The organism is Marinomonas sp. A3A (assembly GCF_018336955.1).
Taxonomy (GTDB): Bacteria; Pseudomonadota; Gammaproteobacteria; order Pseudomonadales; family Marinomonadaceae; genus Marinomonas; species Marinomonas lutimaris.
This window is the reverse complement of sequence record NZ_CP025532.1, coordinates 963208-1078550: the sequence shown is the minus strand read 5'-3', so window position 1 is coordinate 1078550 and position 115343 is coordinate 963208. Positions and strand designations below refer to the sequence as shown.

Below are 115343 nucleotides of genomic sequence, written 5' to 3'. Positions count from 1 at the left end.
ATAATATTGGAGTACCAATTGGCACTATTCGCTCCAGACTTTCAAGAGCTCGACAAGTTCTAAAAAAATGTTTGATCTGAAATCATCATGTAAAAAACAAGAGCGGTAGTAATCTATTTTATTACTGCTCTTATTAGGAACCAAGGAAGAGTATTAGTCACTTAAGTAAAAAGACTGAAACCAATACATATATAAAATCATAAGGAATAAAGATGACTGAGACACAGTTAAAAGCTGAACAGCTAATTAAAAATTTTGGGGGAAAAATCAACACTCCTCTCTCTTTAGAGAATGGCGTCTGCGCTATATACGATTTAAACAACCAAGAACAAGCAATAATTGAAGTTCCAGAGCACAGTGAAAATATAATTTTGCACTGTACGATAATAAAGATTACTGCAGATATTTCCGTACAATCATTACAAAAATTATTATTATTAAACTTTGAGGTCAGTGCTATGCAGGGTTGCTGGTTGGCGATTGATGAAGAAGATCAAATTTGTTTATGTCACATCTTAGACATCAAAAAAACCGATGAAAAATATTTTTCCAATACTCTCGTAGGTTTCATGGAAAAGGCAAAAGATGTTCGACTATTTGTAACAAGCTTACTAATCCCCATGCAAAAACATTGAAAAACTAAAACTACCACCTAAATCCATTTAAAATAAAAATGGAACTTATTTTTATTAAAATCCACCTATATTACGTACAAAAACTTCTAATTAATATAATGCGAGGTGACTATGTCTTCCATTAATTCGACACGCTCTCAATTAGACCTACAATTTAACCGTACTCTAAAAAACATGGATAATCTAATCACAAATTTAGACAATGCCTCCCTTGAAGATGTCTATGCTTTTAACTCCGCTATGCGACAAAATGCCACTGCAAGTTGGGCAGTAAACCAAGAAGTACAGGTTAAACATAACCTAGCTAAAACCATAATCAATGAAATTCGTTAGCCATGTTTTCAACTGCTGAACTAAAAAATAGCCTATGTCACTTTCTAGTAGGCTCAAAAGCACGTATTAGTTTTGCAATCGAACAACATCAATGCGAGCTAATTAAAGTAAATCAAGGCATAAATTGTTTGATCAGTATTGACGCAGAAAACAACAAAGTTGCCCCCGATCTACTATCACGACTAACACAAATAGGGGCAAACCAATTTCCAGGAAAACCGATCTTAGGCTCTGACGGGATGTATTGGCTTGAAGTTTGGCAGCCTTTATCAAAAGCTTCAGATACAAATAGCGAGAAGCTAATGGCAATCATTGAAATACTGGCGAATCAGGCTGCGGTTTGGAATGAAATGTTAAACAATTTTAAGCCGAACAAAACGACCTCGGCGCCAAACGATATGCTTAAGTTTGCAACTCGATTATCTAAAAGTCCCAGCCCTTTTTAAACGCCTTATTATATTTATACATTTTGATACAAGGCCATATTAAGAGAAGCATATGCGCAAAATTTCATTCGTTTTTATATTACTAATTGGTCTCTGGAACACCCAAGTTCAAAGTGCTGTGCCGGAGCTATGGAAGAAAAATGCTTATGCTTATGATGCAGACAATACGTCTCTAGAAGATGCTCTTAATACCTTTGCTAAAACATTTGGTGTAAGCCTAAATCTTGATCGTGTAAAAGGCGTTGTCGAAGGTAAGATCCGAGCTAACTCAGCCGTTGACTTCCTGAACCGCCTAGGCATGGAACATCAATTTCTTTGGTTTGTTTACAACGGTACTCTTTATATTAGCCCTCTCAATGACCAGCGATCTGTCAGCTTAGATGTATCTAAAGACGCCATTTCTGATTTAAAAGAAGCCCTGCTACAAGTTGGCTTATTAGAAGAACGTTTTGGCTGGGGGGAATTACCGGATGAAGGTACAGTCATCATTTCTGGGCCAAGAAAATACGTTGATTTTATACGCTCACTGACCAAGAAAAAAAAGAAAGGTGATGATAAGTATGAAGTCATGGTATTTCCACTTAAATACGCACTAGCGGATAACCGAACAATTCAATATCGAGAAAAAGATATCGAAATACCAGGCGTAGCCAGCATGTTACAAAGCCTATTTGACGAAAAGAGCAGCACGCCAATGGCTATGAATACCTTAGATATGACTCTAGGAAGTAGCATGCAGGCACTGGATTCATTACAAGACCTCGCTCGTCAACGAGCACAGAGCAAAATGTTAGATAGAAGCACATCACAAGAACAAATTGCATCAAGACTATCAGACAAGAAAAAAAAGAACTCCAAAATCAGTGCCGATATTCGTAACAATGCCATATTAATAATGGACGATTATGAAAAACATGACATGTACCAAAAGCTAATAGATCAACTCGATTTACCTCGTAGTGTCATTGAAATCGATGCAATCATCCTAGATATTGATAAAAATAAGCTACAAGAACTTGGTATTAACTGGCAAGGAGGGTCAGGCAGCACTGAAGTGTCCTTCAATACGTCAGGCACAGATCCATTTCTTCCCAGTGGTTCATCAGCCACCGTATTAATTCAAGATTTTGGCCATTTTTTTGCGAGAATCCGTGCGATGGAAAGTGATGGAGATGCCTCACTCGTCGCCAATCCATCTATTCTAACCATTGAAAATCAACCTGCTGTCATAGACTTTAATAACACGTCTTATATTAGCTCCATTGGCGAACGGGTAGCCAACGTTACTCCTATTACGGCAGGCACTAGCTTACAAGTGGTTCCTCGCCTAATAAAAGACCAAGCTAACAGCCTAATTCAGCTTTCACTTGATATTGAAGATGGCGGTATTGAGTCCCAACAAGACCAAAATACACCTTCAGTTAATCGTGGCAGCATCAGCACTCAAGCTGTGGTACAAGCACAACGTTCATTAGTCATTGGAGGGTTTCGAGTTGAAAGAAATACTCAACAATACAATAAAATACCACTATTAGGAGACATTCCAGGACTTGGTAAATTATTCAGTTATTCCAGCAATAATCAGTCAAAACGTGAACGCTTATTCATTATCACTCCTAGACTAGTCGGCAATGAAGTTGACCCTCTCAAATATGTGTCGTCAGAAAACCGTGAAGCATTGGCTTCAGCGATAAAGAGTCAAGAGAAAAAGCTGGCCAGAGAGCATAATAAGATTACTCGCACAGAAGTAAGTGATGCTTTTGCCGACCTCGTTAATTTATATGTTCCGGAAGGCTTTGAGCCGCAGACAGATATCCCCTTTTCATTAGACAATTATTGCCGAGAGGAAGGGCCACTACAAATCAACAAGCAAAATCGACAATGGTATAAAGGAAAGAAATTCAACATCGTAGTCGGCACCATTGAAAATCAAGGCTTAGAATCAGTGCGCTTCGATGAAGCCAATTGCGCACAGCGGGATACGATAGCAGTAGCTGTTCAGCCTAACGCCATGCTTAAGCCGGGAGAGTCCATTGAAGTGATACTCGCGGTACACCTACCTACTAATTCCGCTACAACAAGATCCTCTTTACTGGCTCAAACCACTTCAAACGAAAACAATTAGGCTTCTTATAATGAAACACATAATACTCATATTGACCCTTGTTTTGACTGGCTGCGCCAATAACCAAACCAAACCCTGCAACTCAGAAAGCTGTAAACGTCCCCTTTCTACCGAAGCTGATTTAGTCATTTGGTGGAGCGCAGACATGCGTGATGGATTAAAACAAGGGGAAAACATTACTCGCTATACGCTTAACCAGTGAAGACTCTTAACATACCAAGACAATAGAAGCACAGTGCTCATTTATTCCCCACATTGTGGGAACCACTTCTCAATAAACACCACTCAATCGATACCAAACACAAATTGCTACGACTCGCTCTAGCAACTCAATCTAACTTGATCACGGATATCGAGGTATAAACCATGCTAAGTTTAGAAATGCGTTTAACCCCGCCAAGCAATTGGCAACAAAATGCTAACTCTTCTAACATTTCTGATAAACCAGAGGGTATGAACCAAGGCTTAGGTGGTGATAAGCAGATGTCCTCTGAGATGCAAGACAACCCTCTTTTAAAGCTGCTCACAGTACTGCTCTCTGCTTTAATGCAAAAAGGCCAGCAAGGCAATGCAGACAATGATCAACTCAATTCGTCCTTAGGAAAACCTGATAGCGCTAATAGCATAATGGGCGACCTTGCCAATAACCTACTTAAAAATATGTTACAGCCAGCGGCACAAGATGGTGCTCAGCTTTCCGAAGCCGCTAAACCACTGAATCGCGAAGTAGGTAAGTTAATGGATACTAATCCAGAGACATTTGGTACACCGGACTCCCCTAAAACAGCAACTCAGACAGCACCATCGAATACATCCAGCAGTAATCCTATGACAGAAAAAAGCACCACAACCACCTCTAATTCATCCGTTAATAGCACCATGTTTCCTACCGCATCCTCTGATGCCGTGGTGATTGATGAGCCAATTGTCGTAAAAGCTGGTGAAACATTTGACGGAGCAGGAAAAACCTTTACGGCAAGCAGTAAATTGGGTGATGGCGGTCAATCTGAAGACCAAAAACCTCTTTTCATTTTAGAAGACGGAGCATCATTAAAAAATGTAGTGCTTGGCGACAATGAAGCTGATGGCATTCATACCTACGGTGACGCCAAATTGGACAATGTTCACTGGACCGATGTTGGTGAAGATGCCATGACCATGAAAAAAGGTGGACGAGTCGAGATATCCAATAGCAGCGCTAAAAATGCTGATGACAAAATATTCCAACTAAATGATTCAGGCACATTGATACTGAACAATGTTCAGGCGGATAACTTTGGCAAACTGGTTCGCACTAATGGTGGGCAACAAGGCGACTGGGATATTCAATTAAATGATGTAAAAGCGACCAATGGTAAACACGCACTGGTACAGAGTGACAGCTCAACAGTTAATGTGACAGCCAACAATGTACAGACTGAAAACGTGAAAGGAATGTACAAGCTTCCGTCTTCCGCTTCTCTTTCTCTCAACTAATACTATTACAACCTCTGCTTTATACAGCTTGATAGGCAGTACCAATTATGGAGCAGAGCCTTATTAGCTTAAATAAAGTTTAAATAAGGCTCTGATATAAAAGGCATTATATTATGAAAATACATGAAAATTCTCTTCACTCCTTTAATCAAACGGCCCATGCATCAAGCTCCCAAGCATCCACATCATTAAAGCAAAAATCGACACAATCAATCAGCAAACAGGGTGAAGTAGCGACATTAGCCAGAGAAGGTCAGAGCACTAATCTACCAAAAAACCTGACACAGCTGGAAAGTACACCAGATGGACGCAGTCCCGCGAAACAGAAAAATAAAAAATTCTCTTTGAAAAGCCTACTTGGTTTAAAACACAACAAGCCCCAAAGTTCGCCCCAAAACGCCAACAAAGCCAACGTACCTCAACAACCAGACAATGGACGCCAAAGAACAACATTAGGCAGCCTACTAAGCAACAGTGGCTCTTCTATCGGATCCTCTGGGACAACATTTAGGGAGCATGGCAAACAAAATGAGTCGCTAACTCAAGCACTTAAAATAGCCAGCACTCTAAGTCAAGACATACAAAACACGCCACTTGATTCTAATCTAGTCAATAATGACACTGAAAATGATCCAGAGGTACTTAGCCATTTACAGGCTTTTCAAGCCCGCAACCAAAAACTAAGCACAATACCTGAAGACATAAATGAAGGCTTTGATGAAGATTCATTCTCTATAAAACGAGCAGGTAAAGAGCCTCTTACCAGCACACCTTCCACAACCATAGAAACGGGAGAGAGTTCAAAAATAAAAAGCAGTAACTCTGAACCTTCTACACCCTCAGAATTATCAAGAAATAATTCTAATGTTTCCTCTACATCAGCATTAACAAGTAATACAACTGCCGAGACAAGCAGCATCAAAGGGCCGATAATCAGTCTTGAAAAAGAGAAACTCGTCTTTAGCGGTGAAACGGCATTAAATACACTACTTGGCGAAACATTAGGTAAATCATCGCAAACGTATACGGCCCATGAAAGCCATCAAGACAATCAAAATCAACTGCTATTGGATAAACAGGGTCGAGTCTTCCAAGTAGCGACTCAACCAAATATTGGTCTGCTCGCAATGCATTCATCAACACCAATATTGGATGCCTCTGCACCACCTAAATCTCTCATAGAGCACTTGGAACAATCAGGACAAAATTCGGCAGACAACGGCTACCACTCAGTAGCGACAGGCATCTATTCTGACACTAATGACAACCATTGGCGCGTTAGTGAAGAAAAACTATATGCTCTTAAAGAACTCAGTGACTCAGAGGCGTTATCGGGCATAAAGCTTTGGCAGCAAGAAGACGATCCCGTCAATAAACTGACTGAAGTCAATGACAACGTGTTAGGGATCAAGAACAAGCACCAAATAACCAACTTGACGACAAATCAAAGCAGCTTAAAACTAGAGCAAGAGATCCAGTCTTTCAGTGTAAATCAAGAGGGACAAGTGGCTCTATTATTAAAATCTGACGATGTACCAACACTCAGCTTACTACCAACTTTAAGTTCCCCAGCACAAGACACACAAAACCTAGAACTAAAATACGCAGAGACTTCACGCCAAAAAGACCCGGTCAAAATAACAGAAGTACATATCTCAAGTGATCGTTTGTTCGCCATTGATAATGATAACAATGTTCTCAGTGCATCACTGCCAAAAACAGGCCAAAGCAAGGTCGAATTCAAAGCCTTACCACAAGCTGAACTCCAAAATGCATTTGGTAAAGACGTAAAATTTGAAGGTTTCACCGCTCATAAAGATGGCACGCTATCATTACTGGCTCGCGACCACAGTGGCCAGTTACATGGCTGCCCCGCTAACAGTTCATCCGGTAATACGTTTAAACCAGGCTGGAATCTATCTGACATACTAAACCTAAACAACACCCTAGGATTAGAATTATCTGATAGCCAGGCTATGAAAGAGCAAGACTTTGGTAACCTAGGCTCTCTTTCGATCGATAATGGCACTCTCTACAGTAAAGACAAGCTGACCCAACAATGGTCAAAAATTGGGGATAATGTCCAAAACCTACAACGAGGTATAGATGGGCAAGCGTACGCTCTTCAAGACGGAAGCCTAAAAAAAGTCACTGTAGACGCAAGCTCTAGCAAAATAGGTTTTGGCGCAGATAATGTTTTTTCATTGACGCAAACCCATGGCAAAGCCTCGTTAGCCGATGGACCAAAAGGCCTTCCCGAAGGAAAACTTAACGCGGTCGCTGTGATCGACAACTATCAGCATGTCAGTTTATCTGAATCAGGTAAATTGCAATACAGCCATATCCGACCAGGAACTAGCAATCCTATGCATCCCCCTCGCGACATTAGTCTTCAGGGATTAGAGGGCAATATCAAGCAACTAAGTGTTGATCGAGACCATCAACTGTTTGCACTCACAGATTCAGGCAAGCTCTTTAGTCTAGCAAAAAATGACTGGCAAGCCCCTCAAGCCTCTCCATCCACCACTTTATGGAAAGAAGAGACAAATGATCTTCTAACAAAAAATCTAGACGGTGCCAGCCTAACCTTAACTAAAGACCACCAGCTAGAAATAACCACAAGCACAAATACTAAACTCACCAAATTAGAAGGAGGATGGGAAAAGTCTACTCCCGCTACAAGTTCAGACTCCAGTACTATGCGAGATAAGTTCTTTAATAACTTAGCGCAAGCAACAAAAGGCATCAAATTAAGTAATGATGGCATACAGTACACAATGAATGCCAAGTTAGGTGGTTTTATAGGTTTAGAATCTAATAAAGTCAGTAGTAAATTTACCGATCGCTTAAAAGCACATGTATTTAAACCATCCTTAGAAATCCCCCGCCCACTTAAAACGGCCGCTTACAGTGCACAACATCAATGGCAAGGTCGTGAGGGGCTAAAGCCTTTATATGAACAAGAAAGCGCTTTATATAAAGCTCTTGAAGCAAATAACACCAACATCGAATCTAACAGCTTGCCCAAGCGAGATAGTATGGATGTAAAAACTCGAATTGATCGTTTAGATTTAGGTCCTTTAGGCGATGGCTTAAAAGCAGAATTAGAATCACTTCGTTCGGAAATTGAACACAGTGCCGAAAAGCAACTCATCCAGCTAGGAAAGCATCAAGGCGTGCTACAGGATAATAATGCTGCTGAACTAAAGTTAAACTACAAACCATCTGTAATCAAAGATGCAGTGCAATCCCTTAACCCTGATAGGTCTGGTCACAACCTCAGCCAAGAGGTACTTACGAGCTGGAAACGTAATCCAGCCTCTCAAGACAGCAACGTCTCTCAGTTACTTAAAACCTTCACCGAAATGAACGTTAACATGAGCCACCGTAAGACAGAGATTCCTGCTGGCCGTATGCGTGACTCCAATGACCAAATGGCGTTAAGCAAAGCTCGTCTTGTACTGGATACACTCACATTGCAAAAGTTAGATAATCTCATCGACAAAGCCGAGCTACTATCAGGTAAAGCACCAGATCAAACACAAATAGATACGCTTCACAAAAATGTGTCTGAACTTCGAGATGGAAGCTATGAAAATAGCCGTATTAAACACTATACAGACAAGGGTATGACGGGATACAAAGATGTTGAGATAAATTACAACGTCGCCAAATCCTTTATCAAAAGTTTCAGCTCTCCTGAGCATGGCGTGAATTTGATTACACGAGCTGTACTTGGCAGCAAAGATCAGAATAGTCTTAACAGTGATCTAAAAGATTTAATGCATTCATTAAAACCTAACGACAGTATCACAATCAGTAGAGGCTACAACCTTGGAGCTTCCGTCACTTTTATACCGAAAGCGTTCAATAATAAACCTCTTAGCATGTTTCCTAGCGCTGGTTTAGATAGCAAACGTGGCTACGATATGGAAATCAATGGATTGGATGACGGTATTGAAATCGTTCTAAAAGGCAATCTAGCACAAAGCGGCAGCGCAAATTTCGGTATTAATAAAAACGTCTTACCTCACCTAATGGGCGATAATTCAGAAAAAATTCCCATTGCTATCAATGATCATCAAAGCTTCACACCAGACCTAGTCGCCGGAGCTGGCCTAACCATTAATGGCGGTGCAGCAAATCAGCATGAACTAAAGCTCAACCTTCGAGGTGACGCTATTGACGCTTTTGTTGAAGGCTTGACTAACGGAAAAGTGACTCCTGAAAAGCTAATAGATATTGGTATGGAGCACACTAATGTACAGGGAAAAAAATGGAATTTTAGTGTCGATCTAGGCCTTAATATAGCAGCACGAGCAAGAATAGATTTAACCGATGAAGATGATAATCCTTCGGCCATTGTTCGTCTCGGAGGCGGCGTAAGTGCCAGTATTAATCTAATGTCTATGAGTCATGATGACATAAAATACCAGTCACTTGATGACTCAAAACACCGCATAAATAAAACAGACGGACTATTTAATAAAGCCTCTGCTGGCATTGATGGCTCTTTGGTAGTTGGCTCCAATCTAGAGACAGATGGCGGAGATTTAGTGATGTACCCAAACATGGGAGGTTCAGCCACAGTCGCTGTAGACAACTCGGTAAAGGTCCGAGGGGAGCTTAAATCCAAACCATCCTCTGTGATAAATACAAAAGATATGGAAGGTTTACAAAGCAAGTTAAGCGACGCTTTCCAAGATCCAACCAGCCAGCAAATACTAAAAGGCTTAAATGACCTTACCGATATTAATGAGCAACTAAAAGTACTTAAGGATTATTTTTTATCTAGCAATTCAGAGGAGGCCAAACCAAAAAATGATCAGCAATATGCAGCACTAAACGGCATAAAAAGTATCGATATTCAGCATTTAGCCGCGACAAGAAACGTAGACCTAATGTCAGAAATTAAAGGGGTTGTATCTCATGCTAACCCACATCAACTCGACCATTCTGGGGTTTTAAACTTTTTAACATCATTGATTGCACCGTCAAAGAAAGACCCACTATCTGAGCAAATTAGCAATTTTATGAAAGACGACCCTGTTATCTCAAACATGATCAACGATATTCGCGCTAAGCCAAATACCTACACCTGGGTAACATTACAACTTAAAGATGAACCAAGACTCAAGCTTGAGAAAGAGTTTGTTGAAGGTAAAGTTACCCTGCAAGAAGCGCAAAAAATACTTGCAGACCCTGAACAGCGACGTATTAAATCTATCTCCATCCTTGAAACAGGTCAACATACAGAAGGCTTTAATGCACCAACACTCTTTTTAGGTGGTGGAAGTAACGCCTCGATCTATATGGAGCGTGAAGCAGGCGTCATTAACTTTAGTTATGGGCAAGATCAAAACACACCTCGTAATTACACCATCACAGGCGACTTCACCGAAGCCAAACCCGAGTTAGCAAACGCAATCCAAGATCTCAAAGAATCAAAAGGATTAACACTCAGCGTCTAAAGAAGAGACAAATAGAGGTCTTTGCACGAAATCAAGAGCAAAGGCCTCATATAAAGCGTCTATGAATCATAATAATTAGATTACAAAGGAAACTAATTGTCAGTACTAACCACTCAATAAGGAATATTTAACAAGGATTTTTATCATGCAGCAATCAACCTCTACCTTAGGCTTTTCTTATATAGAAAATTTTCGCTGTCTTGCCGACAAATGTGCAGACAATTGCTGCAGCCATAACTGGCGTATAGCCGTCAATGATGAGCAAGCGCAAAACTACCTTGATAACTATCCTTCTCTTTATAACATCATAGCCAAAGACAGCGATGGCTATCGTATTCAAAATAATGAATCAGGCTGTATGGCTCAAGACCAAGGTCTTTGTATTATTCACCGTGATCATGGAGAATCCCTACTGTCTGATACCTGCGCAGATTATCCTCGTATGTATCGCTCACTCAGCCAGTTCTACACACGTTCAGGCACTATGAGTTGCCCTGAAATCGCTCGCAAATGCTTATTCGACGATCACCCTTTTGCACTGCAACCAACAGAACTTCCCGACAATCATAAAAATGGTACCAAGCTACAGAATCAGAACATAGCTGCATTAAGTCAAACCCTGTGGCAAGAAACCATTTCAGACCTTATGGAATCAACTTTAGATAAAGAAAAAAGTATCGAAGAAACCTTATCGACTTTATGGCATATGGCGACAAAATTAGAACAAAACTCGCTGACTGATTGGCCTAAAATCATCATGCAAAGCAAGCCCAAACAGCTATTATCTTCACTAAAGGACAGTGCAAAAAGCGCAGAACACACCACAGATTTACTTTATATGTTACTTGAAAATCTTGACCGTCCAAGTGAAACAACCGAGCATTTACGCCAACTCGTGATCGGTGCTTTTACGATCCATTCCCACGATCTACAAAATCGTCCACGTTGCCAACTTAAGCAAGAATTCAAAGACTATTATCAAAATCATAAAAGTCAGTGGTTGCAATCCAGCTTAAAGCGATTTGTTGCAGCAGAAATAACCCGTACAGGATTTCCTTTTATATCTCATACAAGTAACGGCAAAGACTATGGCACTTCTTTGAAAGAATGGACGACCACGCTTTGTCTTCGAACGCTAACACTACGTCTTTTACTCAGTGTATGTGGAACGCATTACGCTGCCGATAGGCAAGGCAATTTACCTGATGAAAACAGCGTCATAACTTGGGTCTATAATTTCTGCCGCAAAGTAAATCACACTCAACCAGGCAATAATGAAATGGACTTACGCCAAGCGGTTTTAGATTCCCAAGGCGAACGCTTATACGACTATTTCGATTTCATGGCCATGTAATCATAAATAAGCGATTTAGTAGGTAGTCAACGGCAACCTACTAAATCGATCTTATAAGAAACACTATAGGAATCTAGCAACAGCGCCAGAGGTCCAGTCATCGAGTCGAATATCCGACACCAATAGATCGGCAGACCACACAGCTGTAATCACTCCCCACTCAAAAGAAAAGCTTTTCAAGCAATATTGTTTGCCCTGCCAATGTAAAGAGTAAGACTGGTCACTCAATAAACTTTGTTGGCAATTGATACGATTCAAGTCGTCTATCAAACCACTTCCACAGGCTTTTAGCAGTGCTTCTTTCGCAGTCCAAAGCTTAAAAAAACCTTTGCTTCGATCATCACATATATCAAGTTGCTGCATCTCGTCAGGATGACAGACCATCTCAATCATTGACTCAAGATCATCCATTTGCCGAAAACACTCGATATCCACACCAACAGCACCTTTATCAGTAGATTCGACAAGGGCAACCGCAACAGAGCTGGCACTATGGCTAAGATTAAAGGCAATGCCCTCTTTTATAAAAGGCTTGCCAGCTGGCGTCTGATGAAAATACCACTCAGATGGCTTTTTAAATGGAAAATAATGACTCAAAACCTGCCGCTTAAAAGCATGAGCAAAGGTATATTGTCCGCGTAAATGCTCAAACCGAAAACTAGAGGCACGCTTTTTTTCAACATCATCCAATGTGTTATCTATAAAAAAAGCATTTTGACTATACGCAACCACCAACACTATCTCCTCCCTAAGACCCAATGCCATTTTCGAAAATTAAAACTCAACTCATGAAACACGCTAATAATAACACGCTAAGATGAGATTGATTCCTAAAAACCAAAGAAGATAACAAAAGACAGTAAAAGCTTGTGATGGGACATTTTTGTCCTCAATATAAGCTCAAACCTAACGATTATAAGGCCTTAAAGTTGGCATCAATCTTTCATTAGGTTATTTAATTATAAAAATAATAAGGTATACATTCATGGGCATCCCCACGTTTTTTTGGCTTCGCAATATTGGTATTGGCGGCAGGCTATTTTTGGCTTTCGTCTTAATTTCTTCCATCACCATTGTTGCAAGCGGTTTGGCGACAAACACTTATTTACAGCTTAGTGATCGTCTTCTTCTACTAAAATATCAGGACATTCCTGGGTTAGATGCTGCGGCTCGATTAAACGATAAAAGCCGTCAAATCGTCGCGACTGCACCAATGCTCGTGACCAGTGACGCTTCCATTTCCAGAGAAAAAACCATGAACGAGCTGAGTGCCGCCATCAGTGATATGGATTCTTTAATGCGCAATCTGCCGGACTACAATCGATATTTTCTTGAGCTCATTACGCAAATCCAAAACAGCCTAACACTCTTAAATCAAAGCGTTGAACGCCGCGAAGTCATAAGACGCGAACTGACCACACAGTCATTACTAATTTTCCCTTTATTTCAGGATCTCATTTTCCAAGTGGATCAATTGGAACGCTCAGCAGAATTGGAACAAGTCATTAGTCGCCTGTATTACTTCTCAGGCTTAATAGAAAAAGTCAGCAATGATGCCTCTTTTAACGAACTAGATTACACCTTTTTACGACTTGAAAAGTTAGGCTCAGAGATTGCTCAATACCTTACTCTGTTGCCACAGGTGCCACTGCCATTACGCCAATCCTTGCTCGATTTACTCACCATGAGTTCTCGACAAGGCGAACTATTCCAACTCAAAAATGAAGAGCTAGACTTGCTCTACCAACAAAGTTTTCTTTTAGAAAATAGCCAGCAACATATTCAACAATTAGCAGCGCAAATCAATCAATATACCAATTATACCAATACCAGTATTCGTGGCTCCCTTGAAGGTGCCATCAAATCCATCAATAACAGTATTCGCAACATTCTATTGCTGTCTCTTATAAGCCTAAGTGTTGCTTGTGCTATTTCTTGGTTTTACGTACGTCGCAATGTATTACAACGCATCATCGAACTACAAAGAAACATGCGCGCCATTGCTAGCTCTCAGTTGGATACCAAAATACGCATTGTCGGTCATGACGAAGTCTCCAGTATGGCCAGAGACCTACAATACTTCCAGCAAACAGCTATAGAAGTAGAGAAAACCAATCAAGCTCTCGCCGCTGAAATAGAAGAAAGAGTCGCCGCTGAAGCACAATTAAAAGCCGCGCAAAACGAATTAGTACAAGCTGGAAAACTCGCAGCCTTAGGTCAGCTTGGTGTAGGCATCACCCACGAAATAAATCAACCGTTAACCGCTATTGCCAGTCATTTGCACACAGCAGGGCGACATATGGAAAAAGGCCAAGTAGACAAAGCGCAAAATAGCTTAGATAAAATAGGTCTGTTACTCACGAAGATCACGCGAATTACCAAACACCTCAAAGCCTTCGCTCGCGTTGCAGGTACTGAATTGACTCCCGTCTGTTTAGATACTGTTATCCAAGATGCCATCGAACTCATGTCGAGTCAGATCATAGAACAGCATTGCACATTAGATTATCAAGCAAACTCAGCATCACTCTATGTTCTTGCCGAACCAATCAGGTTAGAACAAGTCATGGTGAACCTGATTAGCAATGCCGTTGATGCCTTATCCAGTGCGCCAGTAAAACAGCTGTCCATCAAGGTCTATGAGCAAGACGACAGGATAATGATTGACGTAAATGACACTGGAATTGGTATTGAGGAAAGTCAGTTAGAACAAATTTTCGACCCATTTTTTACTCAAAAAGAAGTAGGTCAAGGACTCGGTCTGGGCTTATCTATTAGTTACAACATAGTTCAAGATTTTGGCGGTCAAATTAGAGTGTCATCAACACCAGAGGCAGGCAGCCGCTTTACCTTAGAATTAAAAAAGGCAGAAAAATAAATGCTTAATACAATAAAAATAATCATTATCGACGATGATCAAACCATCATCGAAGCATTAACCGAAATGCTAGAACTCGAAGGTTTCCAAATAGAAAGCCATAGTAGAGCCGACAAAGCCATCGCATTGCTCGATAGAAATAGCGCAGCGGTAATACTTAGTGATGTCAGAATGCCCAAAATGGATGGCATGAATTTACTGACGCGCCTACAAGAATTAGACAATGAATTACCCGTTCTACTCATGAGCGGCCATGGCGATATACCTATGGCCATCGAAGCGATGAAAGAAGGCGCGTACGACTTCCTTGAAAAGCCCCTGCAACCGGCTCAATTGATCAACCAACTACAGCGCGCGGCTGAAAAAAGACAGCTGATTTTAGAAAACCGTAAACTAAAACAAAATCTCGCTCAACAAACCGGCTTAGAAGCCTTTATCATTGGCGAATCAGCGGCCATAAAGAATATACGCCAACACATCTCCTCTTTGGCACAAGCCAATGTCGACACCATTATTTATGGCGAAACTGGCAGTGGCAAAGATGTGGTTGCCAGAGCATTGCATCAATTTAGCCTGCGTAACAAAGGCCGATTCATTGCCATTAACTGTGGCGGCATCAGCGAAAGCTTGATTGAGAGTGAGCTTTTTGGCCATGAAGCTGGCTCCTTTACTGGCGCTAATAAACGCCATATCGGCAAGATTGAGGCGGCCAATGGCGGAACACTATTTTTGGATGAAATAGAAACCATGCCACTGCCGGTACAAATTAAATTACTACGCGTACTACAAGAACGCACCATTGAGCGAGTCGGCAGCACCATGCCCATTCCCGTCGAGCTCACGGTGATTGCAGCCAGCAAAGACAATCTTGCCCAACTGGGCGATGAAGGAAAGTTTCGTAAAGACTTATTTTACCGACTCAACGTTGCCAGTCTCACCATTCCACCACTCAGAGATCGACCAGAAGATATTCTGCCGCTATTCCATCATTACGCACGAAAGGCCGCCGAGCACTTCTCTAGAGAGTTACCCAGCATCACACCTTCGTATTTAGATTATTTGATCCAGCATCAATGGCCAGGCAATGTTCGAGAGCTGAAAAATTCAGCTGACCGATTTGTGCTTGGCATTAGCGAAAACTCTCTCGCATCAATTAAGCGCGAAGACGACATAAATGGAAGTTATGAAGAGCGCATGGATCAATTCGAACGCCACATTATTGAAGAAGGACTAAGAGCCACCAACGGCCTATTAAATGAAGCCGCTGAACTATTGGATATGTCACGCAAGACTCTCTACCGAAAAATGAAGAAACACCAACTAGACAAACAGCAATTCAAAGCACCAGAAGACGAAAGACAAGAATGACCCATTTCCTATTTCCGCATGAGACTAAAACGTCCCAAAAAATATGATCACTTTATAAATAAAAACATTAAGCATTTGTTTTTAAAAGATTTATTACTATTGGCATCCGACTTGCTCTACATCAGTCAATCCTTCTTACGTGTGGGATTGACTCATCTCCGAAAACGGAACCTCCCGACCGGTGATAACAATAAAAAATACATCTCGAGGAAAATAATAATGCCTATTAAATTATTAACAGGTTTAGTGCTCTCAAGTTCATTGCTATTAGGTGCCAGCACCGCCCTAGCTGATGACTGCAGCTACCGTGGCGTTCTAGACGATAAGTTCTGTGACGAAAACTACGACCTTGTTGCCGACCTACCAAAAGATTCAAGCCAATGGCGAGATCCAAGCACCTTAGTATTCACCTACACTCCTGTGGAAGATCCTGCGGTTTATAAAGACGCATTCAGTGATTTTCAAAAATATCTCAGTGAAGTGACTGGCAAAAAAGTGGTGTATTACACAGTTCACTCTAATGCGGCAGAAGTCGAAGCTTTGCGTTCTGGCCGATTGCATATTGCTGGCTTCTCTACTGGCCCAACTGGCTACGCTGTTAACCTCGGTGGTTTGGTTCCAATCGCCGTAAAAGGCACAGAGGAAGCGTTTCAAGGTTACAACCTCATCACCATCGTTCGCAAAGACAGCAGCATTACCAAAATGGCTGACTTAAAAGGCAAAGTGGTTGCTCATACATCTGCGTCATCAAACTCAGGCAACTTAGCGCCTCGCGCTATTTTCCCAGCATTGGGGTTAACGCCTGATAAAGACTATGAAGTGAAATACTCAGGTAAGCACGATCAATCGGTTATGGGTGTTCTATCTGGCGATTATGATGCTGCACCTGTTGCCTCAGATGTTTTCAAACGCATGGTTGATGCGAAACGCGTGAGCAAAGATGATTTCCGTATCATTTATACCAGCCCTCGCTTCCCAACTTCATCCTTTGGCTACGCTTATGATCTCAATCCTGAGTTGGTTGAAAAGATCAAAAAAGCCTTTTTCACTTTCCGCTTTCCACCAGAAATGCAAAAGACTTTCGGTGGCGCTGATCGCTTCTTCCCAATCACTTACAAAGAAGATTGGCAAGTTATCCGCGATATCGCTCACTCATCTGGTACCGCTTACACCAAAGCTGGACTTAAACAGCTAGCGGAAGCAGATGCTGCTAAAGCGGCTGCAGACAAGCGAAAAAAAGAAGCCGCCAGTAAAAGCCAATAATCGATTATCCCTAATCGTTTAATCCATTTAAAAAGACGTATTTTAAAAAGACCAACAGCCTGATCCATCAGGTTGTTGGACCTCTTCGCCTGTAGGAAATCATCATGTCTGTCACTCAAAACACAGCTGAGCGTTCAAACTTTCTAGAAATTCGAAACTTAAAAAAAGAATACACAGCAGGAAATCCCATTTTAAAAGGGATAGATATTAACATCACAGAACCCGGTATCGTCGCCATCATAGGGCCTTCTGGAACGGGTAAAAGCACATTACTGCGTTGTATCAACCGTTTAATTGATCCTACGGATGGGCAAATTTTATTTGATGATGCTGACCTTTGCTTAGCCAAAGGCGCTCAACTTCGCAAGCTACGCCGCCAAGTGGGCATGGTGTTCCAAGAATACAACCTTGTTGAACGCTTAACCGTTATTGAAAACGTCTTAACAGGCCGTCTAGGTTACATGTCTGCATGGCAAGCTTGGCGCAGAAAGTTCAGCCAAGAAGACATTAATACTGCATTTGAATTATTAGACGCTGTGGGCTTAACCGAACATGCAAAAAAACGCGCCGATAGCCTTTCTGGTGGCCAACGCCAGCGTGTGGGCATCGCTAGAGCCGTGATGCAAAACCCACGCATTCTATTGGCTGACGAACCAACATCCTCTCTCGACCCAAAAACTGCCGTGGAAATCATGGAGCTACTTGAACGCTTCTCTGCAGAAAAGAACATTCCAGCCTTGGTCAATATTCATGACGTAAAACTGGCCAGTCGTTTTGCTAAACGTATGATCGGCATGAGCAATGGCGTTGTGGTTTACGACGGTCCACCAGAAGGCATTACCGACGAGCACCTAAAACAAATTTATGGAGGTGAATCATGGCTGGTATAAATTCTTCACAAAACAGAGAAAATCCATTCAAGCAGAACTGGTTTGTTACTGCAATTTGGCTGCTAGTCATCTGTTATGTGGTTTATTCTTTTAATGCGATGGGTCTAAGTTGGGAACGTTTTAACGAAGGCTTAGGCCACGCCAGTAACCTACTAGGTCGCATGGTTCCGCCTAACTTTAGTCGCTGGTCTTTGCTAATGAGCGGACTGATTGAAAGCCTTGAAATTGCTGTAATTTCAAGTATTTGCGGTATTTTCATTTCATTGTTTCTAGGGTTATTTGCTGCTCGTAACATGATGCCAAACTGGATCAGTACACCAGTGAGAACACTTATCGCACTTTGCCGTACTTTTCACCCTGTGATCATTGCGATCTTGTTTGTTAAGAGTGTGGGATTTGGTGCTTTGGCAGGAATTTTAACTCTGGTTGTCGCATCGGTTGGCTTTATCGCCAAACTCTTCGCTGAAGCCATAGAAGAAATTTCTCTTAAGCAAGTCGAAGCAATCCGCGCCACTGGCGCTGGCTTTACTAGCATCATTTTATTTTCCGTTATGCCACAGGTGTTTTCTCGCTTTATTGGCTTCTCCACATATCAGCTCGACTCTAACTTGCGTAACTCCACCATGGTGGGGATTGTCGGCGCGGGTGGTTTAGGTGGCACACTTTTCTCTGCGTTCCAACGCTTTGATTACGACTTTGTCGCGGCCATTCTGATCATCATTATCGCTCTAATCATGTTTGGCGAGTTTCTATCCAACATCGTTCGAAGCATTTTTCGCTAGTTTGACCTAGGAGCCTATTTTTATGAACACAATAGATCATCACTGGCAGCGTTTTACGCTAAAACAAAAACTATCTCGTTATGCAGTTTACCTTGTTCTTGTTATAGCATTTGTGCAATCCATTCAATCTGTCGAAGTCATCCCTGAGTTCTTGCTGGATGCGCCAGAGCAAATGGCAGATATGTTTTCCCGTATGTGGCCCATTGATTTCGCGTACTATCCTGTTGCCGTACACGACGCTATCGTTGAGACATTAAACATCGCTACATTAGGTACGCTCATTACATTAATTTTTGCGATTCCGTTAGCATTAATGAATGCCAGCAACATTGTTAATTCAGCTTGGTGTCATTGGATATCTCGATTTTTCCTAGTGTCTTCTCGCTCGGTAAACTCACTGGTTTGGGCATTACTTTTTGTCTCCATTTTTGGCCCAGGCGTGATCGCTGGTGTCTTAGCAATTGCCTTCCGCTCTATCGGCTTTGTCGGAAAGCTACTTGGGGAGGCGATTGAAGAAGTGAATATGGGTTCTATTGAAGCACTAAAAGCCACTGGCGCATCTTGGATGTCTATTTTGCTGAAAGGCTATTGGCCTCAGGTACTACCCGCTTTCTTCAGTATCGTCTTGTTCCGTTGGGACATTAATGTCCGAGAATCTGCTGTACTTGGTTTGGTGGGGGCTGGCGGTATTGGTGTGGTACTTGATGATTCGATGAATTTATTCCAATGGGATCGTGTTGCTATGTCTCTATTGGCTATTTTTATCATCGTTATCTTGGCTGAAATAGTCGTAGTAAATATTCGTAAACGCTTAATCTAAACTCACTATCTAGTATCATTATTTAATCTAAGTATTTCATCATAAAAAAGGAGCCTAAATTGGCTCCTTCTTTATTCGTCTTATCTCACTTTAATAAATTATTCAGCGTTTTCGTTACTCGATAATGCTTCAGGGCGTTTCGGGAAAATACGACGCACAATGACAAAGAATAAAGGCACAAAGAAAACCGCCAATATTGTTGCCGTTAATGTACCACCCACGATACCAGAACCAATCGAGATTCGACTGTTTGCACCCGCACCAGAAGAAAGTGCCAAAGGTAATGTACCTACCATAAATGCCATAGACGTCATGATGATAGGACGTAAGCGCAGACGTGCGGCTTGAGCCGCAGCATCCCAAACATTTAAACCTCGGCGATAAGCTGCCTCAGCGAACTCAACAATCAAGATCGCGTTCTTTGAAGAAAGACCAATAGTTGTCAACAAGGCAACTTGGAAGTACACGTCGTTTTCTAGGCCGCGTAAGTGCGCTGCCGCTGCCGAACCAATTACCCCAAGAGGAATAACCAAGATAACCGAAAACGGCACAGTCCAGCTTTCATACAAGGCAGCCAAACATAAGAACACCACCAAAATAGAAATGGCATAAAGTATCTGTGTTTGGCCACTCGACAAGCGCTCTTGGTAAGACAAACCACTCCAAGACCCAGTTACACCGCCCGGTAAAGCATCCGCTACATTTTGTAATTCATCCATCGCAGCACCAGAACTTACACCTGGAGCACCAGAACCTTGAATTTCATAAGAAGCCAAGCCATTAAAACGCGTTAAGCTTTTTGGGCCATATGTCCATTCACTCTTAGCAAAAGCAGAGAAAGGTGTCATCGTATTATCACTACCGCGAACATACCAATGCTGTAGGTCTTCAGGAGAGGATCTGTACTGAGCTTCACCTTGCATGTAAACCGTTTTAACTCGGCCACGATCGATAAAGTCATTGATATAAGAGCCCGCCCAAGCACTACTCAAAGTCGAACTAATATCAGACATAGAAAGACCTAAAGCAGATGCTTTCTCTTGGTCTATATCAATATGCAATTGAGGAGCTTCAGAATCTGAACCTAAACGAACACCCGTTAACAGTTGGCTTGTATTAGCATTTTGCAATAAAGCATCACGCATTTCTAATAGGGTCGCACGATCTGTATTCCCTGATGCTTGAAGCTGGAAGGTAAAGCCATTACTCTGACCCAGACCTTGAATCGATGGTGGTATCAAAGAAAAGATTCTTGCATCACGAATTCCCGCAAAAGCACCATATGAGCGACCAACAATAGCGCTCGCACTATTGGCAGGACCAACGCGCTCGCTCCAGTCTTTTAAGGCAACAAACGCCATACCGGCATTTTGTCCACTGCCCATAAAGTTAAAGCCTGAAATGGTAAAAATATCTTTAACATTATCTTTTTCTTGATTCATGAAATAGCTTTCAACGTCACGCATTACCTTATCGGTACGTGACATAGCAGCACCTTCAGGCAAAGACACCATAACCATCACTCGCCCCTGATCTTCTACCGGCAAGAAGCCTGACGGCAATGTCATCATCAAGCCACCAAGGCCAGCAACAATAACACCATAACCCAGCATCCAACGAACTGGTTTCTTAATTATGCTGCTGACGCCACCAAAATATTTATCCGTAGCACGATCAAAATTACGGTTAAACCAACCGGCTAAACCTTTATTACTCGCACCATGATTTGCTTTTAATAGCGTCGCACAAAGCGCTGGGGTCAAGGTTAAAGCCACCACAACAGACAAGGCCATAGATGCAACAATCGTTATAGAGAATTGACGATAAATAACCCCCGTTGAACCACTAAAGAACGCCATAGGCAAAAATACCGCAGACAAGACAACCGCAATACCAATTAAGGCACTGGTAATTTCTTTCATGGATTTAATAGTGGCTTCTTTTGGAGACAACTTATCCTCTTCCATCACCCGCTCTACGTTTTCCACCACTACGATGGCATCATCAACCAACAAGCCGATAGACAACACAACACCAAACATGGTTAAGGTATTAATCGAAAAGCCAAATAGTTCCAATACGCCGAACGTCCCCAAAAGCACAACAGGAACAGCAATTGCAGGAATTAACGTGGCACGCCAATTCTGCAAAAAGATAAACATAACAATAACAACCAAAACGATGGCTTCAAAAAGAGTTTTCACCACCTCTTCGATTGATATTCTAATAAAGGCGGTATTATCAACAGGGAAAGAAAGCTTATAGCCATCTGGTAGAGTTGAAGATAACCCATTCAATACATTTTTAACCGCTTCAGAAGTAGATAAAGCATTAGCACCGGGAGCTAACATAACGGCCATACCAGAAGCAGGGTGGCCATTCAAACGTGGAATATAACCATAAGATTCGCTACCTAGTTCAACCTTCGCAACATCACTCAAACGAACCGTCGCGCCACTGTCATCGTACGCCAAAATAATATTGCGGAACTGCTCAGCGGTTTGCAATTTAGACTGAGCCGTGACAGTCACATTCAACTCTTGACCCTTTATTACTGGGTAAGCACCTAAACTGCCTGCTGCCACTTGGGTATTTTGAGCGTTAACAGCAGCTGATACGTTAGAAGGCATTAATTTATAAGATGCTAGCTTTAATGGATCTAACCATATACGCATCGCGTACTCAGCACCAAATACCTGGATACTGCCTACCCCATCCACACGAGAAACAGGATCTTGCACACTAGAAACAAGAAAATCGGAAATATCGTTTGCAGTATCAGTATCGGTTTCATCATAAATAGCCGCAACCATTAAAAAATCAGAATTTGATTTTCGAACAGTTACGCCGTTTTGCTGTACTGATTCAGGCAAATTAGACGTGATTTGTTGAATCTTATTTTGAACCTGTACTTGTGCTATATCAGCATCGGTCCCCTGCTCAAACGTTACGTTAATGCTAGTACGGCCACTTGAGCTACTTGATGAAGAAAAGTACAACAAACCATCTAAGCCAGTAAGCTGTTGCTCTAATATTTGCGTAACACTGTTTTCGACTGTTTCCGCAGAAGCACCAGAATAAGTAGCAGAAATGCTAATGGTAGGCGGCGCCACATTAGGATATTGAGATATTGGCAAATTCAGTATCGATGCTAGACCTGCTAGCATGATAGCGATGGAAATCACCCATGCAAAAACCGGACGGTTTATAAAAAAATGAGCTAGCATAAATTAATTCCCTTGAGCCGAAGAAGCATTGGCATTCTTTGCGACAATAGCGCCGCTTTTAGGGTCTCTTGTCATTTCAACTGACACAACCTCATCACCCGTCTTCACTTTCAGGGAGCCTTCAACAATCACTTTCTCACCAGCTTTAACACCTGAAAGCACCAGCCACTGATTATCAATTGTACGCTCAACGGTCAGAATTCGACTTTCAACAACATTGTTAGAATTAACAACCAAGGCAATTGGATTGCCTTTAACATCACGAGAAACCCCCTGTTGAGGCACCAAAAGAGCGGCGTTATGTGTTAACTCATGTATCACACCACGCACAAACATACCTGGTAGTAGAAGGTTATCTGGATTCGGAAATTCGGCACGAAGCGTCACACTACCAGTTGACTCGTCGACACTTACTTCTCGAGCTTTAAGTGTGCCTTGATATTGATACTTGGTACCGTCTTCAAGGATCAAAGACACTTTGTTTGAGCCTTTTTCAACACCATCTTGGGATAAGAAATTTCTCTGTTTAAGTTGATCTAAACTGGTTTGCGCTAAATCGACAAAAATAGGATCCAAAGAACGAACAGTCGTCATGACTGTTGCTTGACTAGCGGTTACCAATGCACCCACAGTTACTTGAGAAATACCAATGCGCCCATCAATTGGTGACCTGATTTTGGTATAACCTAAATTGATTTTTGTGTTTTCTAATGCTGCTTCAGAACCTTTCTGCTTGGCAACAGCTTCAAGATAAGCAACATGAGCATCATCAAGATCTTGTTGAGATACATTATTCTGTTTACGCAATTGTGTATAACGTTCATTTTTTAACTGTGCAGATTTAAGACTGGCATTTGCAGACTCTAAATCAGCTTGTGCTTGCTTATATGAAGAAACATAAGTGGAGTCATCCAATTCATAAAGTAAATCACCCGTTTTGACATCCTGACCTTCTTCAAAAAAACGTTTTTTCACTATTCCACCAACCTGAGGACGAATTTCTGCCACCAAGCTAGAAGTGGTTCGACCAGGTAATTCAGTCATTAAATCGGTTTTTTGAGGTTGAATCGTAACAATGCCGACTTGAACTTTAGGTACGGGCTTATCAGCAGCAGACTTAGGGGCCTCCTCCTGGCAGCCAGCAAGCAATAAAACAAGTAACACACTTGAAGCATATTTAAATTTAGACAGCATTGAGGAGACTTCCTTTCGACATATTGAGAATGATCATTCACAAGCACTATAATATAAGCAGTATTTCTAATAAATAAAAACCAATGTAAAGAAACGAAAATGATTAAATTACCGCGAGATAATGACCTTAGAAAACAATGCATTATTGATGCCACCGAGCAACATGTCCTCACTAAAGGTTTCCACAAAGCCAGTATGAGTGAAATTGCTAAGACGGCAGAACTAAGCGTAGGCCAGATTTATCGTTACTTTTCCCATAAAGATGACATCATTTGTGCATTGGTTGAGCAGTTTACACAAAAAAGATTACAGTTTATGCCATCTTTTTTAGATAAAAAAAATTGGCTAGAACGTCATTTTGGTGAAAATAATTTAGAAAACGATAACATGAGAATTATGCATGCAGAAATTAAAGCAGAAGCAGCACGCAATCCAGTGATAGCCAATATCTATAAAGAGTCTCATAGACGGTTACAAGAAAGAGCCATTAATATTATGGAATCGATTTACCCACGAATGGATAAAAAAGAAGCTATTGCTCGCATCGAAATGCTCGTCACTTTAACAGAAGGATTACTAGTCCGTTGGGAGTTCCAAACCAGACCGTTCAGCAAAGAGATGCACAACGTCTACAGTCAAACACTGGATACTATTTTGCCAGATACGTTCTAGCTAAAAAGATTTAACCGGCTTAAAAATTGCTCTTATTTGAGGCCAACGACTAACGATCATGGCAATAAATATTAAGAAACAACCAAATACCTGCCCACTTCCCATCGACTCACTGAACCAAAAAACCGCAAAAATAGCCGTCCATACAGGCTCTAAGTTCATAATAACTGCGGCATGACTCACTGGTGTCAAACTCATACCATAAGTTTGTAATAAGAAACGCATACTGCTTGCAACCAAGGTGCTAGCTAGAAACCATCCAGCCACAGCCATACTAATACTATGAGGCAGCGTTTCAGTTAACAGTGAAAGGAGGAGTAACAAACAACCCGCCACACTCAATTGAATGGCAGTTAATACTAAAGCATGCATACGCATTGAAAAACGCGATAATAAATTTAATTGGAATGCCGATCCTAAAGCGGCTCCCAAAAAATAGACATGAGAAAATTCAAAATTCAATCCATTGTTCAACGCTAAAAAGCCTAAACCAACAACAGCGATAGGCAAAGCAATCCAAATACTTAACGGCGGCCTTGCACCAAACATAAAACGCGCAACCACAGGGACAAGTACAACACCCAAACTGGTAATAAAAGCGCCTACGCCCAAGTTTGAACCTTGATCCAGCCCAGTAACCCAAAACATCATAGTGATGCCCATTACCAAACCAACCATGCCAGCACGTTTAACATCTTGCCAATCTAGGCCACGAAAATATTTCAATCCAGCAAGATACAATACAAAACCAGCAACAATAAATCGCACCCCCATAAAAAACAAAGGCGGCAAACCAGCCAGTGCTTCTTTGGAAAATATCCAACCAAACCCTGCCAAAATAGTGACAAACACTAGAATTAATTCGGCTTTAACATGTGATTCTTGCTTCAAAAATATTCCTTACGAAAAAAATGACTAGATAAAACTTACAGAGACCTTTACAAGAAAGCACGAAAAAGCCCGCTAACCTGGGCTTAAAATGCAGGCTGGCGGGCTTCCAAAGAAATATTTTACTTTTTGAAATGTCTATTTAGCGCCTTTCGGCCAAGCGATAAAAATAGAAATCAAAGCTGCCACAGCCAATAACCAGCTGTATTGAACATAACCAACAAGCTCTAATGGCGATACTTTTGCCAAAGAAGACGCCAATAAAATTTGCGCGCCATACGGTAATACACCTTGCACCACACACGAAAAAATATCTAACAAGCTAGCACTGCGTTTCGGATCGACATTATATCGTTCAGCAATATTTTTTGCGACTGAACCATTAATTAAAATCGAAACAGTATTATTAGCCGTACATAAATTAGTTAATGCAACGGCCGCACTGATACTCAGCTCACCGGCACGTGTTGATCCAGCTTTCGCACCTAAGACACGACTAATACGCTCGATGGTGCCAACCAACCACTCTAGACCACCTTGCGATTTCATCAATGCAGCTAGACCACCAATCAACAAGGAAAGAATCAAAATTTCCTGCATGCCAGTGTAACCCGCATAAATATCAGAAGACCAAGATGCCACAGAATAATCAGGCTGCATGGTCAAACCAATCACACCCGCTAAAATAATACCGCTGAACAGCACCAACATAACGTTAACACCAGCAACAGCTAGGCCTAAAACAACAGCGTAAGGCAAAACGCGAATCAAATCATAGTCTTTAATATCTGTAATGTGCGCATCGCTACTCTGGAAAAACAGCCAAACTAAAGTCACCAAGGCTGCAGGTAAGGCAATTTTGAAGTTCATGCGGAATTTGTCACGCATATCACAGCCCTGAGTTCGTGTTGCTGCAATAGTGGTGTCGGAAATAATCGACAAATTATCACCAAACATAGCACCACCAATGACGGTGCCGACTGTTAGCAACAAAGGTAAATCAGCAGCTTCGGCAACCCCAATCGCTATCGGAGCAATGGCCGCAATCGTGCCCATGGATGTTCCCATGGAAGTCGCAACAAATGCCGTAATAACAAACAAACCGGGTAATAATAGCGAAGGCGGAACCACGCTTAAGCCAAAGTTAACTGTCGCATCAACACCACCAACGCTTTTTGCAACGCTAGCAAACGCACCAGCCAACAAATAAATAAGCACCATAGTCACAATAGTGTTGTCACCCACACCTTCAATAAAGGTTTCAATGCGCTTATTAAAATGCCCTTTACCTAATAAAATTGCCAAGGCAATAGCTGGTAAAATAGCGACAGGGGCAGAGATCTGATAAAAGGCAAAGTCCACGCCTTCAGACTGATACCAAAGGCCGCTGCCAACAAAAAGAACAAGGAAAAGTAACAATGGCAATAGTGCCAGAGGAGATTTAGAAGTCATATCGTCTGAGGATTCCAGATTAAGTTAGCCCCGCGACTTGTGGTCTTAGGGAAGAAAGGCGCAAATAATAGTAAAAAGTTATAGATGAGACCAATAATAAATTGCGATGTCGTTGTCACAAAACGTTATAACAAAAAAAACGCATATTGATACTTTTTATTCAATATTGCTATATGCAATATTAAGACAACAAAAAGTCCAGTATTAAAATCGCCAGCTCTCTGGCCACTTCAATACTGGACTTTGTTATATCTTATAACAGCAGTTTCTTTATAAGAAAAAGTTCAACCTTAGCATTACTTTTTCAACTTATAAGCAACCACATAATCACCAATGGTTGTACCAATAGAACCATGTCCACCAGCTACCTGAACAACCATTTGCTCGCCTTTACTGTTTAGGTAAGTCATTGGTGTGGCTTGTCCGCCTGCCGGCAATCGACCTTTCCATAACTCTTCGCCAGTAGACATATCATAAGCTCGCAAATAGTTATCAACCGATGCCGCCATAAAAACAACACCGCCATCGGTAATCACTGGACCACCAATACCGGGCATGCCCATTTCTATTGGCAACTTAAGAGGTGTCATGTCTTCGATGGTACCATTTTTGTGTTTCCAAGCAGTCTTGCCCGTTTTAAGATCCACACCAGCCACATAACCCCATGGTGGTTGCTGACAAGGGACACCTAACGGCGATAAGAAAGGTTTCAATTCAACGGCAAAATCTGCACCTTCGTTTGAGTTTAACCCTTGCTCACCTTTGTTCGCTTCCCCTAAATCAGCACCCTCTTTTGGCACTAAAGTAGAAGTAAAAGCAAGATACAAAGGCATGCCAAACATTTGTTGACGTTTTGGATCAACAGCAATACTGCCCCAGTTGAATACCCCAAAGTTCCCAGGATAAACAATAGAGCCTTGCTCTGACGGTGGCGTGTAACGACCTTCATAGCGCAATTGCTTGAATTGAATACGACACATTAGTTGATCCAATGGTGTCGCGCCCCACATATCCGCTTCCGTTAACTTGGCAGGCTTAAAAGATAAAGCCGAAGTAGGTTGAGTTTTCGCCGCATAGTCACCAGGAATCGTGCCTTGCGGTGCAGACTCTTCAGTAATAGGAAAAATAGGCTCGCCAGTTTTCCTATTCAACACGTACACATCACCTTGTTTGGTTGGCACCACCAAAGCAGGCTGCTTACCCGTGGCCGTATCTAGATCCAACAAAGCAGGTTGCGCTGGCGTATCCATGTCCCATAGATCATGATGAACAAACTGTTGTACCCAAGCGACCTGGCCAGTTTCGAGGCTCAACGCGACAACCGAAGTCGCATATTTTTCTTCTGCCGGTGAACGGTACATACCTAACTGATCTGGTGTGCGATTCCCCATTGGGAAATACGCCAAACCAAGTTTTTCATCAGCGCTAGCAACGGACCAGCTATTTGGCGAGCTTGTCGCATAAGTTTCGTCGGCACCGATCGGCGCTGTTTCATCTGGATGACCAGAATCCCAGTTCCACTTCAATTCACCTGTTTTGACGTCATAAGCTCGAATTACGCCAGATGGAGAATTCACTGCATAATTATCGTTCACCGAGCCAGAAACAATCACCACACCGCCAGCAACTAATGGCGGCGATGTAGAATAGTAATAACCAGACTGTTTAAACGGCATGTTGTGCATTAAGTCCAACTCACCATTATCCGCAAAGTTAGCGCAACGAGCGCCAGTTGTTGGATCCACTGCCACTAAACGCGCATCCGACGTTGGCAAGAACAACTGAGCATCACACTGCATGCTAGGTAAACTTTGGGCTGGTACGGATGATTTTTGAATAGCTGGAAGCTGTGTTGAATTGGAAGGTGGTAAATAAGAAACACCTCGACAAGTTTGATGCTGACGCTGACTTTCTGCTGGTACTTTCGCATCATAAACCCATTGTTCCTCACCTGTATCCGCATCTAGAGCAATTAGCCAGTTGTGCGGAGTACAAACATAAAGAGCGTTACCGAGTTTTAACGGTGTTGCTTCATAGGTGGTTTCACCCACATCTTTTGGCCCTTTCTTATCGCCTGTTTGATATTGCCAAGCAAGTTGCAACTGATCAGCATTATCCGGCGTAATTTGACCTAATGGCGAAAAGCGCTGACCTAGATTACTACGTCCATATGCATTCCACTCACCTTGCGTAACATTACCTGTATCAGCATCAGACATGGTTACTGAACGCGTCAACTTGCCTTCAACTGTCGTAGGTGACGTCATAAACAAAGGTGAGATAGTGACTAATGCGGTTGCTAACCAAATTGGAAACAACACACGTCCACCACTACGCTGTTTAAAGAAAGCCAATAAGAGAAGAGGAACGGCGAGTACTAAGAAAAGCCCCATTCGTGTTGCTAAAGGCCACCAACTTAAACCAGACTCCATAATCGACCAAATTAAGGTTCCCACTAACAATAGAGCGTAAATTAGATTCGCTATTTTATTACGCTTTTTTAACAACAAAGCAACGGCGATAAAGGCAACACCAGCAACAACATAGTAGAGGCTGCCATCTAATGACACTAACCAGCCACCACCTAATAGCAAAGCCAAACCAATGACTAAAAAGAGTACCGAGAGAACAATCATATGACACTATCCCTTCGTGTTTAATTCGTTCATTTAATTCAGGAGTAAAGCAGCGTAGCGACCGCAGAACAGCCGCCAAGCCACCTATTCACAATAGATGATTACAACTCAAAGAAAAAGTGTAGAACATAAAATGACAAAATAGACTCTTTTCTTACATATTTATAAAACGATCCGTATCAATCCTTGGTCACGTCATAGCCATACACTACATCTAACTTAGACTGGATAACATCAGGAACAAAACGACCCGCGGCTTGAAGCGCTTTTAATTTCATTTTGCCCAGTACACCACCGTGCATATGATATAAGCCAGCATTGGCTTTAGACATTTGCTGAATTTTCGTCGCCCGAGGTTTACGCACTTGCTCGTATTTCAGTAAAGCATCGCTCAAAGTATGACGAGACAAATACTTAGCTAAAACAAAAGCATCTTCAATCGCCATTGCGGCGCCTTGCGCCATAAAAGGCAACATGGGGTGGCAAGCATCACCCAATAAAACTACTCGACCGTCGTACCAGGTAGGCAGTTCATTGCGGCCATTCAACGCCCATAAAAATGTACTGCTCGCGGACTTTATTAACTCACTTACTTCTGGGTGCCAATCTGCAAAAGCACGTTTTAACTCGTCGACATCGCCTTCTTCACGCCATGACTCAGATTGCCAATCACTGCGTTCTTCAACGGCAACAAAGTTCACATAATCGCCGCCGCGTAAATAATAGCTCACAAAATGTCGACCAGGTCCCGCCCAAACACACGCATCTGGTTTAATATTCACGATCAGATCACTAACTGGAATCACGCCACGCCATGCGACTTGTCCCATGAAGTTTGGGCGCTCTTGCCCTAGCATTTGCTCTCGTACTTTTGAACGAATGCCATCCGCACCGATCAGTAAGTCAGCACTAAATTCACCACCATCTTCGAGCAACAAACAGACTTGATTAAGCTCAGTATTTTCGCGATAACCAGTCACTACCGCATTTAATACCAATTCGACACCCGCCTTTGCACAGGCTGCAGCCAAAACCTGATGCAAATCCGCACGATGCAGATGCCAATAAGGCGCACCATAGCGAACTTCAGCTTGCTCACCCAAAGAGGATTTAAGGTAGTACTCACCGCTTTTATAATCTCGAATCGCGGCGTATTGGGGAACAAAAGCCAATCCGCTCAATTCAACTTCCAAACCAAGTTGTCGCAACACCTTTAAAGCATTAGGGCTAATTTGTAAGCCTGCGCCAACCTCCCCAAGACTTGCAGCTTGCTCGCACACCACGACTTGAAAGCCTTGCTTAGCCAAAGCTAACGCGACGCACAAGCCTCCAATACCTGCACCAGCAATAACAACGCGACTTACCTGATCCACTTACTTTTCCTCTTTGTTGATAATGCTTTTGCAAAACTCTAGAAGCGCCATAGTAGCGAATTTCGACTTGAATAAAACCGATCTATATCACTTCCCGGCAAATTAAAAGCCTACACATTCTTTGCAAATACTATGGCTCGATCCTTGCTTTATTCTTCAAGTAGTGCGAAAACACTAGTCACAACCTAGTTAATCAAGGTAATGATATAGCTAGGTTTAACCTTACAAAGTAAAGAAGTCTCCCCGATGTGGGGCGGATGCACAAGAAAAGCGCACGTAAGTGTGCAGGTTTAAGGCACCCACCTCCGGCTTGATAAAGAGAACGAGGTATACATGGAAAAACTAACCAGCCATTATCAGTCATCTGATTTTTTTGACGAGTTAATAGATGACAAAGGCGCCCCAAGATCTCCAGCAAAACAACTCTTGGGATATTTAGACAGTCTCTCTGAAGACGAGCTAGAAAAGAGGCGCCTCACCGCAGAAGCAACGATACAAGAGATGGGCATCAGCTTCACGGTCTACACAGAGGAAGGTAATATAGACAGAGCATGGCCCTTCGATATTGTCCCCCGAACCATAGAAGCCTCAGACTGGAAAATAGCTGAAGCAGGATTAAAACAACGACTCACCGCTCTTAACCTTTTCATCAACGACCTCTACCACGACCAAAACGTCATCAAAGACGGCATCATCCCAGAACACATCATCAAAGATTCCAAAAATTTTAGACCAGAATGCGTTGGCGTATCACCAGCCTACGGCGTATGGGCGCATATTTGTGGTACCGATCTAGTACGAGATGAAAATGGCGACTTCTTTGTTTTAGAAGATAATCTACGCGTACCTTCTGGTGTGTCTTACATGCTGGAAAACCGAGCCATTACAAAGCGAGTTCTTCCTGAACTGTTTGAAAACGAATCCATCTTGCCGATCGATTCTTATACCTCGCAATTATTTGATACCTTGGCATCTTTATCACCAAGAGACATAGAAAATCCTGAGATCGTGGTATTAACACCTGGTATTTATAATTCCGCTTATTTTGAACACGCCTTTTTGGCGCAACAAATGGGCGCAGAATTAGTAGAAGGCAGCGATTTATTTGTCGACAGCGACGACTGTGTTTACATGAAAACCATCGATGGGCCTGAGCGCGTAGATGTAATCTATCGTCGTATTGACGATTTATTCATCGACCCAGAAGCCTTTGATCCAGAATCTGTCCTAGGCGTTGCAGGTCTCATGCGCGCATGGCGAGCAGGGAATGTTGCACTGGCAAACGCGCCGGGGGCTGGTGTTGCCGATGACAAAGTGGTTTACGCTTATGTGCCAGATATTATTCGTTATTACTTGAACGAAGAGCCGATTCTTAACAACGTCCAGACCTTCTTGTGCGATGACCCAGAGCAACGCGCCTACGTACTCGCCAACCTAGACAAACTAGTGGTTAAACCGGCCAACGAATCGGGCGGTTACGGTATGTTAGTTGGTCCCCACTCGACCAAAAAAGAACAAGCATTGTTTGCTGAGCTAATCACTAAAAACCCGCGTAACTACATTGCTCAACCAACGTTGAAATTATCCACCGCACCAACGCTTATATCCAAAGGTGTCTTAGAACCTCGTCACCTTGACCTTCGTCCATTCATCTTGCAAGCGAAGGAAACCTACGTCACCACAGGCGGCTTAACTCGCGTGGCCATGAAAAAAGGCTCCTTGGTCGTTAATTCGTCACAAGGTGGTGGTAGTAAAGACACTTGGATTGTTGAAACAAAGGGGCAGTAATCATGTTATCTAGAGTCGCAGAACGCTTATATTGGAGCGCACGGTATTTGGAACGCGTTGAAAACACAGCCCGCTTGGTCAGTGTTTATGACGACCTATTGTTCGACCTACCGAAAGATATCGAAGTATCTTGGTATAACCTAATCGAGATACTCAGTGGCGAAGAAATTTTCGAACAACGCTACAAAGTAAAAGACGAACGCAACGTAGTGAAATTTCTTTTAGCTGACGACACAAATGCAAGCTCAATGTTGTCGTCATTGAAAATGGTGCGAGAAAATATCCGCACCACTCGTGATGCGGTTCCCAAAGAAACATGGGAGCTGATAAACGAGCTGGATCTATACGCACAACAGAACATCAAGCAAGGCATCAACCGCTCAGGTCGCCATGACTTTTTGAACACGATCATTGAGGGGTGTCAAAAAATCATTGGTCTATTTGCCGGAGCCATGAGGCGTGATTCTGGCTGGCATTTCCTCATTATGGGACGCTATTTAGAACGTGCCGATATGGGAACGCGTATTCTTGATGCCGCGGTATCATTGATGCTGCAATCTGATCCAGAAACAAGAATTCAACTTGGCCAAGTGACTTGGTCAAAAGTATTAAAATCGCAAAGTGCGTATTTGGATTATCGTCGCACCGTAAGAACCTCTATTAACGGTGCAAAAGCGACGACGTTCTTGATGAATGACCCTTGCTTCCCACGATCTCTAGCTTACTGCTTAGGTCAAATAGGTGAAGCGGCGACAAAATTACCACGCGCTGGTTTAATTACCGCTAAGGTAGATAAACTTTTAGAATTTGATTACCCAATCAATAGTTCAGAAGATTTGGATGAAGACTTTCACAACCATCTCAATGATATACAGATTGCTATTATCGAAATAAATCACCAGATCACCGAAAACTGGTTTCATTTTCGGCAAGGAGACGCTGCATGACCATTAGAGTCGCAATACAGCACAAGACCACTTACGAGTTTGACCGTTTTATTAACGTAGCTCCTCACGTTTTAAGACTGCAACCGGCTGCGCACTCACGCACAAAAATTCATGCTTACTCGCTTAAAGTCTTGCCTGAAACGCATTTTATCAATGTACAACAAGATCCGTTTGGCAACTTCCAGACGCGCTTAGTGTTTCCTGAAAAAACCAACAAACTCGAGTTTTACGTGGAAGTTATCGCCGATATGACGGTGATCAACCCATTCGATTTCTTCGTTGAAAGCTACGCGGAAGAATATCCATTTGCCTACGATAAAGCACTTAAGAAAGAGCTCGATCCTTACTTACAAGTAACCGAATCTTGCCCGTTATTAGATAAATGGTTATCAACAGTTGATCGTAAAAATACGCCGATTAACGACTTCCTTGTAGCGATCAATAGTCGCTTAGCAGCAGACATCGGCTACGGCATTCGTTTAGAGCCAGGCGTTCAGACTTGTGAAGAAACCCTGACCCTGAAAAAAGGTTCTTGCCGTGATACTTCTTGGTTATTAGTTCAAATACTACGTAGCCTCGGTTTGGCAGCACGCTTTGCGTCTGGTTACCTTGTTCAGCTAACCTCTGACGTGAAAGCCCTCGACGGTCCATCTGGCCCTGAAGAAGATTTCACCGATTTACACGCATGGTGTGAAGTGTTTTTACCCGGCGCAGGTTGGGTTGGATTAGACCCAACTTCAGGTTTGTTCGCTGGCGAAGGTCACATCCCTCTCGCTTGTACACCTGAGCCAGCTTCAGCAGCACCGATTACTGGCTTTGTTGACGAATGTGAATGTGAGTTTAGCTACAGCAACATAGTTACTCGTATCCATGAAGATCCACGTGTGACCAAACCCTATGCCGAAGGCGAATGGGACACCATCAAAGCTCTTGGCTTTGCGGTCGATAAACAGCTTGAAGATGGCGATGTTCGTCTGACAATGGGTGGAGAACCGACCTTTGTCTCCATCGATGACATGGATTCAGAACAGTGGAATACCGGCGCGTTGGGCGCAGAAAAGCTCAAACTAGCCAAAGACCTGCTGATTAAAATGAAGCAAGAATTCGGTGCTAACGGCCTACTTCATTATGGCCAAGGCAAATGGTATCCGGGTGAAGAAGTACCGCGTTGGGCACTGGGTTGTTTTTGGCGTACTGACGGCGAAGCCTTGTGGAATGATCCAAAGTATTTGGCTCGTGTAGACAAAGACTACAAACACACCATCAAAGACGCCCAAGCGTTTGGCGAATTGTTGTGTGAAAAACTCGCCTTGGATAAGCAATACCTTCAAAGCACCTACGAAGACACGCTGTATTATTTATGGATGGAACAATCCCTTCCTGCTGATGCCGATCCAACCAAAGCCGATTTAAAAGACGATTTAGAACGCCGTCGCCTAGCAAAACTACTCAGCCGTGGTTTAAGCACCACAACTGGCTTCGTCTTGCCGTTAGAATTCGATACGGTAAATAATCGTTGGAACAGCTCCCTTTGGCCAATGCGCAGTGACGTTATCACCTTAATTCCAGGCGACAGCCCAATGGGTTATCGTTTACCACTGAATTCTTTACCAGCACAAGCTGAAGAAGATCGTATCCCTGAGCGTGACCCGTTTGATCCTCGCCAACCTTTGGCGAACAAAAAAGACAACTCGGTATTAGAAAGCGTTGCCAAGCAGCATTTCGCTAAGAAACCAGCTGCAACGCCTGCTTTAGCGCCAGAAAAAACGCTGAAAAACGTCATTCGCACTACTTTGTGTATTGAACCACGAGATGGCCGCTTGCATGTATTCATGCCACCAATGACACACCTTGAGCATTTTGTAGATGTTCTTGAGCAGCTTGAGGCGGTTGCGAAAACGCTTGAGACACCTATCGTTGTCGAAGGTTATGAGCCTCCAAAAGATCCGCGCTTGCAAAAGTTCCTGATCACACCAGATCCAGGTGTTATCGAGGTGAACATTCATCCTGCCGCGAGCTGGAAAGAACTGGTTCACAATACCGAGACCTTATATCACCAAGCCTATCTTTCACGCCTTGGCGCCGAAAAATTCATGCTTGATGGTCGCCATACTGGTACTGGTGGTGGTAATCACGTGACACTGGGTGGTCGCACACCAGCAGACAGTCCGCTGTTGCGTCGCCCTGAGTTGTTACAGAGTTTAGTCACCTTCTGGCAGCATCATCCAGGCTTGTCTTATCTTTTCTCTGGCATGTTCATTGGCCCAACTAGCCAAGCACCTCGCCCAGACGAAGGACGAGATGAAGCTCTGTATGAAATGGAAATTGCTTTCCAAAATATGCCTGAAGGCTTTGTTGAAGAACCTTGGTTAGTTGACCGCTTAATGCGTAACTTACTGGTCGATATCACAGGTAACACCCATCGCTCTGAGTTCTGCATAGATAAGCTCTACGCTGCCGGTAGCGCCAGTGGTCGCCAAGGTCTATTGGAATTCCGTGGTTTTGAAATGCCGCCACATCCGCATATGTCGCTCGTACAAATGCTGCTGTTGCGCTGTCTCGTGGCCCGTTTCTGGAAAGAACCGTACAAAAAGCCTTTAGTTCGTTGGGGCACCAGCTTGCACGATAAATTCATGCTGCCGCATTTCGTTTGGCAAGACGTGAAAGAAGTGGTCGAAGATCTTCAGCGCCATGGTTTCCCATTCAAACTAGAATGGTTAGCTCCGTTTGAAGAGTTCCGTTTCCCGCATTATGGCCGTCAAAAAATCGATGACATGGAAATCGAGCTTCGTTGGGCGATTGAACCTTGGCACGTTCTAGGCGAAGAAATCACCGGGTCGGGCACTGCTCGCTATGTAGATTCTTCTGTCGAACGTTTGCAGGTAAAACTATCTGGCTTAACCGATGGACGTTATGTGCTTAGCTGTAATGGCCGTCGTGTGCCGATTCGATCTACAGGTCGCAAAGGCGAATATGTTGGCGCAGTTCGCTATAAAGCTTGGGCGCCACCATCAGCCTTGCACCCAACATTGGGGACCGATACGCCACTAATATTTGATTTGATCGATACTTGGAATGGCTTATCTGTTGGCGGTTGTACTTATCATGTGTCTCATCCAGGTGGACGAACGTATGACAATGTACCGGTCAATAGCAATGAAGCGGAAGCACGCCGTGTTAACCGTTTTTGGGATCATGGCTTTACTCAAGGCACGCTATCTCCACCGCCAGCCTTCAGTGCATTGCGCTCTTTTTACCCAAATGGAGACGAGCCTCGCGCTATGTCGCCACCAGCAGAAGAGCCAATGAATGAATATCCGCATACATTAGATCTAAGGAAGCAGTATAATGTTCTCTAATAATTAATTTTTTTAGGCTCAAGCACATTATGCAACTTCAAACAGGTACTTTTATAACGTCGGTAATAGATGAAAAACCGACGTTATCTTCCGCCTATGATAAACCGATAAATGCTTATGATGAGGCCTTCACGGAAGATCGCCAACCGCGCGCACATTGGGAAGACCTTTTGCGCAACATGAGCAATCTCTCAAACGAAGAAATGCTAGACCGACAACGTCGTGCTCAGCGCATCCTTCGTGAAGACGGAGCTACCTATAATTTAACCAGTGACCCACTCACACCAAGTGTGTGGTCGCTGGATCTTATTCCCAACATTATTCCAACCAATGAATGGCTTGCCATCGAACAAGGCTTAGCTCAGCGCTCAAACTTATTCGATCTAATCTTAAAAGATCTATATGGTCCACAAGAATTACTGAAAAACGGCATTATTCCATCTGAAATTATTTTTAGTCACCCAGGATTTTTACGTCAATGCCACGGTGTGATGGTTCCCGGCGCACATCAACTGTTACACCATGCTGTGGATCTAGTTCGTGATCATACTGGCCAATTCCAAGTCATTGGCGATCGTACCCAAGCACCAAATGGTGCAGGCTACGCATTGGAAAACCGCACAGTGGTATCACGTGTTATTCCAAACAGTTTCCGAGATAGCCAAGTGCGTCGTCTTGCAGGATTTTTCCAATCCTTCAAAAATATGCTGTCTTCTCTTGCCAGCCAATGGACGGATACGCCACGTATCGTCATGCTGTCTCCTGGCGCCTACAGCAGCACATATTTCGAACAAGCTTACTTATCAAACTATCTTGGCTTTCCATTAGTTCAAGGCAGTGACTTAACAGTGCGTAATGGCGCGGTATGGATGAAGTCCCTAAACGGTTTGGCTCGAGTCGATGTCATTCTTCGTCGAGTCGATGACGCCTACTGCGATCAAGCCGAACTAAGAGCCGATTCTTTCCTTGGTGTTCCAGGTTTATTGGAAGTAGTACGAGCAGGTAACGTTGTGCTGGCCAACCCATTGGGCAGCGGCATTTTAGAAGCGCCAGCGTTAGTTAAGTTTCTGCCAGCCATTAGCGAGTTTTTGACTGGCGAACAGCTCACCTTACCATCGGTAACAACTTGGTGGTGTGGCGATAAAGACGACTTCAACTATGTTGTCGCCAATATTAATAACCTAATTATCAAGCCTGCGATTCGTAGCCATAGCAGCAACAGCATTTATGGCCACACACTGAGCGAAAAGCAAAAGCTCAACACCATAGAAAAAATCAAAAAAGCCCCTCACCTTTATGCGGCGCAAAGCTATGTACCAGGATCAATGTCGCCTATTTGGTTGGACGGAAAGATACAAGCTAGACCAAGCCTATTACGAGCTTTTACCCTTGCTGGCCCAACAGATTACATAGTCATGCCCGGCGGTTTATCTCGTGCTGGCGAATCGCCAAAAGACACTATTGTTACCAATATGTCTATTTCAAAGAGTAAAGACACTTGGATCATCGCCGCAGAACCTGAAACACACACCACCTTGCTCAATGATCAAGTCTTGTTACAAGACGAAGCCTTACAATCAAACTTGCCAAGCCGAGTGGTAGAAAACTTATTTTGGATGGGGCGCTATGCAGAACGCGCAGAAATAAGTATGCGCTTGCTACGTACCATTTTTAAACAAATGAATGGCATTGATCCACTGCCAGAAGAAAGCCGTCGCATGCTACTTGAAATGGCCTCTACACAAACGGGCTGCTTACCTGGCTTTATGGAAGCGGATGAAAAGCTGCTAGCCAACCCAGAAGCTGAACTCGTTTCTATCATCACGGATGGCAGTCGAGCAGGATCGGTCAAAGCCAATCTGCAAGCCATGTTAAGTTGTGGCGAGCAAGTCAAAGAAATGCTTTCGGCCGATACTCGTATCATCATCAATGAGCTTCGTGACCACATTCATGAGCTAGACCGTGCCTATACCAATGGCTTGCCTTCAGCGCCGGAAGAATCGCTAGACAGCCTAGTTACTTCCTTATTGGCACTGTCCGGTTTGAATCATGAAAGTATGCTACGTGGACTTGACTGGACGTTTCAAGAAATTGGCCGCCGTACTGAACGAGCATTGCAAACAGCAACCTTGCTACGTTCCGCGCTAACCAAACCACTGCCATCAGGACCACAGCAGCAAATTCTAGAATCTGTTTTATTGAGTGTAGAAGCCCTTATTTCTTTCCGTCGTCGCTATCGTAATCGTGTTCGTGTGGCTTACGGATTGGATCTATTGATGATTGATGGCACCAATCCACGCTCTTTACTTTATCAAGTAGAACAACTGCGCAAATACATCAGAGAACTGCCTAGAAATGAGACAACAACAGCTGGCCTAAGCCCTGAAAATAAAATCATTTTAAAATCGCTAAATGATATTCAACTTGCCGATTTGGAGGAGCTCGCCCAAATCGATCCAGAGAGCCAAAGCCGTCTAAAACTAGAGCAACTCATGACCGAGCTTTTAGATCAACTGGAACAATTCACCGTTCTCATTAGCGATAAGTATTTTGATCATACCGCTGGCCCGCAGTCATTAACTGAAGCCATCAGAGGAACAAGTATATGAGATACCGCGTTCGTCATATAACGGAATATACCTATGGGGCACCCGTGAGCTTGTGTTACAACATGGCTCATTTGTTGCCACGAGACACACGCAATCAACGCTGCTTAAATCAAAAAGTACAAATTAATCCACCACCAGTTTATCAAAACGATGGCGAAGATTATTTTGGTAATCAGACGTTTTATTTTTCTATTCAAGAAGCACATAAAAAGCTGGTTATCGATGTCACTACTGACTTCGAAATTTCGCCATTGGACGTACTGCAATGGCAAATGCAAAGCACACTGACTTGCGGTCAATTGCGTACGCAATTAAGCAATCCAAATACCCCTGAACTACGCATGGCAAAAGAGTATTTACTGGATTCACCGCAAATTCGCTGCTCAGAAGATTTAAAAGCCTACGCGCTAAGCACGTTTGCAGATGACAAACCGGTCTTGCAAGCCGCACTGGCTTTCACCCATAAGATCTTCACCGAGTTCAAATTTGACCCAACAACGACAACCGTTGCGACGCCGCTTGAACAAGTACTTAAACAGCGCAGCGGTGTATGTCAGGACTTCGCTCATTTAGCCATTGGCTGCTTGCGCTCGGTAGGCATTCCAGCTCGTTACATGAGCGGCTATCTGGAAACCTTGCCACCACCAGGACAAGAAAAATTAGTTGGTGCTGATGCTTCCCACGCTTGGTTCGCGGTTTTTATCCCTGAATTGGGCTGGGTGGAATTCGATCCAACTAATGACTTAATGCCAAGCGACCAGCATATCGTCACGGCATGGGGTCGAGATTATGCCGATGTCACACCTCTTCAAGGCGTTATCTTTGAGGGTGGCGGTTCTCAGCAGCTTGCCGTGTCAGTGGATGTAAAACGAGTCTAACGAAAAAACTAGGGCAGATACGAATAAGTCTTTGCTCGACATAGTTTGCTCGACGCAGTAAGTCGATGCAAAGACGCTTTTACTGCACTTTTTAATGAGATTTAAGCCAGTGCAATTATCGTACAAAAGCCATACTACATAGCATGTAGAGCCGATATAAGGTAAGCTTCGCGAAATTCTTGCATAACCTGACCTTTCAGCTTTGCACCTGCCTTTATAAAACATGAGAACATCTATGAGTTTCAACAAACTTGGGCTTTCTGCCCCCATCCTAAAAGCCATTGAAGATCAAGGCTATACTGAGCCGTCTGCAATTCAAGCTCAGGCAATACCCGCCATTCTTGAAGGCCAAGATGTGATGGCCGCAGCCCAAACAGGGACAGGCAAAACAGCCGGTTTTACCTTACCCTTGCTTGAAATTCTAAGTAAAGGCGAAAACGCACAAAGCAATCAAGTTCGCGCTTTGGTATTAACGCCAACTCGTGAATTGGCAGCGCAAGTCGCAGAAAGCGTCAAAAATTACGGTCAGCATCTATCGCTTAAATCAACCGTGGTATTTGGTGGCGTTAAAATCAATCCGCAAATGATGGCACTACGTCGCGGCGCAGATATTTTGATCGCAACGCCTGGCCGCATGATGGATTTATACAATCAAAAAGCGGTACGTTTCGATAAGCTAGAAATCCTAGTATTAGACGAAGCAGATCGCATGTTGGACATGGGCTTTATCCATGACATCAAAAAAATCCTCGCGATTTTGCCGAAGAAACGTCAGAACCTATTGTTCTCTGCGACCTTCTCTCCAGAAATCCGCCAGCTTGCAAAAGGCTTGGTAAACAACCCAGTCGAGATTTCCGTTACGCCGCGTAATGCGACAGCGGTCTCTGTAGAACAGTGGTTACATCCAGTCGACAAGAAACGCAAAACTGAGTTGTTAATTCAACTTATCGCTGATGGTCGCTGGGATCAGGCATTGGTTTTTTCTCGCACTAAACACGGTGCCAATAAGATCACCAAACAATTAGAAGATGCTGGCATTCGTGCTAGCGCCATTCACGGCAACAAAAGCCAAGGCGCACGTACTCGCGCTCTATCAGACTTTAAAGAAGGCCGTATTCGTATTCTTGTCGCGACAGACATCGCGGCACGTGGATTGGACATTGAACAGCTGCCTCACGTAGTCAACTTTGACTTACCAGATGTAGCAGAAGATTACGTTCACCGTATCGGTCGTACTGGCCGCGCTGGCGCAACTGGCAAAGCCATTTCATTGGTCGCTGCCGACGAGCTAGACCAATTACGTGCTATCGAGCGTTTGACTCAGAAGCTAATTGAACGTCGCTACGAAGATGATTTCATGCCAACGCACATGTTGCCTGATACCACTCTAGATACACGTCCAATCAAGCCTAACAAGCCGAAAAAACCGAAAGCACCACGTGATCAACAGGGTGCAGCAAGACAAGGCAATGGCGCAAAACAAGGTGGTAATCCAGCGAAACAAGGCAATGCGCCTAAGTCTGGCAATCGTCGCCCTAGCGCACCAAAAGCAGAAATGACACCAGGCCAAGGTTTACGTAGCAAGCCTTTAGCGCCAGCGCGTCGTAACCGTAAACCAGATTAATTCTCACCAACTAATCTGCTAGAATAAATAAAGCCACAGTGAGACTATCTCACTGTGGCTTTGCTTTATCTAAAAGACTATTTGAAACTCAACAACATCAAGGACGTGTCATGGGAATAATCATTCTCCCTCTTTTTTTATTTTGGGTAATCTGCTTTCTTTTCTCGCTTCGAATCGGCTATGTCTTATTGAAAGAAGAGAAACTGTTTGTCTATAAAATACTACCAACGCTAGCCGCCATTCTTCTCGCCATCATGTATATGAAGCACTCTATCAATCAGTTTGAAAGTAGTGAGTCGCTCTGGGCATTTGAAATAATATTTTTCTTCTTATTTAACCTTGATGCTGCACTGCTATATTTAGCCGCATTTTTAGCCTATTTCATCCTCAAGAAACGCATTAAAAACCCATCAATTAAATCTCTCATTTTCATCATCGCGCTCTCTATTTCATTAGGCACCTTGCTTGGTTCATTTAGTAGTGAGAGCTTTATGGAAGAACACAACATCGAACAAACACACTGAAAAAAACACAAATAAGCACTAAATATTAAAACGATAGGATCAGATCATGGGATTAATTTTAGGACCACTTTTACTGCTTTGGATTATTGCGGCTGGATTTTCAATTTATATGGGAAATACGCTATTAAATGATTACCAAATATTTCAAGCATACATGATTGCCATAGGGACTACTGTTTCATATGTTTTACTCAATTTGATCATTAGATACGGAAACAAAAAAGAGCTTTGGATTTTCGAAATTCCCTTCTTTTTCACGACCAACAAAATTAGCTTGTTTCTATATGGTGCATCTATATTCTTTTACGTTTGGGGAGATGCCTTAAAGGCCCAAGAATATGGCAATGAAATGATATTTGTCTTAAATTTCACTATTTCCTTTAGCGCGATTATAGGCACATTTAGTAATGATGTTTTCATGAAGACCTTCGAGATAAAACGCACTCATTAGATCAAAAAAGACATCAAACTCTCAGTATGAAAGTTTGATGTCTTTCCTAGCTAACTCAATTTATACGAGCTAATCTCTTTCAGTACATTTTCAAAACGCTGCTTAGCTTGCGCTGATCCTTCATCGGTTTTATTAACCATATCCAGAATTCGTTCCGAACGTTCGCTGACATTCTGAATATTCTTATTAATTTCTTCAGACACTTGAGATTGTTCTTCTGACGCGGTAGCAACTCGTTCTATGGTTTGCGCTAGCTTCTCAATAGCATCAAACAAGCCTTGCATCATGGTGACATTCTCAGTCACCACATTCGAAGTTTGCGTCGCCATGCTGGCACATTTATCCATGGATTGTAGAGCGCTCTTACCTGCCCCCACCAAGGCTTCGATCATTGAACGAATCTCTTCGGTCGAATTTTGTGTACGCTGAGCAAGCGTTCTCACTTCATCCGCCACTACCGCAAAACCTCGCCCTTGTTCTCCTGCACGAGCCGCTTCTATCGCTGCGTTTAATGCCAATAAATTAGTCTGTTCAGCGATAGATTCAATGGTTTGTAAGATGCTGCTAATTTGCTCCGTATGACCAGTAACCGACTGCACCACTTTATATCCGCCATCCACTTCCAAAGATAAATTAGCGATGGATTGTAGAATAGTCTGCATCCGCGCTGAGCCTTGAGTGCTTTGCTCACGAATGCTATCAGTCGCTTCAGCTGAAGCTAGCATATCTTGAGAAATCGTATTGCTCGTTAGAGACATCTCCTCCACTGCCGACGCCATAAGATCAGTCTGATTAAACTGGTCCTTGGTTTCCTGTAACGCATTTCTCGAATAGCCACTCAGCACATTCATACTTTCTTTAGATTCAGATGCCATATCAACCATCAAATGGAAAGACTCACTCAAATGATCTAAATGAACATTTAAGTATTGGATGATCTCACCCAACTCATCATGTGATGTATTTTCAATTCTGCCGACCAAATTACGATCTGTAGAGACATTGGATAAGGTCTGGCTAATCCGTTCGACACGCTTAGAAAGAGATCGAGTAAGAGAAAATGCTAACCAAATAACAGGAGTAATTAATAAAATAAAACCAATAATCAAGCCATTACGATAAAGCTCGCTACGTGAGGTTAACGATGAACTAAGAATATTAATTTCAGAGCTAATTTTATCCGCAACACCTTTTATCAAGCCTATCTTTGCTGTGGCAAGTGCAAACCAATCAGCAGGGCCATTCACAGAAGAAACATCTTTTGTCGCTAAAAAATCATTCGTAGCTTGGGTAACCGCCTTCCATTTATCATCTTTCATAGCGGCATTCAGCAACGCCTCTTCTTTATCTGACGCCGTCACAATAAAGTGCTCTAGCTGATGATGCTCATCTTCAATAAAGGCCGCTATTTGTGACTGACGTTTTAACGTTGTAGATTTAGCCGCATATACGCCATTTAGAGCCCCACGGTACTGACCTGCTCGCTCTTTCATCCATAATAAACTTAAACGGGCTTCCAGTGCTTTGGCAATATCTCGATTTCTGATATCCAAAATAACACGCTGAATAGAGTTTAACGCTTGGCGGTTTACCTCAGAGTAAAAGTCAAAAGCCCCATTATCAGCCGCCAAAGCATCGACTTTTTGGCGAACCTGATTTTTATCTTTCAGCATGTTTAAAACAGGAGTTCGTAAACGATTCAAACGCTCAGAAGTAAGCACCTCAAAAGCGCTATCATCTATATTTTTAAGCGCTGCCTCTGCATTGTCGGCTAACTTGCGCTGCGCCAATAAAGTATCTTTTCCGTTGCTGCCTTTACTACCTAAATAACCCGCACTTAAACCACGCTCAACCGCAAAATTGTGAGCCACTCCATCTAAAATAGACGATAACTTCACCATGTCTTCGGCGATACGACCTTCATGAACACGTTCATTTAAATCTTTGACTAAAAAAACCACAATAATAATGGCAAACAGCGATGGTAAAATACCAACAATGGCGACCGAATGGGATACTTTGAGATTTGAAAATAAGGACACACGCCTCTCCTTGTCGTTGTTATTAAGCAAGCTTAGATTAATTCAAGCACTTTGCATGCCTAATACTCAAATTTTCTATTTGAAAATTAATTACTCATAAAAAGCGTGGTATATAAACAAAAAAACCACCCGAAGGTGGTTTTAAAATAAAAGCAATCAAACTGCTTTGCTATTAACTGTTTCTCAGCTCGGCTTCTGGCACTTCATCTTGTTCAAACACACTCGAATCAGTATGACCAAGCCACTTCGACGTAATACTACCGGCTGTCATTGCACCATTTACGTTCACAGCGGTACGACCCATATCGATCAGAGGTTCGATAGAAATCAACAAGCCTGCCAACGCAACCGGCATATCTAAAGCAGACAATACGATCAAGGCCGCAAATGTCGCGCCACCACCAATGCCAGCAATACCAAATGAGCTAATGGTTACGATAGCAATCAGTGAAATAATAAAGCTCGGATCTAATGGATTAATGCCTACTGTTGGTGCAATCATCACTGCCAACATGGCGGGGTACAAACCAGCACACCCATTTTGCCCCATAGTTGCACCAAAAGAAGCAGAGAAATTGGATTCACCTTCACCGTTACCTAGACGTTTAACTTGAGTATCGATATTCAACGGAATCGTTCCCGCACTAGAGCGAGAAGTAAAAGCAAACAACAATACAGGTAGAACTTTCTTAAAGTAACGTAGCGGTGAAATGCCATTAAATGCCAATAGGCATAAATGCATCACTAAAATAAGCGCCAAACCAACATAAGACGCCACAACAAAGTTAAGCAAAGTCAAAATATCAGAGACATCTGACCCCGCAACCACCTTAGTCATCAGCGCAAGAATACCGTATGGCGTCAGGCTTAACACCATACGAACCAAGGTTCTAACGATTGATTGAGCGACATCAACAAAACGCTCAAAACTTGCCCCTAACTCTGGCTCAGTACGAGCAACGGTCACACCTGCCACGCCAACAAAGGCTGCAAAAATAACCACAGCAATGGTAGAAGTCGGACGACTTCCTGCTAAATCCGCAAAAGGGTTACCTGGGAAGAAAGAGGTAATCATATCAGCAAACGAAACATTCGCTAATCCATCTAAGCGAGTTTCCAATGCTGCACCGCGAGCCATTTCGCGAGCGCCCTGCACAATACCATCGGCCGACAAACCAAATAAGTTACTGACGAAAACACCGATCAAAGCAGAAACCGCCGTTGTCGCCAACAAGATACCAATAATACCGCCAGACATCTTGCCCAAAGAGCCCGTGTCTTTAACCTTAATAATAGCGCCAATAATAGACACTAAAATTAACGGCATAATGATCATCTTCAGCAAGCTAACATAGCCATAACCGACGATATTCACATACTCTAATGTTTCGTTAGCTTCTGTACTGCCAACACCATAGATAAATTGCAACGCAGCACCAAACGCCACACCAAGACCCAAACCAGTAAATACTTGAGTCGATAACGTCTTTTTCGCTTTTTGCAGTTTGAACAACAACGCGATTAACAAAGCGAACACCGCTAAGTTAATAATGGGATACAACATGGAGAAAAAACCTTAAAAAATAAGTCATAGAACACCGAACCCTGTTCACCTAAACATCAATCAACAAGTCAAATCGGCAAGTTAGCGCAATGTTAACAAAATGTTGACTAAATGGATAAGAAGGAAAAATGATTAACTTATATAAGAAAAACGAATAAGGAAAAAACTTGAACGAATGATAAAACAAGAAAAGTCACAAATCGTCACACTTATTCATTTGCACTAATTCACAGATTAGACTTCTATTAAAAGGCGCGTAAGTATCTAGCAAATTCGGCTTTTAACGCTTATTGCAAGGAAGTAAATAGTGACAACCCAAAAACGGATATTCAAGCGATTCTCTATCAGAATTCTTGTTGCCAATATGTTTCTTTTGGCAATCGTCATTACCGCAGGTATTGCTATTTCTCTGCAATACAACGCCAGTAAGAGAATGGCTGTCGATCACATGCTGTCAAGTATGAATCTACTTTCTGATCACATGAGCGACAGTGTTTATAGCCTGGACAGCGATGCCAAACAAACAGTCAATCTGCTTGCAGAGCTAATCAATTCTGATTTATCAAACACTAGCATCGAACGTAAAAGCAGTCTATTTGCTCAATTTCTACAAAAGCGTCCCCAGCTATACAGCCTCTATATTGGTGATAAGCAAGAAAACTTTTTTCAGCTCATTAACCTAGACTCAGCCAAAGACACAAGACAACGAATGGGGGCACAAGCGGATGATCGTTGGGCCGCGGTAGATATTTCTGGGAGTGGCGAACAGCGTTTACGCATTACCTATTATTACTCCAGTACCTTTCGCCTTAATCACCAACAAACAGAGAAGAGTAGTTTCTCCCCCACAGAGCGACCATGGTTTGCGGCATCAGAACAAAATAATATCTATACAACTCAACCCTATCTTTTTCAGCACTTACAAGTTTCTGGACAAACCTACGCAAAGAGAATCCGCAACACAGATCAAGTAATAGGCTTAGATATCCTCTTATCGTCTTTATCAGATCAACTTACTTTGTCTTCATCGAAACTTATAAATGGTCAGGAGCAAGCCTTTTTATTCAACAAAAATGGCAAAATCATTGCCTCAAATCTAACGAATAGCGACTCAGACGCATCGTCTCATCAATACCTTCAAGATTACCTTGGCATAGAGTCAAAAAAATTAATCGACATTGCCAACAACCCAAACGCAAAACAGCCAACTCTTATCGAAAAAGAAGAGAGTCGCCGATACTATGCATTTATCACTGCCATCGGCAGCGACATACTTAATCAACAATACATCACCGTCACCCTACCAAAAGACGTGTTATTTCAACAAGCAACCAAAGAAGCGCTTCACTCAACATTATTAAATGCTTTGGTAATGATAATATTATTGCCAATTATCTGGCTTTTCAGTGCGCCCATCGTGCGCCCTATTAGACAATTACAACTTGAAACAGAGAAAATCAAACAACGCCAATTTGATGATGTAGTCTTCACAGACTCGCACATTAAAGAGATATGGCAACTCTCTAACTCCTTTATATCCATGTCTCAAGATATTAAGCAGCATGAAGCCAACCAGAAAGAATTTATGGAGGCATTAATCCGCCTTATCGCAACCGCTATAGATGACAAATCGGCGCACACAGGTGGCCATTGCTACCGCGTTCCAGAACTAGGACTGATGATCTCCGAGGCCTTAGAAAAAGCAGAAGATGGCCCTTATAAAAGTTTCCAATTTGCCAATGACAATGAACGCCTAGAATTTCGCATTGCTGCTTGGTTACACGACTGTGGCAAAATCACCATGCCAGAACACATCATGGATAAGGGCTCCAAGCTGGAATGTATTTATAATCGTATTCATGAGATTCGCATGCGATTTGAAGTCTTATGGCGTGATGCAGAAATAGATTACTTACGTGCCGTGTACATTGAAAAACAAAACCCAACCGTCGCTTTAACAACATGGCAAGAAAACCAAACAAGGCTTCAAGAAGAATTTGCTTTCGTAGCCAAAGCCAACGTTGGCAGTGAATTTATGAGCGAACAAGACCGGGAAAGAATCAAAGCCATTGGCGCGCAAGAATGGACTCGAAATTTTAATAATCGCTTAGGATTATCTCCTGCAGAAGAAATGATGCTTGCCAAGCAAGAACAAGATAACAAGTTAGACAGCGACCAACCTACCACCATAGAAACACTACTGTCAGATAAACCTGAACATATCATTCCACGACATAAAAATATCAAGTTTGACGCATCTTTAGGCATAAAGATGACAATACCGGAACATCAATATAACCAAGGTGAAATCTACAATCTCACTATAAAAAGAGGCACACTCACCGAAGAAGATAGGTTTAAAATCAATGAACATATGATCAGCACAATAACCATGCTAGATAGCCTGCCGTTTCCGCCAGAACTCAGCCGAGTACCTCGTTACGCTTCAACTCACCACGAAAGAATGGACGGCCAAGGCTATCCACGAAAACTCAATGCAGAACAACTTAGTATACCCGACAGAATACTCATGATCGCCGATGTATTCGAAGCGCTTACCGCCGCAGATCGACCTTATAAAAAGGCCAAACCAATCAGTGTCGCCATCGACATCATGTTTAACATGTGCAAAGAAGGACACCTTGATCTACAGCTATTCCGCTTCTTTCTCACCAGTGGCACTTACTTAAAATACGCCGAGAAATTTTTACCAAAAGAACAGATAGATACCGTTAATATCCAACCTTATCTAGAAGAATAAATAGAAGAACGCTGTCCTCTTGCGCCACTTCGCTATATAACGCAATATATAACGCATCAATATAAATCCTATTCTCAAGCAATGTTATAAGGGTAAAGCCATGCGATTATTCAATTCACTAAGCATCATCCTATTAAGCTTCTTGATGCTTAGTCCTTCGACCTATGCCGAAGAAGTCCATGCTGCCGTCGCATCTAACTTCACCGCAGCCATGAAAGACATCGCCAAACAATACGAGGAAGAATCTGGCAACAAAGTCATTTTATCCTTCGGCTCTTCCGGTAAGTTCTTTGCTCAAATCCAAAATGGCGCACCTTTTGATGTCTTTCTATCCGCTGATCAAAACAAACCCGACGCCTTAGAAAAAGCAGGCGCCATAATCCCAAACAGTCGCTTCACCTATGCCATTGGCGCCTTGGCTTTGTGGTCGTCTAAAGCCGATTTCATCGACAACAATAACGCTCGTTTAAAAAGCGGGGATTTTAATAAACTGGCCTTAGCCAACCCAAAACTGGCGCCTTATGGTGTGGCAGCAATGGAAGTATTAAAAGGTTTAGGACTCACAGAAAAGACACGCTCAAAATGGGTAATGGGCGAAAACATCTCGCAAACCTATCAATTTGTCAGCACGGGGAATACTGACTTAGGATTCGTTGCTCTGTCACAAATAATGAGCAAAGGACACATTAAATCAGGCTCAAGCTGGATTATTCCCTCGGATCAATACAGCCCAATACGCCAAGATGCCGTGTTATTAAAAAAAGCTGAAAATAACGCCGCAGCAAAAGGCCTGATTGACTATCTACGCAGCGACACAGCCCGTAACATCATCCATTCATACGGTTATAAAACGGAATAACAGCCAATATGCTTTCTGCGTCAGACTTAGAAGCCATTTGGCTAACCTTTAAAGTAGCGACAACTGTTACTGTTATTTTACTGCTCATTGGAACCCCCATCGCTTGGTGGCTGGCACGAACCCGCTCCCGCCTAAAAGGGCCAATCAGCGCCATCGTTGCCCTACCGCTTGTGCTTCCGCCCACCGTATTAGGTTTTTATCTACTGATCGCCATGGGTCCCAATGGTTTTATTGGTCAATTGACCCAAGAATTAGGTATAGGAACACTGCCCTTTACCTTTTGGGGATTAATCGTAGCGTCAGTATTTTATTCTCTACCTTTTGTTGTACAGCCAATACAAAACGCCATAGAAGCCATTGGAGAACGACCATTAGAAGTGGCCGCCACTTTGAGAGCTGGAAGCTGGGATCGATTTTTCACCGTTGTTTTACCATTAGCAAAACCCGGCTTTATTACGGCTGCTATTTTAGGCTTTACGCACACTGTCGGCGAATTTGGCGTTGTTTTAATGATAGGCGGCAACATTCCCGGACAAACTCGCGTAGTATCCGTGCAAATTTATGACCATGTTGAAGCCTTGGAATATGATCAAGCTCACAAGCTCGCCGCCATCATGATCATCTTTTCTTTTGTGGTGTTGCTCAGCCTTTATAGCTTCCAACGAAAAAACACCCTGTGGGGAGCGAAATAGCCATGCCAACCAACAAGATTGTAGGGGAAAATACAGAACAAGGCCTACACGCCAAATTTCACTTACAGCATCCACAATCCCACTTTGCTTTAAATGTCGATCTCACGCTGCCAGACAGCGGCGTCACCGCTATCTTCGGGCAATCAGGATCAGGGAAAACGACCCTATTGCGCTGTATTGCAGGTCTAGAGCGAGCACAGCAAGGGCATTTTGTGATGAAAGGCGAAACATGGCAAAACGATAATTTTTTCCTACCGACACACAAACGGCCATTAAGCTATGTGTTTCAAGAACCTAGCCTCTTTCCCCATTTAACCGCAAAAGGCAATTTAGATTACGCCATTAAACGCAGCGGCATTCCCTTACCTGCTGGTTTATATGACCAAGTCATCGACTTAATGGGCATTGAATCCATACTAAAAAATAATTCTCAGCAGCTTTCAGGCGGTGAAAAACAACGTGTTGCCATCGCGCGCGCCTTATTGATTCAACCCAAATTATTGCTTATGGATGAACCCTTAGCCTCACTGGATAATGCGAGAAAACAAGAGATATTGCCGTATCTCGAAAAGCTGAAGTCCACACTCAACACGCCCATTTTGTATGTCAGTCATTCAGTCGAAGAAGTGATGCGCCTAGCGGATCATGTTGTACTAATGGAAGATGGCGAAGTCGCCACTCAAGGACAGGTAGAAGAGGTTTTCTCACAACTAACATCACCATTGCTGTTCAATAATGGCACAGGTGTCATCTGGCAAGGCCAGATTGTCCAACAAGATGAGAAGTGGCACTTATCAAAAGTCTCTTGTACTGGCAGTGACTTATGGATTCGTAACAACGGCGACAGTCTTGGTCAGCAGGTTCGAGTCAGAATACTCGCCACCGATGTGAGTCTAACGCTAACTTGCCATGAAGATTCCAGCATATTGAATCGACTGCTAGTCAGTGTGATCGACATTATTCCCGACCAAGACCCAGCCATGGCGTTAGTCCGCTTACAGACAGAGCAAAACACACTCATTGCAAGGCTGACCTATCGATCCGTTGATCACCTAGACTTGGTGGAAGGAAAGAGACTCTGGGCGCAAATTAAAAGCGTGGCACTGGTCAGATAACTGAACCAGCGTCACGCGTCTTTCAGTAGAATAACGCTTGGCGCTTTGAACAAGGCGCAGGCTGCTTGCCCTACTTCCAGCTCTAGCTCTATTGCGCTTATATTCGTAATAACAGCAGACACAGACTTGCCTCCACCAATATCCAATGTCACATCCGTATTCACCGCACCAGGCAACAAACGAGAAATCGTACCGACCAACTTATTTCGAGCGCTGGTGACCACCTTGGTATTCGTACTTAAAATCACCGAAGACGCCTTAATCAAAGCCACCACATCGCTGTTTTTCTCTAACCCAAGCTGCTCAACGCTTTCCTGAGTGATCATCGCAATAATGGATTGATCAGTACCAATATCCAACTCCACCTCAGTATTCACAGCCCCAAGAGTAATATTGCTAACCGTGCCTTTAAATTGATTTCTTGCACTGGTTTTCACACTCTCGCTCCTCATAAAACTCGCTACATCGTTCAAGTTATGCAGTTTATCGCCTAAGCGTTCAATGAATTTCTGATGCTCATCCTGCAAAGCTTGGAAACCTGAAATCACCCTATGACCTAGTTCAGTTAATAGAGTTCCGCCGCCTTGCGCACCGCCCGTAGAGCGAACAACCAAAGGCTGAGCCGACATATTATTCATCGCATCAATACGATCCCAAGCGGTTTTATAACTGATCCCCACCTGCTTCGCCGCCTTAGAAATAGAGCCACACGCATCAATCGCCGCCAACAACTCAATCTGCGCCGACGCAAAAGGTTTATGCTGCTCGGTTAACAGGAAAACCTCCCCCTTTAACCCAGCCAATGCTGTTTTCTTATCCGTCATAAACACCTGTGTGCTAATCGCATCTAAAATCTTACTAACCAGTTTATATTAAAGACAATTTTAATACCCATGGTATTAAAAAACATCATCAGATAAACCAACGAGAAGAAGTAACAAACTTAATGTCGAGAAAGCATTAATGGCATATCAGTCGATATGAAAGTGAGAGTAATGGCTTACACAATTTAGTGTAGGTCTTCTATTAGAACACCCAAAAATCGTAGGCAATAAAAAAGCCCCGACTGTTAGTAAACACTAACTGCCGAGGCTTCGATATATGGTGGGCCTGCCCAGACTTGAACTGGGGACCTGCCGATTATGAGTCGGATGCTCTAACCAACTGAGCTACAGGCCCTAAAAGCGTTGCAGATTATAGCGATATGCTCGCTGCTTGCCAAGAAGTCGATGCAATTTATGTGTAATAAATTTTCGAAAGTGGTTGATTAACAGGCTATTTTTCAATCAACCTCTTGCCTAGCCCTTTTGTTTTCTACCTTGCCACGCTTTTTAGCAATGGGATTAAGCTCCCCTAAACTCGTTCAAAAGCGTGCTGAATGTCGGTATAGGTCACTTTAGCCTTAATCGCTTCTAAGGCAATTAGGTGCAGTAGTTGTTCACGAGTAGTACAAGCATCTGGCAAGATGCTGACTTGATAAGGATCAGCGGCATCAGAAATGGCGGTATGAGTTACACAGTTTTGCGTCATCATGCCGCAGATAACCAAGCGGTCGACTTCCAGTTCTTCTAGCAGTTGCGTTAGGTTTGTCTCTTGAAACGCATCCGCGTGTGCTTTTGTTACGATGGGTGCATCTAGTGCGGCGTCTAGAATCGCTTGGTGTATTTTCACCCCTTCACTGCCTTCAGCAAATAACGGTGATTCGCTTGCAGCCACATGTTGCACAAGTATCACAGCTGCATCTTGCTCTTTCGCGGCTTGAATGGCGTTAAGTATTTCTTTTAGGGCTTCATCGGCATTCCATAGAGGAAAGCTACCATTAGCGAAGTAGTCGTTTTGTGGATCAATCACTAATAATGCAGTGCGGCTCATTGTTGGCTCCTATTGTGTTGCTTACAAAGACTGTATCAAGAATCCTAGAATCGCAAAACGATGGATTCCATTACAGTGTCAAATTTGACATATTAGAGGCCTAAAATGACAAACAGGATAAATCCTTGAAACACTATCAAATTGCTATACTTGCTTATCCCCATTCTCTTTTGTCGGCTGTTTATGGTTTTGCCGAAACATTCGAGTTGGCCAATGAAGCCTGCAAAGAAACAGGTTTAGAAGTTCGTATCACTACGCATATTTTACACGAGTCAGACCTGCAGAAAGGCTTGGACACGCAATCGCACTATCACGCAGTCTTGTTGCCGCCTAGCTTGCATAAAGCCAGTTACAGCGAGAAGAATACCGATATCAATGATTTTTTAATCGCACAGCATCAACAAGGTGCCATACTTTGCAGTGCCTGCGCTGGTGCGTTCTTTTTGGCATACACAGGTCTTACAGATAAACGCCAAATGACGACGCACTGGGCGCTAGAAGGTTTGTTTAAGGAACGTTTTCCTCAGCAAGCAATGGACACGTCGAAGATATTGATTAACCAAGGCGATGTGATCAGCGCCGGTGGCATGATGTCTTGGATGGATTTGGCCATGGAACTAGTACAAGTACTGACGAATGCTAATATCGTTCGTCAGTTAGGCAAAACATTAGTGATTGATACAGGTAAAAGAGAACAACGCTACTACCAACAGTTTCAACCTAATTTCGACCATGGTGATGCGGCGATTTTGACGGTTCAGCATTATTTACAAGGCCATTTTGCCGAACTGCAACGCACTGAAAGCATGGCCGCGTTGGCGAAGCTCACACCAAGAACTTTTTTAAGACGTTTTTCAAAATGCACAGGACTCAACCCAAATGAATATTTGCAGCGTATCCGTATTCAAACGACTTGCGATGCCTTAGAACAAACAACGCTGCCGTTCGAGAGCATCGCCCTGCAAGTAGGATATGAAGATGTTGGCAGTTGCCGTAAAGCCTTTCAAAAGATTATGGGGTTAACGCCCAGCACCTTTCGCCAGCGTTTTGTATCGCCATCACCCCATTAATTCAAAGACGAGATTGACGACCAATGTCTCCCGGTGTCATGCCAATGACTTTTTTAAAAGTCCGGCGAAAAGCCGCCTCGCTTTGATAACCCAATTCATCACTTAAAATTGCGAGATTTCGGTCACCATTTTTTATCCGTTGCGCAGCTAAACGCATGCGCCATGAAGTCAAATAAGCCATGGGAGACATTCCCATCGTACTTTTAAACAAGCCACTAAATACCGAACGTGACATACCCGCTTTTTCAGCAAGACTAGCAACCTGCCAAGCTTGTTGAGGCTGCTCATGGATAGCTACAATTGCCCGCGCCAGCCTCACATCACTTAAACCTGCCAACAAGCCTAATTCGATTTTTTTGTTTTGAATAAACAATCTCAGCATTTGCACCAAATAAGCTTCGGCTAGTCGCTCAATTACCACTTGAGAACCACAACGAGGCTGCAAACTTTCTGTGAGTAATATGCTTTTCAAAGGCAGCAATTGCAGGGCAATCTCATCACCTTTTTCGACTTTCACCCATTGCCATTCCAAGTCCAACAATGGATTAAGCGCTTTTGTGGCGAAATCAAATTCACAAATTAATAACTTAGTTTCACAGTGTAGCCTTTGTATAAGCGATACACTGAGATCCTGGCCCGTAGCAAGCCACACACCATCACCCTCTTTCAATCTTGTTCGGCTTTCACCGTGTGTGGTTAAAGAAAGTTCTCCGGAGATTAAATACAACCAATAGCTAGAATCTGCTGATAAAGCCAAACGCTCATTTTGACGAGAAAAATGGAAAGCGCTTATCGAAGTCGCCTTAGGGCGAAACGCACTTAATACCGATGAAAGACGATCCATAATAATTCTTCCTCAAGAGAAAATACGATCTGCAATACATGAAGTACAAACAGCCACCAATCATATCACCCTTAACCATAAACTGCCTTCATCAAAACAAACAACAGATTATGAGGTAAGCGAAATGTTCGTCCTAAAACCAAGAACAGCAACACCAAATCTCACTATTAATACTCTGAAAGTGTCTTGGTCACTTGCTCAGCAAGCACCTGAAAACTTCACCATGGTTGTCGTTTATCGTGGTTTGCATTGTCCTATTTGTAAAAATTACTTAAAAGAATTAAGTCGCCTAGCAGATGACTTTATCGCGAAAGGTGTGAATATCCTTGTACTAAGTTCCGACACAGAAGAGAGAGCCGCACAGGCATCAACAGAATGGGAAATTGAAAACTTAACCATGGGCTATGGCCTAACGGTTGAACAATCTCAAGCTTGGGGATTACACAGAAGTGCAGGCCGAGGTGTGACTAGCATTGGCATTGAAGAGCCTGCCGAGTTTACTGAACCTGGACTATTCCTTGTTCGCCCAGATGGCACATTATACTGGAGCAACATCAGCACTATGCCTTTTGCTCGTCCGCACTTCAAAGAAGTACTTGGCGCAATCGAATTTGCTGTCAGCAAAGATTATCCAGCACGCGGTGAACTTATTTAACAACAAAACGTGTATTGTAATTTGACGTTATACAATAAAAAGTAGAATCAACATCTCGGTTCTACTTTTTTATATCCAACACATCAATCTACAATAAACAGCGTTGCACCTTCCGAGGTGGATGAACGATGTGGCTCGGCATCATCAGCCACTTGGTAGCTCATGCCTGCGGATAACACAAAAGTGCGACCGTCTTTTAATACGGTTTTTAACTCGCCACTCATGCAAAAAAGAATATGCCCTTTGGTACACCAATGATCCGCCAAATACCCAGCAGAATAAGTCACTATTCGAACTCGAATTTCACCAAATTGTTTGGTCTGCCAATAGGCGAATCCACTTTCGCCTTTGTGGGTCGTTTTTTCGACGCCTTGCCAATCGGTAATGCCAAAGGGTAAATCTGTAATCTTCATAAAAACGCCTTAAAATCCTTCTATTTACAAGACAATGCCGCTTCATTTGAGCGGCATAACATGAGATGTAGTAAGCGTTAGCAGAAGATTAAGGTCAAGTACTATCTTGAATGTTAAGCAATCTCTATTTGGTAACAAAACGTCTCTGCTGCACCATGCGAAATTCGGTATTCCAAGGGCGTTTTATCATAGCCATAAGCCACTCGTTCAATGACGGCTACAGGGCTGTTTTCAGTAGTTTTGAGTGCTTCAGCAATACGCGTATTTGCAGATTTAATCGTTAAGGTTTCTTTCGCTGAAGCAATAAGCTGCCCGCATTGTTGTTCATAAAATGGGTATAGCAAATTACCAAACTCAGATAGTTCTAAATCAATAAGGCTGGTAAAAAGTGATGCGGGCAGCCAAATCTCTTCCGTTAATACCACTCGATTTTCCAAAAATCGCAGACGTTCAAGACAAATTGCCTTGTCATTCACATCGATTGCTAATGCATCAGCCGCCTGCTGTGGTGGCTTTTTAAAGGTTCTAGATAACAATTGACTTGTGGGCATAACAAAACGCCCATCAGAAGACATTTGACGGAAAAAACGAAATAGGGAAGCATTAAAATCAGGACGACGCACAAAAGTGCCACGACCTTGGCTACGATAAAGCAAGCCATCATTGACTAAGGTGTCAACCGCTTTGCGAATAGTGCCAATAGCCACTTCATAACTTTTTGTTAGTTCACTTTCCGTTGGAATTGGCACATCCGGTAACCAAGCTCCAGAACTAATATTGTCTAGCAATTCATCACGTACCTGTTGATACAGCGGCAATCTATGATCCCGCCCATGCTTAAACAGCGCCATTTTTATCTCTCATTGGTAAATTGCATCATTCTAATCTCCGCACAGCAAAGCGTCCACGATTGTTGACTTAATATTCATATAAACATATATTCATATATATGAATTACATAAATATACAAATATCCTTACAGTCACAATTTTAACAACATGTATGTAAAGGTTTTTTAATGATTTCTGACACCAATCTGCCAGTAAAGGGTATAGACACCCACGCGCATATTTTTCGTACCGATTTGCCAATGGCTGCAGAACGCAGATACGCGCCAGACTATAATGCCGTGCCTGAGGATTTCTTAACTCACTTAACAGGCCACAACATTTCCCATGGTGTTTTAGTTCAGCCAAGCTTTTTAGGCACTGACAACCGCTTTATGGTGCAAGCCTTACGTCAATACCCTCAGCAATTAAAAGGTATTGCTGTTGTAGAGCCTACGATTGGTGACCTTGAACTAGATGAATTGGATACTGCGGGTGTCGTCGGTATTCGCCTAAACTTAATCAAAAAAACCTTAGAAGATTACACGTCTCCTCTTTGGCAAACCTTTTTAAGTAAATTAGCAAAGCGTAAATGGGTTGTTGAGATTCAGCGAGAAATAGACGATTTGACACGTTTTCTACCAGCTATTTTAGAGTCGGGTGTTGAGGTTATTGTCGATCACTTTGGTCGTACCTTGGATGGGATTCAAGTATCTAACCCTGCTCACCAAGATTTTTTAGATTTGTTAAGCAGTGGCGCGCCAATCTGGACAAAAGTGTCGGCCGCTTATCGCTGTAATGCCAATCTTGAACAAGCAAAAGAAATGCTAGCAATCTTGCGTTCCGCCTATGGTCATTCAGACTACTTTTTATGGGGCAGTGATTGGCCGAACACTCAATTTGAAGCGCAGACAAATTACAAAGAACAATACGATTTTATGGAAGCTTTACTACCCAGCATGGATGAGCGGAATAAAGTACTGGTTATTAACCCAAGCAAACTATTTAAGTTTTAACCGCCAACCAAATAAGCACTGTAAAAGAGAAGCATAAAAATGAGTCTACTTGTTGTTGGAGCAATCCTACTATCCATCATCCTTGGTTATAAAACCCGAATTAATATCGGACTTTTTGCCATTGCCTTTGCCTATTTAATTGGTAGTTTTGCGCTTGGACTAAGTCCTAACGACATCATTAAAATGTGGCCGCTGAAGATCTTCTTCATCATTTTCTCTGTGTCCTTGTTTTACAGTTTTGCCATTATTAATGGCACGTTAGAAAAGCTAGCCGAGCATCTTATGTACCGTTGCCGCCGCTTTCCTCATTTGTTGCCGTACGCAATTTATATTACGACAACTATCATTTCTGCGCTTGGTGCAGGCTACTACACAGTTTTAGCCTTTATGGCACCTATCACGCTATTGCTTTGCCAACGAACTGGTATGAGCATGGTGATTGGTTCTATGTCAGTCGGTTACGGTGCATTAACTGGCGCGAATTTCATGTCTAGCCAAAGCGGTATTATTTTCCGCGGTATAATGGCGAACGCTGGTGTGACAGAGAATCAGGCATTCATCAACTCCATCGGTATTTTCTTGAGCACCGCGGTTATTCCTTTAATAGTGATAACAGCGTTGGTTTTCTTCACTAAGCACAGAAGCACCATCGCAAAAGGCGGCTACCAAGCAGACATTCCTACTCCATTTAATAAAGAACAACGTCAAACATTGACGCTAACGCTGATAATGATGGGCTTGGTCTTGCTTGCGCCAATTTCACATCTGTTATTACCTGACAATGCGACCATTACCTTCATCAATTCCAAAATGGATATTGGTTTAATTGCCAGCGTGTTCTCAGTTATTGCCCTATTGCTTAAATTGGGCGACGAACGCAAAGCTATTGCTTCTGTGCCTTGGTCAACTCTTATTATGATCTGTGGTGTAGGCATGTTGATTTCAGTGGCGATAAAAGCCGGCACGATCAATGACCTAGCATCTTGGATCGGCACCTCAATTCCTGCGGTCTTAGTGCCTGTTGTGTTTGGTATTGTTGCTGCATTTATGTCCCTATTTGCCAGTACATTGGGCGTGGTTACACCAGCCCTTTTCCCAATCGTACCGTCAATTGCTCAAAGCTTGTCACTGGATCCGATGATGCTGTTCATCTGTATCGTAGTAGGTGCACAGGCTACAGCGATATCACCTTTCTCCTCTGGAGGAAGTTTGATCCTTGGCGCCTGTCCAACAGAAGAAAGCAGAACAAAGCTGTTCCCTCAATTACTGTTCCGTGCAGCACCATTAGGTTTTGCAGCAGCCCTGATCTTTAATTTGCTAATCACCTTTGTCTTTTAGCGAACCCTAAACCTCTTTGGGCGTAGTCATCACTAAGGTGCTGCGCCCTTTTTTTATATGGAGATACACGCATGACTCTTTCATTGCGCGCTCGGATCCTGAGCGTCAGCATTCTCGCTGTCGTCATAACGACGACTTACCTTGTCACTGAAACAACCTTGTCCCTCACTCAGCAAATGCGTGATTCTTTATTAAAAGATATTCGCCACTTTTCCAGTGCCTATGGCGACAATACTAGTGAGTGGTTGAATAGCCGAAAAGTCATTGCGGCCTCTCTTGCGAGCACATTAGAACGAGCACCTGATCAATCACCTTATATTGCCATTAAACAAGCTTATGACAGTGGCCAATTTGCCTTAACTTATTTCGGCAATAATGACGGTAAGATGTACCGTCAAGATCCAGCATTAGACGCCAAGCGACCTGATTACGATCCACGCAAAAAAAGCTGGTACACAGAAGCCATGAGCATTGGTAAAGCCAGCATCCTTGGTCCAAATCTAAGTTCCACCACAAAAGAACTGGTTATTATCTTAACTAATCCTGTGACTAAAAATGGCCAAAAATTCGGTATGGTTGGTGCAAACCTAAGTTTGGATCAATTATCTAAACAGGTGGCTGAACTTGATATCCCAGGTTCTGGCTCTGTCATGATGGTGGCATCCAACAACGATATTATTGCCCATGCAGACAAAGACATGGTGATGCAAAAAGCCGAGTCTATATCTCCAATTTTCACACCTAAGTTGTTATCCAACCTAGTCAAAGAAGATAAATTGGCTGAAGAAACACTGAATGGCAAAGACGTTTTTGCCTACGCTCAAGCCATTCCAGGAACAGATTGGTCTTTAGTATTCACTATGGATAAAAGCGAACTTATGGCACCGGTTTACAAGGTCTTAGTTCGTCAAATAACAACCGCTGTTATTTTGTTAGTGGTGTTTATCTGCTTATTGTACTGGCTATTTAAAGTACTCTTTAGCGACCTAACTCGTGTCTCCAAAGCCTTGCAAGATATATCTAAGGGCAAAGGAGATTTACGCGCTCGCATTGAAGTAAAACGTGACGATGAAATCGGTGTATTGGCCCAAGGTTTTAATGACTTTGTTAGCCACATGTACGGCGTTGTTGAACGTCTAAAAGTACTTTCTAAAGACGTTGCGGATGAAGCACAGAACGTATCAAACTCTTCAACACAGAGTGCTTCCCGTGTTGCCACACAGCAACAAGAAATCGATATGGTTGCTTCCGCAGTTACTGAAATGGCGGCTGCAACTCACGAAATCGCGGGCAATGCAGAACAAACTGCCAAAGCGGCTAGCCACTCGGTGGAACTTGGTCAAAAAGGCAGTACACAAGTACAAAAGAGCCGTAACTCTACCTACCAGTTGGCCAACGAGGTGAGCCTTGCTACTGAGCAAATTTCTGCTTTGGATCACCATGCACAGCAAATCAGCGGTATTTTATCGACCATTACAGGCATCGCAGAGCAAACCAACTTACTCGCACTAAACGCAGCTATAGAAGCCGCTCGTGCAGGAGAACATGGTCGTGGTTTTGCAGTGGTAGCCGACGAAGTTCGCACGCTTTCTCAACGCACTCATTCTTCTACAGAAGAAATTCAAAAGATGATTGAATTGTTACAAGAGCAAACATCAAAAGCCGTTACTTCGATGCAAAACAGCAGCAGTAAAGCGCAAACCAGTGTGGCCGATGCGGATGCAGCAACAGAAAGCCTTGAAGAGATTGCTAATGCCATCATCAGCATTGCAGACATGGCAACACAAATTGCTACCGCTGCAGAAGAGCAAACTGCAGTAACTAATGAGATCAGCCAAAACAGCGAAATCATTCGTCAAGTGGCCGCCGATTTAGCAGATGAAAGCAAAACTGGTGTTGAGCAATCTAAACGACTTAGCCAACTTGCCAAGCAAGTTGATACCGAAGTTGGCCAGTTCCAAATCTAATTTAACAACGCTCATTCATCAGCTAAAAAAAGCCCCGCTGGCAAAACCAGCGGGGCTTTTTCATTGCAACAAAAAAACGACAATCGACACTGTCAGCCGCTTTCTGAAACAAGAGTTTTCTCAAAATTTAAGCAAAAAAAAGTGATGGCTCATAAATGAGACATCACCAAAAAAAAGGGAAGTACAGAATGAATCTTTAGCGATTTAAAGAATCATCACCCTTAAAAAAGGGCTACTGCCTCAACCTATAAAGCAGAAAAACCACAAAATAGCATAGAGAACAGATTCGTTGTCGAGCGGATAAAGTCTTATCAAACTCGCGAAAATTCAAAAGCTTTGAAAACTGTCATTACATGGAGTAAATAGAAAAATCTAAGATCTAGCAGCCTTCAAGATGTGGTCATGATAAGAAGAAATTTGGCGCGAAACAATGCTTCAAAGACATCATGAACATTCTTGTCTCGTTCAAGCCTTTTGACGTAAATTCATGACAATTTGCAATAAACTGTCATAAAAATATAAAAAAAGATTACATAAAGCATATCTATCATTCTTTATGTAATCACCGAATCTGCCCCCCTTTTTTACTTATTTCAAAGACTGGATATCCGTCAAAACCCACGCACTGTTATGCTGGGTAAAACCAATTTTAGGATAATAATCTACCGCCTGAGGAGCAGACAAAAGGATCAAAGAACACTTTGGCTGTAAGGCTTCTTTTGTCATTCGTACCAAGGTTTTACCAATCCCTGATGCCTGTACGGTTTCATCTACCGCCAAGTCCGATAAATAACAGCAAAAAGCAAAATCCGTCACCGAGCGAGACACCCCCACCAAAGCTTCACCCTGCCATGCCGTAATCAACAAGTTGGCATTTGCTAACATCGCATTCACTGTCTCTATATTATCAATAGGACGACGCGCACCGAGTGTGGTTTTCGACAGCAGCTCAATAAACTGAGCCGCCGTAATAGCCTGATTTACCTTGTATGTAATAGCCAGTTCAGTGGATTGTTCAATGGACATAATGCGGACTCCTTTAACGTTAGCTAGCGCTGTGGCGAAGTTATCATTTAGCATTTTTTCGTATAAACAATCCATTTTAAATTGGTTTTGTTCGCACAAGTGTTTACTTAACCTTTCCTTGTCTTTAACACCTCAGGCCAACCTCATTTCACCAAGGAAAACAAAAAATGACCTTTAAAAAGCGACTCAGTTTATTGCCTTTCATTATTAGTGCTGCCGTGACTAGCCAACAACTCATAGCAAAAGACATCACCTTGCTCAATGTATCTTATGACCCAACACGGGAGCTTTATCAGGCGTTTAACCCGCTGTTTATCGACTATTGGAAGCAGCGCACTGGTGACGACGTCACGATCAAACAATCCCATGGTGGCGCAGGCAAACAAGCCCGTGCGGTGATTGATGGCTTGCAAGCCGATGTAGTGACATTAGCACTGGCCTATGACATAGACGCGATTGCCGAGAAAACTGGCAATATCACGCAAAACTGGGAAGAAAAACTGCCCAACAACAGCGCACCTTATACATCGACCATTGTTTTCTTAGTTCGAAAAGGCAACCCTAAAAATATCCAAGATTGGGACGATCTAGTCAAACCCGGTATCCAAGTCATCACACCGAACCCGAAATCCTCTGGAGGGGCTCGTTGGAATTATTTAGCGGCTTGGGGTTATGCAGAAGAAAAATACGGCAGCAAAGAAAAAGCCAAAGACTATATTAAACAGCTGTTTAAAAATGTCCCTGTGTTGGACAGCGGTGCTCGTGGCGCAACCAATACCTTTGTTCAACGTGGCATAGGCGATGTATTACTCGCATGGGAAAATGAAGCCTTTCTTGCCATTAATGAACTAGGCCCAGACCAATTTGAAATTGTCGTGCCGTCTGCGTCTATCTTGGCGGAGCCATCTGTTGCCGTAGTAGATAAAGTCGCTGAAAAACATGGCACAAAAGAAGTGGCAGAAGCCTACTTAGCCTATTTATATTCACCTGAGGCACAGCGTTTGGCGGCAAAACATTACTACCGTCCAGTCTTACCAGCATTGGCAGATCCTAAGGACATCGCCCGCTTTCCAGAGATTAAAACCTTCACGGTTAAGCAGAAGTTCGGCAGTTGGCAGCAAGCGCAGAAAACCCACTTCAGTGATGGCGGTGAATTCGACCAAATTTACACGGTTAAATAAAAGCTTATCGCCTTCCAATTCCCTAACCTACTACCCTATAAATACAAAACGGACGCACCATCAGCGTCCGTTTTGTATTTGATATTTTACTTCTACTTTTACTTTACGAGACGTTTAAACAAGACTCTTAAACAAAAAACGCCAAATCACTTTTCTTCATAAGCTTCGCATTTTTTCTTGGTTCTTCTGCATAAGCCATCCCCATAAACTACAGACTTTAGATATTCTGGAGTCAGTCATGAACACGCTTCGTCAATTTTCGGTGTTACCCGGATTTGGGTTATCTCTGGGTTATACCTTGGTGTATTTATCCCTCATTGTACTGGTTCCCATCAGCGCAGTTTTTATTTTCACCAGTCAGTTAAGCCTGAGTGAATATTGGCAAGTGGTGACTTCACCTCGCGTTATGGCGTCGTATCAATTGTCATTTGGCACATCATTTTTGGCGGCTGGCATCAATGCCGTCTTCGGCGTGTTGCTGGCTTGGTGTTTAGTACGTTATTCCTTTCCCGGTAAACGCATCGTCGACGCCTTAATCGACTTGCCTTTTGCTTTGCCTACTGCGGTTGCTGGTATCGCCTTAACCGCTTTATACGCACAAAACGGTTGGCTAGGACAAATTATTGAAGGTTACTTTGGTATTAAGGTCGCTTTTACACCGATTGGTATCTTGATTGCATTGGTGTTTATCGGCCTGCCTTTTGTGGTGAGAACGGTACAACCCGTATTGGAAGAAATCGATACCGAACTGGAAGAAGCCGCGTCAAGCCTAGGAGCAAGTCGTTGGCAAGCTTGTCGTTATGTGGTTTTACCTGTGTTACTACCCGCCATCATGACGGGCTTCGCCCTGGCTTTTGCCCGAGCGGTAGGCGAATACGGCTCGGTTATTTTTATTGCCGGTAACATTCCCATGGTGTCCGAAATTACGCCGTTAATGATCATCAGCAAGCTAGAACAATACGACTACACAGGCGCAACAGCTATCGCTTCCGTCATGTTAATTGTGTCATTTATCTTATTACTACTGATTAATTTATTGCAGTCATGGACAGCCAAACGAACAGGAAGGAACGCTTAAATGAGCACACTTGCTTTACAAACGCACCCGTCACAAACAACACGCTTTGAAAAGAACGCCGCAACACGCGAACCCAACTGGGTAAAATATTTACTGCTAGGAATCTCATTAAGTTTCTTTGCGCTGTTTTTGTTATTGCCATTAATCGCTGTCTTCACCGAAGCCTTACGCAAAGGATTAGAAACCTATTGGCTAGCCTTCACTGATGCCGATGCCCTATCCGCTATTGCTTTAACATTAATTGCTGCGCTGATATCTGTGCCGCTAAATCTATTTTTTGGCGTAGCAGCCGCGTGGGCCATCACAAAATTTGAGTTTAGAGGTAAACAGATTTTAATCACCTTTATCGATCTGCCTTTTTCCATCTCGCCAGTCATTGTTGGTTTAAGTTTGGTATTGGTATTTGGTGTTCATGGTTGGTTTGGTGAATGGTTAGTCGCCAATGACGTCAAAGTTATTTTCGCCTTACCGGGCATTGTGCTGGCCACCATATTTGTGACCTTTCCATTTGTCGCACGGGAACTGATCCCACTCATGCAAGCACAAGGCAAAGAGGAAGAAGAAGCCGCCATTGTGCTGGGTGCGAAAGGCTGGCAAACCTTTTGGCACGTGGCCTTACCGAATATTAAATGGGGCTTGCTGTATGGCGTGATTCTCTGTAACGCCAGAGCCATGGGCGAGTTCGGCGCGGTATCGGTTGTATCTGGTCATATTCGTGGCGAAACCAACACTCTGCCCTTACATGTGGAAATTCTTTACAACGAATACAACTTCTCGGCGGCCTTCGCAGTGGCGTCTTTATTGGCTTTATTAGCCTTGCTGACCTTGGTCATCAAAAGCTATGTCGAACATAAAATCAGCAAAAGAACGAATGGATAATAGGTGATACATGAGCATTAACGTAAAAAATATACACAAGCAATTTGGCGAATTCACCGCTCTTGAAGATATATCATTGGACTTTCCATCTGGCGAATTAATGGCGCTGCTTGGCCCATCTGGCTGCGGCAAAACAACCTTGTTGCGCATTATCGCTGGACTAGAACAAGCCGATCTCGGCGATATTATTTTGGATGGCGAAAACGCCTCAAACACGCACGTTAGAGATCGTCAGGTCGGCTTTGTTTTCCAACATTACGCCTTATTCAAGCACATGACGATTTTTGACAATGTCGCCTTCGGTTTAAGAATGAAACCTAAAGCACAACGTCCGTCTGAGTCAAAAATACGCGAAAAAGTATTCAGTTTATTGCAACTTGTGCAATTGGATTGGTTGGCAGATCGCTTCCCTGCACAACTCTCTGGCGGCCAGCGTCAGCGTATCGCCTTGGCCAGAGCCTTAGCGGTCGAACCACGCGTTTTGTTACTGGATGAACCCTTTGGCGCCTTAGATGCAAAAGTACGAAAAGAACTACGTCGTTGGTTGCGAAAACTCCATGACGAGCTGCATATCACCTCTATTTTTGTCACGCACGATCAAGAAGAAGCACTAGAAGTCGCCGACCGGGTGGTCTTAATGGATCACGGCAAAATAGAACAAGTCGGCACACCAGAAGCAGTTTACAATCACCCTCAGACGCCCTTTGTCTACAGCTTTTTAGGTTCGGTGAACGTGTTTCATGGCCGTGCGGAGCAAGAGCATTTACAAGTTGGTAATGAACAATTGCGCCACCATAATGATTCTTACGGCCATGGCAAAGACGTGTTTGCCTTTGCCAGACCCCATGAAATAAAAATCGTCGATAATAACCATCACGAAGGCGTATCCGCACGAATAAGCCGTGTATTATCCTTTGGTATAGAAACCAAGGTGGAACTGGACGGTCTTAACGGCACACATTACGAAGTCCACTTGTCCCAGCAACAGCGACAAGCTCAATCTCTGTACATTGGACAAGAGGTCAAATTGGTTCCCTCGGCTTTAGCGCTCTTCCCAAGAGAACTAGAAACATCAGCACAAGCCCAACGACTTAGCGAACAACAAGGATAACGACCAGTGAATTTCCAGCAATTACGTATTTTGCGAGAAACCGTCAGACAGGATTTCAATCTGACGGAGGCGGCTAACCACCTTTTTACGTCGCAATCGGGTGTTTCTAAACACATCAAAGATTTAGAAGACGAGCTAGGTGTCGAACTGTTTGTTAGAAAAGGCAAACGGCTGCTCGGACTCACCGAACCGGGCAAAGAATTAATCAAAATTGCCGAACGGATTCTGTTGGATGCCAACAACATCAAAAACTTAGCAGATCACTATCGCGACAACGACAGTGGCGAACTCACCATCGCCACTACTCACACTCAGGCGCGATATATCCTGCCGGCAGTGATTACTTTATTTAAGCAAAAGTACCCAAAAGTCCATTTGAAGTTACATCAAGGTAGTCCAAGCGAAATTGCCAAGCTGTTACTCGCCGGCGAAGCAGACATTGGTATTGCCACAGAGACACTGGGCGACATCGCCGAATTGGCGAGCTTCCCTTACTATCAATGGACGCACACCGTCGTCGTGCCCAAAGATCACCCATTGAATCAGCATCCACAACCACTGACATTAAAAGCCATCAACGCTTATCCGATAGTGACCTATCACGATGGGTTTACTGGTCGAGCCAATATCGAAAAAGCCTTTCGGCATGCGGGTGAAAAACCGAATATCGACATGTCAGCGTTAGATGCGGACGTCATCAAATCGTATGTAGAATTGGGCATGGGCGTGGGGATTATTGCTTCCGTCGCTTACGACGAAAAACGTGACACAGATCTGGTTACCTTACCATCACAACATTTGTTCGAACCGAGTTGGAGTAAAATTGGCTTACGCCGAGGGCATTATTTACGCCAATACGCCTACGACTTTATTCATTTATGCGCCGACAACTTAACCGCCGACGTGATAAATGCAGAAATAAAGCCCGAATAACTGACACCTCTTTTAATTATCGCTCAGCCGACAAAACCCGCAGCGCCACACCAGCGGCTGAAGTGCGATTTTCGACACCAAGCTTTGGGAAAATTTGCTCTAAGTGCTTATTGACTGTGCGCGGGCTCATTTCAAGGATTTCGGCGATTTCTCGGTTGGTTTTACCGTTGGCAATCCAGTGCAATACTTCTGATTCGCGATCCGTTAAATCCAGCTCTTTCTTCAACAAGGCTGGGCCTGCTGGTTTATCGCCGTCTTCCAGTCGTAATAGCACTTCTTTTTGCTCAGTGATCCCCATCATTTTCAGTGCCAAAGGGTATTCCAAACCGCTGAGTTTCAAGACGTTGCCCGACTTTCCAACAGGCAAAGGGGGCTGATGAGCTAACCAAAGTCGTATTTGTAAGGCCAACTCGGTGCTTTGCCATTCGCTGCTGGCGCGTGCTTTGGCAAGCAAGGCATAAGTTTGCGGCGTTGCCCAAGCAATTTCCCCTGCATAGGTTGTCGTCATTAAATACTGTCCCATACTATCAAGTGCTGATTGTGCATTGTTGCTCAAACGAGCATTAGACAAGTGCACACGCATGCGAGCAATCAGCTCATTAGGTTGAATTGGCTTAGTGAGATAATCCACTCCACCTGCTTCTAAACCGCGCACAATATCATCGGTATCACTCAAACCTGTCATGAAAATAACCGGAATCGACGCCAAGCTTTGGTCGGCTTTTAGTGCTCGACACGTTTCAAAACCATCCATATTCGGCATGATGGCATCGAGCAAAATAATGTCTGGACGAATCCGTCGGGCGATGGTTAAGGCTTGCTTGCCTTCAAGGGCAACAAGCACATCCATATTAGCCGCTTCCAAGGTGTCATGAATTAGGCTCAACGCATCTGGCGAGTCGTCGACCACTAAAACAATGTCACTTTTACTACTCGGATTCATAATTAGACTTCTCACTTACATCACTGATTACATATGAGTTTTTTTGTATATATTGGGCAATCGCATCGAACTGAAAACTTTGATACAAGCTCTCTAATTGCTGCAAATGGCTCGGGGCAATCACCTCTGTTTTAGCCAATTGATCCAGCACACCACGCACGCCTTTTTTGTAACCCATTTCCGCGAATGCCATCAGTTCGCGCACGCTTTCATGGTCTGGAATAGCCGCTGCTTGTTGCTTATCTAACGCGATCTGATGAGACTCTTCACTGCTGCCAAAAAGCTTTTCTATAGAAATCGGTGCCAAGGTGTCTAATTCAGTTTCTTGATACACCCAATCCAGCACCAGCCAGTTTTTAATCGCATCCAACAAAGCACTGTTGTTCACCGGTTTAACCAAATACTGATTAAACGCCGCTTGCTCGTCAGGCTTACGCTGATTTTCTTTGGCATCGGCGGACAACATAATAATCGGCGTGCTGTAAGCGCGATCTCGTAACAGCTTAGCCAAGCTCAAGCCATCCATTCCTGGCATGGACACATCTAAGACAAATAAATCCGGCGAGCAGGATTCCAACTCATCCAAGCAGCTTTCAGCATCGGCGGCTTCCAACACATTAAAACCAAGTGGCACGAGAATATCCGACAACAAACCACGCACCACCGGATCATCGTCCACTACCATCAGAGTACGCTGATAACCTCGGTAACTCACGATGCGTTTGTATTCATAAGCGGAGCCATCTCCTTGGCTAACCCAAGGCAACATCAGGCTAACGCGAAACTCACTGCCTTCGCCGACCACAGAATGAGCTTGTATATCACCGCCCATGATTTCCGTGAGCAACTTCACTATGGTCAAGCCCAAGCCAGTGCCGGGTAAATTGCCAGTACTGACGTCGCGGACTCGCTCGAACGGATCAAAAATACGTTTTAAATGACCTTCTTTAATGCCAACGCCCGTGTCGCGAATAACAAACTCCGCCACTTGGTTGCGATAATTCACTTCGAACAAAACTGAGCCTTTTGGCGTGTATTTCACCGCATTTGATAACAAATTGATCAAAATTTGCCGTAAACGTTTTTCATCCGTCACCACATGCTGAGGCAAAGGCGCGAGAATTTTCGACTGTAATTGAATGCCTTTGTCACGGGCTTGCATGGCAAACATACTATTCAGCTGGTCGATCAATTTCGGCAAATCCACCGTATTGCGATACAAATCAAAACGCCCTGCTTCGATCTTCGAAATATCCAACAAACCTTCAATCAAATCGGCCAGATACAAACCACTGCGATGAATAATATCCAAGCCGTTCTGATGCCCTGATGGCGTATTGGCTTTTTCTGACAAGAGCTGCGCATAGCCAATAATGGATTGCAGTGGCGTGCGTAATTCGTGACTTATACCGGTTAAATAGCGACTTTTCGCTTCATTTGCCCGCTCAGCTTGCTCTTTGGCATGTTGTAATGCACGGTCAGTTTCTTGGTGAGCATCAATCTCACGAATCAATTTTCGCGTTTGCCGATTCGACTCTTTCTGTGCCACCACTCGGCTCTCATGAGCGAGTACAAACAACCACGACAACACGCCAGATACGATCAATAAGGTAAAAAACAGCGCCAACATGGTGTCTTTCAACAAGACAGCTTCATTCAGCGAACTCGGTGCCATCTGCCGATAAATCAACATCATCAAGGCTGCGTTGATAATGTTGATCACCAGCAACAAAGACGCAAAGCGACCAAAACGAGAACTCAGTGCTTTTACCAAACCTTTAGGCAAAAACAGCTTTAAGAAATAATCACTCTGTTGACCGATACTCGCCTGGGGCTTGCAACTGTCTAAACAGCGCACATCCAAGGAACAACACAAGGAACAAATCGGTTGCATGTAGGCCGAGCAAAAACTCATGTCTTCCGTTTCGAAAGTATTTTCACAAATCCCGCAGGTCAAGGTGACATACTTAGGGTTGCGCTGCTTTGCCAGCTCGATCATCGGAATCAGCTCTGGGCTTTGGCGCGCAAGGTAATACTTGCCCTTGGTAAGCCAAGCGATCAGCGGCACAAACACGAAACACGAGCCCAACGAAATAAAGTGGCATAAGCTTTTTGCCACTTCACCAAAGACACCTAAATAACTCACTAACCCTAACGTGGTCGCGATCAACATCGAGCCCGTTCCTACCGGATTAATATCGTATAAATGCGCGCGTTTGAACTCGACATAATTGGGACTTAACCCCAAGGGTTTGTTGATCAATAAATCCGCCGACAAACTGCCCAGCCAGCTCACCGCAGCGATGGCAAACACGCCCAAAATCGCACCCAAGGCTTGGTAAATCCCCAACTCCATTAGCAATAACGCAATGGTGACGTTAAACACCAACCAAACCACACGCCCCGGATGAGAGTGAGTTAAACGCGAGAAGAAATTAGACCAAGCAATAGAGCCAGCATACGCGTTGGTTAAATTGATTTTCATCTGGCAGATAAACACAAACACCGCAGCCAACAACAAGGCCGTAGTCGGGGAGGTAGTCAAAAAGAAAAAGATGCGCTGATACAAATAAGTTGGATCGGTGGCTTGTATCGCGGAAGCACCATCAGAGATTGCCAAGTAGGCCAAAAAAGAGCCCAACAGCATTTTGATGGCGCCAATAAACACCCAACCAGGACCCGCTAAAATCAGCCAAAACCACCAGCGACGGCGGTTTTGTTTGTTCTTGATAGGAAAAAAACGTAAATAGTCGACTTGCTCGCCAATCTGCGCCATCAAGGCAAATAACACAGACGCCGCCGAACCAAACAGTATCCAATCGAAATGCGTGCTTTGTGGTAAATCCACTGGCGCGTATTGCGTCCAGCCTTCGAAGTTTTGGTATTCCTGCGTCACAACCACGCCGATAGCCGCCACTTGCAACACCAACCAAATCCACTGGCTGCCATTTTGAAAGCGACTAATAGCACGAATACCATGCGTTACGATAGGAATCACAAAAATGGCTGAGAGCGCGTAACCTAGCGCCAACGGAATACCCAAGAGAACTTCCAACGCCGAGGCCAAAATAGCCGCTTCTATGGCAAAGAAAATAAAGGTGAACGACGCGTAAATCAGCGAGGTAATGGTCGATCCGAGATAGCCGAAACCGGCACCTCGGGTCAGTAAATCTATGTCCAAGCCATGCTTGGCAGAATAATAAGCAATGGGAAAGCCAGTGATAAAAAACACCGCCAATACCGTGAGAATGGCCGCTACGGCATTGGTAAAACCATACGCCAGAGTAATAACCGCAGCCAATCCCTCTAGCGCCAAAAACGCAGTAGCACCGAGCGCCGTATGACCGACACGCTCGATGCTCATGGTGTGACCTTGCTTGGAAGTATAGCGTAACGCGTAATCTTCCATCGTTTGGTCAGCAACCCACTTGTTATAGTGGCGTCGCACTTTAAAGATCTTTTGTGCCGCGGTCATAATATCTCGGACTTAGGCATTAAGATGCCGACCATCTTCTTATGCAAAAGCAAGAAACAAACCCGCTGTCGCAATTAAAGAACCACTAATGCGCGTCGCCAAAGGCGTGCCGATTTTCGCCATTACCTGACCAACCCCCAAACCAACCACATGTAAGCCAGCCGTTGCCAAAGCAAAGCCCAGCGCATATTGCAGGCCATTGGCACTCAAAGGCATTTCCATACCGTGAGCGGCACCGTGGAATAACGCAAAACCACCAGCAATCGCCACGCAAACCGCCGTTGGTAAACGCTTAGCAAACAACACCAAAGCGCCCAAAATGATGACAGACAACAAAATACCTTGCTCAACAAATGGCACATTTAATCCCGCCACCGCTAAGCCGCCACCTAGTAACATAGTCACAACAAACGCCACTGGAATTGCCCACAAAGCGCGACCTCCAATGCTCGCCGCCCAAAGACCAATCGCCACCATGGCCAAAAGATGATCCAAACCACCCATGGGATGAGCAAAGCCCGTCATAAAGCTAGAAGCTTGTTCATGCCCCGGATGAGCAAGCACAGAACCTGACGCTAATACCGAAGCTGCTACCAACAAACCTTTTGTTTTCAATGCATTCATACTCTCTATCTCCTAATATTTTTAATTCAAAATCAAATACATCTGAACGACGTTACGATCAAAGTAGTCGTTTAAACGACGGCTTTTGCCGCTGGTATTTCTTTTGCTTCAAGCATCCCTTCCGACACAATGATCTGAATAATCTCATCCAAACCTTGAGCTTTTTTAAGATTTGAAAAAATAAACGGACGATCGCCGCGTTGAATCTTGGCGTCGTGCGCCATAACGTCCAAAGACGCACCAACCAAAGGAGCCAAGTCGGTTTTATTAATAATCAACAAATCGGACTTGGTAATACCTGGACCGCCTTTACGAGGAATCTTGTCACCGGCGGAGACATCAATAACATAAATGGTAAAATCGGATAGCTCTGGGCTAAAAGTCGCACTCAAGTTGTCACCACCACTTTCCACAAACACCACATCCAATTCACCATGGCGCTCTAGCAATTGGTCAATCGCCGCCAAGTTCATCGACGCGTCTTCACGAATCGCCGTATGCGGACAACCACCGGTTTCGACACCGATAATACGATCCGCATCCAAGGCTTCATGCTGGGTTAAGAACTTCGCGTCTTCTTGGGTGTAAATATCATTGGTCACCACGGCAATGTTGTAATAGTCACGCATAGCACTACACAAAGAACGCAGCAAAGCCGTTTTGCCTGATCCTACTGGACCACCTACACCAATTCGTAATGTTTGTTTTTTCATATTAGGTTCCTTGTTCTTAACTCAATAATTAATACTCGGCGGTTCTTAGCTCCTCGTCTCCATAAGGAGGGAACTAAAACATTAAGAGCGAAATAGCCGCGAGTATTGTGTTTCGTGTAGCGCGCTAGCGATGGCGATAGCAGGTAATCCTGCGCCAACACGCTCTTCTTCAATATTTAATGACATGGCAATGGCATGTCGAATATCTGTCTGCAACTCACCTAGCAATTCTTGCGCTTGTGTTTGCCCAAGGGGAACTAGCTTGGTTGCCGCAGCAATTTGGTTTTCTAGCCAAGACCAAGCAAAGCCTAGACAAGCAAGATCCGCTTGTAGCCCCCAATGATTGGCCGCAATGGCAAACAAGGTAACAAAGCTCATCTCATCTAAACGCTTAAATGGCGTATCTATTTGCAGGCTGCCCATTAGACGAAATAAAGCTTCCCCCATCGCAGTATCATTCAATCGCAGCTCTTTAGTTTCTCGGCAGGCCAGTACCAAATCATTCAGCTCGAATAATCGTTCTGTATCTTGCTGCCTAGCGGCATCCATACATAACCGCAGCACAGGTAAATCCACACGTGCCACAGACTGCTGCAGTTGCAAACCAATCCAATCGGACACTTCAGCTTTGTTTTTTACCCAGCCTTGATCAATGGCATATTCCATGCCTTGTGAAAAGGCAAAACCACCGACGGGTAAGCCGACGCTGCTTAACTGCAAAAGCCGTAATAAGCTCATGTCAGTGGTGACAATGTTACTGGTGACTGTGCTAATGGTGACTGTGCCCATGACTATAAGCTCCAGATTCTGGGACAAACACACCCTCTTCATGGGTAACGATCAAGCCAAGCATGTGCAGCATGTCTTCTAAAACGTGGTCAGGTTTGATACGTAGCCAACGTTCGCCAATTTGGATTTTGGTGTGACGATTGCCCAAGTGGTAACAGGCTTTGGAAAAAGCTTCCCAGTCTTCACAGCTCGCATGGGCCACGTCTTCTACTGCGCCTGTCACTTGAACTATCTTGCCGCATTCAGACTTTAAAAATTCACCAACTAACAAGGGCTTACCACGCTCAAGAAAAACTCGAACTTCTTCGTTATTGTCACCTATCAGTTTCAAGCGCCCACGATCACGCTGTTCATGGGTTAGCGTCACTGTGGTGTGGACTGAATCGTGACAATGAGTACCTAATCTTTCGTAAATATCTAGCATGCTAACTTCCTAAAAGAGAGTGTAAAGCTGAGCCAAGGGCAAGACTTCAGCTGGCTCGCAGGTTAATAATTCGCCATCCGCGCGCACTTCATAGGTTTGCGGATCAACAGTAATGTTCGGCAGCCAATCGTTGTGAATCATGTCGAGTTTGGAAATATTGCGTGTGTTTTTGCACGCTACCAAAGTACGATCCAAACCGAGTTTTTCTTTTAAACCATTGTTCAGGGCGGCTTTGGAAACAAAGGTCACAGACGTCGCCGCTGCGGCCTTACCGAACGAACCAAACATAGGGCGATAATGCACTGGCTGTGGCGTCGGAATAGAGGCATTTGGATCGCCCATTGGTGCGCTGGCGATCATGCCGCCTTTGATGATCATCGAAGGTTTCACCGCAAAGAAGGCTGGCTTCCACAAAACTAAATCCGCCATTTTCCCCGGCTCAATCGATCCGACTTCATGGCTAATACCATGAGCTATGGCTGGGTTAATAGTGTACTTGGCAATGTAGCGACGAGCGCGGAAATTATCCGCACCCAATTCTTGATCTTCTGGTAATAAACCAAACTGTTGCTTCATTTTGTGGGCTGTTTGCCATGTGCGAGTTACCACTTCTCCCACTCGTCCCATCGCTTGGGAATCAGACGAAATCATACTAAACGCGCCACGATCATGGAGAATGTCTTCCGCGGCAATAGTTTCTTTACGAATCCGCGAATCCGCAAAGGCTACGTCTTCTTCAATATTACTGTCCAAATGGTGACATACCATTAGCATGTCTAAATGCTCATCAACCGTGTTGTGAGTATAAGGACGCGTTGGGTTGGTTGAAGAAGGTAAAACATTTGGGTTAGAACAAGCTTGAATAATATCAGGAGCGTGACCGCCGCCTGCGCCTTCGGTGTGATAAGTGTGAATAACACGGTCTTTAAAAGCATCAATGGTGCTATCAACAAAGCCCGATTCGTTCAGGGTATCGGTGTGAATCGCTACTTGCACATCGTAAGCTTCTGCGACACTCAAACAGCAATCAATCGACGCTGGCGTGGTGCCCCAGTCTTCGTGTAATTTCAGACCACAAGCGCCGGCTTCTAACTGTTCTTCTAAGGCTTCTGGCAGACTGGCGTTACCTTTGCCCAAAAAGCCCAAGTTCATCGGCATATTGTCAGTTGCTTGTAACATCTTGCCAAGATACCAAGGACCCGAAGTACAAGTCGTTGCTTTCGTTCCCGTGGCAGGTCCAGTACCGCCACCAATCATGGTGGTCACACCAGAGGTTAACGCTTCTTCCACTTGCTGCGGACATATAAAGTGTATGTGGGCATCAATGCCACCCGCGGTCAGAATAGAACCTTCCCCAGCAATCACTTCAGTGCCAGGGCCAACCACAATATCCACATTATCTTGTACGTCTGGGTTGCCCGCTTTACCCACTTTAAAAATACGGCCATTTTTGATGCCAACGTCGCCTTTGACGATGCCCCAATGATCCAACACCAAGGCATTAGTAATCACCAAATCTACGGCAACATCATTGCTCACTTGGCTTTGTCCCATGCCATCGCGGATGACCTTGCCGCCGCCGAATTTCACTTCATCACCATACACGGTGAAATCTTTTTCCACCTGAATCCAGATATCGGTATCGCCTAAGCGCACGCGGTCGCCAGTGGTTGGACCGAACATTTGCGCGTAACTTTGTCTATCCATCGTCGCCATTATTCTGCTCCTACCAGTTTACCCATGACTTCCCCTCGGAAACCGTAAATGGTCTTCGTACCTGCGTATTCGACTAACTCCACTTCACGACCTTGACCTGGTTCAAAACGCACAGCGGTGCCAGAAGCAATATTCAAACGAAAGCCTTTCGTCACTGCACGATCAAAGGACAAAGCAGGATTCACTTCGTAAAAATGATAATGGGAGCCAATTTGCACAGGACGATCACCGGTGTTTTCGACGCGAATTTTCACCGTTTTACGGCCCACATTAAGCTCAATATCACCAGCGGCAACCTGTATTTCACCTGGAATCATGATGTTTTCCTTTTTAAAAAAAGAACCTGACACATACGTTTAATGACGTTATGAGCGAAGCCAAGACGAGGCAAAAACAGACGAAAAAGCGGAGTCTATGGGGTTATAAATGAGCATTTTGAGTCTGTTTTTAACAAAGTATTGACGAGCACAGTAGTCATTAATTTATAGGATTATGAACGGTGACTAACTTCGTCCCATCTGGGAATGTGGCTTCAACTTGTACTTCATGGATCAATTCCACCACACCATCCATCACTTGTTCCGCGCTTAATAAGGTTTTGCCGTAAGCCATTAATTCCGCCACGGTTTTGCCATCGCGAGCGCCCTCGATAATTTCCATGGTGATGTACGCCATGGCTTCGGGATAATTCAATTTAAGGCCGCGGTTTAAACGACGTTCGGCAAGCAAGGCTGCGGTAAATACAAGAAGCTTATCTTTTTCTCTTGGCAGGAGTTCCATTTATATCTATGCCTCATTGTGTGACTTTTAAATTAAATTTAATGAACCAAAATAGAGCGTACGCACAATTTCAGGTCGCCCAAATTCTTGGTTCATTGGATTCTTTATTGATTAATGCGGGGCGAATTTCTCGCCAACACTGAATAAATAGCTGCTTCACTTGTTCGGAATCATGATGAAGACTGCGCACGAAAATGTACTCGCCAACCAAACTTACGCCACTCACTGAGTTATGTTGCGCGCAATGTTTTCGTAGGGAGTCGATCAGTTCATCATGGCTCGCTGAATGAGAAGCGTTGGTCAGGTCAAAGGGTCCCGCAATCATCAAACCATTAATGGGTTTGCCAGCTAGCCCAGCTTTGGCCGCGAATACCGTTCGGCTACTATCATCTATCACCAAACGTTCACGCACCTTAAGACGACCATTTTGGCGAATCTGAAAGCCTTGCTCTGCGTGGCCTTCGCCAAAATCTTCTTTGTTGGCTGGCAAGCCAAAGCAAGTGATTTCCCAGCCGATAAACTTAGCGTTATCAGCAAGGTCGATGCAGTTTTCAAGGCGAGTATGAGCATTCGGATAGAGGATGGTTTCTTGCGGTAGCCATTCCATTAAGCTGTTCTCAGCGACGTTTAATTGAGTAATTTGATGCTGTAGGGTTTTGTCTTTACGAGCACGATAAACACGCCCAGCCCCAGGAGTTGTGATCAAAACATGCGTATTTTCGGCTAGGTTTGCCGTAATCGTGAGACGATCTCCCGAAACCAAACCGCCCGGTGGATGCAATAAATAGATGTGTGCCGTGTCTCGACCTTCAGGATAAAAAGGCTTCTGCACGTACAAAGGCCCTTTGTGATCACAGGTTTTCAACACGGTACCGCGAGTTGTTTGACAAAAGCCTAAGGTCAGAAACGCATGCCAGTGAGAAGCTCCCCCCGTCACTGGCATGTTTGTTTCTGGCAGCGGCATTTGCTCGTCGTGTTCTGCCAAAGCAAGATTATGTTTATTATTCATTGATGCCCTATAAGCGTTTTCACACATGGCGACAGACATTATTTTCTTGGTTGTATAGTGGCTCCAACAAAATTCATCCTTCGACACGGCCCATACGGCACATCCCTGTGCCGGTTGGGCCTTTACCGTCATCCTGACGGCTGGTCTACTGGATTAAAATTTTGTTTTGCCAAATAACTGCTGATTGAGCCAATGCAAAAATCACACCGCCAAATACTGCTTTATCAAAGTATCGTTAAGGTTCTCCATTTTATCCGCCGCCACAATGCGTCCCTTTTCCATCAGACGAAATTCTTTACCCACGCGACGGGCGAAACCGAGCTTTTGCTCTACCAAGATGACGGTCAAACCTTCTTCCGCATTGAGCTTTAAAATCACATCGCCAATTTGCTTAACAATGTTGGGCTGAATACCTTCGTTTGGCTCGTCTAAGATCAAGACTTTTGGTTCTAATACCAAGGCACGACCAATGGCCAGCTGCTGTTGTTGGCCGCCTGATAAATCACCACCGCGACGATGCAACATGTCTTTCAATACTGGAAAAAGTTCGAAGATTTTCTCTGGAATATCCTTTGGAGAGTCTTTCGTGCGCTTACCACGAACAGGCAAACCTATACGAAGGTTCTCTTCTACCGTGAGCATGGGAAAAATATCTCGCCCTTGTGGCACATAACCAATGCCTGAATAAGCGCGTTTTTCGGCGCTTTGCTTGTTTAGGGTTTCGCCTTCCATGGTGATCTCGCCATTTTGGATGGGTAACAAGCCCATGATGGCTTTCAGCAAGGTGGTTTTTCCAACGCCGTTGCGCCCCATGATGCAAGTTATAGAGCCGGGAACTATGTCTAAATCCAAGCCCCAAAGTATCTGTGTACCACCATAAAGTTGATCAACCTTGTTAATTGAAATCATGCTGTGGCTCCTGCTATTGTTTGCGCTTTCTCGCTAGCGGCTTCTTCACCAAGGTATACTTCAATAACGTCTTTATTACTTTGAATCTGATCCATTGTGCCTTCGGCCAATACGGAGCCTTGGTGCAAAACGGTTACCGTGCGAGCAATGCTGCGCACAAACTCCATATCATGCTCCACGACAATCACGGTTCGCTCTCCGGCTAAAGACGTTAACAACTCCGCCGTGCGTTCCGTTTCTTGCGCTGTCATGCCCGCCACTGGTTCATCGATCAATAACAGCCTTGGATCAGCCGCTAGCAACATGCCGATTTCCAACCATTGTTTTTGTCCGTGAGACAAAGCCCCCGCCAGCATAAAGCGCTGCTTAGCCAAACCAATGGTTTTAAGCACCTCATCAATTCGATCAATTTGCGTCGGCGTTAAACGCGAGAATAAAGTCGGCAAGACACGTTTGTCGGTTTTCAGGGACAATTCCAAATTATCGAACACGGTTTGCTCTTCAAACACGGTTGGCTTTTGGAATTTACGACCGATACCAAGCTGAGCAATTTCAGCTTCGTCTTTGTTCAATAAGTTGTGATTTTGCCCAAAGAAAACCGTACCTGAATCACACTGAGTCTTACCGGTAATCACATCCATCAAGGTGGTTTTGCCCGCGCCATTGGCACCGATCAAACAACGTAATTCGCCGTCGTTGATATACAAATTCAGATTATTTAATGCTTTAAAACCGTCGAAGCTTAAATTCAAATCTTCCACGTAAAGAATCATCTGGTTATCGACGTTTACGGCGGCCTGCTCGGGTGCCAAAAATGGCCACACCTGATCTCGGCGGAAGAATTCACGGGTACTATCTAAGGTACTCATGCTTGCGACTCCTTTTTCGTAACACTGTTTCGCTTAGCCTTTAGCTGGCCATACAAGCCCATCAAACCTTTTGGTAAATACAAGGTAACCAAGACAAACATGGCACCAAGGGCAAATAACCAAGCATCTGGCATGATGGCCGTAAAACGGGTTTTCGCGTAGTTCACCAACAAGGCTCCAATCACCGCACCAATCAAGGTGCCACGACCACCTACAGCAACCCAAATCACCATCTCTATCGAGTTGATTGGAGAAAATTCACCTGGGTTGATAATGCCCACTTGCGGCACATACAAAGCCCCAGCTATGCCCGCAATCACAGCGGAATAAACAAACAACCACACCTTGTAACGATCAGTGCGATAACCGATGAAACGTGAGCGAGATTCAGAGTCACGAATCGCCAACACCACTTTGCCAAAGCGAGAAGATAAAATCTTCTGACTGATCACAAAGATCACCGCCAGCAAAATCGCTGTGATCAAAAACAAGGCAACACGAGTACTGTCGGCTTGCAGACTGAAACCAAGGATTTCTTTAAAGTCGGTCAAACCATTATTGCCACCAAAGCCCATTTCATTGCGGAAGAAAGCCAACAACAAGGCATAGGTCAAGGCTTGCGTCATGATGGAAAGATACACACCAGTAACACGAGAACGAAACGCCAGCCAACCAAACACAAAAGCCAATAACCCCGGAATAAACACCGCCATCAACATGGCGAACCAGAACTGATCCATGCCCAGCCAAAACCATGGCAATTCTTTCCAATCCAAAAACACCATAAAGTCAGGCAGCAAAGGATTACCGTAAACACCGCGATCACCGATTTGGCGCATCAAATACATGCCCATCGCGTAACCGCCCAAGGCAAAAAACGCCCCATGACCTAAACTCAAAATACCGCAATAGCCCCAGATAATATCCACCGCTAATGCCAGCATGGCGTAGCACAAATATTTACCCAGCAAAGTAATGGTGTAAGTACTGACATAAAACACCGACTCAGCAGGCAACAAGAGATTCGCGGCCGAAGCCAAGATCGTTACACCTAATAAAATCACCACAAATGGCAGAGTGTGTTTGCCCGTCGAGCGTCCTTCAGAAAACCAAGCTGTAAGACGTGTCATTCTGCCGCCCTCCCTTTTTGTGGAAAGAGTCCCTTAGGACGTTTTTGAATAAAGAGAATAATAAACACCAACACCAGAATCGCTGCGAGAACCGCCCCCGTAGTTGGCTCAAGAAATTTCGTCGCGATACCCAAAGTGAAGGCAGCCACTAAAGTACCTAACAAGTTACCCACGCCACCGAACACCACCACCATGAAGGAATCGATAATGTAAGATTGTCCCAAGTTAGGCCCGACGTTGGTCAACTGACTCAAGGCCACACCAGCAATACCCGCGATACCAGAACCTAAACCAAAGGTCATCGCATCCACCCAATTGGTTTTTACACCCATGGCTTTTGCCATATTGCGATTTTGCGAGACTGCACGAACGTTTAGCCCCAGAGAGGTTTTCTTCAACACAATCACTAAGACGATGAACACCAGCAAAGCAAAAGCAAGAATGTACAAACGGTTCAATGTCAGAGATAGCACAGGGTTAATTTCCCAAGAACCACTCATCCAGCTGGGTGTAGACACTTGACGGTTTAAAGGAGAGAAAATAGTTCGAACCAATTGCTGCAAGATCAAACTGATACCAAAAGTGGCGAGCAGAGTTTCCAATGGACGACCGTGCAAACGACAAATAACCAATCGCTCGATCAATACGCCCATCAAACCAGACACCAAAAAGGCCGCAGGAATCGCCACCCAAATTGAATAATCGATGTAATTCGGCATCATCAGCTGCACCACATAAGTTGTGTAAGCGCCCAACATGATCATTTCGCCGTGAGCCATGTTAATAACGCCCATCACACCGAAGGTAATCGCCAAGCCAATGGACGCCAGCAACAACACCGAGCCAAGGCTCAAACCAAAAAACAACTGATCGACAAAGGCAAAACGATTCGCCCGTTGCGCGATTTTTTCTAAGGCGATATTCGCCGCCGTCACCATCGCCGTATTGTCGTCACGAGTTAAGGTAGTCAGTAGATTTCGAACATCGTTTTCTAAACTAGAGGAAAGCTTTTCAATGGCGGCAATACGATTAGATGCAGCTAATTCTGTTTGCGACGCCGTGCTCATGGCAAGCGCCAATCCCATGGCTTCTTTTACTTTTTTGTTGCTCTCATATGGATAAAGACGTTCAAGCGCCGCCACTGTGCTGTCATCTAATTTGGACAGTAATTCACGTACGGCATTTTCACGCACGCTTGGCGATTTGGAAGTGAGTTGAATACGGGCAATGGCATTACGCAAATAACCACGTAAGTTGTTGTTCACACGGATTTTGTCGACATCACGTTTATCAATACCAGCATTAATTTCGTCAGTAAATACGTCTTTGTAATAGGTTTCGCCGTTGGTTTCGAATTCACCAATGACCTTTTTTTCTGCCTTGATGTAATACAAGTTACCGTTTAATAAGGTGCGTAGAAGCGGCAGGACGGTTTCATCAGAAACGGCTTCTATTCGAACAAGAATAGGCTCCATGTCTTTGATCTTAGCCTCGCCTAACTCGGCGAGCAAAGGATCTAAAGATGCCGATTCAGCTGCGTGAGTAGAAAGGGATAAGAGCCCAAAAAGACAGCAACAAAGTGCAATACAATGTCTCAAAGTGATACGTCTCAAGGTCATACTCCAAGTGTCGTAGGTTTATTGCGATAGCATTCAAAAACACAACGCTAAAAAGAAGTTAGAAGCTTGTTCGAAGGTAAAAAATAACTCTCTGGCTAACTCGCTAATTAGCCTGCTAGACAGAGAGTCGAGGTTACCCCTAGGAATGGGTCAAATTAGTAATTCTGACCAGAACATGTCTTGGTTTTAGTGTTGTAGTTACCGCACTTGATCGGCGCCGTCCAATCTGAAATCAGATCTTTAGAACCTGGTAAGAAGTCAGACCAAGCATCACCTGCAACCACACCATCAGTTTCCCAAACCACTTCAAACTGGCCATCGTCTTGGATCTCGCCAATCAATACAGGCTTGCTCAAGTGATGGTTTTTGTTCATTACTGCAATACCGCCAGTAAGGTTTGGTGTTGTTTGACCGATCATAGCCTGCTCAACCGCATCGACGTCCGTTGTGCCCGCTTTCGTTACCGCATTTGCCCACATTTTGAAACCAATGTAAGTCGCTTCCATTGGGTCATTCGTTACGCGATCAGGATTTTTTGTGTATGCATGCCAAGCCTTGATGAAGGCTTCGTTTTCAGGCGTGTCTACGCTTTCGAAATAGTTCCATGCTGCCAAGTGACCAACCAACGGTTTCGTATCTAAACCAGAAAGTTCTTCTTCACCCACGGAGAAAGCCACCACTGGGATATCTTCAGAAGAAATGCCTTGGTTACCCAATTCTTTATAGAAAGGCACGTTGGCATCACCGTTGATGGTAGAAACCACAGCCGTTTTCTTACCTTCACTACCGAATTTTTTAATATCAGAAACAATCGACTGCCAATCAGAGTGACCAAATGGCGTGTAGTTGATCATGATGTCTTTTGCTGCAACACCTTTGGCTTTTAGGTAGGCTTCAAGAATTTTGTTGGTGGTACGTGGATAAACGTAATCTGTTCCCGCTAGCACAAAGCGCTCTACGCCAAGATCGTTCATCAAATAATCCACCGCAGGAATCGCCTGTTGGTTTGGCGCAGCCCCTGTGTAGAACACGTTTTTAGACGACTCTTCACCTTCGTACTGAACTGGGTAGAACATCAAACCGTTCAACTCTTCCAATACAGGCAAAACCGATTTACGAGAAACCGATGTCCAACTACCAAAAATCACATCCACTTTGTCTTTGGTTAATAACTCGCGTCCTTTCTCTGCAAACAATGGCCAGTTTGATGCTGGGTCAACCACCACAGCCTCGATCTTCTTACCTAACAAACCACCCTTTTTGTTTTGCTCATCCACCATCATCAAGACAGTGTCTTTTAGAGTAGTTTCAGAAATCGCCATGGTGCCAGACAAGGAGTGCAACACACCGACCTTAATTGTGTCTGCCGCCAGCGAAGGAAGCGCAATAAGCGTTGCACCAGAGAGCACAATCGCAGATGTAAGCGTTTTGATTTTCATAGTTGGAGCCGTCCTATTGTGATTTATAATATTTTTGGTTTTTTAGACGAGGCATGAACACCTCAAATCCGTAGAGCCAGTATTAAAAAATCAACGATAGAAAGGTATGCGCGAAATGACTTAGCCCTATACGTCATTTGACGTATAGGGCAGTTTTGTTCCCTCCCCTTTCTTCAAGGGGAGGGTTAGGGAGGGGTTGCTCTTTGGTTCCATTCGAACGCTTTGTATTCCCAAACTTTATTCCGCCCTGCTGGGCGTGTAACTTTTGCCCAGAGCCGCAAAAGTAACCAAAAGGTCTCTTTAAGGGAGATTGCCTCGTAAACCCTTTTGTATAGATGTTTGCCTTCTGACCTAACGCACAGAAGGCATAGATTGTTTTTTTCTGTTGTGAGAAAGGATATTTTTAACTGACTCTGAAACTCCATAGGGTCGCGCAATCAGGATTGCGTCGAAGTTCGTTCTTCTGTGGTATGGGTTCAGAAAGTGTGAATGGGCTTTGGTGGAATTAATCAAGAACGGCTTCTCTTTAACTATGAAACTCCATATGACCGTCAACTCTCAACTCTGTTCGTTGAAAAATTCATGTAGAATGGTCCACCATTCAGAAAAATGAATGATACATCATGTGTACTGGTAGAAATTTATAAAGCATCTTAGTATCTAACAATAAGGTTTTTCTCTTATAGTTAGATACCTCATCATAAACATTATGAAACCAGAGAATCATAAGAAATGGCAGAAACAACCCTTATTGACCTAAAAGCTTTATCTGAGCCTGCTTGTAAATTAATTGATTCAGTTAGTAATGCAATTGGTGTGCTTTATGAACCGACTAGAATTAGACGAAAGACAAAAGCAGAGTCAGACGCTCTTGTGATAATGGCAAAAGGTGAAGCTGATGCTCTTACTTTTAGAGCGGCAAAACGAGTCTCTACCCAAGAAACACGTAGACAAGAAAATATCGAAGAAATAATGGATAAGTCTCTCAACTATCTTGAGCGTCAATTTAGTAATGAAGCAACTTATATAGACACTGATTGGCTCTCGTTTTATTTTGATAAATGCCAAGATATATCCATAGATAATGTACAAAATCTATGGGCAAAAATATTAGCTGGTGAAGTTCTTGAACCAGAAGCATGTAGCAGAGGAACTTTATTAATTCTTCAGTCTTTAAGTAATAATGATATAAAGCTATTTAATAAATACTGTCAGTATCTATTCAAAGTTAATGGTGAGTTACTTCGTTTTAAATACTCATCTCTAAACAAGCATTTAGAAAACAACGGAATTGACGAATCGGATATCAGACACCTTCAAGATGCAGGCCTAGTTCAACCACAGCAACAATTTCACTTCACAAAAAATGAACGATATGTTGTAGAATATTTTGACAATCAATTTTCCATGATTTTGAAAGGTCACAGAGAAAATAGAACGGAGTTTTTAACAAAAGCAGGTAGAGAGCTATATCGGTTTATAGACACCTCACCCTGTGAAAAGTATTACGAAATACTATTAAGCAGATCTCAAATTATGTCTAGAAAAGTCAAAGAGATAAGGTGAATATCATGACTTTTACACCTTTATCTGAATTTAAATATCTTGTTAGTAAACCACTCTAACAAAACTATCCTTTTCTAAAATAACATGGCATTTAATCCCCTCCACCTTTCAACCGCTCTATCAGCCCCATCGCTCCGTCTTTATTTTTCGTTCTATCTGGATAAACCAGATAGTAGGCTTTTCTTAGTGGAAGTGTGATTGGGCTGAGTGTGATGAGTTGCCCTGTTTTCAGTGCGTTTTGGATGAAGAGTCCTTGGCCGAGTAGTAGGCCTTTGCCTTGTATGGCGGCGTCGATCGCCATGCTGGAGAGGTTAAATTGTGGACCTTTGTTGGTTTTTCGGTTGTGGTAACCTGCGGCGGTTAGCCAGTCTTGCCAGTTGGGTAGGTATGGATTCTCGTCGCCCCAGTCGATATGGATCATTGGTTTTTCAAGTAATGCGTCTAAATCCCCCTGTGCTATTCCGTTAACGAGTGATGGACTGGCGACTAGGTGTACTTCGTCTTGGAATAGAAAATCGTGGTTTAGTGATTTGTCTTGTTTACCAAAGCTGATGCTTGCATCACAGCGGCTCAAGTTGAAGTCGACCGATGTATGGCTGGCTTCCACTCGTATTTCTAGGTCTGGGTGTTGTTCCATTATGTGCAGTACTTTGGGCATTAACCACAAGCTCGCAACTGAGGGTAATGTGTGGAGTGTAAAAATCGTTTGCTGCTTTAATTGGTCTAGGCTGGCTTGTCCACGTTGCAGGCTTTCAATCGCTTGGTTGGCAAAGTATAGGTATTGCTGACCTGCCTGAGTCAGCTCCACACCTAGTTTTGAGCGTTCAAACAGCGTTGTGTCTAGATGAGATTCTAGCTGTTTTATTTGTTGACTGACGGCCGCTGGCGTTATGCACAAGGCTTTTGCCGTTTTCGCAAAGTTGCCTGTGTGCGCTGCGTTTATAAAAGTGATTAGGCTGTTCAGGTTAGGCAGTTTTAACATGATGCTCTCGTAGAATGAAGGCTGTGCAAAACGTGGTCACTTATTAACATTATTGTTAAGCAAAAATTAATGATGAGTGTATAAAATATTGATTTAACTGTTTTGCTAACTTCATTAATCTGGACGATATCCTTGGCAATATAAAAGATCAAAACCTAAAGGGGAACACTGATGTCGTTATCCAATATTATTAATGAGGCCACTTACCCTATTGAAGATAATGACTTTAGAGAAGACTGTAAAAAGACGTTGACAGAAAATGGGGCTTTGGTTTTGCCTGACTTTCTGAACCATAAGGCGATCCAAGCCATTATTGAGGAAGGCGAGATGAAGAAGGATCTTGCTTGGTATACGAAGTCTACTCATAACGTTTACTTAACGAATGTCGATCCAAGTTATGACGCAAATCATGCGAGAAACAAGCAGGTCATTTCGTCTAAAGGTTGCATCACGGACGATCAAATTTCTGAAAACTCGCCACTAAGACAGCTTTATGATTCGGCGGTATTTCGAGCCTTTCTTGCCAGTGTGTTAGACGAAGAGGCGCTGTATAACTACGCAGATAATCTTTCGTCGATCAATTTACATTATGCCAGCGAAGGACAAGAATTAGGTTGGCACTTCGATAACTCGTCATTTGCCATTACTTTGTTAATTCAAAAACCTGAGGGCGGCGGTGTGTTTGAATATATTGAAAACATGCGTGACGCCGATGCTGGCGAGATGAATTATAGCGGTGTATGTGAGGTTCTCGCGGGACAGAAAAAAGCCAAAGAATTGGCAATCGAACCCGGCGCTTTGGTGCTTTTCCGTGGTCGAAATGCCATTCACCGAGTCACACCAACACAAGGCAATACCACCCGTATGTTGGCGGTTCTCGCTTATAACTCACAACCCGGAATTGCGCTATCAGAAGCGGCAAGCAAAACCTTTTATGGGCGAGTGAATTAATACGCCTTAAAGCGCTCGCATCATGATCTTGGCGTCTTCCCCGTAGCCCTCACTCGCTTGTTGGTTCGTTAGTTCGACAAAGCCGTGTTTTTGCCAAAATGGTACTGAGTTTTGCACGGAAACCAGTAATGCTTTTTGAAAGCCAAACGAGATTGCGGTATCAAGCAAATGCTTGACCATTTGAGAGCCCACTCCTCTTCCCGCTGCACGTTTTGATAGTGCTAAATCATGCAGAAATAATATGGAGCCATGGCTTTCTTCTGGCAGGGTTTGGTATAACTTGGGTGGTGTTTCACTGTGCCAAGCGTGGGCCAATAAATAGCCCAGTACGTTTTGCTTTTCTGGTCTGCTTTGCTCTGCTAATTCTGCTTTTGCAAGGTAAACGAAACAACAGCTTGGGGATTGTTGCCATTTGCTTTGCAGTACCTCTAGACTTTCAGGTTCGATTTCTGAATACACTTCAGCTTGGATTTTTAGTATCTCAGCCCACATGGTTTGGATAATTGGCTGTATGTGTCTGCTTGTCATTGGTTCGCCGCCTTAATGCCCGACTCAATTGATCTCACCATAATGTGCTGTGGCCCTGCGGCTCCCCCGTGGTAGAGCGTGTTGGTGTCCTGAAAGCCACCTTTTAAATAAAGTTCTTTGGCAATGAGATTTTGGCAGTTTACAGTTAAGAAGGTATTTAAGTGGTTAGGATAAGCTTCTCTCAGATAGTTTGGTAGCGCCAAGATAGCTTGTTTCGCGTAACCTTTGCCTTGATGCTCTTTACTGATAAAAAAGCTACGTAAGCCAATTGAGTTAGATTGTCTGGCAAAGTCGTAGTTTTTTGCATAGGTAGTATCGATGAGAAAGAAGCCGACAATGGTGTCTTCTACTAGGATCACATGAGGACGAATTTGTGCATTGGCGTTTGCTAGAATGTCTTCGATGCTGCCGACAAACTTTTTCTGTTCTTCCACAACACTCAAAGTAATGACGCCTGCTAAGTGTCGTGTCTTCATCTTTTCAATAGTAACCATGCTTTATCCTCCTAATTCTTTTCTTTTTTACCTTGTTGTATTTATCCCATTAGCCCAAATTATAAGCAGCCATCCAATTTGAAAGTGGTATTCTATGTTTGTCATCAAGCTCTTTGTTGCCTTGATTCTCGCACTTGCTATAGCGATATATCTCGTGAATTTAAACATTAAATCCAAGGTAAATCCTATCGAGGAAGTCACTTCCGCGCCTTATGAAAACTCAAAGTTTCATAATACAGCACCGCGTAACCCTATGTCCTTGAGTGATACGGCTGCTTTGTGGATACGTTTTTTTACCGAGAAAAAAGTCGACACCACGCCAGACATCAATATTCCGGTACAAGCTGTGAGTCGAGCCGATTTGGATGCGCTGAGTAGTGATACGCTGCATCTAGTTAAGCTTGGGCACTCCTCTATTTTACTAAAAGTGTATGGCGAATATTGGCTAATCGATCCGGTATTCTCGGATCGCGCGTCGCCCTTTCAGTTTGCTGGCCCAAAACGTTTCCACCAGCCGCCAATTAGTTTAGAAGATTTACCTCCTATCGATAAAGTCTTGATTTCCCATAATCATTACGATCATTTAGACAAAGCGAGCATCAAGATTTTGTTAGCGAAAACTAAGCAATTTTTGGTGCCAAAAGGGGTCGATGGCGACTTAGTTGATTGGGGTGTTGAGGCAAATAAAATCGTCACTTTCGATTGGTGGCAAGAACTCCAGACTCGCCAAGGTTTGATCGCCTTTACACCTACACAACATTTTTCTGGTCGTGGAATGGGCGATGGCAATGCCACCTTGTGGGGAGCTTGGGTAATTAAAACACCTAACGAAAGTATCTTCTTTAGTGGTGATTCTGGCTATTTTTCGGGCTTTAAAGACACAGGCGATAAGTACGGGCCATTTGATCTAACCATGATAGAAACCGGCGCTTATGATAAAGACTGGGCTGATATCCACATGAAACCAGAAGAAAGCGTTCAGGCTAATATCGATTTACAAGGGAAAGTAATGATGCCAATCCACAATGGCACTTTCGATCTGGCGTTCCATACATGGCATGACCCGTTTGATCGTGTGGTTGTCGAATCAGAACGTCGAGGTGTAACGTTAAGTACACCTGAATTTGGTCGTATTTTTCCTATTAACGATTTACCGCCACTAACACCCTGGTGGCAAACAACACCTTAATTTTTCCACTCGTCTTCATTCTTTTCAGCACTTTTACTCTCTGTTTTCAGATAGTAAAAGTGCTGCTAACAAGGCAGTAGAATTAGTACGCTAGATTTAATAAAAAGCCTTTGCCTCTTCTCTTAGATATTGAATCAAGGTCTGCATTTTTTTCGGCAAATGACCAAAAGGATATTGCAGGTAAACAGGTAATGACTTTCCTTTCCACTCAGGTAAACAAGAGACAAATACTTCAGGGTGACGCTTTAAATGTTTTTCAGCAAAATAATGTGGCAGTAATCCAACACCTTTTCCTCGGATAATAGCCTCAGCGTGAAGCATGTATTGATCTACTGTAAGACGAGACTTAGGTAAATCAAAAGACACATCTCCCTGCGTTCCATGCTCTAGCACTATGTCATTCTGCTCACTTTTCAGCGTATCAACCCAAGCATATTGATTCAGTTCACTTGGATGATTCAGCATACCAATTCGTTCTAAATACTCCGCACTGGCGTACAAACCTTGGCTTAATGTGCCTATCTGTTCGGAACGTAATTGGTCATTGGCAGGCTCCCCAACCCAAACACAAACATCGTTGCTCTTTATTTCTTGGGATGACTGGTTGCCGGTGCGAACTTCAATATTTACTTGAGGAAACTCATCTAAGAAATCAAACATTAGCGCTGAAAACCAGCCCCGAACTAACGTTGTGTGTACATAGACAACTAATGATCCACTTATTTCATCTTTTAATTCTTCGACGGCTTTATGACCTTCATCGGCGACATGGAGCATTTTTTTTGCGAAAGGCAAAAACTTAATACCCGCCTCATTCGCGAAAAGTCGATTGGCTTGTCTGCGTAATAACGGCTGATTTAGTGCTTGTTCCAAATGGCTAATACGACGACTCAGGGTAGATTTAGACACACCTAATTTTTGAGCACTATCTTTAAGACTACCTGTTTCCATAACAGAAACAAACGTTCTAACTTCGTTCAGATCGTACATTCACCTTTCCCCAAATCAACCTTTAAACATCCCTAAGATGCAGTCTAAATTTTATGTATCTATCCACTGCAATGCAGCACTTATCAAACCAACTGTTTTTGAGCTCTTTTGCAGATGTTGCAAAAAGAGGAACAGAACGTGTCACCACAAAAAATGAATATTATCAGATAATACAAATGATAAGCATTCTTAATATCTTTTGTATAGCAGATTATACGAGATAAACACCACTTCTACTACGGAGAAATTGTTCATAATGACCCCTTCAGCTCGCCATTATAAACTGACTACTTTAGCCGCTCTAATCAGCGCCGCAACGTATTCTGCAACGTTATTAGCAGAAGAAAGTACTGTCGACCTAGATAAATTAGTTGTGACGGCCTCGGGCCACGAGCAACAAATCACTGATGCGCCAGCTTCTATTACGGTAGTTACTCAACAAGAACTCGAAAAGAAAGCGTACCGAGATGTTACCGATGCTTTGAAAGATGTTCCTGGTGTTATGGTAACGGGTGGTGGTTCGACAGAAGAAATATCCATGCGCGGTATGAGCGGAAAATACACGCTAATACTAGTCGATGGAAAACGCCAAGGTTCTCGTGAAACAAGACCAAATAGTGATGGCGCAGGAATTGAACAAGGCTGGACGCCACCATTATCAGTTATTGAGCGTATTGAAGTTATTCGTGGCCCAATGTCTTCACTATATGGTTCTGATGCACTTGGCGGTGTCATTAATATCATCACTAAAAAAGTACAGAATAAATGGGGCGGCGAGTTATCATTAAGTACCACACTTCAAGACAATTCAACGTCTGGTGACAGCCAACAAGCAGATTTAACATTGAGTGGACCTTTAGTAAAAGACAAACTCGGTTTGCAACTATATGGACAAGTGTCACAGCGCGACGAAGATGAGATTGTCGATGGCTATGCAGATCAAGAGATTAAAAATGCCACGGCAAAATTATCATGGGCTGTTTCTGAAAACCAACAATTGACCTTTGAAGCCGGTAAAGAAGAGCAATCCCGCTATCGCAATCCGGGTTATTCTATTGCTGCTGATGGAAGCGTGTCTAAGCAAGACTATGATCGAAAACACTATGCCATTACCCATTCTGCAAGAGTTAATAACAATAACATTGAAACCTATTTAACCCATGAAGAAATTGATAATCCTAGTCGTGATATGAATTATCAAAACACAGTACTAAATAACCAAACAGTACTGCCATTTGACTCTCATGTGCTAACCGTTGGCGGCCAATATGATTATCAAAAACTAAAAGACGAAGGCAATGAAGCTGGCAATGGTATTGACGAGCTAACTCGCTGGAACACAGCGTTATTTGCGGAAGATGAATACTTTCTTACTGACAACCTTTCAGTTACTGGTGGCTTACGCTACAACGAAGATGAAAACTATGGCTCAAATGTATCGCCACGTTTGTACAGTAACTGGTCATTTGCTCCAGACTGGACATTAAAAGGTGGGATAAGTACAGGCTATCGTTCACCAGATCTTCGTCAAGGTAGTGACGGCTGGGGACAAATATCAGGTCGTGGCTCGGCACTTATTTTAGGCAATTCTGAACTAAAACCAGAGGAAAGTACTAGCCACGAAATTGGTCTTTATTGGGATAATCAGCAAAGTACACAAATCAGCGCAACTTTATTCCACACAAACTATAAAGATAAAATTACTGAACAGCGCATTTGTGACACCACTGCAGGAGATACTAGCTGTTCCTACTCTGGAAACTCTTATACATTTATAAGTGAACGAACTAATGTAGATCGTGTTGAAATGCAAGGGGTTGAATTGACCTTATCACATGAGTTCACTGACACGTTTTTTATCACAGCTAATTACACTTATACGGATTCAGAACAAAAAACCGGAGACTTTGCTGGTGAGCCGCTAAACCGCCTACCAAAACACATGGCTAACGCGACCCTTAACTGGGATACAACACCCAAGCTTACTTCTTGGACTCGTATAAACTACCGTGGAGAATCTAGTGAAGGTTTGAACCGCACATCAATGCAGGAAGCAATTCCTTCCTACACTTTTGTCGATACAGGAATCAGCTACAGCATCAACGATACTATTTCTGTTTATGCGGGAATCTATAACTTACTAGATAAAAAAGTAGATATTGAAAACTACGATACGGTATTAGATGGTCGTAGATACAACGCTAAAGTAAAAATCGCATTCTAACTCCCTACCCCTTAGCTTTCCTTATAGTGCAATTTGTAAAAAAGACCGCAACCTATTTGCGGTCTTTTTTTGATGGTACTTTTTGTCATGACTTTTGCTTATAGACCAAACAGCAGGCATAAAAAAACCATACCTATCAAACGAAAGGCATGGTTTTTTATTCATCAATTAAAATTAGTTTTGGTTGATGAAGTAGTTAATAACGTAAGCTGGAAGATCCGCTGCTGGTACAACGATTTGTTCCATTGTATCGCGATCACGAACCGTAACTGGTGCGCCTTCTTGCTCGATAGAATCGAAATCAACTGTTACACAGATTGGCGTCCCTACTTCGTCATGACGACGGTAGCCTTTACCTACGTTACCCGTGTTTTCATAAAGAATACGACCAAGGCCAAGCTTCTGCAGCTTGTTTTTCAATTCCTTCGCAAGGGCTACGATTTCTGGTTTGTTCTTCTTAAGCGGCATGATAGCGACTTTGATCGGAGCTAGGTGCGGTTTGAACTTAAGTACAGTACGAGAAGTGCCGTTTGGTAGCTCTTCTTCCGTATAAGCTTCGGTCATTACAGCCAATAGACCACGGTCTAGACCTGCTGAAGGCTCGATACAGAAAGGTACTTCCCATTTGTTTTCTTCAAGATCACGAATCGCCAACTTAGCGGTTGAATGCTCGTTCTTTTTCACTTTCGCAGAAAGACCGAACTCTTCTTGTGCTTTGGTGTGAGAACCTAGATCGTAGTCAGTACGGTTCGCAACACCTTCTAACTCTTCAAAACCATGTGGAAACTTGTACAAGATATCCACAGTAGATTTTGAGTAGTGAGCCAAATCATCACCAGTCACATATTCAAACTGGATATTTTCTTCTGCTAGACCTTGATCCAACCACCATTGTTTACGAGCGTTAACCCAAAACTCATGCCATTTTTCATCTTCACCTGGCTTACAGAAGAATTCCAATTCCATTTGTTCGAATTCACGAACACGGAAAATGAAGTTACGAGGTGTGATTTCGTTACGGAAGGATTTACCAATCTGCGCGATGCCAAATGGCAAAGTACGAGAAGTCGAATCAACTACGTTTTTAAAGTTCGTGAAGATACCTTGTGCGGTTTCTGGACGAAGGTAAGTGTAAGATTCTTCGTTCACCATTGGGCCAACGTTGGTTTTGAACATCAGGTTAAAATCACGTGGCGGAGTCACGTTGGTAGAGCCACAGTTATCGCATACTTTGATGTCTTTCATGTGGTCAGCACGCATACGAGATTTACATTCGTGGCAATCTACCATTGGATCGGTAAAAGTATCTTCGTGCCCAGAATATTTGTAGACGTGCTTGTTTTGGATAATCGCCGCATCCAAACCTTCTACATCGTCACGCTCATAAACCATTGAGCGCCACCAAGCGGCTTTTAGGTTGTTTTTTAATTCAATACCTAGCGGACCGTAATCGTAAGCACCTTGCATACCACCGTAGATTTCACTGCCTTGGAAAATAAATCCGCGACGCTTACATAGGGAGACGAGTTCATCCATTGTTTTAGCTGGCATTTCTAAACACACCTTAAGCAAAATTCGTTAATGAGGACATAAAAGCCAATCTGGCGTCATGTTCAAGTAATAATAGCCGACCATTGTACTCGTTGACCCTATTTCGCTCAATGGCGATTCCACGCAAGCAATGAATAAGTATTCCCCCTTACTTATTTTACGCGCTAAGACAAGAAAACCGCCCCACATCCAGACAAAATCGACCTAACAAAAAACTTTACACTTTTATGCATAAAAATAGGACAAAATAAGGAACTATAATGCTGTTTTAAAGTCCATTTTGTTAGATAATTCGTATTGTTTACATATTTGTATTTTTCATTTTTTCATTTTTTCATGGGTAATTTCATGCGTTCTTATAAGCTCCTAGCAACAACACTTGCTACATTGAGCATAATCCCTTTTGTCCTGACAACTTATTTAAGCCTTAGCAACCATGCTTTTCTAGGGAAAACAGGCGTCACTCTTTTTGCCATTTATAGCGGCCTATCTCTCAGTTTTATTAGCGGCATAATTTGGGGACGAGTAATAGAGCTACCTGAAAGTGCTAATGGCAAGAGACTACTTATCTCCTGCTATATCCTCATATCTTCAGCTTGGTGCGCTTTACTAATGAATACGCCTGAGCTTTCAGTCGTATTATTACTACTCGGCTTTATTAGTATTTATTGGGTAGAAAACCGTTGGTTGAAGCAATCAAATGCTAATAAGCCCTTTTTGCCTTTGCATTTTGGTTTAACCACTACCATATGCATCATGCATTTGCTTGTTTTGTACCCACGTTATTAAACAAAAAGTGATCTAATTCCCTTCTCTCTGCGTATCATTACTCATCGTTCACACCAAGAGTAATGATACATGCTAACCATTTTCTACGATGGCCATTGCCCTCTTTGCGCCGCTGAAATGCAAACATTGCAGTCATTAGATACGCAAAAAAAGCTGCAGTTAGAAGACATTCACGCAGATAATTTCAGTGAGAAGTTTCCTTATATTGACAAGGTCGAAGCTGATCGATTACTGCACGGCCAACTCGCCAATGGAAAAATAATTAAGGGATTAGACGTCACTTGCCTTGCTTGGAAGCTAGTCGGAAAACACAAATGGATGCAGATGCTCCGCTGGCCAGTAATTCGTTTTTTCGCAGATATCGGCTACAAATTTTTTGCACGCTACCGTCACCAAATATCGTCTTTTGTTACGGGCAAACCGCGCTGTGAATCCTGCCTAAAAGATCGCTGTGACCTTTAACCAGCGAGGTTCATTTCGCCTATTATCGGAGTCTTGATATGTCATCCTTTTATGCCTTAGTAATTGGCGCGGCCAGTGCAATCGCTCAAGCCGCTATTCAACAGTTTGAAGCTGATCAAGATTGCCTTGGCATCTTTGCAGTTAGTCGATCCGTACCAAATACTGAAAGAGCGACAAAAACCCAATGGCTAGAATCGGATTACAGCGAAACAAGCATTCAGAGAATTTGCCAATCTCTTACATCTTATTCTGGAAAGATAAGCAAAGTATTGATTTGCAATGGCATATTACACAATGACAGCATGATGCCAGAAAGAAAGTTAGAAGAAATCAGAGCTTCTCAGCTAGAAGCTATTTTCCATGTTAACACCATTATTCCTATGCTGTGGTTGAGTCAGCTATTACCCATTTTACAAGGTGAACAAGCCACTCAAGTTGCGCTATTTAGTGCTCGAATTGGCAGTATTTCGGATAATAAAACCGGCGGTTGGTACAGCTATCGAGCCTCAAAAGCGGCATTAAATATGCTTATCCAAACCAGTTCCGTGGAATACGCCAGAAGAGCGAAAAACGTTAAGCTCATCGCTTTTCATCCTGGTACCACAGACACGCCGCTTTCCAAACCTTTTCAACGATCAGTGCCGAAAGACAAACTTTTCACGGCAGACTTTGTTGCAACACAGCTTTTATCCATCATGGGAAGTGTCACTATGGACAACAAAGCCGCTTATCTTGATTGGAACAACCAACCAATTGAATGGTGATTTTTCCAATCACCATTCAAAGAAGAAGTAGCCGATCTGTTAAATCATGTCCAAGCTTAAAAACAATCGCTTATTTTCAAGGCTTGCCGAAGGCGAACGATGCACTACACCTCGGCCTAATGACGCAGGCCATTCATCACCTTTCATTAACGCCACATCACCCGCCTTTAATTGATTAATACGGCCTTTGTCATGCAAGCCACTATTGTGATCAGACACATGACCGCCGAGTCCTAAGCGATCTCTTATCACATGAGCTTCATGCAGCCATTCACTACCGCTTCCCACATATGTTGATACTAAGCGACAAGGAATTTTATCTACATGAAAGCGTGGACACATGGCACTGGAGAGAACATTTAACCGCAAACCGACTTCTTCAAGATCAAATAAGCAGGCAAACATATCCACCAACAAGAAAAGATCATCAAGAAACAAAGCTTTATTTTCAGCATCAGGTAGAAGCCCTCTTAACAAAGAAATCAACTCTTCAGCGTTGCCCTGAGATTTGAAGGTGAAGTTTGGCGCTAACGTCAAAAGAGATTCTGCGTATTCCTCTACACCACCCAATTGGCGCTCCCAAACCACCATACTAATATTTTTCTGGTAGACATCAGCCAACACTTCTATATAGGAGGACTTAGCCACACCTAATAATGTTGGCCTTGTCTCTGATGAGCTTTTATCGACCCATTGAAAAGCGTTTGCCCTTTCATCCAGCAGATTAAAATTCGCTTGGCTAAAATCAACAGAGTTCGAAGCAATTCCTGAACTAAGATTCACCTTCATAACGCTTCCCCTAAAAATATAGACAGACACATAACATCAAAAACAAATATGTTACGTTATAACATTTTATAAATAAAGTGTTGAAATGAAGTAGATGAATCCATTACCTTAATCCTGACTTTTCAGAGATGGATTCCATGGAACAGCTAGATTCAACTGATCGTAAGATTCTTAATTTGCTGCAACACGATGGCAGTCTGAGTGCGACTCAAGTGGCTGACAAGATTGGCTTGTCTCAATCACCCTGCTGGCGACGTATTAATCGCCTAGAACAAGATGGCTATATTCGTTCGACACAAGCGATTTTAGACAGAAACAAATTGGGATTGGGCATCGTCGTCTTAGTAAATATCAAACTCTCTTCCCATGGCCGAAAAATGCTAGATGAATTCGAGCAAGCCATTGTCGACTATCCCGAAGTGGTAGAATGTTGGACGATTTCTGGTGCGATGGATTACAGCTTAAGAGTGGTTTCAAATAGCATTGAAAGTTATGAACACTTCTTGCGCAGCCAGTTATTGCAACTGCCACACATTCAAGAAGCGCAAAGTCACTTCACCATGCGTGAAGTAAAAAATATCACCACTCTACCGCTGGACTTGTAATTATTAACCCAGCAACTCTTAATTATTAACCCAGTAACTCTTACTTAAGAAGTGGATCATCTTTAGGTAATAGCTTCTGAATCCACAACGCTAGTTTATGTTTCATGCTTGGCAAGTCTTCTTTGTCTGCTGGTAATCCAACGACTAATTTATCCAACACCAACAATCGATAAATTGCTTCGGTTTTTTCGTTGGCAGACATGGTTGAAGAAAAGCCTGCATAGCCGCGTTTAAGGGCATAGTTCTCGCCAACTTGAATGGCTTTTTTACTTAGGGCTGCTTCATTTTTAATTTTTTTCATAATTTCCCTTATCTGTTGGGTAATCAAACAAACCGCCAAGCGAACAAGCCTAGCAAAGCGATTGTCGACACATTTGATCATAACGATATTCAAACGATTATCTCGACTCTATCAGCTTTTACGACTCAACCAAGCGTTTCTAATCGATAAAGCTAAAAAATCACTTAATAAACACAATGTTAGCGGCTTCTATCTCCTAAATCACGCTCACACGTAAGACTAAAGGATAAGAGTAAATCCAACTTATTGTCGACAATCTAACTTGATAAACCGCTAAAACCAGACTATAACTAGCAATATTGTTAACAATAAAGTATTTCGTCTTCTTATGAACAACCTAATTTCGATCAAATCCGCAACACTGTCTGAAGACATAGCCCAGCAGCTCACCAATGCTATTGTGCAGGGGCATATTCCACAGGGCAGTAAGATATCTGAGCCAGAACTCGCCAAACAATATGGCGTTTCTCGCGGGCCATTAAGAGAAGCCATCGTCAAACTAGAAGGTCTTGGTCTAGTCACACGCACCGCCAATGTAGGCGCTCGTGTTATCCAGCTGAACACACAAGATATGCTGGATACCTTTACCATGCGCGAAGCATTAGAAGGCATGGCCGCTCGCTTAGCCGCCAGCAACATGCCATCAGATGAAATAAACAGCTTGTACGCGCTGCTCGACAAACACCAAGCGCATCTAGATGCCAATCAAGACGAACATTACGTGCAACAAGGCGGCAATGACGATTTTCACTTACGCATCATTCACGCCAGCGGCAACGCCAAGCTTATTCGTTTACTAACAGAAGAACTGTATGCAGTGATTCGCATGTATCGACGTCACACGGCCGATCAGCGCAGCGACCCGCGCCAAGCATTAAGGGAACATAAAGCCATTCTCGACGCGATTGCAAATCACGAAGGTGATCTCGCAGAACTACTCATGCGCCGCCATATCAGCCGCGCCAGCCAACTATTAAAGCAAGCGATGGAGCATTCCTCTGTCGCTTCCCGTACTTAATTGAAATCGTTCTAAAGAGAGGAAAATAATGACAACACTTTCAGCAGGCGCCCGTTTTAGACAAGCCGTCGCAACCCAATCCCCATTACAGGTTGTTGGCGCCGTGAACGCTTATTGCGCCATGATGGCAGAGCAAACAGGTCATCATGCCATTTACTTATCTGGCGGCGGCGTTGCTAATGCCTCCTATGGTTTGCCAGACCTTGGCATGACAGATTTACACGATGTATTAGAAGACGTGCGACGTATTACTTCCGCTTCGAATTTGCCATTACTAGTCGATATCGATACTGGCTTTGGTGGCGCATTTAATATCACTCGAACCATTCAGCAAATGGAAAAAGCGGGTGCGGCGGCTGTTCACATTGAAGACCAAGTTCAACAAAAGCGTTGCGGCCATCGCCCGAATAAAGCCATTGTCAGCCAAGATGAAATGGTCGATCGCGTGAAAGCCTGTGTAGATGCTCGTGTCGATGACAATTTCGTCATCATGGCGCGCACTGATGCCTTGGCCGTGGAAGGCATGGAATCTGCCATCGAGCGAGCGATTGCTTGTGTCGACGCTGGCGCGGATATGATTTTCCCAGAAGCCATGATCACCTTGGATCAATACCAAGAATTTGTCGCGGCCGTGAAGGTGCCTGTTTTAGCAAACATCACTGAATTTGGCGCTACGCCTTTATTCAGCAAAGAAGAATTGGCCAGCGCGGGAGTAGACTTGGTGCTCTATCCATTGAGTGCATTTCGCGCAATGAACAAAGCCGCGCTAAACGTATATCAGCATTTATTGAACGACGGCCACCAGCGCAACGTAGTCGACAGTATGCAAACTCGTAATGAGCTTTATGAATTTCTCAACTACCATGAATACGAAGATAAATTAGACGCGCTCTTCTCTAAAAAATAAGAGCCTAAAAAATAAGCACAAGCTTCTCTAAACAATAACAAAATGGAGTAGAAAAATGGCTAAAGTACTTTCTGGCGCAGGTCTACGAGGCCAAAGCGCAGGTGAAACCGCACTCTGTACCGTCGGCAAAGCAGCCTCCGGATTAACTTATCGTGGCTACGACATTGATGTCTTAGCGGACAAAGCAAGCTTTGAAGAAGTGGCTTATCTATTACTGTACGGAAAATTACCCAACCGCACTGAACTGCATGACTACGAACAAAGACTGATGAGTTTGCGCTGCTTGCCTGAAGAGCTTAGAGCCGTCTTAGAACTTATCCCAGAAAGCGCTCATCCCATGGATGTGATGCGCACCGGCTGCTCTTTCTTAGGTAATCTAGAGCCAGAGCTGCCATTTGAAAAGCAACCTTCTCTAGCACTGCATACTGCGGATCGATTGGTCGCGACGCTGCCAGCTATGGTGGTTTATTGGTATCGTTTCAGCCACGATGGCGTTCGCGTAAATACGCACAATGCCAACGTGCCTTCCTTGGCGGGTCATTTTCTCACCATGCTGCATGACAAAGAACCAAGCGCTCTTCATACCCAAGTGATGAACGCGTCTTTGATCTTGTACGCTGAGCACGAATTCAACGCTTCCACTTTTACTGCTCGTGTTTGTGCTTCCACCTTGTCAGACATGTATTCATGCGTCACTGGCGGCATTGGCAGCTTACGCGGGCCACTTCATGGCGGCGCCAATGAAGCCGCGATGGACATGATAGAACCATGGAAAACCCCAGACGAAGCCGAAGCGGCGTTGATGCAAAAACTTGCCAATAAAGAAAAAGTCATGGGCTTTGGTCACGCTATTTACAGTGAACGCGATCCACGCAATGACATCATTAAAAAGTGGGCAAAAAAACTCAGTGAAGACGTCGGTGACGATCACTTATACGCGGTATCAGAACGTTGTGAAGAAGTTATGTGGCGCGAGAAAAAACTCTTTTGTAATGCGGATTTCTTCCATGCTAGCGCCTATCGCTTTATGGGCATTCCCACCAAGTTATTTACGCCGATTTTTGTCTGTTCCCGCGTCACAGGCTGGGCCGCTCACGTCATGGAACAAAGGGCAAACAATCGCATTATTCGACCAAGCGCCGATTATATTGGACCAGATCATTCTGAATGGGTTGATATTGACGACCGTCATTGAGCCAACATCAGCATTAAAATTTAACGATTAAGGAAAAGAAATGAGTGCTAACGTAGATTTAAACAACCGACCGGATTACGACCAAGTCATCCAAGACATCGCGGATTATGTACTGAACTTTAAAGTAGAAAGCCAAGAAGCCTTAGATACGGCTCGTAACTGTTTAATGGACACCTTGGGGTGTGGTTTGCTCGCCCTGCGTTTTCCAGAATGTACCAAACACCTTGGTCCAATAGTACAAGGGACAGTGGTGCCAAATGGTGCCCGTGTTCCGGGTACGTCTTTGTCTCTCGACCCAGTTAAAGCAGCGTGGGATATTGGCTGCATCATTCGCTGGTTGGATTACAACGACACTTGGTTGGCGGCAGAATGGGGGCATCCTTCTGATAACTTAGGCGGCATTTTGGCGGTAGCGGATCATCTTTCACAAGTTCGACTATCGAAGGGCGAAAGCCCGATGACCATGCGTGAAGTGTTAGAAGCCATGGTAATGGCACATGAAATCCAAGGCGTTATTGCTCTAGAAAACTCGTTTAACCGTGTGGGTTTATGTCACGTGTTATTAGTTCGTGTCGCCTCTGTTGCTGTGGTGACTAAAATGATGGGCGGCGACAGAGAACAAATCATGGCGGCGATTTCGCAAGCTTGGGTCGATGGCTCTGCTCTGCGTACTTATCGTCATGCACCTAATGCTGGCTCTCGTAAATCTTGGGCGGCGGGCGATGCGACCTCCCGCGCTGTTCGTTTGGCCGATATGTCAATGCGTGGCGAAATGGGCATTCCTGGTGTGCTAACGGCAGATCAGTGGGGCTTTTATGATGTATCTTTCTCGAAAACCAATAAAGACCAAGTCATCAAGCCCGAAGACAAACGTCAGTTTTCGTTCTCGCAAGACTTTCCACAATGTTATGGCACCTACGTGATGGAAAACGTTTTGTTCAAGATCTCTTTCCCTGCAGAATTCCATGCTCAAACCGCGGCCGAAGCCGCTGTTACTTTGCACCCTTTAGTAAAAGATCGTTTGGCAGAGATCGACAAGATCGTGATTCGTACTCATGAATCGGCTATTCGTATTATTTCCAAATCCGGCCCATTGGCGAATGCCGCTGACCGTGACCACTGTTTGCAATACATGGCCGCTGTGCCATTGGCGTTTGGTAACTTGATCGCCGAGCATTATGAAGATGACTTCCATGCGGCCAACCCAATCATCGATGAACTGCGTAACAAGATGGAAATCGTCGAAGACAAACGCTTCACCGCAGAATATTTAGAAGCGGATAAGCGTTCTATTGCTAATGCAATTCAAGTGTTTTTTAAAGATGGCAGCAGTACCGAAGAAGTGGTGGTGGAATACCCGGTCGGACACCGTCGCCGTCGCGAGGAAGGCATTCCTTTGTTAGAGCAGAAGTTTAAGAACAACTTGGCAACGCGTTTTCCAAACCGTCAGAGCCAAGCTATTTTCTCACTCTGTAAGGATCAAGCCGCTCTTGAAGGCACTGCTGTAAACCGCTTCATGGACTTATTTGTTATCGCGTAAGCTTAACAAGCGTTGGCACTTCCTTGTGGTCACAGTATGATAATGCGACCACAAGGAAATTTTATTTATATGTCTGACAACCACCGCCATTGTTTTATTTTAAAGGGCTCGACTAGCGAGGTTTTATCAGACTTTCTTCGTCTGTGTGAAAATTTCTCCACACCGCTTATTACTGCTCATGATGTGAGCCAATATGACGAGCTGCTCGTTCCATCGCTAAAAACAAAACAATTTAAAACCTGTTCTTTTAAACAAACCCGACAAGAACTCGGCAGTAGCTATGACGCAGTTTTAGTGGATTTAACTCAAGGAGTCTCAGCCAGTGCCCTAGCTATTGTATCGGGTACAGTTCGTGGCAATGGCCTTTTCGCTATTGTTTTACCAAACGAAGATTGGTTGAAAATGGCCGATCAAGAGCTATCTCGTTACTTGCCTTGGCCTTATGAGCCTGAACAAGTGACATCGCACTTTAAACATTACCTGCTCGATAAATTACAAGACGCGACATCACCTTTTAAATTATTACTCTCTGGCAAGAATAAAAAACACAGCGTAAATCCGTTACCGACTTTAAAACCAATAGAACCTAACGCGCAGCTAACCCAAGAGCAAGCTGAAGCTCAGTCGTGTTTATTTGCCGAACAGGCTAAATCTTATGTATTAATTGCACCAAGAGGTCGAGGCAAATCCACCTTATTGGGTGACAGTTTGGCTAAGCTGCTCAAAGCAGGAAAACGTGTGGCAATCACCGCGCCGAATCAAGAGGCGATTGTGAGTCTAAAGGCTCGCTTTGAACAAGTTATTGATCAAAATAAAATAACGCTGCCTTTTTTCGCACCTGATGTTCTGGTAAGCGACTCAACTCACTGGGATTTTCTCTTTATTGATGAAGCGTCAATGATTCCTTTACCTTTGCTCATGGCGCTAAATGAAAAAGCCGAGCATTGTCTTTTTAGTACTACAGACTATGGCTATGAAGGCGCTGGTAAGGGCTTCGGCATTCGCTTTTGCCACTACTTAGAATCACAGAAAACCACCAAAGCATTGACTCTGCAGCAGCTGACGTTAAGCCAACCCATTCGATGGGGGGGAAATGACCCACTCGAAAACTGGATCAATGATTGCTTCTTTTTAGCAACGCCTGAACCTAGCTCTGAAATATCAAATAGTGTTGATAAAGGCATAATTAAGCAGACTGAATTTAAACAGCTTGCTGGAGCAGATTGGTTAGAGAACGCAAACTTGCTCGCCGATACTTTTCAACTATTGGTCAGTGCCCATTATCAAACCTCACCTGACAACTTGCGCTGGGTGTTAGACGATCCTTCTGTATCGACCTACATTTCTACCTTAGGAAACAAAACGCAAAGCGTTACCGTTATTACTGAAGAAGGCAACCTGCCAAACGCACTCTGCCAAGAAGTCATGCAAGGAAAACGTAGACCAAGAGGCCATTTAGTGCCGCAATCTCTGCTTGCTCACGAAGGCATCGAAAACGCTGGGCAGTACTGTTACTGGCGTATTAGCCGAATTGCGACCGAGCAAAGCCAACAAAATAAAGGTTTGGCTAGTCAACTACTTACGCATATAGAAAAAGAAGCCAATGACCATTGCGACTTTCTATGCACAAGTTTTGCAGCGACTCCCGATGTCGTATCATTTTGGCTAAAGAATGGTTACTTACCCATTCGTTTAGGAACAAGCAAAGACCAAGCCAGTGGCAGCTACTCTTTGATGATGGTAAAACCAATGACAGAACATGCGACTAAGTTAGCTGTCGCATGGCAGGCTCGTTTTATCGAACAATTTCTACTTAACTTGCTACTACAATATGCCGACTTATCCACCGATTTGGTTATGCTTATTTTAGGTCAAAAGCATTATCAACAAAACGAACTTCCAGCACTCGCTCAGCTGTCACAAAAAGATCTGCAAGATATAGCGCTATTTGTAGAGCATCATCGTCAACTTGACAGTATCCGTTCAGTTTTCCTCAAGGCGACACTGTCTCTTGCCTTAACTAGCAAGTTAACGTCTCACGACCCAACACATCGACTATTAATAGAAGCCGCTTTAGGCCGTAATACCGATCAGACTCGCCAAAAAGCGCAATTATCTGGCAAAAAAGCCATGCACCAAACCTTCAAAAGACTTTTAGCACAAACTCTCAAGTGAAAATGGGTGATTAACCACCCATTAAGAATTTACCCATGTGTGTAATCCCCCCTATTAAATCACCAGCATAAAGTATTAAGCAAACCTACAAAATAAAATTATCATTAAAAATCAATAGCTTAATAAAAATATAAAGACTTGGCATAGATTGTGTAAACAGTATGGATAGCACCACCTGTTTTGCTTTGTCTGCCGCTGATGAAAAATCAGAAAAAATCAGGCTAAAAATCAGGTAAACAATAATAATTCAGTTTTTGGAGTCTTATAAAAATGAAAAAAATCAGCCTTGCTCTAACATCTTTAGCAGTTGCTCTTTCTGCTAGCACAGCGATTGCAAACTGTGATCCAGGTGAGCGTGTTGTCAAATTCAGCCACGTAACAGGTGGTACGACTCACCCTAAAGTGGTTGCAGCAAATAACTTCGCAGAACGTGTAAACAAAGAAATGAATGGTAAATTGTGTGTTGAGGTTTTCCCTAACTCCACGCTATTTGGTGATTCAAAAGAACTTGAAGCCTTACTTTTAGGCGACGTGCAACTGCTTGCTCCATCTCTTTCTAAGTTCGGTTCTTACACTGATAAATATGGCGTGTTTGACCTTCCTTTCATCTTTAAAGACATGGACCATGCTATCCGCTTCACCAAAACACCTGAAGGCAAAAAACTGCTTACCGAAATGGATGATTACGCAGGCTTTGTTGGTTTAGGTTACTGGATGTCTGGTATGAAATACTTTTCTGCCAACAAACCACTTTTGGTTCCTAGCGATGCCAAAGGGTTGAAATTCCGTGTACAAACGTCTGATGTTGCAAAACAAATGATCGCGGCGATGGGCGCGTCTCCTCAAGCAATGGCGTTCTCTGAAGTATACGGCGCCTTGCAAACTGGCGTTGTAGATGGTCAAGAAAACACTTGGTCAAACATCTACACGAAAAAATTCTACGAAGTTCAAGACAGCACAACCGATACTAACCATCAGTTGTTGGCTTACTTGTTCATGACGTCTTCTGAATTCTTAAAGAGCTTATCTCCGGAAGACCGCGCTCAATTCACTCAAATTGCGGATGAAGTTACACAAGAAGCTAACTTGAGTGTTAAAGCTGCGGAAGAAGAAAACCGTCAAAACATTCTTAAAGCTGGCGGTAAGATAAATACGCTTACTCCAGAGCAACGCAAAGAATGGGTCGACACAATGAAGCCTGTTTGGAAGCAATTTGAAAGCTACATCGGTAAAGATTTGATTAACGCTGCTGCTGGCGCGTAATCCATTTTTATCCCGCAGTGAGCTGATCTTAACGGGTCAGCTCTTGTGGTTTTATCCTGTGCTTTCTTGATCCGCAATCTCTCTTCTGCGATTGACCCTAGAACCTACAAGACTCGCCACAAAGCTGCACTTTAACTTGTTCTGGTCCACTTAGTTAAGGAGACCCCCATGGCACATTGGCCGCATCTTTACTTACTTATTTTTATTATTGTTCTTTGGCTATTAGAGAAACGCTTCCCCAAAGTCATGGAACGAGCTGAAGAAAACCTACTGATCATCGTTATTTCCTCCATCATGGCGGTATCGTTCGGACAGGTTATTGCTCGTTATGGGTTTAACACTGGTTGGGACGCTGCGCTTGAATTCAATACAGTCGCCTTCTCTTGGTTGATTCTATTAGGCATGAGTTACGGTATCAAAACGGGCCTTCACCTGGGCGTCGACATTGTTCTCAATGCCGTACCAAAACGCATCACCAAAGCCTTGTCTTTATTCGGTGCTGCAGCGGCCATGCTTTACGGACTTATCCTTCTCGACTCTACTTGGTTGGCAATGCTTGGAGTAGACGTTAGCGGTGGTGCAATCGAATACTGGCTGAAGATGTTCAAAATTGGCATAGGTTCAGAAGAACTTCGTTACCCTGAATTTGTACAAGAAATGTTTGGTTTACGCCCACGCGTTCACCGCTGGATTGTTCTTGTTATCCTGCCAATCAGCTTGGCTCTACTTTCTTATCGTTCTTTGCAAGCATTCATCGATATTGCCCGCGGTAAACGCGACATGTTGATCAGTGGCCATGAGGCACAAGATCTTGTTAAAGAAAACCAAAACGTCTTGAAAGACTAGCGCAGGAGCGTCATTGTGGAATCACTTATTCTATTTTCATTGGTAATCGTCCTGCTATTTGTCGGTTTACCCGTTGGTATTTGTTTGGGCTTGTCGTCCATACTATTTATTACCTTTTTCTCACACGACTCTTTGTCGTCTGTGGCTATTTCTCTATTTGGGGCTGGTCAGCATTATACTTTGTTGGCTATCCCGTTTTTCATCATTGCATCGTCCTACATGTCGACTGGCGGCGTAGCGAAGCGTTTGATTAACTTTGCGATTGCCAGTGTTGGTCACTTCCGTGGTGGCTTGGCAATGGCATCGGTATTGGCTTGTATGATGTTCGCCGCCTTATCTGGATCTTCTCCAGCAACGGTTGTGGCTATCGGCACGATTGCCATTGCTGGTATGACTCAAGTGGGTTACTCAAAAGAATTTGCAGCAGGCATCATTGCCAACGCAGGTACTTTGGGGATTTTGATTCCGCCTTCTATCGTAATGGTGGTGTATGCCGCATCCGTTGACGTGTCTGTTGGTCGTATGTTCTTGGCGGGGGTTATCCCGGGCTTGATGGCTGGTGGTATGTTGATGTTAGCAATTTATGTGGTTGCACGTATCAAAAAACTACCCGCTGAAGAATGGAAAGGCTTTGGCAACTTAGTTCGTGGTGGTAAAGAAGCAGGCTGGGGCTTGTTCCTTGTCGTGATCATCATGGGTGGTATTTATGGTGGTGTATTCACGCCAACAGAAGCCGCTGTTGTCGCTGCTGTTTACTCTATGTTTATCGCTTTGTTTGTTTACCGCGACATGGGCCCATTAAAAGGCAAAACATGGACGAACGACAACGATGCTCCGCACGCTCGTGTTGGTTTTAACGGTACGGTTTATGGCGTGTCTTTCTTCCTAGTATGGGAAATCATGTCATTCTTTATCTTCGCAGACAGCGAAACGGTGACTGGTGGTGATCGCGCACTTTGGGGTGCGATTATGTCCGTTGTCTTGGCTATTTTCTATGTTTATAAGCGCTCTAGCAAAATAAAAGAATCTGTCGGTGCTTGTTTGGCTGCTGGCGTACCTATTTGGGGCCGTAATTTGTCCATGATGCTACGTGGCTTTTTCCCTTCTTTGTTTGGTGAAGAATCTCGTAAAGTGATGCTAGAAGGCACAAAAACAACGGTTATGCTAATGTTCATCATCGCTAACGCTCTGCTATTTGCTCATACACTTTCTGCAGAACGTATCCCTCAAGCAATCACTGAATGGATGCTGGATGCTGGTTTTAACTGGTTCACTTTCCTCATCGCAGTGAATATCTTATTGTTGATCGGCGGTCAGTTCATGGAACCATCTGGTCTATTGGTTATTGTAGCGCCAGTGGTATTCCCGATTGCCATGGAGCTAGGGGTTGATCCAATTCACCTTGGTATCATCATGGTCGTAAACATGGAAATCGGTATGATCACACCGCCAATTGGTTTAAACCTGTTTGTTACATCCGGTATTACAGGTATGAGCTTGGCTCGCGTGGTGAAAGCAGCGATGCCGTTCGTATTAGTATTGATGGTGTTCTTGGTGATGGTAACTTACATTCCTGCACTATCTACTGCGTTACCGTACAGCATCATGGGGCCAGAAATCGTTCAATAACAATTTCTACCTCAATACAGAAAATCAAGTTTAGCGCCCCTCGGGGCGTTTTTTTTGCGTTGTTAACTATAAAGAGCGCTATAAAAAAACGTGATAAAGAATGCACGATAGATAAGTTAGACGCTCAATATTCCCCCATAATATTGGGGTGAACATTGAGCGACTAAGGATAGGAAAAGCAGGATTTAACAGACAATCAGATAGGTCGAGGTATTACTAAGTTATTCGCCTTCGAAATCATTTATCTTCAAAGTGACCTGCCGTCGCAAAGACACCACCTTGGTAAAGCAACACAGGATCATCTGTAGATAAAAGAGGATCATTGCGCAATACCTCCTCTTCAAAATCAGCCGAAGAATCTTTCGGCTGCCATCCGATAAAGTTAGCATGGCTATTATCCCACCATGACCAAGGGTTATCAGACGCACCGTAAATAATCGTACAGCCCAGTCGATTTACTGCGTATACTTTTTTTATCAACCCAGCCAGATCACCTTCACTTAACCAAGTTGATAACATGCGACGATTCACTGGTTTCGGCAAACAGCTGCCAATTCGAACCAAGGCAGATTCAATTCCGAACTTATCAAAGTGATATTGAGCGATTAATTCACCGAAGCCTTTTGAAACACCATATAAGCTATCAGGGCGCATTGGGCTTTTATCATCCAAACGCTCTTCACGAGAATGAAAGCCAACAAGATGATTTGAACTAGCAAAAACGATCCGCTTCACGCCCTGCTGACGAGCCGCTTCATAAATATGGTAAACGCCTTTGAGGTTACCATTCATGATACTTTCAAAGGTCCCCTCAACAGACACACCACCTAGATGAATAATGCCATCACAACCTTTTACAAGCTCTAAAACTGACTCCAAATCCCCTAAATCGCAAGCCACAAAAGACTCGCCTTTATTTAAATCCTTGATCGGCACGATATCGGACAGCACAAGCTCTTCGGCCCAGCCTGCTAACGCTTTTCGCATTGCCGAGCCAAGAGTGCCAGCGGCCCCCGTTAATAAAACACGTTTCATTGATAACTCCTCAACTCTTTGATCTTTAAAGACCATTAATCCAATTAGGTAAGGTCATAGATACTGCTGGAACAAAAGTCACTAGCATTAGGGCCGCTAAAATCGCCAAATAAAATGGCCAAATGGTTTTAACCGCTTTTTGGATCGACACACCACCAATCGCACAGCCGACGAATAGACATCCACCAACCGGAGGCGTACATAGTCCTAATCCTAAATTCATCATCAACATCACACCAAAGTGAATAGGATCCATGCCAAGGCCAAGCGCGACAGGTAAAAAGATAGGTGTACAGATTAAAATCAGTGCTGCCATGTCCATTATCATGCCCAGTAAAAGCAGGATAAGATTCATCATCAGCAAGATAACAATAGGATTATCAGAAATAGACGTCAGTGTTGTCGCCAGCACTTTTGGTACTTCATACAAGGCCAACATGTAACCAAATGCAGATGCACAGCCGACTAGAATCATGACCAGCCCTGTTGTTCTTACAGAGCGCACCACGGCAATCCAAAAGTCTCTAAGACTTAAAGATCGATACACAAATCCTGTAATAATAATGGCGTATATCGCACCAATAGCACCGGATTCGGTAACCGTAAACACACCAGACAATGCGCCACCAACCACGATAATTGCCGTAATTAAACCTGGGAAAGAAGCTAAAAAAGCAAAGAAGATCACCTTATAACCCGCAAATTCTTCGGTTGGAAAATTCTTACGAATCGCAATCCAACGCGCCACCAACCCCAAGAAAAAGCACATCAAAATCCCAGGTATAACACCAGCCATAAATAAGCTAGCAACCGACATTCCACCACCAGCGGCTACAACATACAAAATCATATTGTGACTTGGCGGAATCATAATGCCAGCAATCGAAGAAGTGACCGTTACGTTAACAGCATAATCATCATCGTAACCTTTCTCTTTCATCACAGGGATTAACAAAGACCCTAATGCAGAAACATCCGCCACAGCAGAACCAGAAATGCCGCCAAACAACATGCTTGAGAACACATTCACCTGACCTAAACCACCACGCATCCAGCCGACAGCCGAAGAAGCAAGACGAATCAAACGCGCCGCAATACCGCCATGCAACATTAGCTCACCGGCAAAAATAAAAAACGGAATCGCAAGCAAAGAAAAGGTAGAGGTTCCAGCTACAATACGCTGAAAGCCAATCATTAAAGGCAAGCCTTCATACCAAAAAGCCGAGATAGCAGCCATCCCTAAAGCAAACGCGACAGGAACACCAATGAAAGTTAGTAATGCAAACAAACCAAGTAAAATAGCCAGTCCCATGTTACTGATCCCCTTTTACGTTAGAAGAAAGTGAATCAGTCGTCTCAGACTCAGGTTCTACAATAAACAACGCCACCACACCAATGACGACTCGATAACCTGAAAATAGCGATATCAAAACACCACACGCGACAACAGGAAAATAGCGGATTCCATCCGAGATACCTAACAAGGGTACTTTTCGGAACCATGCAAAATCGACCAGCTCTTTTCCATAAATTGCCATGGTGATACCAAACGTCAGCAATGACAGATCAATAACAATGTTGAGTAATTGATTGGCACGTTTTGGTACACATAAAGATAAGATGTCGACACTTAAATGGGTGCGCTCATGAATCCCCACCGCCGCCGCTAAAAACGTGATATTGGTTACCAGCAACAATGCCATTTGCTCTACCCAAGTTGGCGTGTCATTCAATACATAACGACCAAATACCAACCAACCAAATGACGCAACAAGAATCACCATAAAAACGCCAGAAAGAACAGTCGCTAAATAAGCCAACACATCAAGAAAGGTTTTTACGGGAGTCTGTTTAGAATAGAAAGAATTCATCGACTTACTCATTTTATAAAACCATCAAACTGGACTTATCCACTATTCAATAGCAGATAAGTCCTCCTAGAAAATTACAATTATTGAGTGTTCTGGATTTGTTCGATAAAGCTTTTTAATGATGGATTGTCTTTTACCGCTTTGGCATAAACAGGTTTCATTGCATCTTGGAATGCCGATTTGTCTTTGATTTCGTTAAACTTCACACCAGCAGCCAACACTTTTTCACGACTTGCAGCATCTCCTTCAGCCCACAACTTACGCTGTAAAACAGAGCTTTCACGCGCAGCCGCTTTGACAGCCTTTTGATCAGCAGCAGATAAGCTATTCCACGCCTTTACGTTGACACACAAACATTCAGGAAGAATTAGATGTTCAGTCAAAGAATAGTATTGAGCTACTTCATAATGGTTACTTGTGTCATAAGATGGCCAGTTATTTTCAGCGCCATCAACGACGCCAGTTTTTAATGACTGATAGACTTCTGAATAAGCCATTGGCGTCGCATTACCACCTAACGCCTCAACCATGCCTACATATAATTCATTATTCATGACACGAAATTTTTCACCCTTCATATCAGCAGGCGTTTGAATAGGCTTGACCGTGTTATAAAAAGAACGAGCGCCGCCGTCATACCAAGCTAAAGAAATAATGCCTTGTTTCGCCATCGCATCACTTAATTGATCTCCAACTGGGCCATCCATAACACGATGCATATGATCAAGATTCTTAAAAATAAAGGGTAAAGAGACGACGTTTACTTCTGGAACCGCATCGCCCATTGGACCTAAGTTAAAACCAGCAAATTGCAATCCGCCAACTTGTAACATCTGAATGGCATCGGACTGACTACCAAGCACACCACCATTGTATACTCGACCACTGACTCGGCCATCAGTAACCTTGTTGGCTTCTTTAATGAAGGATTCCATAGCTACCGTAACAGGATAGCCAGCATTATGGATGTTCCACCCTTTCCACTCAGCTTGAGCCACAGAAGAAAAGGTAAAAGCGGATACTGCCGTGGCAAGAGCCAAAGTAGTAGTGAGAGTTTTTGTGTGAAGCGTTTTTATCATTATTATGTCTCCAAGTTTTATTTTTTGTTGTTCCGCTTATCTGAACTTCAAGAAAATGATGAATCTAAAGAAACATCATTTCAAAAAAAATGCATCAGATTAACTTTTTTATTTGTAACACAGAGCAGTATAGACAAACAACAGTCATACTATGAATATTTTTTAAACAGCGCCACTTTACAAGCCATCACATTTAGTAAATAGTCATCGATTACCGTGAAATATTAGTCATTATTAGAAATATCGCGATGCAGCAACATAAAAAAATAGGCCTTAAAACCATGCCACCAACAACAAAAATAAAAAAAAGCTTACCGCAACAAACCGCCGAAAAACTGCGCAAACGCATATTAAATCAAGGGATGAAAGTAGGTGATAAGTTACCGACTGAACCAAACCTAATGATAGAATTTAGCGTCAGTCGAACTGTATTACGCGAAGCCATTGCCACCTTAAAAGCAGAGGGATTAGTTCAGGCAAAACAAGGTGTTGGAGTATTTATAGCAGAACCCAAAACCACCTTACCTTTACAACTAAGACAAAGCACTCGAACACTTACTGACACCATAGAATCACTGGAGTTAAGGGCCGCCGTAGAAGTTGAAGCAGTAGCTCTAGCTGTCGCACGTTGCTCTCTCGCACAGGAAGCCGATATATATCGTTGTTACGACGCCTACGAGAAAAAAGTACAAGGTGGCGAGAGTGCGGAACAAGAAGATTTTGAGTTCCATCTATCCATTGCAAGAGCCACCAACAACCAACATTTCATCGACTTTTTAGAAGAGCTAGGAAGGCGCACGATTCCTCGCGCCAGACTAAGAGAAGAAGCCGGACTACCTCGCGATCCTGAGATAGATAAATCACTCAATAACGAGCACAAAGCGATTCTTGACGCCATTGTGGCGCGCGATGCCAAAGCAGCTCAACAAGCCGTCCGTGATCATCTTTATAACGGCTGCGAGCGTTATCGAAAATTAATGCGCGATATTGAACGAACCAAGTCATAGTATGACTTAATATTTTCGAGTAATGACATTTGCCACAACACCAACACCACTTACACTTTCTTTTCTCTAAAATCACATCATTGTTTATTTTATGACTTCACGCAGCGGCGTATTTTTGTTTTGATGAGAGTAGACCCTTTATACTTCCATCAATAAGGATTATATGATGCTAAAAAAGCGCTTACTACAGGCCTTAACCCTCGTTCCTTTACTGGCCGTTAGTCAATTCAGCATAGCAGAGCAAGCCGCTGATGCTGTGGCGCCAGAAGAAGCAAGTGGCACAGAAAAAAAGAACTTGGCTCATGCTCAGAAATTTATGGTCGCAACCGCCAATCCAGAAGCTAGTAAAGCAGGTTATGATGTTCTAAAAGCGGGAGGCTCTGCTATTGACGCACTGGTTGCCGTACAAATGGTACTTGGCTTAGTAGAACCTCAATCATCTGGTTTA

The 115343-nt window shown here is 43.5% G+C and carries 97 protein-coding genes and 1 tRNA gene (2 of these 98 only partly in view); 56 read left to right on the top strand and 42 right to left on the bottom strand.

Annotated elements, in window-relative coordinates; genetic code table 11:
* The 9 genes from CYL31_RS04975 to fliB all read left to right on the top strand — a co-directional run.
* Window positions 1-80, top strand: partial view of an RNA polymerase sigma factor gene (locus CYL31_RS04975; RefSeq protein ID WP_212917859.1) — the final stretch only. It extends 448 nt beyond the left edge of the window; the window shows 80 of its 528 coding nt (coding positions 449-528); its start codon lies off the left edge, out of view; the stop codon is at window positions 78-80.
* Between the two features lie 132 nt (window positions 81-212).
* On the top strand, window positions 213-635 hold the full coding sequence (locus CYL31_RS04970) for a type III secretion system chaperone (protein ID WP_212917858.1): 423 nt from the start codon (window positions 213-215) through the stop codon (window positions 633-635).
* Window positions 636-746: 111 nt separating this feature from the next.
* Entirely contained in the window at window positions 747-968 is a 222-nt protein-coding gene (locus tag CYL31_RS04965; protein WP_212917857.1) for a serine kinase, read from the top strand.
* 2 nt (window positions 969-970) lie between these two features.
* Window positions 971-1414 (top strand): hypothetical protein, encoded by a 444-nt coding sequence (locus CYL31_RS04960; RefSeq protein ID WP_212917856.1) that lies wholly within the window; start codon window positions 971-973, stop codon window positions 1412-1414.
* A gap of 52 nt (window positions 1415-1466) precedes the next feature.
* A complete protein-coding gene (gene sctC, locus CYL31_RS04955; protein ID WP_212917855.1) occupies window positions 1467-3539 on the top strand; it encodes a type III secretion system outer membrane ring subunit SctC in 2073 nt (690 codons plus the stop codon).
* Window positions 3540-3549: 10 nt separating this feature from the next.
* The gene (gene hrpT / locus CYL31_RS04950; protein ID WP_212917854.1) at window positions 3550-3741 is read left to right on the top strand and encodes an HrpT family type III secretion system protein; all 192 of its coding nucleotides are present in this window, start codon (window positions 3550-3552) and stop codon (window positions 3739-3741) included.
* A gap of 164 nt (window positions 3742-3905) precedes the next feature.
* Complete coding sequence (locus CYL31_RS04945) at window positions 3906-5015, top strand: pectate lyase (RefSeq protein ID WP_212917853.1); 1110 nt, start codon at window positions 3906-3908, stop codon at window positions 5013-5015.
* 113 nt (window positions 5016-5128) lie between these two features.
* Window positions 5129-10486 carry an AvrE-family type 3 secretion system effector gene (locus CYL31_RS04940; protein WP_212917852.1) on the top strand — a complete coding sequence of 1786 codons (5358 nt, stop codon included), beginning with the start codon at window positions 5129-5131 and terminating at the stop codon, window positions 10484-10486.
* A gap of 145 nt (window positions 10487-10631) precedes the next feature.
* Entirely contained in the window at window positions 10632-11840 is a 1209-nt protein-coding gene (fliB, locus tag CYL31_RS04935; protein ID WP_212917851.1) for a flagellin lysine-N-methylase, read from the top strand.
* A gap of 63 nt (window positions 11841-11903) precedes the next feature.
* Here fliB and CYL31_RS04930 read toward each other — a convergent pair whose 3' ends face one another.
* A complete protein-coding gene (locus CYL31_RS04930; protein WP_212917850.1) occupies window positions 11904-12578 on the bottom strand; it encodes a 4'-phosphopantetheinyl transferase family protein in 675 nt (224 codons plus the stop codon).
* 247 nt (window positions 12579-12825) lie between these two features.
* On the opposite strand from CYL31_RS04930, the gene CYL31_RS04925 reads away from it, so the two are divergent.
* The 6 genes from CYL31_RS04925 to phnE (CYL31_RS04900) all read left to right on the top strand — a co-directional run bounded on the left by CYL31_RS04925 (window position 12826) and on the right by phnE (CYL31_RS04900) (window position 19841).
* Window positions 12826-14718: an ATP-binding protein gene (locus CYL31_RS04925; RefSeq protein WP_212917849.1), complete on the top strand. Its 1893-nt coding sequence runs from the start codon at window positions 12826-12828 to the stop codon at window positions 14716-14718.
* On the top strand, window positions 14719-16086 hold the full coding sequence (locus tag CYL31_RS04920; RefSeq protein ID WP_212917848.1) for a sigma-54-dependent transcriptional regulator: 1368 nt from the start codon (window positions 14719-14721) through the stop codon (window positions 16084-16086).
* Window positions 16087-16305: 219 nt separating this feature from the next.
* Window positions 16306-17349 (top strand): phosphate/phosphite/phosphonate ABC transporter substrate-binding protein, encoded by a 1044-nt coding sequence (gene phnD / locus CYL31_RS04915; protein WP_212917847.1) that lies wholly within the window; start codon window positions 16306-16308, stop codon window positions 17347-17349.
* A gap of 104 nt (window positions 17350-17453) precedes the next feature.
* Window positions 17454-18239, top strand: coding sequence for a phosphonate ABC transporter ATP-binding protein (phnC, locus tag CYL31_RS04910; RefSeq protein ID WP_212917846.1), 786 nt, complete (start codon window positions 17454-17456; stop codon window positions 18237-18239).
* Entirely contained in the window at window positions 18227-19021 is a 795-nt protein-coding gene (phnE, locus tag CYL31_RS04905; protein ID WP_012068717.1) for a phosphonate ABC transporter, permease protein PhnE, read from the top strand. The genes phnC and phnE (CYL31_RS04905) overlap by 13 nt, the downstream gene beginning before the upstream one ends.
* A 22-nt stretch (window positions 19022-19043) precedes the next feature.
* On the top strand, window positions 19044-19841 hold the full coding sequence (gene phnE, locus CYL31_RS04900) for a phosphonate ABC transporter, permease protein PhnE (protein ID WP_212917845.1): 798 nt from the start codon (window positions 19044-19046) through the stop codon (window positions 19839-19841).
* Window positions 19842-19939: 98 nt separating this feature from the next.
* On the opposite strand, the gene CYL31_RS04895 is transcribed toward phnE (CYL31_RS04900), so the two are convergent.
* Together CYL31_RS04895 and CYL31_RS04890 are read right to left on the bottom strand one after the other, a co-directional pair.
* Window positions 19940-23068, bottom strand: a complete 3129-nt coding sequence (locus CYL31_RS04895) for an efflux RND transporter permease subunit (RefSeq protein ID WP_212917844.1) — start codon at window positions 23066-23068, stop codon at window positions 19940-19942.
* A 3-nt stretch (window positions 23069-23071) separates the two neighbouring features.
* Window positions 23072-24262, bottom strand: coding sequence for an efflux RND transporter periplasmic adaptor subunit (locus tag CYL31_RS04890; RefSeq protein WP_212917843.1), 1191 nt, complete (start codon window positions 24260-24262; stop codon window positions 23072-23074).
* Window positions 24263-24361: 99 nt separating this feature from the next.
* On the opposite strand from CYL31_RS04890, the gene CYL31_RS04885 reads away from it, so the two are divergent.
* Window positions 24362-24934 (top strand): TetR/AcrR family transcriptional regulator, encoded by a 573-nt coding sequence (locus CYL31_RS04885; protein ID WP_212917842.1) that lies wholly within the window; start codon window positions 24362-24364, stop codon window positions 24932-24934.
* On the opposite strand, the gene CYL31_RS04880 is transcribed toward CYL31_RS04885, so the two are convergent.
* The 4 genes from CYL31_RS04880 to CYL31_RS04865 all read right to left on the bottom strand — a co-directional run bounded on the left by CYL31_RS04880 (window position 24935) and on the right by CYL31_RS04865 (window position 31283).
* On the bottom strand, window positions 24935-25825 hold the full coding sequence (locus CYL31_RS04880) for a DMT family transporter (RefSeq protein WP_212917841.1): 891 nt from the start codon (window positions 25823-25825) through the stop codon (window positions 24935-24937).
* Window positions 25826-25960: 135 nt separating this feature from the next.
* Window positions 25961-27274: a Na+/H+ antiporter NhaC family protein gene (locus CYL31_RS04875; RefSeq protein WP_212917840.1), complete on the bottom strand. Its 1314-nt coding sequence runs from the start codon at window positions 27272-27274 to the stop codon at window positions 25961-25963.
* Between the two features lie 296 nt (window positions 27275-27570).
* Window positions 27571-29910: a glucose/quinate/shikimate family membrane-bound PQQ-dependent dehydrogenase gene (locus CYL31_RS04870; RefSeq protein WP_212917839.1), complete on the bottom strand. Its 2340-nt coding sequence runs from the start codon at window positions 29908-29910 to the stop codon at window positions 27571-27573.
* 179 nt (window positions 29911-30089) lie between these two features.
* A complete protein-coding gene (locus CYL31_RS04865) occupies window positions 30090-31283 on the bottom strand; it encodes an FAD-dependent monooxygenase (RefSeq protein WP_212917838.1) in 1194 nt (397 codons plus the stop codon).
* A gap of 333 nt (window positions 31284-31616) precedes the next feature.
* Between CYL31_RS04865 and CYL31_RS04860 the strand changes: the two genes are divergently transcribed.
* The 8 genes from CYL31_RS04860 (at window position 31617) to CYL31_RS04825 (ending at window position 43463) form a co-directional block, all read left to right on the top strand.
* Window positions 31617-33071, top strand: coding sequence for a circularly permuted type 2 ATP-grasp protein (locus tag CYL31_RS04860; RefSeq protein ID WP_212917837.1), 1455 nt, complete (start codon window positions 31617-31619; stop codon window positions 33069-33071).
* A gap of 2 nt (window positions 33072-33073) precedes the next feature.
* A complete protein-coding gene (locus tag CYL31_RS04855) occupies window positions 33074-34018 on the top strand; it encodes an alpha-E domain-containing protein (protein WP_212917836.1) in 945 nt (314 codons plus the stop codon).
* Complete coding sequence (locus CYL31_RS04850; RefSeq protein WP_212917835.1) at window positions 34015-37377, top strand: transglutaminase family protein; 3363 nt, start codon at window positions 34015-34017, stop codon at window positions 37375-37377. The genes CYL31_RS04855 and CYL31_RS04850 overlap by 4 nt, the downstream gene beginning before the upstream one ends.
* Window positions 37378-37406: 29 nt before the next feature.
* Window positions 37407-39986, top strand: a complete 2580-nt coding sequence (locus tag CYL31_RS04845) for a circularly permuted type 2 ATP-grasp protein (protein ID WP_212917834.1) — start codon at window positions 37407-37409, stop codon at window positions 39984-39986.
* Window positions 39983-40864: a transglutaminase family protein gene (locus tag CYL31_RS04840; RefSeq protein ID WP_212917833.1), complete on the top strand. Its 882-nt coding sequence runs from the start codon at window positions 39983-39985 to the stop codon at window positions 40862-40864. Before CYL31_RS04845 ends, CYL31_RS04840 begins: the two co-directional genes overlap by 4 nt.
* Before the next feature lie 235 nt (window positions 40865-41099).
* Window positions 41100-42488, top strand: coding sequence for a DEAD/DEAH box helicase (locus CYL31_RS04835; protein ID WP_212917832.1), 1389 nt, complete (start codon window positions 41100-41102; stop codon window positions 42486-42488).
* A 110-nt stretch (window positions 42489-42598) separates the two neighbouring features.
* Window positions 42599-43012, top strand: coding sequence for a hypothetical protein (locus CYL31_RS04830; RefSeq protein ID WP_212917831.1), 414 nt, complete (start codon window positions 42599-42601; stop codon window positions 43010-43012).
* 46 nt (window positions 43013-43058) lie between these two features.
* A complete protein-coding gene (locus CYL31_RS04825; protein ID WP_212917830.1) occupies window positions 43059-43463 on the top strand; it encodes a hypothetical protein in 405 nt (134 codons plus the stop codon).
* 50 nt (window positions 43464-43513) lie between these two features.
* Here the strand turns inward: CYL31_RS04825 and CYL31_RS04820 are convergent, their stop codons facing one another.
* Both CYL31_RS04820 and CYL31_RS04815 read right to left on the bottom strand, forming a co-directional pair.
* A complete protein-coding gene (locus tag CYL31_RS04820; protein ID WP_212917829.1) occupies window positions 43514-45505 on the bottom strand; it encodes a methyl-accepting chemotaxis protein in 1992 nt (663 codons plus the stop codon).
* A gap of 172 nt (window positions 45506-45677) precedes the next feature.
* Complete coding sequence (locus CYL31_RS04815) at window positions 45678-47069, bottom strand: L-cystine transporter (RefSeq protein WP_212917828.1); 1392 nt, start codon at window positions 47067-47069, stop codon at window positions 45678-45680.
* 307 nt (window positions 47070-47376) lie between these two features.
* On the opposite strand from CYL31_RS04815, the gene CYL31_RS04810 reads away from it, so the two are divergent.
* From CYL31_RS04810 to modC, 4 genes are all read left to right on the top strand, one after another.
* Window positions 47377-49830, top strand: a complete 2454-nt coding sequence (locus tag CYL31_RS04810; protein ID WP_212917827.1) for an HD domain-containing phosphohydrolase — start codon at window positions 47377-47379, stop codon at window positions 49828-49830.
* Between the two features lie 100 nt (window positions 49831-49930).
* Window positions 49931-50689, top strand: coding sequence for a molybdate ABC transporter substrate-binding protein (modA, locus tag CYL31_RS04805; RefSeq protein ID WP_212917826.1), 759 nt, complete (start codon window positions 49931-49933; stop codon window positions 50687-50689).
* Between the two features lie 8 nt (window positions 50690-50697).
* Window positions 50698-51381, top strand: coding sequence for a molybdate ABC transporter permease subunit (modB, locus tag CYL31_RS04800; protein WP_114412330.1), 684 nt, complete (start codon window positions 50698-50700; stop codon window positions 51379-51381).
* Window positions 51382-51383: 2 nt separating this feature from the next.
* Window positions 51384-52496: a molybdenum ABC transporter ATP-binding protein gene (gene modC, locus CYL31_RS04795; RefSeq protein ID WP_212917825.1), complete on the top strand. Its 1113-nt coding sequence runs from the start codon at window positions 51384-51386 to the stop codon at window positions 52494-52496.
* 11 nt (window positions 52497-52507) lie between these two features.
* Here the strand turns inward: modC and CYL31_RS04790 are convergent, their stop codons facing one another.
* The 3 genes from CYL31_RS04790 to CYL31_RS04780 form a co-directional block, all read right to left on the bottom strand.
* Entirely contained in the window at window positions 52508-53320 is an 813-nt protein-coding gene (locus CYL31_RS04790; protein ID WP_212917824.1) for a TOBE domain-containing protein, read from the bottom strand.
* Window positions 53321-53598: 278 nt separating this feature from the next.
* A tRNA-Ile gene (locus CYL31_RS04785) sits at window positions 53599-53675 on the bottom strand.
* Window positions 53676-53849: 174 nt separating this feature from the next.
* Entirely contained in the window at window positions 53850-54368 is a 519-nt protein-coding gene (locus CYL31_RS04780) for an isochorismatase family protein (RefSeq protein WP_212917823.1), read from the bottom strand.
* 125 nt (window positions 54369-54493) lie between these two features.
* On the opposite strand from CYL31_RS04780, the gene CYL31_RS04775 reads away from it, so the two are divergent.
* Window positions 54494-55438 (top strand): GlxA family transcriptional regulator, encoded by a 945-nt coding sequence (locus CYL31_RS04775; protein WP_212917822.1) that lies wholly within the window; start codon window positions 54494-54496, stop codon window positions 55436-55438.
* 1 nt (window position 55439) lies between these two features.
* Here the strand turns inward: CYL31_RS04775 and CYL31_RS04770 are convergent, their stop codons facing one another.
* Window positions 55440-56282: an AraC family transcriptional regulator gene (locus tag CYL31_RS04770; RefSeq protein ID WP_212917821.1), complete on the bottom strand. Its 843-nt coding sequence runs from the start codon at window positions 56280-56282 to the stop codon at window positions 55440-55442.
* A 124-nt stretch (window positions 56283-56406) separates the two neighbouring features.
* Here CYL31_RS04770 and CYL31_RS04765 point away from each other — a divergent pair, with 124 nt between their 5' ends.
* The gene (locus tag CYL31_RS04765) at window positions 56407-56937 is read left to right on the top strand and encodes a peroxiredoxin-like family protein (protein ID WP_212917820.1); all 531 of its coding nucleotides are present in this window, start codon (window positions 56407-56409) and stop codon (window positions 56935-56937) included.
* 83 nt (window positions 56938-57020) lie between these two features.
* Here the strand turns inward: CYL31_RS04765 and CYL31_RS04760 are convergent, their stop codons facing one another.
* Together CYL31_RS04760 and CYL31_RS04755 are read right to left on the bottom strand one after the other, a co-directional pair.
* Window positions 57021-57350 (bottom strand): DHCW motif cupin fold protein, encoded by a 330-nt coding sequence (locus CYL31_RS04760; RefSeq protein ID WP_012068691.1) that lies wholly within the window; start codon window positions 57348-57350, stop codon window positions 57021-57023.
* Between the two features lie 113 nt (window positions 57351-57463).
* Window positions 57464-58201, bottom strand: a complete 738-nt coding sequence (locus tag CYL31_RS04755; protein ID WP_212917819.1) for a GntR family transcriptional regulator — start codon at window positions 58199-58201, stop codon at window positions 57464-57466.
* A gap of 167 nt (window positions 58202-58368) precedes the next feature.
* On the opposite strand from CYL31_RS04755, the gene CYL31_RS04750 reads away from it, so the two are divergent.
* The 3 genes from CYL31_RS04750 (at window position 58369) to CYL31_RS04740 (ending at window position 62498) form a co-directional block, all read left to right on the top strand.
* A complete protein-coding gene (locus CYL31_RS04750; protein WP_212917818.1) occupies window positions 58369-59193 on the top strand; it encodes an amidohydrolase family protein in 825 nt (274 codons plus the stop codon).
* A gap of 39 nt (window positions 59194-59232) precedes the next feature.
* Window positions 59233-60531, top strand: coding sequence for an SLC13 family permease (locus tag CYL31_RS04745; RefSeq protein ID WP_212917817.1), 1299 nt, complete (start codon window positions 59233-59235; stop codon window positions 60529-60531).
* A gap of 71 nt (window positions 60532-60602) precedes the next feature.
* Window positions 60603-62498 (top strand): methyl-accepting chemotaxis protein, encoded by a 1896-nt coding sequence (locus CYL31_RS04740; protein WP_212917816.1) that lies wholly within the window; start codon window positions 60603-60605, stop codon window positions 62496-62498.
* Between the two features lie 588 nt (window positions 62499-63086).
* Here the strand turns inward: CYL31_RS04740 and CYL31_RS04735 are convergent.
* Window positions 63087-63524, bottom strand: coding sequence for a GNAT family N-acetyltransferase (locus CYL31_RS04735; protein WP_181858535.1), 438 nt, complete (start codon window positions 63522-63524; stop codon window positions 63087-63089).
* A gap of 167 nt (window positions 63525-63691) precedes the next feature.
* On the opposite strand from CYL31_RS04735, the gene CYL31_RS04730 reads away from it, so the two are divergent.
* The 5 genes from CYL31_RS04730 to CYL31_RS04710 all read left to right on the top strand — a co-directional run bounded on the left by CYL31_RS04730 (window position 63692) and on the right by CYL31_RS04710 (window position 68706).
* Complete coding sequence (locus CYL31_RS04730) at window positions 63692-64705, top strand: sulfate ABC transporter substrate-binding protein (protein WP_249411698.1); 1014 nt, start codon at window positions 63692-63694, stop codon at window positions 64703-64705.
* Window positions 64706-64943: 238 nt separating this feature from the next.
* Window positions 64944-65783, top strand: coding sequence for a sulfate ABC transporter permease subunit CysT (cysT, locus tag CYL31_RS04725; RefSeq protein WP_212917815.1), 840 nt, complete (start codon window positions 64944-64946; stop codon window positions 65781-65783).
* Window positions 65784-66662, top strand: a complete 879-nt coding sequence (cysW, locus tag CYL31_RS04720) for a sulfate ABC transporter permease subunit CysW (protein WP_212917814.1) — start codon at window positions 65784-65786, stop codon at window positions 66660-66662.
* 10 nt (window positions 66663-66672) lie between these two features.
* Window positions 66673-67773 carry a sulfate/molybdate ABC transporter ATP-binding protein gene (locus CYL31_RS04715; RefSeq protein WP_212917813.1) on the top strand — a complete coding sequence of 367 codons (1101 nt, stop codon included), beginning with the start codon at window positions 66673-66675 and terminating at the stop codon, window positions 67771-67773.
* A 6-nt stretch (window positions 67774-67779) separates the two neighbouring features.
* Window positions 67780-68706 carry a CysB family HTH-type transcriptional regulator gene (locus CYL31_RS04710; RefSeq protein WP_212917812.1) on the top strand — a complete coding sequence of 309 codons (927 nt, stop codon included), beginning with the start codon at window positions 67780-67782 and terminating at the stop codon, window positions 68704-68706.
* A gap of 16 nt (window positions 68707-68722) precedes the next feature.
* Here CYL31_RS04710 and CYL31_RS04705 read toward each other — a convergent pair whose 3' ends face one another.
* From CYL31_RS04705 to urtA, 15 genes are all read right to left on the bottom strand, one after another.
* The gene (locus tag CYL31_RS04705) at window positions 68723-69649 is read right to left on the bottom strand and encodes a response regulator transcription factor (RefSeq protein WP_212917811.1); all 927 of its coding nucleotides are present in this window, start codon (window positions 69647-69649) and stop codon (window positions 68723-68725) included.
* A complete protein-coding gene (locus tag CYL31_RS04700; RefSeq protein ID WP_212917810.1) occupies window positions 69636-73124 on the bottom strand; it encodes a hybrid sensor histidine kinase/response regulator in 3489 nt (1162 codons plus the stop codon). Before CYL31_RS04700 ends, CYL31_RS04705 begins: the two co-directional genes overlap by 14 nt.
* Before the next feature lie 39 nt (window positions 73125-73163).
* The gene (locus CYL31_RS04695; RefSeq protein WP_212917809.1) at window positions 73164-73748 is read right to left on the bottom strand and encodes a HupE/UreJ family protein; all 585 of its coding nucleotides are present in this window, start codon (window positions 73746-73748) and stop codon (window positions 73164-73166) included.
* A gap of 71 nt (window positions 73749-73819) precedes the next feature.
* The gene (gene ureG / locus CYL31_RS04690; protein WP_212917808.1) at window positions 73820-74461 is read right to left on the bottom strand and encodes an urease accessory protein UreG; all 642 of its coding nucleotides are present in this window, start codon (window positions 74459-74461) and stop codon (window positions 73820-73822) included.
* Window positions 74462-74542: 81 nt separating this feature from the next.
* Window positions 74543-75250, bottom strand: coding sequence for an urease accessory protein UreF (locus CYL31_RS04685; RefSeq protein WP_249411697.1), 708 nt, complete (start codon window positions 75248-75250; stop codon window positions 74543-74545).
* A complete protein-coding gene (locus CYL31_RS04680; protein WP_212917807.1) occupies window positions 75231-75674 on the bottom strand; it encodes an urease accessory protein UreE in 444 nt (147 codons plus the stop codon). Before CYL31_RS04680 ends, CYL31_RS04685 begins: the two co-directional genes overlap by 20 nt.
* Before the next feature lie 9 nt (window positions 75675-75683).
* Entirely contained in the window at window positions 75684-77390 is a 1707-nt protein-coding gene (gene ureC / locus CYL31_RS04675; RefSeq protein ID WP_212917806.1) for an urease subunit alpha, read from the bottom strand.
* Window positions 77390-77707, bottom strand: a complete 318-nt coding sequence (locus CYL31_RS04670; RefSeq protein WP_212917805.1) for an urease subunit beta — start codon at window positions 77705-77707, stop codon at window positions 77390-77392. Before CYL31_RS04670 ends, ureC begins: the two co-directional genes overlap by 1 nt.
* 160 nt (window positions 77708-77867) lie before the next feature.
* Window positions 77868-78170 (bottom strand): urease subunit gamma, encoded by a 303-nt coding sequence (locus CYL31_RS04665; protein WP_110575688.1) that lies wholly within the window; start codon window positions 78168-78170, stop codon window positions 77868-77870.
* A 70-nt stretch (window positions 78171-78240) separates the two neighbouring features.
* Window positions 78241-79179 carry an urease accessory protein UreD gene (locus CYL31_RS04660; RefSeq protein WP_212917804.1) on the bottom strand — a complete coding sequence of 313 codons (939 nt, stop codon included), beginning with the start codon at window positions 79177-79179 and terminating at the stop codon, window positions 78241-78243.
* 201 nt (window positions 79180-79380) lie between these two features.
* Complete coding sequence (gene urtE / locus CYL31_RS04655; protein WP_212917803.1) at window positions 79381-80088, bottom strand: urea ABC transporter ATP-binding subunit UrtE; 708 nt, start codon at window positions 80086-80088, stop codon at window positions 79381-79383.
* Window positions 80085-80957: an urea ABC transporter ATP-binding protein UrtD gene (urtD, locus tag CYL31_RS04650; protein ID WP_212653149.1), complete on the bottom strand. Its 873-nt coding sequence runs from the start codon at window positions 80955-80957 to the stop codon at window positions 80085-80087. The genes urtE and urtD overlap by 4 nt, the downstream gene beginning before the upstream one ends.
* On the bottom strand, window positions 80954-82087 hold the full coding sequence (gene urtC / locus CYL31_RS04645; protein WP_212917802.1) for an urea ABC transporter permease subunit UrtC: 1134 nt from the start codon (window positions 82085-82087) through the stop codon (window positions 80954-80956). The genes urtD and urtC overlap by 4 nt, the downstream gene beginning before the upstream one ends.
* On the bottom strand, window positions 82084-83706 hold the full coding sequence (gene urtB / locus CYL31_RS04640) for an urea ABC transporter permease subunit UrtB (RefSeq protein WP_212917801.1): 1623 nt from the start codon (window positions 83704-83706) through the stop codon (window positions 82084-82086). The genes urtC and urtB overlap by 4 nt, the downstream gene beginning before the upstream one ends.
* A 155-nt stretch (window positions 83707-83861) precedes the next feature.
* Entirely contained in the window at window positions 83862-85145 is a 1284-nt protein-coding gene (gene urtA, locus CYL31_RS04635; protein ID WP_212917800.1) for an urea ABC transporter substrate-binding protein, read from the bottom strand.
* A 732-nt stretch (window positions 85146-85877) separates the two neighbouring features.
* Between urtA and CYL31_RS04630 the strand changes: the two genes are divergently transcribed.
* On the top strand, window positions 85878-86711 hold the full coding sequence (locus CYL31_RS04630) for a DUF2806 domain-containing protein (protein WP_012068665.1): 834 nt from the start codon (window positions 85878-85880) through the stop codon (window positions 86709-86711).
* Between the two features lie 91 nt (window positions 86712-86802).
* Here the strand turns inward: CYL31_RS04630 and CYL31_RS04625 are convergent, their stop codons facing one another.
* Window positions 86803-87693: a LysR family transcriptional regulator gene (locus tag CYL31_RS04625; RefSeq protein ID WP_212917799.1), complete on the bottom strand. Its 891-nt coding sequence runs from the start codon at window positions 87691-87693 to the stop codon at window positions 86803-86805.
* Between the two features lie 171 nt (window positions 87694-87864).
* Between CYL31_RS04625 and CYL31_RS04620 the strand changes: the two genes are divergently transcribed.
* Window positions 87865-88644: a HalD/BesD family halogenase gene (locus CYL31_RS04620; protein ID WP_212917798.1), complete on the top strand. Its 780-nt coding sequence runs from the start codon at window positions 87865-87867 to the stop codon at window positions 88642-88644.
* Window positions 88645-88650: 6 nt separating this feature from the next.
* On the opposite strand, the gene CYL31_RS04615 is transcribed toward CYL31_RS04620, so the two are convergent.
* Together CYL31_RS04615 and CYL31_RS04610 are read right to left on the bottom strand one after the other, a co-directional pair.
* Window positions 88651-89172, bottom strand: a complete 522-nt coding sequence (locus tag CYL31_RS04615) for a GNAT family N-acetyltransferase (RefSeq protein WP_212917797.1) — start codon at window positions 89170-89172, stop codon at window positions 88651-88653.
* A complete protein-coding gene (locus CYL31_RS04610) occupies window positions 89169-89666 on the bottom strand; it encodes a GNAT family N-acetyltransferase (protein WP_212917796.1) in 498 nt (165 codons plus the stop codon). Before CYL31_RS04610 ends, CYL31_RS04615 begins: the two co-directional genes overlap by 4 nt.
* A gap of 94 nt (window positions 89667-89760) precedes the next feature.
* Here CYL31_RS04610 and CYL31_RS04605 point away from each other — a divergent pair, with 94 nt between their 5' ends.
* Window positions 89761-90855 carry an MBL fold metallo-hydrolase gene (locus CYL31_RS04605; RefSeq protein WP_212917795.1) on the top strand — a complete coding sequence of 365 codons (1095 nt, stop codon included), beginning with the start codon at window positions 89761-89763 and terminating at the stop codon, window positions 90853-90855.
* Between the two features lie 96 nt (window positions 90856-90951).
* On the opposite strand, the gene CYL31_RS04600 is transcribed toward CYL31_RS04605, so the two are convergent.
* A complete protein-coding gene (locus CYL31_RS04600) occupies window positions 90952-91845 on the bottom strand; it encodes a LysR family transcriptional regulator (RefSeq protein WP_212917794.1) in 894 nt (297 codons plus the stop codon).
* Between the two features lie 256 nt (window positions 91846-92101).
* On the opposite strand from CYL31_RS04600, the gene CYL31_RS04595 reads away from it, so the two are divergent.
* On the top strand, window positions 92102-94069 hold the full coding sequence (locus CYL31_RS04595; protein ID WP_212917793.1) for a ligand-gated channel protein: 1968 nt from the start codon (window positions 92102-92104) through the stop codon (window positions 94067-94069).
* A 174-nt stretch (window positions 94070-94243) separates the two neighbouring features.
* On the opposite strand, the gene CYL31_RS04590 is transcribed toward CYL31_RS04595, so the two are convergent.
* Window positions 94244-95620, bottom strand: a complete 1377-nt coding sequence (locus tag CYL31_RS04590; RefSeq protein ID WP_212917792.1) for a glycine--tRNA ligase — start codon at window positions 95618-95620, stop codon at window positions 94244-94246.
* A gap of 348 nt (window positions 95621-95968) precedes the next feature.
* On the opposite strand from CYL31_RS04590, the gene CYL31_RS04585 reads away from it, so the two are divergent.
* The 3 genes from CYL31_RS04585 to CYL31_RS04575 all read left to right on the top strand — a co-directional run bounded on the left by CYL31_RS04585 (window position 95969) and on the right by CYL31_RS04575 (window position 97635).
* Window positions 95969-96409, top strand: a complete 441-nt coding sequence (locus CYL31_RS04585) for a DUF3429 domain-containing protein (protein WP_212917791.1) — start codon at window positions 95969-95971, stop codon at window positions 96407-96409.
* 69 nt (window positions 96410-96478) lie between these two features.
* Window positions 96479-96871, top strand: coding sequence for a thiol-disulfide oxidoreductase DCC family protein (locus CYL31_RS04580; RefSeq protein ID WP_212917790.1), 393 nt, complete (start codon window positions 96479-96481; stop codon window positions 96869-96871).
* Between the two features lie 38 nt (window positions 96872-96909).
* Window positions 96910-97635 carry an SDR family NAD(P)-dependent oxidoreductase gene (locus CYL31_RS04575; protein WP_212917789.1) on the top strand — a complete coding sequence of 242 codons (726 nt, stop codon included), beginning with the start codon at window positions 96910-96912 and terminating at the stop codon, window positions 97633-97635.
* Between the two features lie 39 nt (window positions 97636-97674).
* On the opposite strand, the gene CYL31_RS04570 is transcribed toward CYL31_RS04575, so the two are convergent.
* Complete coding sequence (locus CYL31_RS04570; protein WP_212917788.1) at window positions 97675-98424, bottom strand: DUF1826 domain-containing protein; 750 nt, start codon at window positions 98422-98424, stop codon at window positions 97675-97677.
* Window positions 98425-98561: 137 nt separating this feature from the next.
* Here CYL31_RS04570 and CYL31_RS04565 point away from each other — a divergent pair, with 137 nt between their 5' ends.
* Window positions 98562-99029 (top strand): Lrp/AsnC family transcriptional regulator, encoded by a 468-nt coding sequence (locus tag CYL31_RS04565; RefSeq protein WP_249411696.1) that lies wholly within the window; start codon window positions 98562-98564, stop codon window positions 99027-99029.
* Between the two features lie 40 nt (window positions 99030-99069).
* Here the strand turns inward: CYL31_RS04565 and CYL31_RS04560 are convergent, their stop codons facing one another.
* Complete coding sequence (locus tag CYL31_RS04560) at window positions 99070-99330, bottom strand: DUF5062 family protein (RefSeq protein WP_012068645.1); 261 nt, start codon at window positions 99328-99330, stop codon at window positions 99070-99072.
* Window positions 99331-99658: 328 nt separating this feature from the next.
* Between CYL31_RS04560 and CYL31_RS04555 the strand changes: the two genes are divergently transcribed.
* The 8 genes from CYL31_RS04555 (at window position 99659) to CYL31_RS04520 (ending at window position 109903) form a co-directional block, all read left to right on the top strand.
* Entirely contained in the window at window positions 99659-100348 is a 690-nt protein-coding gene (locus tag CYL31_RS04555; RefSeq protein ID WP_212917786.1) for a GntR family transcriptional regulator, read from the top strand.
* A 28-nt stretch (window positions 100349-100376) separates the two neighbouring features.
* The gene (prpB, locus tag CYL31_RS04550; protein ID WP_212917785.1) at window positions 100377-101255 is read left to right on the top strand and encodes a methylisocitrate lyase; all 879 of its coding nucleotides are present in this window, start codon (window positions 100377-100379) and stop codon (window positions 101253-101255) included.
* A gap of 55 nt (window positions 101256-101310) precedes the next feature.
* Entirely contained in the window at window positions 101311-102450 is a 1140-nt protein-coding gene (prpC, locus tag CYL31_RS04545; RefSeq protein WP_212917784.1) for a bifunctional 2-methylcitrate synthase/citrate synthase, read from the top strand.
* Between the two features lie 40 nt (window positions 102451-102490).
* On the top strand, window positions 102491-103990 hold the full coding sequence (prpD, locus tag CYL31_RS04540; RefSeq protein ID WP_212917783.1) for a 2-methylcitrate dehydratase: 1500 nt from the start codon (window positions 102491-102493) through the stop codon (window positions 103988-103990).
* A 69-nt stretch (window positions 103991-104059) separates the two neighbouring features.
* Window positions 104060-106165 carry a tRNA(Met) cytidine acetyltransferase TmcA gene (locus tag CYL31_RS04535; protein ID WP_212917782.1) on the top strand — a complete coding sequence of 702 codons (2106 nt, stop codon included), beginning with the start codon at window positions 104060-104062 and terminating at the stop codon, window positions 106163-106165.
* Window positions 106166-106435: 270 nt separating this feature from the next.
* A complete protein-coding gene (locus CYL31_RS04530) occupies window positions 106436-107428 on the top strand; it encodes a TRAP transporter substrate-binding protein (protein ID WP_212917781.1) in 993 nt (330 codons plus the stop codon).
* A 168-nt stretch (window positions 107429-107596) separates the two neighbouring features.
* A complete protein-coding gene (locus CYL31_RS04525; RefSeq protein WP_212917780.1) occupies window positions 107597-108274 on the top strand; it encodes a TRAP transporter small permease in 678 nt (225 codons plus the stop codon).
* Between the two features lie 15 nt (window positions 108275-108289).
* Window positions 108290-109903, top strand: coding sequence for a TRAP transporter large permease (locus CYL31_RS04520; protein WP_212917779.1), 1614 nt, complete (start codon window positions 108290-108292; stop codon window positions 109901-109903).
* Between the two features lie 237 nt (window positions 109904-110140).
* On the opposite strand, the gene CYL31_RS04515 is transcribed toward CYL31_RS04520, so the two are convergent.
* The 4 genes from CYL31_RS04515 to CYL31_RS04500 form a co-directional block, all read right to left on the bottom strand.
* On the bottom strand, window positions 110141-110938 hold the full coding sequence (locus CYL31_RS04515; RefSeq protein ID WP_212917778.1) for an NAD-dependent epimerase/dehydratase family protein: 798 nt from the start codon (window positions 110936-110938) through the stop codon (window positions 110141-110143).
* 25 nt (window positions 110939-110963) lie between these two features.
* Window positions 110964-112250, bottom strand: a complete 1287-nt coding sequence (locus CYL31_RS04510) for a TRAP transporter large permease (protein WP_212917777.1) — start codon at window positions 112248-112250, stop codon at window positions 110964-110966.
* Between the two features lies 1 nt (window position 112251).
* The gene (locus tag CYL31_RS04505; protein ID WP_212917776.1) at window positions 112252-112809 is read right to left on the bottom strand and encodes a TRAP transporter small permease; all 558 of its coding nucleotides are present in this window, start codon (window positions 112807-112809) and stop codon (window positions 112252-112254) included.
* Between the two features lie 80 nt (window positions 112810-112889).
* The gene (locus CYL31_RS04500) at window positions 112890-113888 is read right to left on the bottom strand and encodes a TRAP transporter substrate-binding protein (RefSeq protein WP_212917775.1); all 999 of its coding nucleotides are present in this window, start codon (window positions 113886-113888) and stop codon (window positions 112890-112892) included.
* Window positions 113889-114136: 248 nt separating this feature from the next.
* Here CYL31_RS04500 and CYL31_RS04495 point away from each other — a divergent pair, with 248 nt between their 5' ends.
* Window positions 114137-114895: a FadR/GntR family transcriptional regulator gene (locus CYL31_RS04495; RefSeq protein WP_249411695.1), complete on the top strand. Its 759-nt coding sequence runs from the start codon at window positions 114137-114139 to the stop codon at window positions 114893-114895.
* Between the two features lie 163 nt (window positions 114896-115058).
* On the top strand, window positions 115059-115343 hold the 5' portion of the coding sequence (gene ggt, locus CYL31_RS04490; protein WP_212917774.1) for a gamma-glutamyltransferase. Its footprint extends 1473 nt past the window's final position; only the first 285 of its 1758 coding nucleotides appear in the window; its start codon is at window positions 115059-115061; the stop codon falls past the right edge of the window.

Excerpts from the sequence above, each read along its gene's own strand:
- CYL31_RS04555 (WP_212917786.1), top strand. The coding sequence starts at position 99,659 with ATGAACAACCTAATTTCGATCAAATCCGCAACACTGTCTGAAGACATA.
- CYL31_RS04840 (WP_212917833.1), top strand. The coding sequence starts at position 39,983 with ATGAGATACCGCGTTCGTCATATAACGGAATATACCTATGGGGCACCC.
- CYL31_RS04855 (WP_212917836.1), top strand. The coding sequence starts at position 33,074 with ATGTTATCTAGAGTCGCAGAACGCTTATATTGGAGCGCACGGTATTTG.
- CYL31_RS04925 (WP_212917849.1), top strand. The coding sequence starts at position 12,826 with ATGGGCATCCCCACGTTTTTTTGGCTTCGCAATATTGGTATTGGCGGC.
- CYL31_RS04895 (WP_212917844.1), bottom strand. The coding sequence starts at position 23,068 with ATGCTAGCTCATTTTTTTATAAACCGTCCGGTTTTTGCATGGGTGATT.
- CYL31_RS04685 (WP_249411697.1), bottom strand. The coding sequence starts at position 75,250 with ATGGGCACAGTCACCATTAGCACAGTCACCAGTAACATTGTCACCACT.
- CYL31_RS04535 (WP_212917782.1), top strand. The coding sequence starts at position 104,060 with ATGTCTGACAACCACCGCCATTGTTTTATTTTAAAGGGCTCGACTAGC.
- CYL31_RS04885 (WP_212917842.1), top strand. The coding sequence starts at position 24,362 with ATGATTAAATTACCGCGAGATAATGACCTTAGAAAACAATGCATTATT.
- CYL31_RS04620 (WP_212917798.1), top strand. The coding sequence starts at position 87,865 with ATGTCGTTATCCAATATTATTAATGAGGCCACTTACCCTATTGAAGAT.
- cysT (WP_212917815.1), top strand. The coding sequence starts at position 64,944 with ATGAACACGCTTCGTCAATTTTCGGTGTTACCCGGATTTGGGTTATCT.
- CYL31_RS04860 (WP_212917837.1), top strand. The coding sequence starts at position 31,617 with ATGGAAAAACTAACCAGCCATTATCAGTCATCTGATTTTTTTGACGAG.
- CYL31_RS04755 (WP_212917819.1), bottom strand. The coding sequence starts at position 58,201 with ATGGCGCTGTTTAAGCATGGGCGGGATCATAGATTGCCGCTGTATCAA.
- CYL31_RS04560 (WP_012068645.1), bottom strand. The coding sequence starts at position 99,330 with ATGAAAAAAATTAAAAATGAAGCAGCCCTAAGTAAAAAAGCCATTCAA.
- CYL31_RS04625 (WP_212917799.1), bottom strand. The coding sequence starts at position 87,693 with ATGTTAAAACTGCCTAACCTGAACAGCCTAATCACTTTTATAAACGCA.
- fliB (WP_212917851.1), top strand. The coding sequence starts at position 10,632 with ATGCAGCAATCAACCTCTACCTTAGGCTTTTCTTATATAGAAAATTTT.
- urtE (WP_212917803.1), bottom strand. The coding sequence starts at position 80,088 with ATGATTTCAATTAACAAGGTTGATCAACTTTATGGTGGTACACAGATA.
- CYL31_RS04680 (WP_212917807.1), bottom strand. The coding sequence starts at position 75,674 with ATGCTAGATATTTACGAAAGATTAGGTACTCATTGTCACGATTCAGTC.
- modB (WP_114412330.1), top strand. The coding sequence starts at position 50,698 with ATGCTTTCTGCGTCAGACTTAGAAGCCATTTGGCTAACCTTTAAAGTA.
- CYL31_RS04700 (WP_212917810.1), bottom strand. The coding sequence starts at position 73,124 with ATGACCGCGGCACAAAAGATCTTTAAAGTGCGACGCCACTATAACAAG.
- CYL31_RS04610 (WP_212917796.1), bottom strand. The coding sequence starts at position 89,666 with ATGGTTACTATTGAAAAGATGAAGACACGACACTTAGCAGGCGTCATT.
- CYL31_RS04960 (WP_212917856.1), top strand. The coding sequence starts at position 971 with ATGTTTTCAACTGCTGAACTAAAAAATAGCCTATGTCACTTTCTAGTA.
- CYL31_RS04765 (WP_212917820.1), top strand. The coding sequence starts at position 56,407 with ATGTTCGTCCTAAAACCAAGAACAGCAACACCAAATCTCACTATTAAT.
- CYL31_RS04745 (WP_212917817.1), top strand. The coding sequence starts at position 59,233 with ATGAGTCTACTTGTTGTTGGAGCAATCCTACTATCCATCATCCTTGGT.
- CYL31_RS04605 (WP_212917795.1), top strand. The coding sequence starts at position 89,761 with ATGTTTGTCATCAAGCTCTTTGTTGCCTTGATTCTCGCACTTGCTATA.
- CYL31_RS04970 (WP_212917858.1), top strand. The coding sequence starts at position 213 with ATGACTGAGACACAGTTAAAAGCTGAACAGCTAATTAAAAATTTTGGG.
- CYL31_RS04940 (WP_212917852.1), top strand. The coding sequence starts at position 5,129 with ATGAAAATACATGAAAATTCTCTTCACTCCTTTAATCAAACGGCCCAT.
- CYL31_RS04495 (WP_249411695.1), top strand. The coding sequence starts at position 114,137 with ATGCAGCAACATAAAAAAATAGGCCTTAAAACCATGCCACCAACAACA.
- CYL31_RS04945 (WP_212917853.1), top strand. The coding sequence starts at position 3,906 with ATGCTAAGTTTAGAAATGCGTTTAACCCCGCCAAGCAATTGGCAACAA.
- CYL31_RS04670 (WP_212917805.1), bottom strand. The coding sequence starts at position 77,707 with ATGATTCCAGGTGAAATACAGGTTGCCGCTGGTGATATTGAGCTTAAT.
- CYL31_RS04705 (WP_212917811.1), bottom strand. The coding sequence starts at position 69,649 with ATGAATCCGAGTAGTAAAAGTGACATTGTTTTAGTGGTCGACGACTCG.
- CYL31_RS04510 (WP_212917777.1), bottom strand. The coding sequence starts at position 112,250 with ATGGGACTGGCTATTTTACTTGGTTTGTTTGCATTACTAACTTTCATT.
- CYL31_RS04530 (WP_212917781.1), top strand. The coding sequence starts at position 106,436 with ATGAAAAAAATCAGCCTTGCTCTAACATCTTTAGCAGTTGCTCTTTCT.
- prpB (WP_212917785.1), top strand. The coding sequence starts at position 100,377 with ATGACAACACTTTCAGCAGGCGCCCGTTTTAGACAAGCCGTCGCAACC.
- CYL31_RS04595 (WP_212917793.1), top strand. The coding sequence starts at position 92,102 with ATGACCCCTTCAGCTCGCCATTATAAACTGACTACTTTAGCCGCTCTA.
- sctC (WP_212917855.1), top strand. The coding sequence starts at position 1,467 with ATGCGCAAAATTTCATTCGTTTTTATATTACTAATTGGTCTCTGGAAC.
- CYL31_RS04875 (WP_212917840.1), bottom strand. The coding sequence starts at position 27,274 with ATGACTTCTAAATCTCCTCTGGCACTATTGCCATTGTTACTTTTCCTT.
- CYL31_RS04825 (WP_212917830.1), top strand. The coding sequence starts at position 43,059 with ATGGGATTAATTTTAGGACCACTTTTACTGCTTTGGATTATTGCGGCT.
- CYL31_RS04585 (WP_212917791.1), top strand. The coding sequence starts at position 95,969 with ATGCGTTCTTATAAGCTCCTAGCAACAACACTTGCTACATTGAGCATA.
- phnC (WP_212917846.1), top strand. The coding sequence starts at position 17,454 with ATGTCTGTCACTCAAAACACAGCTGAGCGTTCAAACTTTCTAGAAATT.
- CYL31_RS04660 (WP_212917804.1), bottom strand. The coding sequence starts at position 79,179 with ATGAATAATAAACATAATCTTGCTTTGGCAGAACACGACGAGCAAATG.
- CYL31_RS04770 (WP_212917821.1), bottom strand. The coding sequence starts at position 56,282 with ATGGATCGTCTTTCATCGGTATTAAGTGCGTTTCGCCCTAAGGCGACT.
- CYL31_RS04570 (WP_212917788.1), bottom strand. The coding sequence starts at position 98,424 with ATGAAGGTGAATCTTAGTTCAGGAATTGCTTCGAACTCTGTTGATTTT.
- modC (WP_212917825.1), top strand. The coding sequence starts at position 51,384 with ATGCCAACCAACAAGATTGTAGGGGAAAATACAGAACAAGGCCTACAC.
- CYL31_RS04920 (WP_212917848.1), top strand. The coding sequence starts at position 14,719 with ATGCTTAATACAATAAAAATAATCATTATCGACGATGATCAAACCATC.
- cysW (WP_212917814.1), top strand. The coding sequence starts at position 65,784 with ATGAGCACACTTGCTTTACAAACGCACCCGTCACAAACAACACGCTTT.
- urtD (WP_212653149.1), bottom strand. The coding sequence starts at position 80,957 with ATGAGTACCTTAGATAGTACCCGTGAATTCTTCCGCCGAGATCAGGTG.
- CYL31_RS04780 (WP_212917823.1), bottom strand. The coding sequence starts at position 54,368 with ATGAGCCGCACTGCATTATTAGTGATTGATCCACAAAACGACTACTTC.
- CYL31_RS04965 (WP_212917857.1), top strand. The coding sequence starts at position 747 with ATGTCTTCCATTAATTCGACACGCTCTCAATTAGACCTACAATTTAAC.
- CYL31_RS04830 (WP_212917831.1), top strand. The coding sequence starts at position 42,599 with ATGGGAATAATCATTCTCCCTCTTTTTTTATTTTGGGTAATCTGCTTT.
- phnE (WP_012068717.1), top strand. The coding sequence starts at position 18,227 with ATGGCTGGTATAAATTCTTCACAAAACAGAGAAAATCCATTCAAGCAG.
- CYL31_RS04750 (WP_212917818.1), top strand. The coding sequence starts at position 58,369 with ATGATTTCTGACACCAATCTGCCAGTAAAGGGTATAGACACCCACGCG.
- CYL31_RS04815 (WP_212917828.1), bottom strand. The coding sequence starts at position 47,069 with ATGTTGTATCCCATTATTAACTTAGCGGTGTTCGCTTTGTTAATCGCG.
- urtC (WP_212917802.1), bottom strand. The coding sequence starts at position 82,087 with ATGACACGTCTTACAGCTTGGTTTTCTGAAGGACGCTCGACGGGCAAA.
- CYL31_RS04575 (WP_212917789.1), top strand. The coding sequence starts at position 96,910 with ATGTCATCCTTTTATGCCTTAGTAATTGGCGCGGCCAGTGCAATCGCT.
- CYL31_RS04890 (WP_212917843.1), bottom strand. The coding sequence starts at position 24,262 with ATGCTGTCTAAATTTAAATATGCTTCAAGTGTGTTACTTGTTTTATTG.
- phnE (WP_212917845.1), top strand. The coding sequence starts at position 19,044 with ATGAACACAATAGATCATCACTGGCAGCGTTTTACGCTAAAACAAAAA.
- CYL31_RS04695 (WP_212917809.1), bottom strand. The coding sequence starts at position 73,748 with ATGAATGCATTGAAAACAAAAGGTTTGTTGGTAGCAGCTTCGGTATTA.
- prpD (WP_212917783.1), top strand. The coding sequence starts at position 102,491 with ATGAGTGCTAACGTAGATTTAAACAACCGACCGGATTACGACCAAGTC.
- CYL31_RS04600 (WP_212917794.1), bottom strand. The coding sequence starts at position 91,845 with ATGTACGATCTGAACGAAGTTAGAACGTTTGTTTCTGTTATGGAAACA.
- prpC (WP_212917784.1), top strand. The coding sequence starts at position 101,311 with ATGGCTAAAGTACTTTCTGGCGCAGGTCTACGAGGCCAAAGCGCAGGT.
- urtA (WP_212917800.1), bottom strand. The coding sequence starts at position 85,145 with ATGAAAATCAAAACGCTTACATCTGCGATTGTGCTCTCTGGTGCAACG.
- phnD (WP_212917847.1), top strand. The coding sequence starts at position 16,306 with ATGCCTATTAAATTATTAACAGGTTTAGTGCTCTCAAGTTCATTGCTA.
- ureC (WP_212917806.1), bottom strand. The coding sequence starts at position 77,390 with ATGGCGACGATGGATAGACAAAGTTACGCGCAAATGTTCGGTCCAACC.
- urtB (WP_212917801.1), bottom strand. The coding sequence starts at position 83,706 with ATGACCTTGAGACGTATCACTTTGAGACATTGTATTGCACTTTGTTGC.
- modA (WP_212917826.1), top strand. The coding sequence starts at position 49,931 with ATGCGATTATTCAATTCACTAAGCATCATCCTATTAAGCTTCTTGATG.
- CYL31_RS04790 (WP_212917824.1), bottom strand. The coding sequence starts at position 53,320 with ATGACGGATAAGAAAACAGCATTGGCTGGGTTAAAGGGGGAGGTTTTC.
- CYL31_RS04615 (WP_212917797.1), bottom strand. The coding sequence starts at position 89,172 with ATGACAAGCAGACACATACAGCCAATTATCCAAACCATGTGGGCTGAG.
- CYL31_RS04715 (WP_212917813.1), top strand. The coding sequence starts at position 66,673 with ATGAGCATTAACGTAAAAAATATACACAAGCAATTTGGCGAATTCACC.
- CYL31_RS04870 (WP_212917839.1), bottom strand. The coding sequence starts at position 29,910 with ATGATTGTTCTCTCGGTACTCTTTTTAGTCATTGGTTTGGCTTTGCTA.
- CYL31_RS04580 (WP_212917790.1), top strand. The coding sequence starts at position 96,479 with ATGCTAACCATTTTCTACGATGGCCATTGCCCTCTTTGCGCCGCTGAA.
- CYL31_RS04730 (WP_249411698.1), top strand. The coding sequence starts at position 63,692 with ATGACCTTTAAAAAGCGACTCAGTTTATTGCCTTTCATTATTAGTGCT.
- CYL31_RS04515 (WP_212917778.1), bottom strand. The coding sequence starts at position 110,938 with ATGAAACGTGTTTTATTAACGGGGGCCGCTGGCACTCTTGGCTCGGCA.
- CYL31_RS04835 (WP_212917832.1), top strand. The coding sequence starts at position 41,100 with ATGAGTTTCAACAAACTTGGGCTTTCTGCCCCCATCCTAAAAGCCATT.
- CYL31_RS04630 (WP_012068665.1), top strand. The coding sequence starts at position 85,878 with ATGGCAGAAACAACCCTTATTGACCTAAAAGCTTTATCTGAGCCTGCT.
- CYL31_RS04845 (WP_212917834.1), top strand. The coding sequence starts at position 37,407 with ATGCAACTTCAAACAGGTACTTTTATAACGTCGGTAATAGATGAAAAA.
- CYL31_RS04590 (WP_212917792.1), bottom strand. The coding sequence starts at position 95,620 with ATGCCAGCTAAAACAATGGATGAACTCGTCTCCCTATGTAAGCGTCGC.
- ureG (WP_212917808.1), bottom strand. The coding sequence starts at position 74,461 with ATGAAAAAACAAACATTACGAATTGGTGTAGGTGGTCCAGTAGGATCA.
- CYL31_RS04850 (WP_212917835.1), top strand. The coding sequence starts at position 34,015 with ATGACCATTAGAGTCGCAATACAGCACAAGACCACTTACGAGTTTGAC.
- hrpT (WP_212917854.1), top strand. The coding sequence starts at position 3,550 with ATGAAACACATAATACTCATATTGACCCTTGTTTTGACTGGCTGCGCC.
- CYL31_RS04760 (WP_012068691.1), bottom strand. The coding sequence starts at position 57,350 with ATGAAGATTACAGATTTACCCTTTGGCATTACCGATTGGCAAGGCGTC.
- CYL31_RS04665 (WP_110575688.1), bottom strand. The coding sequence starts at position 78,170 with ATGGAACTCCTGCCAAGAGAAAAAGATAAGCTTCTTGTATTTACCGCA.
- CYL31_RS04735 (WP_181858535.1), bottom strand. The coding sequence starts at position 63,524 with ATGTCCATTGAACAATCCACTGAACTGGCTATTACATACAAGGTAAAT.
- CYL31_RS04565 (WP_249411696.1), top strand. The coding sequence starts at position 98,562 with ATGGAACAGCTAGATTCAACTGATCGTAAGATTCTTAATTTGCTGCAA.
- CYL31_RS04500 (WP_212917775.1), bottom strand. The coding sequence starts at position 113,888 with ATGATAAAAACGCTTCACACAAAAACTCTCACTACTACTTTGGCTCTT.
- CYL31_RS04525 (WP_212917780.1), top strand. The coding sequence starts at position 107,597 with ATGGCACATTGGCCGCATCTTTACTTACTTATTTTTATTATTGTTCTT.
- CYL31_RS04505 (WP_212917776.1), bottom strand. The coding sequence starts at position 112,809 with ATGAATTCTTTCTATTCTAAACAGACTCCCGTAAAAACCTTTCTTGAT.
- CYL31_RS04740 (WP_212917816.1), top strand. The coding sequence starts at position 60,603 with ATGACTCTTTCATTGCGCGCTCGGATCCTGAGCGTCAGCATTCTCGCT.